Annotated in this window: 99 protein-coding genes, 1 tRNA gene and 2 pseudogenes (2 of these 102 cut by a window edge); 68 read left to right on the top strand and 34 right to left on the bottom strand. The window is 72.2% G+C overall.

All coding sequences use genetic code 11. The features are described 5' to 3' along the window. Both ACBR40_RS24430 and ACBR40_RS24425 read right to left on the bottom strand, forming a co-directional pair. Positions 1–709: the 5' portion of a DUF58 domain-containing protein gene (locus tag ACBR40_RS24430; protein WP_344214851.1), read on the bottom strand. It extends 554 nt beyond the left edge of the window; 709 of the gene's 1,263 nt are visible here — the first part of the coding sequence; the start codon lies at positions 707–709; its stop codon lies off the left edge, out of view. 76 nt (positions 710–785) lie between these two features. After that, complete coding sequence (locus ACBR40_RS24425; RefSeq protein WP_344214853.1) at positions 786–1,763, bottom strand: MoxR family ATPase; 978 nt, start codon at positions 1,761–1,763, stop codon at positions 786–788. A 480-nt stretch (positions 1,764–2,243) separates the two neighbouring features. Here ACBR40_RS24425 and mraZ point away from each other — a divergent pair, with 480 nt between their 5' ends. The 18 genes from mraZ to ACBR40_RS24335 all read left to right on the top strand — a co-directional run bounded on the left by mraZ (position 2,244) and on the right by ACBR40_RS24335 (position 23,865). Further along, complete coding sequence (gene mraZ / locus ACBR40_RS24420) at positions 2,244–2,675, top strand: division/cell wall cluster transcriptional repressor MraZ (RefSeq protein WP_344214855.1); 432 nt, start codon at positions 2,244–2,246, stop codon at positions 2,673–2,675. Between the two features lie 219 nt (positions 2,676–2,894). Further along, a complete protein-coding gene (rsmH, locus tag ACBR40_RS24415) occupies positions 2,895–3,860 on the top strand; it encodes a 16S rRNA (cytosine(1402)-N(4))-methyltransferase RsmH (RefSeq protein ID WP_344214857.1) in 966 nt (321 codons plus the stop codon). After that, a complete protein-coding gene (locus tag ACBR40_RS24410) occupies positions 3,850–4,476 on the top strand; it encodes a hypothetical protein (protein ID WP_344214859.1) in 627 nt (208 codons plus the stop codon). The genes rsmH and ACBR40_RS24410 overlap by 11 nt, the downstream gene beginning before the upstream one ends. Beyond that, complete coding sequence (locus ACBR40_RS24405; RefSeq protein ID WP_371250258.1) at positions 4,473–7,145, top strand: penicillin-binding transpeptidase domain-containing protein; 2,673 nt, start codon at positions 4,473–4,475, stop codon at positions 7,143–7,145. The genes ACBR40_RS24410 and ACBR40_RS24405 overlap by 4 nt, the downstream gene beginning before the upstream one ends. Positions 7,146–7,185: 40 nt before the next feature. After that, positions 7,186–8,724, top strand: a complete 1,539-nt coding sequence (locus ACBR40_RS24400; RefSeq protein ID WP_371250257.1) for a UDP-N-acetylmuramoyl-L-alanyl-D-glutamate--2,6-diaminopimelate ligase — start codon at positions 7,186–7,188, stop codon at positions 8,722–8,724. After that, positions 8,724–10,148 carry a UDP-N-acetylmuramoyl-tripeptide--D-alanyl-D-alanine ligase gene (gene murF, locus ACBR40_RS24395; RefSeq protein WP_371250256.1) on the top strand — a complete coding sequence of 475 codons (1,425 nt, stop codon included), beginning with the start codon at positions 8,724–8,726 and terminating at the stop codon, positions 10,146–10,148. The genes ACBR40_RS24400 and murF overlap by 1 nt, the downstream gene beginning before the upstream one ends. Further along, the gene (gene mraY, locus ACBR40_RS24390) at positions 10,145–11,203 is read left to right on the top strand and encodes a phospho-N-acetylmuramoyl-pentapeptide-transferase (RefSeq protein WP_329580462.1); all 1,059 of its coding nucleotides are present in this window, start codon (positions 10,145–10,147) and stop codon (positions 11,201–11,203) included. The genes murF and mraY overlap by 4 nt, the downstream gene beginning before the upstream one ends. After that, positions 11,200–12,576, top strand: coding sequence for a UDP-N-acetylmuramoyl-L-alanine--D-glutamate ligase (gene murD, locus ACBR40_RS24385; RefSeq protein WP_371250255.1), 1,377 nt, complete (start codon positions 11,200–11,202; stop codon positions 12,574–12,576). The genes mraY and murD overlap by 4 nt, the downstream gene beginning before the upstream one ends. After that, positions 12,573–13,868: a putative lipid II flippase FtsW gene (gene ftsW / locus ACBR40_RS24380; RefSeq protein ID WP_344214869.1), complete on the top strand. Its 1,296-nt coding sequence runs from the start codon at positions 12,573–12,575 to the stop codon at positions 13,866–13,868. Before murD ends, ftsW begins: the two co-directional genes overlap by 4 nt. A 12-nt stretch (positions 13,869–13,880) precedes the next feature. After that, positions 13,881–14,957 (top strand): undecaprenyldiphospho-muramoylpentapeptide beta-N-acetylglucosaminyltransferase, encoded by a 1,077-nt coding sequence (gene murG, locus ACBR40_RS24375; RefSeq protein WP_344214871.1) that lies wholly within the window; start codon positions 13,881–13,883, stop codon positions 14,955–14,957. After that, positions 14,954–16,357 (top strand): UDP-N-acetylmuramate--L-alanine ligase, encoded by a 1,404-nt coding sequence (murC, locus tag ACBR40_RS24370; RefSeq protein WP_371250254.1) that lies wholly within the window; start codon positions 14,954–14,956, stop codon positions 16,355–16,357. Before murG ends, murC begins: the two co-directional genes overlap by 4 nt. 80 nt (positions 16,358–16,437) lie before the next feature. Continuing rightward, entirely contained in the window at positions 16,438–17,103 is a 666-nt protein-coding gene (locus ACBR40_RS24365) for an FtsQ-type POTRA domain-containing protein (protein WP_344214875.1), read from the top strand. Positions 17,104–17,437: 334 nt separating this feature from the next. After that, positions 17,438–18,925, top strand: a complete 1,488-nt coding sequence (gene ftsZ, locus ACBR40_RS24360) for a cell division protein FtsZ (RefSeq protein WP_371250253.1) — start codon at positions 17,438–17,440, stop codon at positions 18,923–18,925. A gap of 46 nt (positions 18,926–18,971) precedes the next feature. Then, entirely contained in the window at positions 18,972–19,721 is a 750-nt protein-coding gene (locus ACBR40_RS24355; RefSeq protein WP_371250252.1) for a YggS family pyridoxal phosphate-dependent enzyme, read from the top strand. Between the two features lie 142 nt (positions 19,722–19,863). Next, positions 19,864–20,364 carry a cell division protein SepF gene (locus ACBR40_RS24350; RefSeq protein ID WP_091076051.1) on the top strand — a complete coding sequence of 167 codons (501 nt, stop codon included), beginning with the start codon at positions 19,864–19,866 and terminating at the stop codon, positions 20,362–20,364. An 80-nt stretch (positions 20,365–20,444) separates the two neighbouring features. After that, the gene (locus ACBR40_RS24345) at positions 20,445–20,732 is read left to right on the top strand and encodes a YggT family protein (RefSeq protein ID WP_020545512.1); all 288 of its coding nucleotides are present in this window, start codon (positions 20,445–20,447) and stop codon (positions 20,730–20,732) included. Positions 20,733–20,839: 107 nt separating this feature from the next. Beyond that, positions 20,840–21,715 carry a DivIVA domain-containing protein gene (locus ACBR40_RS24340; protein WP_329580428.1) on the top strand — a complete coding sequence of 292 codons (876 nt, stop codon included), beginning with the start codon at positions 20,840–20,842 and terminating at the stop codon, positions 21,713–21,715. 41 nt (positions 21,716–21,756) lie between these two features. Further along, on the top strand, positions 21,757–23,865 hold the full coding sequence (locus tag ACBR40_RS24335) for a hypothetical protein (protein WP_371250251.1): 2,109 nt from the start codon (positions 21,757–21,759) through the stop codon (positions 23,863–23,865). A gap of 73 nt (positions 23,866–23,938) precedes the next feature. On the opposite strand, the gene ileS is transcribed toward ACBR40_RS24335, so the two are convergent. After that, positions 23,939–27,085: an isoleucine--tRNA ligase gene (ileS, locus tag ACBR40_RS24330; RefSeq protein ID WP_371250250.1), complete on the bottom strand. Its 3,147-nt coding sequence runs from the start codon at positions 27,083–27,085 to the stop codon at positions 23,939–23,941. Positions 27,086–27,549: 464 nt separating this feature from the next. On the opposite strand from ileS, the gene ACBR40_RS24325 reads away from it, so the two are divergent. The 3 genes from ACBR40_RS24325 to ACBR40_RS24315 are packed head-to-tail and all read left to right on the top strand — an operon-like array spanning position 27,550 to position 29,460. Continuing rightward, complete coding sequence (locus ACBR40_RS24325; protein ID WP_344214889.1) at positions 27,550–27,939, top strand: TraR/DksA C4-type zinc finger protein; 390 nt, start codon at positions 27,550–27,552, stop codon at positions 27,937–27,939. A 38-nt stretch (positions 27,940–27,977) separates the two neighbouring features. After that, complete coding sequence (gene lspA / locus ACBR40_RS24320; RefSeq protein WP_364445486.1) at positions 27,978–28,538, top strand: signal peptidase II; 561 nt, start codon at positions 27,978–27,980, stop codon at positions 28,536–28,538. Beyond that, a complete protein-coding gene (locus tag ACBR40_RS24315) occupies positions 28,531–29,460 on the top strand; it encodes an RluA family pseudouridine synthase (RefSeq protein WP_344214893.1) in 930 nt (309 codons plus the stop codon). Before lspA ends, ACBR40_RS24315 begins: the two co-directional genes overlap by 8 nt. 10 nt (positions 29,461–29,470) lie before the next feature. Here the strand turns inward: ACBR40_RS24315 and ACBR40_RS24310 are convergent, their stop codons facing one another. From ACBR40_RS24310 to ACBR40_RS24285, 6 genes are read right to left on the bottom strand one after another with little or no spacing between them, the layout of a single operon-like run. After that, entirely contained in the window at positions 29,471–31,048 is a 1,578-nt protein-coding gene (locus tag ACBR40_RS24310; RefSeq protein ID WP_371250249.1) for a protein kinase, read from the bottom strand. A gap of 9 nt (positions 31,049–31,057) precedes the next feature. Continuing rightward, positions 31,058–31,369, bottom strand: coding sequence for an AzlD domain-containing protein (locus ACBR40_RS24305; protein WP_371250248.1), 312 nt, complete (start codon positions 31,367–31,369; stop codon positions 31,058–31,060). Between the two features lie 7 nt (positions 31,370–31,376). Further along, a complete protein-coding gene (locus ACBR40_RS24300) occupies positions 31,377–32,042 on the bottom strand; it encodes an AzlC family ABC transporter permease (protein WP_344214898.1) in 666 nt (221 codons plus the stop codon). Between the two features lie 10 nt (positions 32,043–32,052). After that, positions 32,053–32,895 carry an AraC family ligand binding domain-containing protein gene (locus ACBR40_RS24295; RefSeq protein ID WP_371250247.1) on the bottom strand — a complete coding sequence of 281 codons (843 nt, stop codon included), beginning with the start codon at positions 32,893–32,895 and terminating at the stop codon, positions 32,053–32,055. 29 nt (positions 32,896–32,924) lie between these two features. Continuing rightward, positions 32,925–34,775 (bottom strand): protein kinase, encoded by a 1,851-nt coding sequence (locus ACBR40_RS24290; protein WP_371250246.1) that lies wholly within the window; start codon positions 34,773–34,775, stop codon positions 32,925–32,927. 10 nt (positions 34,776–34,785) lie between these two features. After that, entirely contained in the window at positions 34,786–36,609 is a 1,824-nt protein-coding gene (locus ACBR40_RS24285) for a protein kinase (RefSeq protein ID WP_371250245.1), read from the bottom strand. A gap of 303 nt (positions 36,610–36,912) precedes the next feature. Here ACBR40_RS24285 and ACBR40_RS24280 point away from each other — a divergent pair, with 303 nt between their 5' ends. Further along, positions 36,913–37,935, top strand: coding sequence for a chorismate mutase (locus ACBR40_RS24280; protein WP_371250244.1), 1,023 nt, complete (start codon positions 36,913–36,915; stop codon positions 37,933–37,935). Positions 37,936–37,969: 34 nt separating this feature from the next. Here the strand turns inward: ACBR40_RS24280 and ACBR40_RS24275 are convergent, their stop codons facing one another. Together ACBR40_RS24275 and ACBR40_RS24270 are read right to left on the bottom strand one after the other, a co-directional pair. After that, complete coding sequence (locus ACBR40_RS24275; protein WP_371250243.1) at positions 37,970–39,058, bottom strand: SGNH/GDSL hydrolase family protein; 1,089 nt, start codon at positions 39,056–39,058, stop codon at positions 37,970–37,972. A 171-nt stretch (positions 39,059–39,229) separates the two neighbouring features. Continuing rightward, positions 39,230–40,615 (bottom strand): amino acid permease, encoded by a 1,386-nt coding sequence (locus ACBR40_RS24270; protein ID WP_371250242.1) that lies wholly within the window; start codon positions 40,613–40,615, stop codon positions 39,230–39,232. Positions 40,616–40,823: 208 nt separating this feature from the next. Between ACBR40_RS24270 and dnaE the strand changes: the two genes are divergently transcribed. After that, positions 40,824–44,351, top strand: coding sequence for a DNA polymerase III subunit alpha (dnaE, locus tag ACBR40_RS24265; RefSeq protein WP_371250240.1), 3,528 nt, complete (start codon positions 40,824–40,826; stop codon positions 44,349–44,351). Positions 44,352–44,592: 241 nt separating this feature from the next. Continuing rightward, positions 44,593–45,963, top strand: a complete 1,371-nt coding sequence (locus tag ACBR40_RS24260) for an amidase (protein WP_344214912.1) — start codon at positions 44,593–44,595, stop codon at positions 45,961–45,963. A 17-nt stretch (positions 45,964–45,980) separates the two neighbouring features. On the opposite strand, the gene ACBR40_RS24255 is transcribed toward ACBR40_RS24260, so the two are convergent. Beyond that, complete coding sequence (locus ACBR40_RS24255) at positions 45,981–46,343, bottom strand: hypothetical protein (RefSeq protein ID WP_344214914.1); 363 nt, start codon at positions 46,341–46,343, stop codon at positions 45,981–45,983. A 102-nt stretch (positions 46,344–46,445) separates the two neighbouring features. Between ACBR40_RS24255 and sigJ the strand changes: the two genes are divergently transcribed. Beyond that, positions 46,446–47,339: an RNA polymerase sigma factor SigJ gene (gene sigJ / locus ACBR40_RS24250; protein WP_344214916.1), complete on the top strand. Its 894-nt coding sequence runs from the start codon at positions 46,446–46,448 to the stop codon at positions 47,337–47,339. 36 nt (positions 47,340–47,375) lie between these two features. On the opposite strand, the gene ACBR40_RS24245 is transcribed toward sigJ, so the two are convergent. Further along, positions 47,376–48,050 (bottom strand): hypothetical protein, encoded by a 675-nt coding sequence (locus tag ACBR40_RS24245; RefSeq protein ID WP_371250237.1) that lies wholly within the window; start codon positions 48,048–48,050, stop codon positions 47,376–47,378. A 62-nt stretch (positions 48,051–48,112) separates the two neighbouring features. Between ACBR40_RS24245 and murA the strand changes: the two genes are divergently transcribed. After that, positions 48,113–49,423, top strand: a complete 1,311-nt coding sequence (gene murA, locus ACBR40_RS24240; protein WP_344214920.1) for a UDP-N-acetylglucosamine 1-carboxyvinyltransferase — start codon at positions 48,113–48,115, stop codon at positions 49,421–49,423. A gap of 52 nt (positions 49,424–49,475) precedes the next feature. After that, a complete protein-coding gene (locus ACBR40_RS24235) occupies positions 49,476–51,734 on the top strand; it encodes a transglycosylase domain-containing protein (protein ID WP_344214922.1) in 2,259 nt (752 codons plus the stop codon). Positions 51,735–51,749: 15 nt separating this feature from the next. On the opposite strand, the gene ybaK is transcribed toward ACBR40_RS24235, so the two are convergent. Further along, complete coding sequence (gene ybaK, locus ACBR40_RS24230) at positions 51,750–52,208, bottom strand: Cys-tRNA(Pro) deacylase (RefSeq protein ID WP_371250379.1); 459 nt, start codon at positions 52,206–52,208, stop codon at positions 51,750–51,752. Positions 52,209–52,267: 59 nt separating this feature from the next. Then, positions 52,268–53,008 (bottom strand): helix-turn-helix transcriptional regulator, encoded by a 741-nt coding sequence (locus ACBR40_RS24225; RefSeq protein ID WP_371250234.1) that lies wholly within the window; start codon positions 53,006–53,008, stop codon positions 52,268–52,270. Positions 53,009–53,063: 55 nt separating this feature from the next. On the opposite strand from ACBR40_RS24225, the gene ACBR40_RS24220 reads away from it, so the two are divergent. After that, positions 53,064–54,188, top strand: coding sequence for an MFS transporter (locus ACBR40_RS24220; RefSeq protein ID WP_371250232.1), 1,125 nt, complete (start codon positions 53,064–53,066; stop codon positions 54,186–54,188). Here the strand turns inward: ACBR40_RS24220 and ACBR40_RS24215 are convergent. The 3 genes from ACBR40_RS24215 to ACBR40_RS24205 form a co-directional block, all read right to left on the bottom strand. Then, the gene (locus tag ACBR40_RS24215) at positions 54,179–55,615 is read right to left on the bottom strand and encodes a serine protease (RefSeq protein ID WP_371250230.1); all 1,437 of its coding nucleotides are present in this window, start codon (positions 55,613–55,615) and stop codon (positions 54,179–54,181) included. The two genes, ACBR40_RS24220 and ACBR40_RS24215, sit on opposite strands and share 10 nt — an antisense overlap. Before the next feature lie 109 nt (positions 55,616–55,724). Continuing rightward, positions 55,725–56,729 (bottom strand): non-homologous end-joining DNA ligase, encoded by a 1,005-nt coding sequence (ligD, locus tag ACBR40_RS24210; protein WP_344214930.1) that lies wholly within the window; start codon positions 56,727–56,729, stop codon positions 55,725–55,727. A gap of 30 nt (positions 56,730–56,759) precedes the next feature. Then, the gene (locus tag ACBR40_RS24205) at positions 56,760–56,972 is read right to left on the bottom strand and encodes a hypothetical protein (protein ID WP_344214932.1); all 213 of its coding nucleotides are present in this window, start codon (positions 56,970–56,972) and stop codon (positions 56,760–56,762) included. A 407-nt stretch (positions 56,973–57,379) separates the two neighbouring features. Here ACBR40_RS24205 and hisD point away from each other — a divergent pair, with 407 nt between their 5' ends. The 9 genes from hisD to hisF are packed head-to-tail and all read left to right on the top strand — an operon-like array spanning position 57,380 to position 63,504. Continuing rightward, complete coding sequence (gene hisD, locus ACBR40_RS24200; RefSeq protein ID WP_371250227.1) at positions 57,380–58,762, top strand: histidinol dehydrogenase; 1,383 nt, start codon at positions 57,380–57,382, stop codon at positions 58,760–58,762. Further along, positions 58,759–59,856, top strand: coding sequence for a histidinol-phosphate transaminase (locus ACBR40_RS24195; protein WP_344214936.1), 1,098 nt, complete (start codon positions 58,759–58,761; stop codon positions 59,854–59,856). The genes hisD and ACBR40_RS24195 overlap by 4 nt, the downstream gene beginning before the upstream one ends. Continuing rightward, positions 59,853–60,446: an imidazoleglycerol-phosphate dehydratase HisB gene (gene hisB / locus ACBR40_RS24190; protein ID WP_020543824.1), complete on the top strand. Its 594-nt coding sequence runs from the start codon at positions 59,853–59,855 to the stop codon at positions 60,444–60,446. The genes ACBR40_RS24195 and hisB overlap by 4 nt, the downstream gene beginning before the upstream one ends. Continuing rightward, positions 60,443–60,598, top strand: coding sequence for a hypothetical protein (locus tag ACBR40_RS24185; RefSeq protein ID WP_177240453.1), 156 nt, complete (start codon positions 60,443–60,445; stop codon positions 60,596–60,598). The genes hisB and ACBR40_RS24185 overlap by 4 nt, the downstream gene beginning before the upstream one ends. Further along, positions 60,595–61,230 (top strand): imidazole glycerol phosphate synthase subunit HisH, encoded by a 636-nt coding sequence (gene hisH / locus ACBR40_RS24180; RefSeq protein ID WP_344214939.1) that lies wholly within the window; start codon positions 60,595–60,597, stop codon positions 61,228–61,230. Before ACBR40_RS24185 ends, hisH begins: the two co-directional genes overlap by 4 nt. 28 nt (positions 61,231–61,258) lie before the next feature. After that, entirely contained in the window at positions 61,259–61,588 is a 330-nt protein-coding gene (locus tag ACBR40_RS24175) for a hypothetical protein (protein ID WP_344214941.1), read from the top strand. Between the two features lie 4 nt (positions 61,589–61,592). Next, positions 61,593–62,315, top strand: coding sequence for a bifunctional 1-(5-phosphoribosyl)-5-((5-phosphoribosylamino)methylideneamino)imidazole-4-carboxamide isomerase/phosphoribosylanthranilate isomerase PriA (priA, locus tag ACBR40_RS24170; protein WP_371250224.1), 723 nt, complete (start codon positions 61,593–61,595; stop codon positions 62,313–62,315). Between the two features lie 20 nt (positions 62,316–62,335). Further along, positions 62,336–62,746 (top strand): Rid family hydrolase, encoded by a 411-nt coding sequence (locus ACBR40_RS24165; protein WP_344214945.1) that lies wholly within the window; start codon positions 62,336–62,338, stop codon positions 62,744–62,746. Beyond that, complete coding sequence (gene hisF / locus ACBR40_RS24160; protein ID WP_344214947.1) at positions 62,743–63,504, top strand: imidazole glycerol phosphate synthase subunit HisF; 762 nt, start codon at positions 62,743–62,745, stop codon at positions 63,502–63,504. The genes ACBR40_RS24165 and hisF overlap by 4 nt, the downstream gene beginning before the upstream one ends. A gap of 18 nt (positions 63,505–63,522) precedes the next feature. On the opposite strand, the gene ACBR40_RS24155 is transcribed toward hisF, so the two are convergent. The 3 genes from ACBR40_RS24155 to ACBR40_RS24145 form a co-directional block, all read right to left on the bottom strand. Continuing rightward, positions 63,523–64,884, bottom strand: a complete 1,362-nt coding sequence (locus tag ACBR40_RS24155; protein ID WP_371250222.1) for a glutamine synthetase family protein — start codon at positions 64,882–64,884, stop codon at positions 63,523–63,525. Positions 64,885–64,945: 61 nt separating this feature from the next. Next, positions 64,946–65,107, bottom strand: a complete 162-nt coding sequence (locus ACBR40_RS24150) for a hypothetical protein (RefSeq protein ID WP_020543816.1) — start codon at positions 65,105–65,107, stop codon at positions 64,946–64,948. Positions 65,108–65,281: 174 nt separating this feature from the next. Then, the gene (locus ACBR40_RS24145; protein ID WP_329580324.1) at positions 65,282–65,911 is read right to left on the bottom strand and encodes a TIGR03085 family metal-binding protein; all 630 of its coding nucleotides are present in this window, start codon (positions 65,909–65,911) and stop codon (positions 65,282–65,284) included. Positions 65,912–66,028: 117 nt separating this feature from the next. On the opposite strand from ACBR40_RS24145, the gene ACBR40_RS24140 reads away from it, so the two are divergent. Together ACBR40_RS24140 and ACBR40_RS24135 are read left to right on the top strand one after the other, a co-directional pair. Beyond that, entirely contained in the window at positions 66,029–67,867 is a 1,839-nt protein-coding gene (locus ACBR40_RS24140; RefSeq protein WP_371250378.1) for an ABC transporter ATP-binding protein, read from the top strand. Next, positions 67,864–69,645, top strand: a complete 1,782-nt coding sequence (locus ACBR40_RS24135; RefSeq protein ID WP_371250219.1) for an ABC transporter ATP-binding protein — start codon at positions 67,864–67,866, stop codon at positions 69,643–69,645. The genes ACBR40_RS24140 and ACBR40_RS24135 overlap by 4 nt, the downstream gene beginning before the upstream one ends. Here ACBR40_RS24135 and ACBR40_RS24130 read toward each other — a convergent pair whose 3' ends face one another. Further along, the gene (locus ACBR40_RS24130; protein ID WP_364445462.1) at positions 69,646–70,035 is read right to left on the bottom strand and encodes an ATP-binding protein; all 390 of its coding nucleotides are present in this window, start codon (positions 70,033–70,035) and stop codon (positions 69,646–69,648) included. It lies immediately after the preceding gene. A gap of 151 nt (positions 70,036–70,186) precedes the next feature. Here ACBR40_RS24130 and ACBR40_RS24125 point away from each other — a divergent pair, with 151 nt between their 5' ends. From ACBR40_RS24125 to trpA, 9 genes are all read left to right on the top strand, one after another. After that, the gene (locus tag ACBR40_RS24125; protein WP_344214958.1) at positions 70,187–70,549 is read left to right on the top strand and encodes an STAS domain-containing protein; all 363 of its coding nucleotides are present in this window, start codon (positions 70,187–70,189) and stop codon (positions 70,547–70,549) included. 39 nt (positions 70,550–70,588) lie between these two features. Continuing rightward, positions 70,589–70,933 (top strand): phosphoribosyl-AMP cyclohydrolase, encoded by a 345-nt coding sequence (hisI, locus tag ACBR40_RS24120; RefSeq protein WP_364445460.1) that lies wholly within the window; start codon positions 70,589–70,591, stop codon positions 70,931–70,933. Between the two features lie 4 nt (positions 70,934–70,937). After that, positions 70,938–71,519 (top strand): Trp biosynthesis-associated membrane protein, encoded by a 582-nt coding sequence (locus ACBR40_RS24115; protein ID WP_371250216.1) that lies wholly within the window; start codon positions 70,938–70,940, stop codon positions 71,517–71,519. A 105-nt stretch (positions 71,520–71,624) separates the two neighbouring features. Further along, positions 71,625–72,227 (top strand): DUF4190 domain-containing protein, encoded by a 603-nt coding sequence (locus ACBR40_RS24110; protein WP_344214965.1) that lies wholly within the window; start codon positions 71,625–71,627, stop codon positions 72,225–72,227. Positions 72,228–72,364: 137 nt separating this feature from the next. Then, positions 72,365–72,913, top strand: a complete 549-nt coding sequence (locus tag ACBR40_RS24105) for a CD225/dispanin family protein (RefSeq protein ID WP_344214967.1) — start codon at positions 72,365–72,367, stop codon at positions 72,911–72,913. Positions 72,914–72,957: 44 nt separating this feature from the next. Continuing rightward, the gene (locus tag ACBR40_RS24100) at positions 72,958–73,389 is read left to right on the top strand and encodes a DUF2752 domain-containing protein (protein WP_371250213.1); all 432 of its coding nucleotides are present in this window, start codon (positions 72,958–72,960) and stop codon (positions 73,387–73,389) included. Positions 73,390–73,520: 131 nt separating this feature from the next. Further along, positions 73,521–74,360, top strand: coding sequence for an indole-3-glycerol phosphate synthase TrpC (trpC, locus tag ACBR40_RS24095; RefSeq protein ID WP_364445456.1), 840 nt, complete (start codon positions 73,521–73,523; stop codon positions 74,358–74,360). Between the two features lie 20 nt (positions 74,361–74,380). Next, positions 74,381–75,604: a tryptophan synthase subunit beta gene (gene trpB, locus ACBR40_RS24090; RefSeq protein ID WP_371250377.1), complete on the top strand. Its 1,224-nt coding sequence runs from the start codon at positions 74,381–74,383 to the stop codon at positions 75,602–75,604. Between the two features lie 71 nt (positions 75,605–75,675). Then, positions 75,676–76,470 (top strand): tryptophan synthase subunit alpha, encoded by a 795-nt coding sequence (trpA, locus tag ACBR40_RS24085; protein WP_344214973.1) that lies wholly within the window; start codon positions 75,676–75,678, stop codon positions 76,468–76,470. A 61-nt stretch (positions 76,471–76,531) separates the two neighbouring features. Here trpA and ACBR40_RS24080 read toward each other — a convergent pair whose 3' ends face one another. After that, positions 76,532–77,191 (bottom strand): VC0807 family protein, encoded by a 660-nt coding sequence (locus ACBR40_RS24080; RefSeq protein ID WP_371250211.1) that lies wholly within the window; start codon positions 77,189–77,191, stop codon positions 76,532–76,534. Between the two features lie 197 nt (positions 77,192–77,388). Here ACBR40_RS24080 and ACBR40_RS24075 point away from each other — a divergent pair, with 197 nt between their 5' ends. From ACBR40_RS24075 to ACBR40_RS24045, 7 genes and pseudogenes are all read left to right on the top strand, one after another. Next, positions 77,389–77,865 carry a MauE/DoxX family redox-associated membrane protein gene (locus ACBR40_RS24075; protein WP_329580290.1) on the top strand — a complete coding sequence of 159 codons (477 nt, stop codon included), beginning with the start codon at positions 77,389–77,391 and terminating at the stop codon, positions 77,863–77,865. Between the two features lie 23 nt (positions 77,866–77,888). Then, positions 77,889–78,626 (top strand): thioredoxin domain-containing protein, encoded by a 738-nt coding sequence (locus tag ACBR40_RS24070; RefSeq protein ID WP_344214979.1) that lies wholly within the window; start codon positions 77,889–77,891, stop codon positions 78,624–78,626. 26 nt (positions 78,627–78,652) lie between these two features. Further along, positions 78,653–79,390, top strand: a pseudogene (gene lgt / locus ACBR40_RS24065) (prolipoprotein diacylglyceryl transferase); the annotation flags it as partial. Between the two features lie 260 nt (positions 79,391–79,650). Further along, positions 79,651–79,707, top strand: a pseudogene (locus tag ACBR40_RS24060) (hypothetical protein); the annotation flags it as partial. Positions 79,708–79,974: 267 nt separating this feature from the next. Next, entirely contained in the window at positions 79,975–80,679 is a 705-nt protein-coding gene (locus tag ACBR40_RS24055) for a VIT1/CCC1 transporter family protein (RefSeq protein WP_371250208.1), read from the top strand. Between the two features lie 1,610 nt (positions 80,680–82,289). Next, complete coding sequence (locus ACBR40_RS24050) at positions 82,290–83,087, top strand: hypothetical protein (protein ID WP_371250206.1); 798 nt, start codon at positions 82,290–82,292, stop codon at positions 83,085–83,087. A gap of 49 nt (positions 83,088–83,136) precedes the next feature. Beyond that, positions 83,137–83,724, top strand: coding sequence for a hypothetical protein (locus tag ACBR40_RS24045; RefSeq protein ID WP_371250204.1), 588 nt, complete (start codon positions 83,137–83,139; stop codon positions 83,722–83,724). A 25-nt stretch (positions 83,725–83,749) separates the two neighbouring features. On the opposite strand, the gene ACBR40_RS24040 is transcribed toward ACBR40_RS24045, so the two are convergent. After that, a complete protein-coding gene (locus ACBR40_RS24040; RefSeq protein ID WP_371250202.1) occupies positions 83,750–85,333 on the bottom strand; it encodes a bis-aminopropyl spermidine synthase family protein in 1,584 nt (527 codons plus the stop codon). Positions 85,334–85,674: 341 nt separating this feature from the next. Here ACBR40_RS24040 and gltB point away from each other — a divergent pair, with 341 nt between their 5' ends. The 4 genes from gltB to pyk all read left to right on the top strand — a co-directional run bounded on the left by gltB (position 85,675) and on the right by pyk (position 95,086). After that, on the top strand, positions 85,675–90,180 hold the full coding sequence (gene gltB, locus ACBR40_RS24035; RefSeq protein ID WP_371250200.1) for a glutamate synthase large subunit: 4,506 nt from the start codon (positions 85,675–85,677) through the stop codon (positions 90,178–90,180). A gap of 14 nt (positions 90,181–90,194) precedes the next feature. After that, positions 90,195–91,676 (top strand): glutamate synthase subunit beta, encoded by a 1,482-nt coding sequence (locus tag ACBR40_RS24030; RefSeq protein ID WP_344214993.1) that lies wholly within the window; start codon positions 90,195–90,197, stop codon positions 91,674–91,676. 137 nt (positions 91,677–91,813) lie between these two features. Continuing rightward, positions 91,814–93,472 carry a S8 family serine peptidase gene (locus ACBR40_RS24025; protein WP_371250198.1) on the top strand — a complete coding sequence of 553 codons (1,659 nt, stop codon included), beginning with the start codon at positions 91,814–91,816 and terminating at the stop codon, positions 93,470–93,472. A gap of 183 nt (positions 93,473–93,655) precedes the next feature. Then, complete coding sequence (gene pyk, locus ACBR40_RS24020) at positions 93,656–95,086, top strand: pyruvate kinase (protein ID WP_344214997.1); 1,431 nt, start codon at positions 93,656–93,658, stop codon at positions 95,084–95,086. A gap of 56 nt (positions 95,087–95,142) precedes the next feature. Here the strand turns inward: pyk and dapD are convergent, their stop codons facing one another. From dapD to ACBR40_RS24005, 3 genes are all read right to left on the bottom strand, one after another. Then, positions 95,143–96,105, bottom strand: a complete 963-nt coding sequence (gene dapD / locus ACBR40_RS24015; protein WP_371250195.1) for a 2,3,4,5-tetrahydropyridine-2,6-dicarboxylate N-succinyltransferase — start codon at positions 96,103–96,105, stop codon at positions 95,143–95,145. Positions 96,106–96,149: 44 nt separating this feature from the next. Further along, positions 96,150–96,572 (bottom strand): pyridoxamine 5'-phosphate oxidase family protein, encoded by a 423-nt coding sequence (locus tag ACBR40_RS24010; protein WP_329580257.1) that lies wholly within the window; start codon positions 96,570–96,572, stop codon positions 96,150–96,152. Positions 96,573–96,708: 136 nt separating this feature from the next. After that, positions 96,709–96,791: transfer RNA gene (locus ACBR40_RS24005), tRNA-Leu, on the bottom strand. A 111-nt stretch (positions 96,792–96,902) separates the two neighbouring features. Here ACBR40_RS24005 and ACBR40_RS24000 point away from each other — a divergent pair. Both ACBR40_RS24000 and ACBR40_RS23995 read left to right on the top strand, forming a co-directional pair. Next, on the top strand, positions 96,903–97,484 hold the full coding sequence (locus tag ACBR40_RS24000; protein WP_371250193.1) for an ANTAR domain-containing response regulator: 582 nt from the start codon (positions 96,903–96,905) through the stop codon (positions 97,482–97,484). Positions 97,485–97,689: 205 nt separating this feature from the next. After that, positions 97,690–98,994, top strand: a complete 1,305-nt coding sequence (locus ACBR40_RS23995) for an ABC transporter substrate-binding protein (protein ID WP_344215002.1) — start codon at positions 97,690–97,692, stop codon at positions 98,992–98,994. Between the two features lie 3 nt (positions 98,995–98,997). Here ACBR40_RS23995 and ACBR40_RS23990 read toward each other — a convergent pair whose 3' ends face one another. Further along, positions 98,998–99,870, bottom strand: a complete 873-nt coding sequence (locus tag ACBR40_RS23990) for a hypothetical protein (protein WP_371250191.1) — start codon at positions 99,868–99,870, stop codon at positions 98,998–99,000. 107 nt (positions 99,871–99,977) lie between these two features. Between ACBR40_RS23990 and ACBR40_RS23985 the strand changes: the two genes are divergently transcribed. Further along, positions 99,978–101,174 carry an RNA-guided endonuclease InsQ/TnpB family protein gene (locus ACBR40_RS23985; protein WP_371250189.1) on the top strand — a complete coding sequence of 399 codons (1,197 nt, stop codon included), beginning with the start codon at positions 99,978–99,980 and terminating at the stop codon, positions 101,172–101,174. 229 nt (positions 101,175–101,403) lie between these two features. Beyond that, entirely contained in the window at positions 101,404–102,711 is a 1,308-nt protein-coding gene (locus ACBR40_RS23980; protein ID WP_344215006.1) for an ABC transporter substrate-binding protein, read from the top strand. Positions 102,712–102,797: 86 nt separating this feature from the next. Here the strand turns inward: ACBR40_RS23980 and ACBR40_RS23975 are convergent, their stop codons facing one another. The 6 genes from ACBR40_RS23975 to ACBR40_RS23950 all read right to left on the bottom strand — a co-directional run bounded on the left by ACBR40_RS23975 (position 102,798) and on the right by ACBR40_RS23950 (position 108,093). Continuing rightward, positions 102,798–103,172, bottom strand: coding sequence for a hypothetical protein (locus tag ACBR40_RS23975; protein ID WP_344215008.1), 375 nt, complete (start codon positions 103,170–103,172; stop codon positions 102,798–102,800). An 87-nt stretch (positions 103,173–103,259) separates the two neighbouring features. Next, a complete protein-coding gene (locus tag ACBR40_RS23970) occupies positions 103,260–104,054 on the bottom strand; it encodes an ABC transporter ATP-binding protein (RefSeq protein WP_344215010.1) in 795 nt (264 codons plus the stop codon). Next, entirely contained in the window at positions 104,051–104,929 is an 879-nt protein-coding gene (locus ACBR40_RS23965) for an ABC transporter ATP-binding protein (protein ID WP_344215076.1), read from the bottom strand. Before ACBR40_RS23965 ends, ACBR40_RS23970 begins: the two co-directional genes overlap by 4 nt. A gap of 85 nt (positions 104,930–105,014) precedes the next feature. Continuing rightward, the gene (locus ACBR40_RS23960) at positions 105,015–106,001 is read right to left on the bottom strand and encodes a branched-chain amino acid ABC transporter permease (protein WP_344215012.1); all 987 of its coding nucleotides are present in this window, start codon (positions 105,999–106,001) and stop codon (positions 105,015–105,017) included. 12 nt (positions 106,002–106,013) lie between these two features. Next, a complete protein-coding gene (locus ACBR40_RS23955; RefSeq protein ID WP_371250186.1) occupies positions 106,014–107,303 on the bottom strand; it encodes a branched-chain amino acid ABC transporter permease in 1,290 nt (429 codons plus the stop codon). A gap of 418 nt (positions 107,304–107,721) precedes the next feature. Then, complete coding sequence (locus ACBR40_RS23950) at positions 107,722–108,093, bottom strand: hotdog fold thioesterase (RefSeq protein ID WP_344215078.1); 372 nt, start codon at positions 108,091–108,093, stop codon at positions 107,722–107,724. Between the two features lie 104 nt (positions 108,094–108,197). Between ACBR40_RS23950 and polA the strand changes: the two genes are divergently transcribed. The 5 genes from polA to ACBR40_RS23925 form a co-directional block, all read left to right on the top strand. After that, positions 108,198–110,888 carry a DNA polymerase I gene (gene polA / locus ACBR40_RS23945; protein WP_371250184.1) on the top strand — a complete coding sequence of 897 codons (2,691 nt, stop codon included), beginning with the start codon at positions 108,198–108,200 and terminating at the stop codon, positions 110,886–110,888. Positions 110,889–110,995: 107 nt separating this feature from the next. Further along, positions 110,996–112,105: a polysaccharide deacetylase family protein gene (locus ACBR40_RS23940; RefSeq protein WP_371250182.1), complete on the top strand. Its 1,110-nt coding sequence runs from the start codon at positions 110,996–110,998 to the stop codon at positions 112,103–112,105. A 192-nt stretch (positions 112,106–112,297) separates the two neighbouring features. Further along, positions 112,298–113,776 (top strand): 30S ribosomal protein S1, encoded by a 1,479-nt coding sequence (gene rpsA, locus ACBR40_RS23935; RefSeq protein WP_091075891.1) that lies wholly within the window; start codon positions 112,298–112,300, stop codon positions 113,774–113,776. Between the two features lie 131 nt (positions 113,777–113,907). Beyond that, entirely contained in the window at positions 113,908–115,062 is a 1,155-nt protein-coding gene (locus ACBR40_RS23930) for an epoxide hydrolase family protein (protein ID WP_371250179.1), read from the top strand. 27 nt (positions 115,063–115,089) lie between these two features. Then, on the top strand, positions 115,090–115,343 hold the 5' portion of the coding sequence (locus ACBR40_RS23925) for a GNAT family N-acetyltransferase (protein ID WP_371250376.1). It continues 235 nt past the right edge of the window; the window shows 254 of its 489 coding nt (coding positions 1–254); it begins with the start codon at positions 115,090–115,092; the stop codon falls past the right edge of the window.

Raw genomic sequence — 115,343 nt, 5'->3', positions numbered from 1 at the left:
CGCGGCTCTGCCACTGCTGCTCCTCCCGCCGTACCATCAGCTCGCCGCGCCTGGCGGTCGAGCGCCAGTGCACCCGGCGCAGGTCGTCGCCCTGGCGGTACTCGCGCGGCGCCACGTCGTCGTCGCCGGCCGCCGCCACGCTCCGCGTGCGGCTCTCGCCGCCGCCCGACCACTCGCCCGACAGCCGTACGTGCGGCAGCGCCGCCACGTGCGGGGTCACCACGAGCGTGTCGCTGATCGTGAACGAGCGGGTCAGCTCCACCAGCCCGAACGGGTCGGCGATCCGGATGGACAGGGGCCCGATGGTGTAGCGGCCCCGCAGGTCGGAGCGCACCCGGTAGTCGATCTCCCGTACGCCGCGCGGCTCCACCCGGTCCAGCACGAACCGGGGCCGCACGCCCAGCGCGTACGGGACTGTGTCCTCGATGAGCAGCAGCCCGGTGGGCAGCCGGGTGACGTTCTCCAGCCGCAGGGTCACCGTGGCCTCGCCGCCCACCTCGGCCCTCGGCGGGTCCAGCCGCCGGGCGCAGCTCAGCCGGTAGCGGGTCCGCGCCACCACCATGGCGGCCAGCAGCGGCAGCGCCGTGATCAGCACCCCGATCCTGAACAGGTCGCTCTCGCCGAGGAAGAACGCCATCAGCAGGGCCGCGATCCCCGAGGCGAGGAACGAGCGGCCCCTGCTGGTCAGCGCCCGCAGCCCCGCCCTCATGACGTGCCGCCCGTGCCGTGCCGCCCGGAGAGCCGCCCGGGGTGCCGCCCGGAGGCGTGCGCGCGCCGCCGGTCCATCAACGGCCTCGCGTCTCCGGCACCGGCACGCGCCTGATCAGGTCGGCCACCACCTGCTCGGGCAGCCGGCGCTGGCCCTGGGCCTCGACGCTGGGCAGCAGCCGGTGCGCCAGCACCGGGATCGCGAGGTCCTGCAGGTCGTCGGGGATGACGTAGTCGCGGCCGGCCAGCGCGGCGTGCGCCCTCGCCGCGCGTACGAGCTGCAGCGTGGACCGGGGCGAGGCCCCCAGCCGCAGGTCGGGGGAGTGGCGGGTGGCCACGACCAGGTCGATGGCGTACTTCTTGACCGCCTGGGAGACGTACACGCCGCGCACGGCCTCGATGAGCGAGCGCACCTCCGAGGTGGTCGCCACCGGCTCCAGCTTGTCCAGCGGCGAGGTGCCGCCGTGCACGTCGAGCATCTCCAGCTCGGCCGTGGGCTCGGGGTAGCCCATGGCGACCCGGGCGGTGAAGCGGTCGCGCTGCGCCTCGGGGAGGGGATAGGTGCCCTCCATCTCGATCGGGTTCTGGGTGGCGATCACCATGAAGGGCGCGTCGAGCTGGTACGTCACGCCGTCCACGGTCACCTGGTGCTCCTCCATGCATTCGAGGAGCGCCGACTGCGTCTTGGGGGAGGCGCGGTTGATCTCGTCGCCCACCACGATGTTGGCGAAGACCGGGCCCGGCTTGAACTCGAACTCCCGGGTCTGCTGGTTGTAGGCGCTCACCCCGGTGATGTCGCTGGGCAACAGGTCGGGGGTGAACTGCACGCGGCGTACGGGGCAGTCGATGGAACGCGCCAGCGCCTTGGCCAGCATGGTCTTGCCGACGCCGGGGACGTCCTCGATGAGCAGGTGGCCCTCCGAGAGCAGGACGGTGAGGGTGAGCCGGACGGCGTCGCCCTTGCCCTCGATCACCGACTCGATCGCCTCGCGGATCCGGTGGGCCACGGTGACCAGCTCGTCGAGCTGGGGAGGGACGTCATGGGTTACTGCCACCAGGCCTCCATGAGAAGTGCTACGGCTGTCCCGGCGTTGCCTTTGCGGGAGCCATGCCGTTCCTTTTCCATTGTGTGTACGACCCTACGACGCTGTGGGTTGTCGAGCGACATTTGTGGATATTCCAGGGAACCTGGGCGATGTTCCCGTTTTGGTGCCACCGGGGTCCGCGTCCTGTGACACACTGGCCCGCTCGCCACTCCACTTTCCTCCACGCGGCCGTTCCCGGGCCCCTCCAGAGCCGCCCCTGGCCCGCGTTCCCGGGCTTCGCGCAAGTCTCGACACGCCCGTGCGAGTTGATCGCGCCCCCACCCCCCACCGCTCCGACCCCCCTCTCTGACCTGCGGTAACGCAAGGGAAACCGATGATGAAGACGGTTCGAATCAGTTGACGGTGGGGAGAAGTGGAGTATGGTGGTGCGCAGTGGAGGGCCCGGTGCACCAGCGCTGAGCGCTTCACTAGGCACGGGAGGTGGCGCCGATGTTCCTCGGCACCCATCACCCGCGCCTCGACGACAAGGGACGGCTGTTCCTGCCGGCTAAGTACCGTGAGGAGCTGGCGGAGGGTCTTGTGATCACCAAAGGCCAGGAGCGATGCCTCTACGTCTTTCCCGTGGAGGAGTTCCAGCGCATTACCGAGGCTCTCCGGACCGCCCCGGTCACCGCCAAGGCGGTGCGTGACTACAGCCGCGTCTTCTTCGCCAGCGCGTCCGACGAGACGCCGGACAAACAAGGACGCATCACGATCCCGCAGGGCCTGCGCCACTACGCCGGCCTGGAGCGTGACTGCGTCGTCATCGGAGCCAACACCCGGCTGGAGATCTGGGACTCCCAGGCCTGGGACACCTATCTCAGCGAACAGGAGCAGGCGTTCGCCGATCTGTCGGAGGAGGTGCTGCCAGGGATCTTGTGATGTAGCCACGGTCGATCCGTCGGAGCTGTCGTTCGGCGAGGTCTCCACCCGCAACCACTGCCGGTCAACTGATGCACCTTCCCCGGTGTCAGTGGACGGGCGTCCACGAAGAGGGTGCGGATGGGGACCTGGCCGGGCGGCGCCGGGTGGGGACCCAGGAAGAACCGGATCGATCGACACGCGTCATCCGCGAGCAAGGACGCGAAAGGGGGGTTGGAGATGCAGGACGACGTCGGCACGGGTGGTCACGTTCCGGTGATGCTCGGCCGCGTACTGGAACTGCTGGGCCCCGCGCTCACCGGCCCCGATCCCGTCGTGGTCGACGCCAATCTCGGCCTCGGCGGCCATTCTGAGGCCCTGCTCGCGGCCCACCCGTCGCTTCACCTGATCGGGATCGACCGCGACCCGTTCGCGATCGAGCACTCCACACGCAGGCTGAGCCCGTACGCGGACCGCATCACGCTGGTCCACGCCTCGTCCGGCGACCTGCGGGAGGTGCTCGCGCGGGCCGGGCGTCCCGTCGTCAACGGGGTGCTGTTCGACCTCGGGGTGTCCTCGCCGCAGCTCGACGAGGCCGAGCGGGGGTTCGCCTACTCCTACGACGCGCCGCTCGACATGCGCATGGACACCGAGCAGGAGCTGACGGCGGAGACGGTGGTCAACACCTATTCTGCCGCCGAGCTGACCCGCATCCTGCGCGTCTACGGCGAGGAGCGATTCGCTCCGCGTGTCGCGGGCCTGATCATCAAAGAACGCGCCAAAGAGGCAATAACCTCGACCAAGCGGCTCGCGGACATCGTGCGCGACGCGATCCCCGCCGCTACCCGGCGCACCGGGGGAAACCCCGCCAAGAGGACTTTTCAGGCGCTGCGCATCGAGGTGAACGCGGAACTGTCCGCCCTGGAGGCGGCGCTGCCCGCGGCACTCGACGCGCTCGCCCTGGGTGGTCGAGTCGTCGTGCTCTCATACCACTCACTTGAGGACCGGCTCACCAAGCAGGCCCTCACGGCGCGAACCAGGGACACCAGCCCCCCCGGGCTGCCCGTCCCCCTGGAGGCTCACCAGCCCAGGTTCCGCCTGCTGACGAGGGGAGCGGAGCTCCCGAGCGAAGAAGAAGTCGCCCGCAACCCGCGGGCGACCTCGGCCCGGCTACGGGCGGCAGAGAGGATCCGTGTTGACGACTGAGCAGGAGACCGGCCGGGTCGCGGCCGTGCGCCGCGCGGCGCCCGCCGCAGCGTCCAAGGTGGGTTCCAAGGCGGGTGGCAAGACGGGGGCCAAGACGGTCCCCCGGACCGGCGTGCGCCGGTCCCCGGCCCCGCTCCAGTCCAAGCCGCAGCCCGCCGAGCCGCAGCAGACGAAGACGCGCACCCGCACCGACGCGCGTCCGGGCACTCGTACCGACCCCCGTACCACCGCGCGTCCCGGGACCCGTTCCGGCGCGCGTCCCGATGCGGCGGGCAGGCCCGCGGGCGCCCAGGCGCGGCCCGCGGCGGGGCGGCGGCCCGCGCGGCGCCAGCGCACGCCGTTCGTGCTGCTCGTCGTCGGGCTGATGTCCGGCGGCCTGGTCAGCCTGTTGCTGCTCAACACCATGCTCGCGCAGGACGCCATCACCGACGCCAAGCTGCGCGAGCAGATCGCGGTGGCGCGGCAGGAGAAGGAGAAGATCGAGCAGGACTACCAGCGCAAGAACCAGCCCGGCGTCCTCGCCGAGCTCGCCGAGCAGCAGGGGCAGCACCCCGACTGGGACAGCGTCAACGTCTGGAACGGTGACCAGGCACGCCAGGCGGACACGCAGCGGTGAGGGAATCAGGCGGCAGGGGGCAGGGACCCGGCCGCGGCGCTGGCGGCGCCGGCTCTCAAGGAGGGCCCGGCGCCGCTCGTCGTACGCCGGGCGGACCTGGACGGGCGGGGCGTCAGGGCGGCTCCGCCCGTTCGGACGGCGCGGGCCGCCCGGCGCCGCCGGACAACCCGCCCCGGCAGCCGCGCAAACGGCCCGACCCGCTGGACCTGCCGTTCGGCCCTGACGACGACCCGCGGGCCCGCCCCTCCCGCGACGACGACCCCCCACCCTCCGACGACGCCGCCCCCGGCGACCGCCGCTCCACGGGGGGCCGCGCCGGTGGGCGCGGACGGGCCGACGGTGGTCGCGCCCGCCGCGAGGACGGCCGGGGCGGCCCCGAGGACGGCCGCGGCCGACCCCGCGGCGCCACCGGCGAGCCGGGCTCCCGCCGCCGCCCGTCCAGCGAGGACGACCGCCCCCGCGGCCGCACCGCCGCCCAGAGCCGCGACCCCGGCCCACGCCCCCGCACCCCAGGCACCCGAGACGACGACGACCGCCCCCGCCGCACAGCCGCCGAGCGCGACGACAACGGCCCTTCCCGCCGTTCCTCCGCCGAGCGTGATGACGCGGGGCGGTCGCGGCGCGTTGCCGGTGAGCGGGACGACGACCGCATGCGGGGGCGGGTCCAGGATCGCGACGACCGGCGGACGCTCCGGGAGGGGCGTCCGGGGGAGGCGCGCGGCCGAGGGCGTCAGGACGACGACGGGCGGGCGCGGGGCGACACGCGCGGGCGTCAGGACGACGGGCCGCGCCGTGCCCGGCCGGGCGAACGCGACCGCGTCCCGCCGCGCCGTCCCGCCGACGGCCCCCGGGGCCCGCGCGGCGGGGACGTCCCGCCGCCGAGGGGCTTCGGGCGCCGCCCGCCGGCCCCGCCGCGCCCGCCGAAGCCGCCGCTGGTGCTGCGGCTCGGCAGCCCGCGCCGGCGCATCAACATCGGCCTGATCGGCATGACGTTCGTCCTGTCGATCTTCGCCGGCCGCCTGATCCAGATGCAGGGCCTCGACTCCAAGGTGTACGAGGCCGCCGCCGTGGACCAGCGCCAGCACGTCGAGACGATCCCCGCCAAGCGCGGCTCGATCACCGACGTCAACGGCCACGAGCTGGCGGTGACGGTCGAGGCCCGCGAGCTGTCCATCGACCCGTCCAAGATCACCGACGCGGGGGTGCGCGCGAAGGCCGCCAAGCTCCTCGCCCAGCAGCTCGGCAAGAGCGAGCAGGACATGGCCGCCAAGCTGGCCCGTACCGACACCCGCTACCAGCGCCTGGCGAGCGACGTCGACCCGCTCGTGGCGAGCCGGCTGCTGCAGGCGTCCATCCCGGCGCTGAACGCGAAGAAGACCTACCGCCGGCTCTATCCGGGCGGCGACCTCGCGGGCAGCCTCATCGGCTTCATCGGCGACGAGGGCAAGGGCCTGATCGGCATCGAGCGCACCAGCAACAAGCTGCTCGCCGGCCGCGACGGGCAGCAGCGCATGGAGACCGGCCGCGACGGCCAGCAGATCCCGATGACCAGCAGCCAGCGCACGGCCCCCGTCAACGGCCAGAACGTCCGGCTGACCCTCGACCGCGACGTCCAGTGGGCCGCCCAGAAGTCGGTCGCCGACCAGGTCAAGGAGTCGGGCGCGGACAGCGGCACGGTCATCGTCATGGACGTGCGCACCGCGCAGATCGTCGCCATGGCCAACGCCCCCGAGCTCGATCTCGGCAACTGGCGCTCGGCCCCGGCCTCCAGCCAGATCAACAAGGCCGCCGCCGACGTCTTCGAGCCGGGCAGCACCAACAAGGTCATCACGGCCGCCGCCGCGCTGGAGGCCGGGATGGTCACCCCGGACACCGTGTTCGAGGTGCCCGACCGGATCAAGTGCTACGACCAGGTGCTGCGCGACGCGCACGCGCACGCGGCCGAGTCGATGACGTTCCGCCAGGCGATGGCCGAGTCCAGCAACGTGGCCACGATCATGGCCGCGCGCAAGGTCGGCAGCGCCCGCCTGTACGCGATGCTGAAGGCGTTCGGCTTCGGCAGCACGCCGGGCGGCGGGGTGCCGGGCGCCGAGGCGGGCCTGCTGCCCGACTACCGCAAGTGGTCCGGCAGCCAGAGCTGCACCGTAGCCTATGGACAGGGCGTGTCGGTGACCGCGCTGCAGATGGCCAGCGTCTACCAGACCATCGCCAACGGCGGCGTCAAGATCGAGCCGCAGATCGTGGCGGGCACCACGGACGCCTCAGGCCACTTCGTCCCCGCCGCCCCCGGCAAGCAGACCAGGGTGGTGAGCGAGACCACCGCCAAGGAGATCACGACCATGCTGGAGAGCGCCGTCGGCGAGGAGGGCACCGGCCATCTGGCCGCCATCCCCGGCTACCGGGTGGCGGGCAAGACCGGCACCGCCAACCGCTACGACGCCGCCCTCGGCCGCTACGACGGCTACACTGCCTCGTTCGTCGGTTTCGCGCCGGCCGACGACCCGCGCCTGGTGGTGCTGTCGGTGCTGCAGAACCCGAAGAACGGGCACTTCGGCGGGCAGCTCGCGGCCCCCGTGTTCAAGGATGTGATGACGTTCGCCATCAAGAGCAAGAAGATTCCTCCCACAGGCTCCTCCGCGACGCCGGTGCGTACGCGCGCCGGAGAGTGACCAGGGAAGGTACGCTCTCGCCGTGCGTCCCCCGTCGTCTATGCGTCCCACGACCAATCCGCCTCGCCCGCTGACCGGGCTCGCGACCATGCTCGACGCCGGCTCCGGCACGTCGAGGTCGCCCCATGCCGCCCTGACCGGCGTCACCATCGACTCCCGCGACGTCCGGCGAGGTGATCTCTATGTCGCCCTGCCCGGCAGCCAGGCGCACGGCGCCACGTTCGCCGCGCAGGCGATGGCCGGCGGCGCGGTGGCGATCCTGACCGACCCCGCCGGGCGCGAGGCCGCCGCGGCCACCGGGCTGCCGGTGCTGATCGTGCCGGAGCCGCGCGCGCTGCTCGGGCAGATCTCCTCCTGGGTCTACGGCCAGCCGGCCCACGACATCCAGGTCCTCGGCGTGACCGGCACCAGCGGCAAGTCCACCACCACGTTCATGCTGGAGGCGGGCCTGCGGGCGGCCGGGCACACGACGGGCCTGGTGGGCGGCGTGGAGATCCGCGCGGGCGAGCTGCGCTTCCAGCCGACGCTGACCACGCCGGAGGCCACGGCGCTGCACGGCCTGTTCGCCCTCATGCGCGAGCAGTCCGTCACCGCGGCCGCCATGGAGGTCTCCAGCCACGCGCTCGCCCTCGGCAGGATCGACGGCGTCTACTACGACGTGGCGCTGTTCACGAACCTCTCGCAGGACCACCTCGACTTCCACAAGGACTTCGAGGACTACTTCGCCGCCAAGACGCGGCTGTTCCAGCCGGAGCTGAGCCGCGCGGGCGTCACCAACCTCGACGACCGCCACGGCCGCGAGCTGCTGCACCGGGCCAAGGTGCCGATGACCACGTTCTCGGCGGAGGGCGACCCGGAGGCCGACTGGCGGGCGCTGGACGTCCGCCTGGGCGCCGACGGCAGCGCCTTCCGGGTGACCGGTCCCGGCGGCGTGGAGGCCGACGCGCGGATCGCCCTGCCGGGGCCGTTCAACGTCGCCAACGCGCTCGGCGCCATCGTCACCCTGGTCGAGGCCGGGGTGCCGCTGCAGACCGCCGTGCACGGCGTCGGCACGCTCGCCGGCGTGCCGGGCCGCATGCAGCGCGTCACGACCGCCGAGGACGACTTCCAGGCGATCGTCGACTACTCGCACAAACCGGGCGCGGTGGAGTCGGTGCTGCGCTCGCTGCGTACGGTCACCGCCGGCCGGCTGGTCATCGTCCTCGGCTGCGGCGGCGACCGCGACAAGGGCAAAAGGCCCATCATGGGCGAGATCTCCGCCGAGCTGGCGGATGTGGCCATTTTCACCAGCGACAATCCCCGTACGGAGGATCCGCTCGCCATTCTCTCGGCGATGATGGAAGGAGCGCTCCGCGTTCCGCAGCACGGCCGCGCTCATGTGATCATTGAGCCCGACCGCGCCGCCGCCATCGGCCTGGCGATCGCCAGGGCCGGGCGCGGCGACGTGATCGTCGTGGCAGGCAAGGGTCACGAGCAGGGCCAGTACGTCTCAGGCGAAGTGATCCCCTTCGACGACCGCGAGGCCGTCGCCGAGGCGATCCACGCGCGCAAGGAAAGCACGGAAAGCAGGAAGCACTGATGATCCCGTTGCCGCTGGCCAGGATCGCCGAGATCACCTCCGGCACCCTGTCGGGCAAGGCCGATCCCCGCGCCGTCGTGCGCGGGCCCGTCGTGATCGACTCGCGGGCCGTCGAACCGGGATCGTTGTTCGTCGCGTTCGCGGGCGCGCGCGTGGACGGCCACGACTTCGCCGCCCAGGCCGTCAGGGCCGGGGCCGTCGCCGTGCTGGCCACCAGGCCCGTCGAGGCGCCCGCGGTGATCGTCGAGGACGCCGCGGCGGCCCTCGCCGTGCTGGCCTCCGCGCAGGTGGCCGCGCTGCCCCGCACCACCGTGATCGGCGTGACCGGCTCGGCCGGCAAGACCACCACCAAGGACCTCCTGGCCCGGCTCACGGCCAGGATGGGCCCGACCATCGCCCCCGTCGGCAGCTTCAACAACGAGCTCGGCCACCCGCTGACCGTGCTGCGCGCCGACCAGGACACCCGGTTCATGGTGCTGGAGCTGGCCGCCCGCAACATCGGCCACATCAAGGAGCTGACCCGCATCGCGCCGCCGCGCATCGGCGTCGTGCTCAACGTCGGCACCGCCCACCTCGGCGTGTTCGGCGGCAAGGAGGCCATCGCCAAGGCCAAGGGCGAGCTGGTCGAGGCGCTGTCCGGGGAGGGCGTGGCGGTGCTCAACGCCGACGACCCCCTCGTCCGCGAGATGGCTTCGCGCACCGAGGCCAGGGTCACCTTCTACGGCCGGGGCGAGGACGCCGCGATCCGCGCCGAGGACGTCACCATGGACGAGCGCGGGCGGGCCTCCTTCACCCTGCGCACCCCGTCCGGCGCCGCGCCCGTCACGCTCCAGCTCTACGGCGGCCACGCGGTCGACAACGCGCTCGCGGCGGCCGCGGCGGCGTACGAGCTGGGGCTGCCCGTCGCCACCATCGCCGAGGAGCTGTCGCAGGCCACGCCGGCCAGCCGGTGGCGGATGGAGGTCAGCGAGCGGGCCGACGGCGTCACCGTGATCAACGACGCCTACAACGCCAACCCCGACTCGATGCGGGCCGCGTTCGAGACGTTCGCCGTGCTCGGTCAGGGGCGGCGGCGCTTCGCCGTCATCGCGGCCCTGCGCGAGCTGGGCGAGGAGGCCACCGCGCTCAACCGCGAGCTCGGCGTCCTGGCCGGCGGCGCGGGCCTGACGGGCCTCGTCGTGGCCGGGCCCGACGCCGAGCCCGTCCTGGAGGGCGCCCACGAGGCCGCGAAGGCCGCTCAGGCGCCGCCGGGCGGCCCGCCCGGCGAGACCGGGCCGCGCATCGTGCACGTCCCCGACGCCGCCGCGGCCGCCGCCGCGCTCGGCGAGTGGCTGCGGCCCGGCGACGCGGTGCTGATCAAGGGCCCGCGCGCCATGGGCCTGGAGCGTACGGCCGAACTGGTCCTCGGAGGTGCCCCCCAGTGACCAACATCATCATCGCCGGCGCGGTGGGCCTCATCCTCTCGATGCTGGGCACCCCGCTGGCGATCCGGCTCTTGACGCGGCGCGGCATCGGCCAGCAGGTCCGGGAGGAGGGCGTGCAGGCCCACCTCGGCAAGCGGGGCACCCCCACCATGGGCGGCATCGTGTTCGTCCTGGCCGCCCTGTTCGCCTACGGGGCCTCCCACCTGGCCACCCTCACGCCGCCGACCGTCTCGGGCACGCTGGTGCTGTTCCTGATGACGGGGCTCGGCGCGGTCGGGTTCCTCGACGACTTCATCAAGATCTACAAGCAGCGCAGCCTCGGCCTGCGCAGCGGCGCCAAGGCGCTCGGCCAGCTCGTCGTCGGCGCGGTCTTCGCCGTCCTCGTCGTCCGCCAGCCCAACGTCTACGGCATCACCCCCGCCGAGACCCGGGTGTCGTTCCTGCGCGACATCGGCCCTTCGATCGGCATCGTCGGGTTCACCATCTGGGTGCTCATCATGATCGTCGGGTTCTCCAACGCGGTGAACCTCACCGACGGGCTCGACGGCCTGGCGAGCGGCGCCGCCGGCGTGGTGCTGGCGGCGTACGTGCTGATCGGCAACTGGCAGCTGCGCAACAACTGCATCGACCAGCTCGGCCCCAACTGCTACTGGGTACGCGACCCCCTCGACCTCGCCGTGGTCGCCGCGGCGGTGCTGGGGGCGCTCATCGGCTTCCTGTGGTGGAACGCCCCGCCCGCCCGCATCTTCATGGGCGACACCGGCTCGCTCGCCCTCGGCGGCGTGCTGGCCGGCCTGGCCATCGCCACCCGCACCCAGCTCCTCCTCATCATCCTCGCCGGCCTGTGCGTGATCATCACCCTGTCCGTGATCATCCAGGTCGGGTCGTTCAAGATGACCGGCAAGCGCGTCTTCCGCATGGCCCCGCTCCAGCACCACTTCGAGCTCAAGGGCTGGGCGGAGACCACGATCGTGGTCCGCTTCTGGCTCATCGCCATGCTCTGCGCCGCGCTCGGGCTCGGCCTCTTCTACGTCGAGTGGATGCCCAAGCCATGACCTTCACCTGCGTCGCCGGGCTCGGCGTCTCCGGCACCGCCGTGGCGCGGGCCCTCGCCGGGCGCGGCGAGCGCGTCGTCGTCGTGGAGGCCGCCGAGGGGGAGCGCCAGCTCGCCGCCGCGGCCGAGCTGGCCGGGCTCGGCGTCGAGACCCGCTTCGGCACGATGGCCCTGCCCGAGGGCGCCACGCGGCTCGTCACCACCGGCTGGGCGCCGCACCACCCGCTCGTCGCCGCCGCGCTGGAGGCGGGCGTGGAGGTCGTGGGGGAGGTCGAGCTGGCCTGGCGGCTGCGCCCGGCCCAGGCCGCCCCGTGGCTCGCCCTGACCGGCACCAACGGCAAGACCACCGCCGTGCGCATGCTCACCTCGATCCTGCTCGCCGCCGGGCACAAGGCCCTGGCCGTGGGCAACGTGGGCCTGCCCGTGGTGCGGGCGGTCGCGGAGCCGTACGACGTGCTGGCCGTCGAGCTGTCCAGCTTCCAGCTCCACTGGTCGGCGACGCTGGCCCCGCACGCCGCGGCCGTGCTCAACGTCGCCCCCGACCACCTCGACTGGCACGGCTCCATGGAGGCGTACGCCGCCGCCAAGGGCCGCGTCTTCGAGCGCGCGGGCACCGTGATCTACAACGCCGACGACCCCGAGGCGACCAGGCTGGCGGCGCCCTACCCGGGGGCCGTCGGGTTCACGCTGCGGGTGCCGAAGCCCGGGCAGCTCGGCGTCGTGGAGGACCTGCTGGTCGACCGGGCGTTCGTGGCCGACCCGGTGGAGGCGGCCGAGGAGCTCGCCACGCTGGGCGACATCCGCCCCCTCGCCCCGCACAACGTGGCCAACGCCCTGGCCGCGGCGGCGCTGGCCCGCGCGTTCGGCGTGCCCGGCGAGGCGGTCGCGCGGGGCCTTCGGGACTTCGTGCCCGACCCGCACCGGCTGGCGCTGGTCGAGCGGGTCGGCGACGTCGACTACGTGGACGACTCCAAGGCCACCAACCCGCACGCCGCCGCCGCGGCCCTGGCCTCCTACCCGTCGGTCGTGTGGGTGGCGGGCGGCCAGCTCAAGGGCGCCGACGTGGACGACCTCGTCCGCCGGGCCGCCCCCCGGCTGCGCGGCGCCGTGCTGCTCGGCGCCGACCGCGCCCAGATCGCCGAAGCCCTCGCGCGACACGCCCCGAATGTCCCCGTCGTGGACATCGCCGATCGGGACACTGGTGCGATGGAGAAAGTCGTCATCGCAGCCGCCGGCCTGGCCTCGCCGGGCGACACCGTGCTGCTCTCCCCGTCGGCGGCCTCACTCGACATGTACCCCGGCTATCCGGCGCGGGGCGAGGCGTTCGCGCGCGCCGTACGCGGGCTGAAGGAGCGGGCCGAGGGAGCGGTGTGAGCGCGACCGCCGAGAAGCGCGCGCACCCCGCCCCCGCCTCTGCCTCCGCCGAGGGGCCGCAGGGCTGGGCCCGCGAGCAGCTCGCCACCCTGCGCGAGCTGCTCGGCAGGCCGCTCACCACCTACTACCTGATCATCATGTGCGGCGCCCTGCTGCTCGCGCTGGGCCTGATGATGGTGCTGTCGGCCTCCAGCGTCGAGGCGCTGCAGAAGACCGGCAGCCCCTTCTCGTGGTTCATCAAGCAGTCGCTGTCGGCCGCGATCGGCCTGCCGGTCATGTACGCCTGCTCACGCCTGCCGGTGAAGTTCTTCCGCTGGGCCGGCTATCCGCTGATGGCGCTGTCGATCATCCTGCTGGTGATGGTGCTGTTCATCGGCTCCGCGGAGCAGGGCGCGCAGCGCTGGATCTACGTCGGATCCCTCACCATCCAGCCGTCGGAGCCGGCCAAGCTCGCGCTCGTGTTGTGGGGTGCCGACCTGCTGGCACGGCGGGCACGGCAGGGCCGCATCGAATGGCGGCAGCTGCTGATCCCGCTGATGCCGGGCACCGCCATCATGGTCGTGCTGGTGCTGCTGGGCAGCGACCTCGGCACCACGCTGGTGCTCTTCATGGTCTTCCTGTCCCTGCTGTGGGTGGTGGGCGCGCCGATCAAGCTGTTCGGCGGCATCATGTCGCTGGCCGTGCTGGCCGCGGTCATCATGATCAAGGTGGAGCCCTACCGGATGCGGCGCATCGGCGCCTTCCTCAACCCCTGGGCCGACGCGCAGGACGCCGGCTACCAGGCCGTGCAGGGGCAGATCGCGATGGGCTCCGGAGGCTGGTTCGGGGTGGGGCTCGGCCAGAGCCGGCAGAAGTGGAGCTGGCTGCCGCACGGCGAGAGCGACTTCATCTTCGCCATCGTCGGCGAGGAGCTGGGGCTCATGGGCACGCTCCTGGTCGTCGCGCTGTTCGGGCTGCTCGGCTACGCGGGGCTGCGCGTCGCCGTACGCGTCAACGACCCCTTCATCCGGTTGACCGCGGCCGCCATGGTCGCCTGGATCGTCGGGCAGGCCATCGTCAACATGGGCGCCGTCCTCGGCGTCCTGCCCATCACCGGCATCACCCTTCCGCTGGTCTCGTACGGCGGCTCGTCGCTGCTGCCCACGCTCGCCGCGCTCGGCATGCTGCTGTCGTTCGCCAAACACGAGCCGGGCGCGCGTGAGGCTCTGGCCGCTCGTGGCCCCGGACCCGGCGCGCGGGCCCTAAGCTGGCTGGGCCTGGGGGGTACGTCCAGAGGCCGAGCGACACGTTAGGGAGTGACCTTGATGAGGGTGGTCCTCGCCGGTGGGGGGACGGCCGGGCACATCGAGCCCGCGCTAGCCCTTGCGGACGCGCTGCGCCATCTCGATCCCGGCATCGGCGTCACCTGCGTCGGCACCGATCGCGGCCTGGAGACCCGGCTGGTGCCCGCCAGAGGCTACGACCTGGAGCTGGTGCCCGCGGTCCCGCTGCCGCGCGCGATCACCCCCAGCCTGCTGACCGTCCCCGGCCGGCTGGCCGGGGCGATCAACGCGGTCGCGAACGTGCTCGAACGCGTCCAGGCCGACGTGCTGGTCGGCTTCGGCGGCTACGTCGCCACGCCCGCCTACCTGGCGGCCAAGCGGCGCGGCCTGCCGATCGTCGTCCACGAGGCCAACCCGCGCGCCGGGCTGGCCAACCGGCTCGGCGCGCGGCTCACCGAGCACGTCTTCACCGGCCACCCCGAGGCCGCGCTGCCGAAGGCCGACTACATCGGCACGCCGCTGCGCCGCGAGATCGTCACGCTCGACCGGCTGTCCATGGGCGACAAGGCGCGCTCGTGGTTCGGGCTGGAGACCGACCGGCCCACGCTGCTGGTCTTCGGCGGCTCGCAGGGGGCCCGCTCGATCAACGAGGCCGCGCTGGCCGCCGCGCCCGCGCTGCGCGGGGCCGGGGTGCAGGTGCTGCACGTGATCGGGCCGAAGAACGTCATCGAGCGCGAGCCGCCGCCCGGCGACCCGCAGTACGTCCTGCTGCCCTACGTCGACCGCATGGACCTCGCCTACGCCGCCGCCGACGTGGCCCTGTGCCGCAGCGGCGCGCTCACCTGCGCCGAGCTGACCGCGGTGGGGCTGCCGGCCGCGTACGTGCCGCTGCCGCACGGCAACGGCGAGCAGGCGCTCAACGCCGAGCGGATCGTGCGCGGCGGGGGCGGGCTCATGGTCGACGACGCCGAGCTGTCGCCCGACTGGATCATCAGGAACGTGCTGCCGATGCTGCACGACCCCGAGCGCGTCGCCGCCATGTCGGAGGCCGCCGCCAGGCTCGGCCGGAAGGACGCAGATATCATGCTTGCCAGGAAAGTGTTGGAGATAGCCCGATGAGACTCGTGAAGCTGGTCGATCCCGTCCGCGTCGAAGAACTGGGGCGGGTGCACTTCATCGGCATCGGCGGAGCGGGCATGTCCGGCATCGCGCGCATCCTGCTCAAGCGCGGCGTGCGCGTGTCGGGCAGCGACGCCCGCAGCTCCGAGCTGGTCGCCGAGCTGCGCGAGCTCGGCGCGTCCGTGCACATCGGCCACGCCGCCTCGCACATCAAGGACGTCGACACCGTCGTCGTCTCGACCGCCATCCGCGACTCCAACCCCGAGCTGGGCGAGGCGCTCAAGCAGGGGCTGCGGATCATCCCGCGGGCGGCCGCCCTCGCCTCCGTGATGGCCGGGCGCACCGCCGTGGCCATCGCCGGCACCCACGGCAAGACCACCACGACCTCGATGCTGACGGTGGCGCTGCAGAAGTGCGGCGCCGACCCGTCCTACTGCGTGGGCGGCCAGCTCGTCACCACCGGGCTCGGCGCCGACGACGGGGCCGGCACGGTGTTCGTGGCCGAGGCCGACGAGAGCGACGGCTCCTTCCTCATGCTGGCCCCCGACATCGCCGTGGTCACCAACGTCGAGGCCGACCACCTCGACAACTACGGCGACCCGCGGGCCGTGCACGACAGCTTCGCCCGCTTCGCCGACCGGGTCGGCTCGCTGCTGGTGATCTGCGCCGACGACCCGGGCTCGGCCGAGCTGGCCGACCGGGCTCGCGAGCGCGGGCTGCGGGTGCGCACCTACGGCGCCGCCGAGGGCGCCGACTACCGCCTCTCCGGGGTCCGGCCCGACGGGTTCGGCACGGTCTTCGAGATCGAGGGGCGCGGAGACGTGCGCCTGGCCGTTCCCGGGGCGCACAACGCGCTCAACGCCACCGCGGCGATCGCCGTGGCCGACGAGCTCGGGTTGTCCTTCGAGGAGATCAGAGGGGGCCTGGGGGCCTTCACGGGGGCCAAGCGGCGCTTCGAGGCCAAGGGGGAGGCGGGGGGCGTCGCGGTGTTCGACAGCTACGCCCACCATCCGACCGAGCTGGCCGCCGACCTGCGGGCCGCCCGCGACGTCGTCGCCTCCTACTCGGGCGACGGGCGGGTCGTCGCGATCTTCCAGCCGCACCTCTACTCGCGCACCCGCTTCTTCGCCGACGAGTTCGGCGCGGCGCTGGGGCTCGCCGACGAGGTCGTCGTGCTCGACGTCTACGGGGCCCGTGAGGACCCGGAGCCGGGCGTGTCGGGGGCGATGGTGGCCTCGCGGGTGCCGCTGCCCGCGGAGCGGGTCTCGTACGCGCCGGACCGGGCCGCCGTGCCCGCGCTGGTGGCCGAGCGGGCGCGGCCGGGCGACATCGTCCTCACGATGGGCGCCGGCGACGTCACCGAGCTGGGCCCCCAGATCGTCGCCCGGCTCTCCTCCTGACGGCCACCCGGGCGTGGCGCCGGGTCTCAGGCGTCGCGCGGGCGTAGGTTCGGTGCCGATATGCGTGATCTGGGAGGGCGATGAAGGCGCGGACGGCGTTCCTGGTCCTGCTCACGGCGGGGGTGGTGGGCACGGCCGCGTGGCTGGTGTTCTTCTCGCCCGTGCTGGGCGTGCGTTCGGTGGAGATCGTGGGAAATATCACAGTCTCCCGCGAGCACATCGAACGGCAGGCCGCGGTGGCCGACCTGCACCCCCTGGCCACCGTCGACCTGGCGGGCGTCGAGTCGCGGGTGCTCGGCATCAGACAGCTCGCCAGCGCCAAGGTGGACCGGATCTGGCCGGGCACGCTGCGGATCGAGGTCGTCGAGCGGGAGGCCGTGGCGGCCATCCCCGCGGGCGGCCAGGTCGCGATCGTGGACGGCCAGGGCGTGGTGATCGAGGTCAGGCAGGAGGTCCCGCCCCTGCTGCCGGTGCTCCGGGTGGACAACCCCTCGGCCACCGACCCGGCGACGGTCGCCGCGCTCCAGGTCATCAAGGCCGTTCCCGGCGCGATCGCGCCGAAGGTCAGGCAGGTGCGCGCCGGCACGGCCGAGGGCGTCACGCTGGTGCTGTCCGACGGCCGTACGGTCGTGTGGGGCGGCACCGACCGGCCCAAGGAGAAGGGCCGCATCCTGGCCTCGCTGCTGAAGCGCGAGAAGGCGAACGTCTACGACGTGAGCTCGCCCGACGTGGTCACCCTGAAGTGATCAAGACCGTCAGGGTCTGGCAACCCAGCGGCAACGGCATCGCCCAGGCTGTGCGAGGCAGGGGTCGCGGCGTGAGAGCCTAAAGTCGTGATCGGCCAGGGGAGTGCCCCGACCAGGCACGACTTCGGAGCGAACCGGACAGCCCGCGACACGCCGGACGTGCTTGCGGCGCGGTTAGTTGACCCGCCCGGAGCGTAACTCCTACTGTCCGTATCAATCCTCAGGTTGACATAAATCTAAATCTCAACCTGAGGTTGAGAGTTACCCGAACTGACAAAAAGCGGAGACAATCCGCACCGAAATGGCAAGTCAACGAGCGGAAAGGCCCCTCGTCGTGGCAGCACCGCAGAACTACCTCGCGGTCATCAAGGTCGTCGGCATCGGCGGCGGCGGAGTCAACGCCGTCAACCGGATGATCGAGGAGGGACTCAAGGGCGTCGAGTTCATCGCCATCAACACCGACGCCCAGGCGCTGCTGATGAGTGACGCCGACGTGAAACTCGACGTGGGCCGCGAGCTCACGCGCGGACTGGGCGCGGGCGCCAACCCCGACGTCGGGCGCAAGGCCGCCGAGGACCACCGCGAGGAGATCGAGGAGGTCCTCAAGGGGGCCGACATGGTCTTCGTCACGGCGGGCGAGGGCGGCGGCACCGGCACCGGCGGCGCCCCCGTGGTGGCCAACATCGCCAGGTCGCTGGGCGCACTCACCATCGGCGTCGTCACCAGGCCGTTCAGCTTCGAGGGGCGCCGCAGGGCCATGCAGGCCGAGGCGGGCATCGAGACGCTGCGCGACGAGGTCGACACGCTGATCGTCATCCCCAACGACCGGCTGCTGTCGATCTCCGACCGGCAGGTCAGCGTGCTGGACGCGTTCAAGGCGGCCGACCAGGTGCTGCTGTCCGGTGTCCAGGGCATCACCGACCTCATCACCACCCCTGGTCTGATCAACCTGGACTTCGCCGACGTCAAGTCGGTCATGTCCGGCGCCGGCTCGGCCCTCATGGGCATCGGCCACGCCCGCGGCGACGACCGCTCGGTGGCGGCCGCCGAGATGGCGGTCTCCAGCCCGCTGCTGGAGGCCAGCATCGACGGCGCCCACGGCGTGCTGCTGTCCATCGCGGGCGGCTCCGACCTCGGCCTGTTCGAGATCAACGAGGCCGCCCAGCTCGTGTCGATGGCCGCGGCGCCCGACGCCAACATCATCTTCGGCACGGTCATCGACGACGCACTCGGCGACGAGGTGCGCGTGACGGTGATCGCGGCCGGCTTCGACGACGTGCCGGGACCGGCGGTCAAGGAGGTGCTGCGGCCGGCCGGCCGCGCCGCCGCCACGCCGCCGCCCGCGCCCCCGGTGTCCTCACCTGTGCGGCCGAGCGTGTCGTCGCCCAGCGTCAAGTCCGAGCCGCCCGTGCTGCGCCCCGAGCCACGCCCGGAGCCCCGTCCCGAGCCGCGCGCGGACTTCCGTACGGAGACCCGCCCCGAGCCGCGCCCCGAGCCGCGTCCTGAGCCCCGCCCCGAGCCGCGTCCCGAGCCCCGGCAGGAGTTCAGGCCGGAGCCGCGTCCCGAGCCCCGGCAGGAGTTCAGGCCGGAGCCGCGTCCCGAGCCGGTGCGCCCGGTGGAGCCGGTGCAGGCCGTCGCCGAGCCGGCCGGGGAGCCGCCCGCCGACGAGCCGTCCGGGCCCGTCTCCATCCCGCGGCCCACTCCCGAGCCCGCCAACCCGCCCACGCCCATCACCTCCCGCATGCAGGAGCCGGCCAAACGTCCCCGGGTGATCTTCGAGGAGCAGGAAGAGGAGCTCGACGTTCCCGACTTCCTCAAGTAGCACAGGCGTTCCACGCCGCTCCCGGGGACACGGGAGCGGCGCCGTCATGTGCGCGGCAGGTCCGGACGCGACGACTCCGGCACGAAGACGCAGGGAGACTCAGGTGAGAAGGGACGAGATCGCGGCCGGCCTCGCCCAGGTCGACGAGAGCATCGCGGCGGCCTGCCGCGCGGTGGGCCGCGACCGGGGCGAGGTCACGCTGATCGCCGTCACCAAGACCCGCCCGGCCGAGGACGTCAGGATCCTCGCCGAGCTGGGCGTGCGCGACGTCGGCGAGAACCGCGACCAGGAGGCCGCGCCCAAGGCGGCCGAGCTGGCCGGGCTCCCGCTGACCTGGCACTTCGTGGGGCAACTGCAGACCAACAAGGTCCGCTCCGTCGTCGCCTACGCCGACGTGATCCACTCCGTGGACCGTGTACGGCTGGTGGAGGCGATCAGCCGCGAGGCGGTCCGCCAGGGACGCGACGTCGGCTGCCTCATCCAGGTCGCCCTCGACGACGACCCGGCCAGGGGCGGCGCCCGCCCCGCCGACGTGCCGGAGCTCGCCGACGAAGTGGCGCTGGCCGAGGGCGTGTGGCTCGGGGGCGTCATGGCGGTCGCGCCGCTGGGGGAGGAGCCTGCCAAGGCGTTCGCCCGGCTGCGCGAGGTGGCCACCCGGGTGCAGGAGCAGCACCCCCGCGCCACGATGGTCTCCGCCGGGATGAGCGGCGACCTCGCCGAGGCGATCGCGCACGGCGCGACACACGTGCGGGTCGGTACGGCGTTGCTCGGTCGTCGCAAGCCCTTCGTCAGGTAATGTCCCCTCAAGTGGGTCTTCAGGCCCATGATCAGGTAGAGGTCGAGCCGGTGGAGGGTCTGAGCGGGTCACGTGATACCGCCTCGGCGCCGGGACACCGGGCCCGAGCGAGGGCGACCATGAGCAGGAGGACGACGTAGCGATGGCCGGCGCGATGCGCAAGATGGCGGTCTACCTCGGTCTCGTGGAGGACGACCGCTACGAGAGGTATGAGACCTACCAGGACGATTACGCCTACGAGGACGAGGCACAGCGGACCGGCGAGGAGCGGCCCGTGGCAGTCCAGGACCGCGACGACGAGCCTGACGCCCCGGTGCCCGCGCCCAGGCCCTCCACGGCGATCCTGGAGCGCCGCACGACCGATCTGGCCCGCATCACCACGCTCCACCCGCGCACGTACAACGAGGCGCGCACCATCGGCGAGCACTTCCGCGACGGCACCCCGGTCATCATGAACCTGACCGAAATGGTTGACAGCGACGCCAAACGGCTGGTCGATTTCGCGGCAGGTCTGGTCTTTGGCCTACACGGAAGCATTGAACGTGTTACCAACAAGGTGTTCCTGTTGTCCCCTGCCAATGTCGAGGTGACCGCCGAGGACAAGGCTCGAATCGCGGAACGCGGGTTCTTCAATCAGAGTTAGAGTCTCTGTATGTCCAACCCACCCCACCCGGTCTCGGCGAGACGGGGAGGGCTCATCAGAAGTGGAGGCTCGGCCGGGCCGTGGCGATCGTAGGTCAGATCTTGGTCGTAGTCCTGTCTCTCTACTTGGTGCTGCTCATCGGCAGAATGATCTTCGAGACCGTGCAGGCCTTCGCCAGACACTGGCGGCCGACCGGGCTCGTGCTGGTGCTGGCAGAGGCCACGTACACCGCGACGGATCCACCTCTGAAGTTCCTCCGCCGTTTCATTCCCCCGCTCCGGTTGGGTACGGTGGCCTTTGACCTAAGCTTCACCGTCCTCTTCATCGTGGTCCTGATCCTGATCCAGCTCGCGGGGCTGCTGCGGTGAACGGGACCGGTGCCGCGCAGGTCGTGTTCCAACTCGTGTCCGCGCTGAAGTGATTCGGGTTACCGTCCCTCCGGACAGACTCCAAGCGCGCCAAGGAGACCAAAAAGATGCCGCTGACGCCCGCTGATGTGCGGAACAAGCAGTTCAGTACCACCCGGCTGCGGCCGGGCTACGACGAGGAAGAGGTCGACGCCTTCCTCGACGAGGTGGAGGCTGAGCTTGACCGCCTGATCCAAGAGAACGAGGAGCTCCGAGCCAAGCTGGCCGAGTGCCTGCGCGGGAAGGTGCCGGGCGGCATGAGCATGCCCATGGCCTCCGCCCCGGTCCAGGAGCAGCCCAAGCCCGAGATGATGGCGCCGCCGCAGCCGGAGCCCATGCGGGCCCCCGAGCCGCCGCCGGTGCAGCAGCAGCAGCCGATGCCCGTGGCCATGAACATGCCTCCCGCCGAGGACAACATGGACACCGCGGCCCGCGTGCTCGCGCTCGCCCAGCAGACCGCCGACCAGGCGATCGCCGACGCCCGCCGCGAGGCGGACGAGACCGTCACCCGCGCCCGCCGCGAGGCCGACGAGATCCTCACCAAGGCCCGCCGCCAGGCCGAGCAGGTCATCGGCGACGCCCGCGCCCGCGCCGAGACCCTGGAGCGCGACGCGCAGGAGCGCCACCGCCAGGCCATGGGCTCGCTGGTGCAGACCCGCGACGAGCTGGAGCGCAAGGTCGAGGAGCTGCGCAGCTTCGAGCGCGAATACCGCAGCAGGCTCAAGCTCTACCTGGAGAACCAGCTCGCCGAGCTCAACGTCTCGGCCGAGGGCAGCGGAGGGTTCCCGGTCATGTCCGGTGGTCCCGGCGGTCAGGCTCCGGCCATGCACGCCGTGCCGCAGGGCGGCCAGCCGCCGCTTCCCGGCAGCCCCAACCCCTTCGGCGGCGAGGCTCCTCAGGGTGCTTTTCCCGGCGGTGACGGTCCCCACAACGACCGCCGGTAAAGTAACGGGTCACTAGGACCTGTCACTCGAAAGAGCCCTCTGTGATCCTTATCAGTGCTGGTTTGGTGCTCGCGGCGGTCGTGTTGCTGATCGCGGGCTTCGTACTGGCGAAGCCGTTCCTGATCATGTGGTCCATCGTGGTCAGCGTGCTGTCCGCGCTGTTCCTGGTGATCGGGGCGTTCCTGCGGAGACACGAGCTGTTCCCCGGTGGTGGGCGGGCCGCCGCACCGGCCACCCCCCCTCCTACGGGGCTCATGCCGCCGCCTCCTGGCTCGCCGTACAACCAGACCGGTCCTGTGGCTCACCAGCCGCCGCCCCATACGCGCCCGCAGCCGCAGCCGCCGCAGCGGACGGTGACCCTTCCGGCCACCGGTCCGCGCCGCCCCCCGGCCGGCGGTGTCGCACCGGACGCAATCGTGCTGGTGATCCCCGGCCGCAAGCGCTACCACGTGGCCGGCTGCCGGCAGCTCGCCGGCCGGGAGCACGAGGAGCTCACCTACGAGGAGGCACGCGAGGAGGGCTTCACGCCCTGCACGGCGTGCCTGCCCGACGCAGCGCTCGGCGGACGGCAGCTGCCGCCTGCCGCCGACCCCGAGCCCGCCGCCGCCCCCGGCTCCGCGCCCGCCGTGGAGAGCCGGGCGGAGCCGCCCGCAGAACCCCGCACCCCGTCCACGCCTCGCCCAGGCCCGCAACCGGCCAGCGGCCCGCAGCCGTCTACTGGCCCGCAGGCGTCTACTGGTGCACGCTCAGCCGCCGATGCGCAACCGGGCACCGGCCCGCGGTCGCCCAGTGGCCCGCAGCCGTCTTCCGGCCCGCAGGCGGCTACTGGCCCTCGGTCGCCCAGTGGCCCGCAGGCGGCTTCTGGTCCGCACGCGAGTACCGGTCCGAAGCCCGGTGAAGGCGCTCGGTCCGGCGATGTGCCGCAGTCCGGAACCAGACCGGCTGCCCGGCAGGAGCCCGCCGGAGCTGAGGCCGAGGGGGCGAAGTCCGGAGACAGGCCGGAGCAGGCCGCCGCCCGGGAGGAAGGCGCCACCGGGTGGTTCGGCAGGCCGGCCGCCGCGTCGGCAGGCCAGGCCGGGGCCAAGGGCCCGGCCGCCCCCCGCGCTGGGTCCGAGGACGAGCAGGGGGAGACGCAGACCTCCATCTTCCGGCCGCCGCCGTACGCGAGCCGGCCCCAGTCCACGCCGCCCGGCAAGAGCTCCCGTTCCGAGGACGAGCCCGGCCCGCGCCCCGAGGGCAAGAAGCCCGGCACCCCGTCCGCGAAGCCCACCGCCTCCGGCACTACGGGAGCGGCATCCGAGGCCGCTGCCGGCAAGCCCGGCAAGCCCGGCGCGACGCCTGGCAAGCCCGCTGCGACTTCCGGGGAGCCTGCCGGCAAGTCCGGTAAGCCTGCCGCGACGTCTGGCGAGCCTGTCGGCGCGTCCGGCAAGTCTGCCGCGACCCCCGGTAAGTCCGCCGCCACGTCCGCCGAGCCAGTTGACGCATCCGGTAAGCCAGGCGAGAAGCCTGGTAAGCCTGCCGCGACGTCCGGGGAGCCTGCCGGTACGTCCGGCAAGCCTGGTGCGGCGTCCGGTAAGTCCGTTGCCGGCAAGTCCGCTGCCACCCCCGGTGCATCCGGCGAGCCCACCGCGACGTCCGGTAAGTCCACCACCACCTCCGGCAAACCCGTCACGTCCGGTGGTTCCTCTGGAGTCAAGGGTGGGACGCCGCCCGAGGGGGACGCCGAGCGTACCGATCCCGCGCTGCGCCTTCCGGGTCGGCCTGAGGGGGCGGGGCGGGCCGGCGGTGACGAGGATGATGATTCCGGGCCGTCCACGGCACCGCAGCCGCGGATCACGGTCGCGCCGAAGGAGCGGACCGAGCGGGCGCAGGAGTCTTCCGCCGCCTCCCGGACCACGGTGTTCCCCGTCGCGGGACAGGAGAAGTCCGAGGGTGAGAGCGGTGAGGAGCCGACAGGGCCGAAGCAGGCGGACCAGGGTGCCGGCGCGGTGAAGGTCATCGCCGGCACGCGCCGCTACCACGGCGCCGACTGTCCGTTGATCAAGGGTGCGGGGGACCGCGACATCGAGACGATGACGGTCGCCGCGGCGGAGGCCGCCGGGCTGACGATCTGCCCGATCTGCCGGCACGACCGCGAATCGGTCTCCTGACCCCTCCTTCCCGAGCACACGCGAACGCCCCCGGTCAGTACACGACCGGGGGCGTTCGCCGTACCAGAAGGGGTCAGGCGCGGCGGAGCTGGAAGGTCAGGGACAGGTCGTCGTCCGTGTGGACGGGCAGACCGTCGTAGGTGCCCTCCGTCAGCGACGTCGCCAGCACCTCCTCCGCCACCACGCGCGGCTCCTCCCGCAGCGCGGCGGCGAGCTCCGGCGACGTGGCCGACCACCACAGCTCGATGCGGTCCGTGATCGACAGCCCGGTGGCCTTGCGGGCCTCCTGGACCAGGCGGATCACCTCGCGCAGCAGCCCGGCGCGGCGCAGCTCGTCCGTGAGCTCCAGGTCCAGGGCGATGGTCTCGCCCGCGCCCGCGCCGATGGCGCCGGTCTCCACGGCCCAGCCCGACTTGGGCTGCTCGTTGACGATCACGTCGTCGGGGCCGAGCATGATCTCGCCGAGCTCTTCCGCCTCGACCATGACCGTGCCGCCGGCGCGGATGGCGCGGGCCACGCGGGCCGGGTCGGCGGCGGTGACGGCCGCGGCCACCAGCTTCGTACGGGGCCCGAACCGCTTGCCCAGCGTCCGGAAGTTGGGCTTGACCGTGTAGGACACGAGGTCGGCGCTGAAGCCCGACATGTCCTCCAGGGTCTGGACGTTGAGCTCCTCGGCCACCAGCCCCCGCAGCTCGCCGGGCAGCGTCTGCCAGCCGTGCGCGCCCACCAGCGCCCGCCGCAGCGGCTGCCGGGTCTTGACGCCGGAGGTGGCGCGGGCCGAGCGGCCCAGCTCCACCAGCCGCCGCACCAGCGCCATCCGGTCGGACAGCACCGGGTCGATGAGGTCCTGGCGCGCCTCCGGCCAGGACGCCAGGTGCACGGAGACGGGGGCGTCGGCCGGGCGGAGGACGTCCCAGAGGTGGTCGGTGACGAACGGCGTGACGGGCGCCATCAGCCGCAGCACCGTCTCCAGGCACTCGTACAGGGTCGCGAAGGCGTCCTCGGAGCCCTGCCAGAAGCGGCGGCGCGAGCGGCGGACGTACCAGTTGGACAGGTCGTCGAGGAACTCGGCGAGGCGGCGGCCGGCCCGCTGGGTGTCGTACTCGTCGAAGGCGGCCGTGACCTCGGCGACCGTGCGGTGCAGCTCGGCGAGGGCCCAGCGGTCGAGCAGCGAGCGCTCGGCGGCCGGGGTGGCCTCGGCCAGCTTGGCCGGGGTCCAGGACTCGGCGTTGGCGTAGAGGGTGAAGAACGACGAGGTGTTCCACAACGTCAGGAGGACCTTGCGGACGATCTCCTCCAGGACGTTGTGTCCCACGCGCCGGGCCGACCACGGCGAGCCGGAGCAGGCCATGAACCAGCGCAGCGCGTCGGCGCCGTGCTCGTCCATGAGCGGGATCGGCTCCAGGATGTTGCCGAGGTGCTTGCTCATCTTGCGGCCGTCCTCGGCGAGGATGAGGCCGAGGCAGAGCACGTTCTCGTAGGAGGACTGGCCGAAGACCAGCGTGCCGACGGCCATGAGCGAGTAGAACCAGCCGCGGGTCTGGTCGGTGGCCTCGCAGATGAACTGCGCCGGGTAGACGCCCTCGGGCTTGCCGCGTTCGCCCCACTGCGCGAACGGCATCGAGCCGGAGTCGTACCAGGCGTCGATGACGTCCGGCACCCGGCGGGCCTCGGCGCCGCAGCTCGGGCAGGGGAAGGTGACGTCGTCCACGAAGGGGCGGTGCGGGTCGAGCGCGGAGACGTCCCGCCCGGCCAGCGTGCCCAGCTCCTCCAGCGACCCGACGCACGTGACGTGGCCGTCGTCCTCGCCGCACACCCACAGCGGCAGCGGCGTGCCCCAGTAGCGCGAGCGCGACAGCGACCAGTCGACGTTGTTGCGCAGCCACTCGCCGAACCGGCCCCACTTGATCGTCTCGGGGAACCAGTTGGTGTCGGCGTTCTCGGCCAGCATCTGGTCCTTGACCGCGGTGGTGCGGATGTACCAGGACGGGAGCGCGTAGTAGAGCAGCGCCGTGTGGCAGCGCCAGCAGTGCGGGTAGCTGTGGTCGAAGTGGCCGCCGCGGTAGAGCAGGCCGCGGGCGCGCAGGTCGTCGGTCAGCCGCTCGTCGGCGTCCTTGAAGAAGGTGCCGCCGACCATGGGCACGTCGTCGAGGAAGCGGCCGTCGGGGCCGATCGGGTTGACGACCGGCATGTCGTAGCGCTTGATGACCGCCATGTCGTCGGCGCCGAACGCGGGGGCCTGGTGGACCAGGCCGGTGCCGTCCTCGACGGTGACGTAGTCGCCGAGCACGACGTAGTGGGCGCCGGGGATGTCGACCAGCTCGAACGGCCGCGCGTACGGGGTGTGCTCCAGCTCGCGGCCGGTGTAGCGGGCCACCTCGGTGGCGCCCTCGCCGAGGACCGACAGCAGCGGCTCGGCCACGACCAGGACCTCGCCGTCGGCGGTGCGCGCGGCGACGTAGGTGACGTCGGGGTGCACGGCGACGGCGGTGTTGGAGACCAGCGTCCACGGCGTCGTGGTCCAGATCAGCAGCGAGGCGTTCAGCTCGGCCAGCGGGCCGGACAGCACCGGCATGCGGACGTAGACCGACGGGCTGGAGACGGTCTCGTACGCGCCGGGCTGGCCCATCTCGTGATCGGAGAGGCCGGTGCCGCAGCGCGGGCAGTAGGGCGTGATCCGGAAGTCGCGGAACAGCAGCCCCTTGTCGTGGATGACCTTCAGCGACCACCACACGGACTCGACGTAGGACGGGTCCATGGTGCGGTAGGCCTGCGACAGGTCGATCCAGTAGCCCATCCGCTCGGTGAGCTGCTCGAAGGCGTCCACGTTCCGCAGCACCGACTCGCGGCACTTGGCGTTGAACTCGGCGATGCCGTACGTCTCGATGTCCCGCTTGCCGGACAGGCCCAGCTCGCGCTCGACGCCCACCTCGACGGGCAGGCCGTGGCAGTCCCAGCCGGCCTTGCGCGGGACGCTGAAGCCGCGCATCGACTTGTAGCGGGGGAAGAGGTCCTTGAAGACGCGCGCCTCGACGTGGTGCACCCCGGGCAGGCCGTTGGCGGTGGGCGGGCCCTCGTAGAAGACCCACGACGGGTTGCCCGCGTTCTGCTCCACGGAACGCTCGAAGATCTTCCCGTCCCGCCAGCGGTCGAGGACCTCGCGCTCGAGCGCGGGCAGGTCGACCTGCGCGGGGAGAGGGCGGAAGGTTGGGGAAGACATCTCGGGCGTGACCTCCACGCTTGATCGGCCGACAGGGCGAGCGTGAAGGGACGAAGCCGTGCGGCTCCGCGGTACCACCCTTCTTGACCCCGCCCTGCGGGCGGAGCCCTCTTCTTTGGGTCTGCTGCCGGGTCTAATGAGCTCGCGGGCGAGCCGTTCTTCCGGCGGCTCCGGGGTGATATCCCTCACATTCGGGGCCCCATCGACGCCTTGCAGGTCTTCAACAATAACGCAGAGCCGGGGCCGGAGCTTCCAGGTTTGCGGTGGCGTCCGTGAAGGCCGGAGGGTACGCAACCCGTAAACACCGACAAAGTTGTGGGAATGGACGCCGCCGCGGAGGAGTTGAACGCGCGAGCCGGGATAGTACGGGGAAGGCAAACCGTGCGGCGGGTCGTTTGTCGTTCCGTTATCAGGATCCTAAGCTGCCCGCACCCTTATGGCCTTGATCAGCAATGGAGGCAAGCATGGCGGCAGTCACGCAGACCGCTACACCGTCGATGTGGTCGAACAAGGAGCTGGCCGAGGTACGCGACAGGCTCCAGCAGGAAATCGACGAGCTCGAGGCGGACATCCTCCGGCACGAGAACGAGATAGCCTCCGGGGAGATCACCCAGGGAGCCGGCGACGACCAGGCGGACGCCGGCGCCAAGACGTACGAGCGCGAACGTGAGATCGCCCTTACCCTGAATGCGCGCGATCTGGTCGCGCAGAACGAACGTGCGATCGCCAGGATCGACGCAGGGACCTATGGAGTGTGCGAATCGTGCCACAAGCCGATCGGCAAGGAGCGCCTGCAGGCGTTCCCGAGGGCGACGCTGTGCGTGGCCTGCAAGCAGAAGGAGGAGCGCCGCTAGGCCGACCTCGCCGTCGCCGCCTGGTCGCGCTCCTCGTCGTGCTGTCGGCCGTGATCTACACGGCCGACCTCATCACCAAGACGGTGGTGTTGCGGACACTTGAGGGCCAGGCGCCGCTGGTCGTCATCCAGGACGTCCTGCAGTTCCGGGTGATCTTCAACTCCGGTGCCGCGTTCAGCATCGGCACCGGGATGACCTTCGTCTTCACGCTGATCGCCGCCGGCGTGGTGGTGGCGATCATCCGCACCGCACGCCAGCTGGGCAGCCGGGCGTGGGCCGTCACGCTCGGCCTGCTGCTCGGCGGCGCCCTCGGCAACCTCACCGACCGGCTGCTGCGCTACCCGTCGGGGTTCGGGCGGCCGACCCAGCTCCAGGGGCACGTGGTCGACTTCATCGAGGTGCTGCCCGGCCACTTCCCCGTCATCGACTACTTCCCGGTGTTCAACATCGCCGACTCCGCCATCGTCTGCGGCGGCATCCTGGCGGTGCTGCTGGCCTGGCGGAACGTACAGATCGACGGGACCAGGGAGAGCGCCGACCAGGCGAAGCCGGACGGCGGCAAGGCGGACGGCGGCAAGGAGGCGGGCGCGAGTGAGTGAGCAGCGCAGCCTGCCGGTGCCCGACGGCCTGGAGGGCGAGCGGCTCGACGCCGCGCTCTCGCGGCTGTTCGGCTTCTCCCGCACCCGGGCCGCCGACCTGATCGCGGGCGGCGACGTGCTGGTGGACGGCCGGCAGCCGGCCAAGTCGGACCGCGTGCAGGCGGGCGCGTGGCTGGAGGTCACCCTGCCGCCGCCGGTCACCACGCCCATGCCCGTGGCCGAGCCGGTGCCCGGCATGACCATCGTGTACGAGGACGACGACATCGTCGTGGTCAACAAGCCCATCGGCGTGGCCGCCCACCCGACCGTCGGCTGGACCGGCCCCACGGTCATCGGCGGGCTGCTCGGCGCCGGGCACACCATCGCCACCAGCGGCGCCGCCGAGCGCCAGGGCATCGTGCACCGCCTCGACGCCAACACCACCGGGGCCATGGTCGTGGCCAAGAGCGAGCACGCCTACTCCCACCTCAAGCGCGCCTTCAAGGAGCGCACGGTCGACAAGCGCTACCACGCGCTGGTCCAGGGGCACCCCGACCCGTTCCGCGGCACGGTGGACGCGCCCATCGACCGTCACCCGTCGGGCGACGGCCGCTTCGCGGTGGTGGCCGGCGGCAAGCCGTCCGTCACCCACTACGACACGATCGAGGCGTTCCGCGCGGCCTCGCTGCTGGACATCAAGCTGGAGACCGGGCGCACCCACCAGATCCGGGTGCACATGTCCGCCCTGCGGCACCCGTGCGTCGGCGACCTGCTCTACGGCGCCGACCCCACGCTCGCCGCCCGCCTCGGGGTCACCCGGCAGTGGCTGCACGCGGTGGCGCTCGGGTTCGAGCACCCGTCCACGGGCGACTGGATGTCGTTCAGCACCGACTATCCTGCGGACCTGCAGAAGGCGCTGGACGTGGTGCGCGAGGAGTCCTGAGGGCGCGCGGTCACTGCGACCCCTCGATCACGCCGGACGTTTCCGGGTCGGACGGCTGGTCGTCCTCTCCGCCGGTGTCCCGTTTCTCGCCGCCGCCGTTGTCGTCCCCGCCGTTCTCGTCCTTGCGGTCCTTGCCGCCTTTGTTGCCTTTGTCGTCGGCGGGGGCCGAGGTCCTGGCGGGGGTCTTCCTCTGGGTCGGGCGATCGCCGGTGGGGGAGGGCGTGGCGTCCGGTGACCGCTGGGGCGCCGGCGCCTCGCCGCTCGGCCGGGACGGCGGCTCGGTGTCCGCCGGGCGGGACTCCTCCTTCTCGGCGGAGGGTCGTGAGGAGGACTCGGTGACGACGGCCGGCTGGGTGGACGACGGAGGGCGTTCCGTGTCCGACGCGCGGCTGGACCACCAGGCCGCGCCGCCGGTGACCGCGGCCACCAGGACCACGCCTCCGGCGAGCGCCGCCAGCGCGAACCCGCGCCGCCGCCTCCCCGCCCCGAAAGCCGCGCCCGCACCTGCGCCCGCCGCTGCACCTGCGCCTGCGCCCGCCGCTGCACCCGCGCCTGCGCCCGCACCTGCCGCCCGGTGATCCCCGCCCGCCGCTGCGATGCCGCCGTACGCCGCCTGGGCGTCGGCGTCCGCCGATCGCGTCTCCCCGGCCGCGTAGGCGTCCGCCGCGCCGCCGGCCGGTCCGCCCGGGACCGTCCCCGCGTCCAGCCCGGCCGCGCCCGCCACGGGGGTGGGCATGATCCTGGTGGCCCGCGCCGCTTCGGGGGCGGCGCCCATCACGATCGCGGTGAGCCGTCGTTCGGCCTCGTCCAGCGTCATGCGTTCGTTCGGGTTCTTGCGCAGCAGCCCGTCCAGCACCGGGGCGAGCGCGCCCGCGTGGGTCGCCGGCTCCGGCTTGGCGTGCATGACCGCGCCCAGCGTGGTCAGGGGGTTGGTGCGCTGGAAGGGGGAGTGGCCCTCGACGGCCTGGTAGAGCGTGACGCCTAACGACCACAGGTCCGACGCGGGCGAGGCGCGCCCGCCCGCCGCCCGCTCGGGTGCGATGAAGGCGGGCGTCCCGATGAGGACGCCCGTCCGGGTCATGGTGCTGTCGTCCTCGGTGGTGGCGATGCCGAAGTCGGTCAGCACGGCCCGGCCGTCCTCGGCGAGCAGCACGTTGTCCGGTTTGACGTCGCGGTGCAGCACCCCGGCGGCATGCGCCGCGCGCAGCGCCTGGAGCAGCTGCACGCCGATCTGCGCGGCGTCGTACGGGGACAGCGGCCCGTCCTCCCTGATCGCCTCGCCGAGCGTGCGCGAGCGGACGAGCTGCATGACGATCCAGGGGTGCCCGTCCTCCTCCAGGACGTCGTACACCGTGGCCACGCCCGGATGCGCCACCCGGCCGGCCGCCCTGGCCTCGCGGAAGGTGCGCCGGGAGAACACCTCGCGCTCAGGGCCGGTCAGGTCGGGCGGGGGCACGACCTCCTTGACCGCCACGTCCCGGCCCAGCACTTCGTCATGCGCCTGCCAGACCTTGCCCATGCCGCCCTTGCCGATCGCCTTGAGCAGCCGATATCTCCCGCCGACCATCACCGCCGCTGAATCGGACATGCACCGCGACTACCCCAGAAGCAGCCGGGCAAGCGCGGTCACCGCCGCCGCGGCGAACAGCACGGCGAGGAACGGCGCCCGCAGCAGCAGCGCGACCACCGCCGCGGCGAGCCCCGTCGTACGGGCCGGGTCGACGTGCAGCTCGCCCGCCTCGGTGAACGTCTGGACCGCGATCAGCGCGGCCAGCAGCGCCACCGGCACCAGCTCGGCGAACCTGCGTACCACGGGATGCTCCAGCACCCACCTCGGCGCGGCCAGCCCCGAGAGCTTCAGCGCGTAGCAGCCCGCGCACAGGGCGGCGATCGCCCACCACAACGTCATCGCCGCCTCACCTCCGGATCAGGGCCGGCAGCACGGCCGCGGCCGACAGCAGCACAGGGACGCCCGGCGGCAGGAACGGCGTGGCGCACAGCGCGAGCGCCGCCGCGCCCGCCGCGAGCGCGCGCAGCTCGCGGCTCGCGCTCAGCCGGGGCCAGAGGATGGCGAGGAACGCGGCCGGTCCCACCACGTCCAGCCCGAGGGCGCCGGGGTCGCCGAGGAACGCGGTGCCGTACGCGCCCGCGAGCGTCGTCAGGTTCCAGGCGATGTAGAGGCTGACGAAGGTGACCGTGAAGCCCGTGCGCGCCGACTCCCTGTCGGGCTGGGCGAGCGCGACGGCCGCGGTCTCGTCGATCACGCCGTGCGCGGCCAGCAGCCGCCGGGGGCCGCGTACCCGGAGCAGGTCGGCGAGGCGCAGGCCGTACAGGGTGTTGCGGCCGCCGAGCAGCAGCGCGCCGGCGACGGCGGCCAGCGGGTCGCCGCCCGCGCCGACGGCTCCGGTCAGCGCGAACTGGGAGGCGCCCGTGAACGTCAGCAGGCTCAGCACGCACGCCTGCGGCACGCTCAGCCCCGCGGTGACGGCCGCGGCCCCGAAGGCGATCCCTGACAGCCCCACGGCCAGGCCCACGCCCAGACCGTCCCGCACGGCGGCGGGACGATGTGTCGTTCCATCCATGGCCAGGAGGTTAGGTGCCGGGCGTTTCGTCCGTCTTGTACGTTCCTGCGGCACGTTGATAGGCGGCCGGCGGAACGCCCACGATGCGGCGGAAGTGCCGGGTGAGGTGCGCCTGGTCGGTGAACCCCACCTCGGCGGCCACCTGCGCCGGCCGTACGCCGTCCTCCAGCAGGCGGCGCGCGGTGCGGACGCGGAGCGAGGTCAGGTACGCGTGCGGCGGCAGCCCCGTCGCCTCCTTGAAGGCCCGCAGCAGCCCGAACGGCCGCGCCCCCACCGCCGCGGCCAGCTCCTCCAGCGCGGGCGGGTCCACCAGGCTCTCGTGCAGCAGCTCCAGAGCCTCCCGCACGGCCCGGCCGCCCGCGGGCGACAGCGGCCGCACCGGGCAGGGCGCGGCATGGCGGGTCAGCAGCCGGGCGAACATCGTCCGGCTCAGCGTGGACGCGGCCAGCGCGTCACCTCGCTCGGCCGCCTGGTGCGCCCGCGCCAGCAGCGCCGCCACCGCCTCGTCGCGTACCACCTGGCGCGGGAAGTGCGGCGTCGCGTAGGGGGCGCGCAGCTCGGCCGCGATCGTGGTCAACGCCTCGATCGACGGGTAGAGCATCCGGTACGACCAGCCCTCCGGCGTGCCCGCCTGGCCCGTGTGCACCGACTCGGGGTTGACCAGCACCAGCTCGCCCGCGCCCGCCCGGTGGGTGGTGCCCCGGTAGTCGAACTCCTCCACGCCCCTGACGATCACGCCGATGGCGTAGCCGTCGTGGACGTGGCGGGAGAAGCGGTGGGTGACATAGCGGGCCTTGAGCAGGTCCGTCCCCGGCACCGCGGGGTGCCGCCAGAAGTGGGCTAGCTCTTTCACGCCTGGTCTCTGCTCACGGGTCCGGGCCCTCATTGAGGGCGGAAGGTCCTCACGAAGGCGTCGAAGTAGTGACGGTCGCGGGCCCAGCGGGAGTCGAGGGTCTCCCAGTAGAGGGCGAACGGGCGGCCGTCGGCGGTGTGGAAGCCGCGGTTGACGACGTGGATGAGGCTCCCGGAGCGGGTCCGGGTGAACTCCCAGTCGGCGGCCTCCCGTCCAAGGTACCTGACGCCGGTGATGCCGATGCGGGTGTAGTCGCGGAACTCGCCCTTGGCGCGGATCTCCCGTTCGAGGCCCAGCCAGTGGGCCTTCGGGTCCTGCCACGGGATGTCGGGGACGGTCCACTCGACGATCAGGGCGCCGGGGGTGTCGGGGCCGGTGAGGCGGATGCTGTCCCTGTCGGGGTTCTTCGTGGCCCGCCAGCCCTTGGGGAGGCCGATGGTGAAGCCGCCCGCCGAGTTGGTGAGCGTACGCCAGCCCGCGGGGAGGGGGCGGGTCGTCGGGTTGGGCGAGGAGGTGACGGACGGCGTCGGCTCCGGCTGATCGGTCGCCGTCGGATCGGTTTCCGTCGGGCCGGTCGTCGGGCCGGTCGTAGGGCTGGCCGCCGTCGGGCCGATGGCCGTCAGGTCGGTCGCTGTCGGGTGGGCTCCCGGGGAGGACGTCTGGGGCGAGGCTGAGCGGTCGTACAGCATCCAGCCCCCCACGCCGAGTGCGCCGAGCGCCGCCAGCGCGGCCACGACGGCCGCCACGACGGCCAGCGGCCCCCTGCCGCGCCGGGACCGCCCCTCCGGCACCGTGACGTGCGCCCGGCCCGGCTCCTGCGTCGCGTGCGGCCCGCCCGGGGTGGCGGGCACCTGCCCGAAGGAGTGGTGCACCTGACCGGCAGGGCCGGGAGGCTGCCCGAAGGGGGCAGGAGGGTGCCCCGAGGGGCCGGAGACCTGCCCGGCAGGGTCGGAGAACTGCCCGGAGGGGCCGGGGAAGGGTGTGCCAGGGCCGGGAGGCTGCCCGGAGAGGGCAGGAGGTTGCCCGGAGGGGCCCGAGAACTGGCCGGCGGGGCCGGGGAAGGGGGCGGAGGGCGTCGTGTGGGCGGTGGCGATTTCGTGCAGCAGGCGTGCCGCCTCCCCGGCCGGCAGCCGGCCGGGCGGGTCCCGGTGGAGCAGCCCCATGACGACCGGCGCCAGCGCCCCCGCCCGGCGCGGCGGCTCGGGCTGGTCGCGCAGCACCGCCGCCACGGTCGCCGCCCACGATTCGCGCTTGAACGGCGGCTCGCCCTCGACCGCCGCGTACAGCGTCGCCCCCAGCGCCCACAGGTCGGACTCCGGCCGCGCGGGCTCGCCGTTCAGCCGCTCAGGCGGCATGTACGCGGGCGTGCCCACCAGCCCGCCGGTCGCCGTCAGCCCCGCCTCGGCCTCCAGCGAGGCGATGCCGAAGTCGGTCAGCACCACCCGGCCGTCGTCGGCCAGCAGCACGTTCTCCGGTTTGACGTCACGGTGCAGCACCCCGGTGGCGTGCGCGGCCCGCAGCGCGTCCAGCACCCGGCCGCCGATCACCGCCACCTGGCCGACCGGCAGCGGCCCCTGCTCGCGCACCAACTGCGCGAGCGAGCGCGAGCGTACGAGCTGCATCACGATCCACGGCCGGCCGTCCTCCTCGACCACGTCGTGGACGACCACCACCGACGGGTGGTCCAGGCGGCCCGCCGCCCTCGCCTCCCTGATCGTGCGCCGGTTGAGCTCGGCCCGCCGCTCGTCGCCGACGCCGGCGTAGCGGACCTCCTTGATCGCGACGGTCCGGTCGAGCAGCTCGTCGTAGGCCCGCCAGACCACGCCCATGCCGCCCTCGCCGAGGGGTTCGAGGAGACGGTAGCGGTTGCTGACACGCACGGCGGGAAGCCTACTTGGCCGGTTTGAACGACGCGCAGAACCCTTCGAAGAAGCGGTAGTCGGCCTTCCAATGGCTGTTGAGCGTGTGCCAGTAGATGGCGTACGCGCGCCCGTTGTCGGTGACGAAGCCCCGGTTGCGCACCCGCGTCTTGCCGGTGTTGGTGTTCCAGGTGAAGTCCCAGTCGGCGGCGGACTTCTGGTAGTCGACGCGTTTGATGTCGAGCTTCTTGTAGCCGCCGAAGTTGTGCTTCAGCACCGGCTCCTGCTTCTTCCAGTCCTTGTACGGGTCCTTGCCCGGCTTGGCGGCCTCCTCGACCATGACGTACGCGTTGGACGCCGCCCCCGGACCCTTGAACTTGACCTGCAGCCCGCTGCGGTCCCACACCTCCCAGCCGGGAGGCAGGCCGATGGTGAAGCCCATCTTCTTGTCCTTGTACCACTTCCAGCCCTTGGGCAGCGAGGCCTCGGCGGTCTTCTCCTCGCTCGGGGACGCGCTCGGGGACGCGCTCGGGGAGGCGCTCGGCGTGGCCGTGGGGCTCGGCGTGGCGGAGGCGCTGGGCGACGGGCCGTCCGACGGCGTGCCCTCGCTCGCCGACGGCGAGGACGGCGGGGCCGGCGGGGACGCCGCCGTGCTCACGCCCGCCGTGGAGGCGCCGGCGTCGCCGGTGTCGTCGCCGGGGCCGGAACGCAGGCCGAGGTAGCCGGCCACGCCCGCGATGAGCAGGACCGCGAGCGCCGCCGCGATCACCGGGCCGGGCCGCTTCTGCTCCGACGGCGAGGCCGTGTCCGTGGTGGACTCCGCGGGCGGCTTCGGGCCGGCGGTCACCGGCGTGAGCCTGGCGCCCGTCTCGGGCGGCGTGCCGGCGGCGGGCAGGAGGTCGGGATCGGTGGGGGTGTCGTCCTCGGCGGGCGGCTTGGGCTGGTAGGGCTGCCTGCGCGGCCGGGCCGGCTTCGCGGACGACCTGGTCTCGCGCGGCGCGGAGGCCGGGAACTGCGTGGTGGCCGACGGGCTCGCCTGCGCGATCGCCCCGCGCAGCATGCGCTCGGCCTCCTCGTACGTCAGCCGCTGCACCGGCTCCTTGGCCAGCAGCCCGGCGATCACGTCGGCCAGCGGGCCCGCGTGCGGCGCGGGGTCGGGCTCGTCGGTCAGCACGGCGTGCATGGTCGCCAGCGCCATGCCGCGCTCGTGCGGCGAGCGGCCCTCCACCGCCGTGTAGAGGGTGGCGCCCAGCGACCACAGGTCGGACTCGCGCCGCGCGGGCAGCCCCTTCAGCCGCTCGGGGGCGATGAACGCCGGCGTGCCCGCCAGGCCCGTCACCGTGAGCTGCGTCTCGGTCTCCAGCGTGGCGATGCCGAAGTCGGTGAGCACCACGCGGCCGTCGTCGGCCAGCAGCACGTTCTCGGGCTTGACGTCGCGGTGCAGCACGCCCGCCTCGTGCGCGCGGTGCAGCGCGTCGAGCACGGCGATGCCGATCTCGGCCACCCGCTTGGGCGGCAGCGGCCCCTCCTGCTTGATGACCGTCCCCAGCGAGCGCGACTGCACGAGCTGCATGACGATCCAGGGACGGTCGTCCTCCTCGATCACGTCGTGCACGACGATCACGTTGGGGTGCTCGAACCTGGCCGCCGCCCTCGCCTCGCGCATCGTGCGCCGGTTCAGGAGCTGCACTTCCTCGCCCAGGGCGGCCGCGTAGCGGACCTCCTTGACCGCGACGGTGCGGTCGAGCAGCTCGTCGTGGGCTCGCCAGACGATGCCCATCCCGCCCCGGCCGATGATCTCCTGCAGCTGGTAGCGGCCGGCGATGCGACGTCCTGCCTGCTTACGATCCGACATCAACGGCCTCAAACCCTCCCTCTCGGCCAAGAAATACTCCCATAGCGGGGGATCATCGGCGACTCGCGCGAAGGACAGTCCGCCATACGAGAAGGGCCGTCCAGCAGGTGAGAACAGGGTGTAGGCTGCTCGCATGACTTGTCGCCAGGTGTTTACCGAGCCGGCTCCGGGAGGGCCGGTCGGCAGCTAGCGACCACCTGGAGCCGGCACAAGGCAGAGACGCACCCGTCTCTGCCTTTTTGTATTCCCGCCGGCTCCTGTCCGCATGGCGTGTGGGCCGGCCTGTGCAGAGAGGGTTCGGTCATGTCGTCGACCTTGGAACGGCACGCGGTGGCCGTCGGTGAACTGCTGGTGGGCGAGGGGCCCGCCGTGGTGATCGGGGACCGGGTGAGCCTGCGGGCCCATCCGGCGGAGGCGGACGCGTACGAGGTGCTGCGGGAGGCCCGCGGACTGCCGGGCGCGCGCATTGAGGGCGTTCCTGAGGGCGCGCAGGCCCGTGAGGGGGCCGCGGCCGTGCTCGCCGAGCCGCGCACCGCCGCCGACCTGCCGGCCGTCGCCGCGCTCGCGGACGCGGTCGTGGTGGGGGCGGCGTGGACGCGCGACATCCCGCTCGTACGGGCGGCGGCGGAGCTCGGGCTGCCGGTCGTCGTCGAGCGGCGGGCGGGCGCGCCGCTGGGGGAGTGGCTCGGGCTGGCGGACTACTGCGCCCTGGAGGGCGACGGCCGGGTGATCCTCTGTGAGCGCGGCCCGCTCGACCTCGGGCTGCTGCGGGCGGCCCGTACGGCGTCGGGACGGCCGGTGCTGGCCGACGTCTCGGCCGACCCCGGCCTGTCCGCGGCCGCCGTCGCCGCCGGCGCCGACGGGCTCATCGTCCACGCCCCCGCCCCTTTGCGCCTCACCCCGGCCTTGCCGTACGGGACGCCGCCCCTTCCGCGCGGTGGCGCCGTACGGCGGGGGACGACCGGCCAGGACGCGAAGGCGGAGGCGCTGACGGCGTGGCGGACGGCAGAGGAGGCCGTGACGGTCGTGGGGGCGTTGCTGCGGCCCGAGTCGCCCGCGACGATCCCCGAGTGCCGGGCCGCCATCGACCGCGTGGACGCCGCCCTGGCCACCCTCCTCGAACGGCGTGCCGCCCTCGCGGGCACCGTGCAGCGCCTCAAGCCCGTCGGCGGCTTCGCCGGGCGCGATTTGGCCAGGGAACGCGCCCTGATTGCCCGCATGGCCCTGCGCGCGCCGTCCCTCGGCGAGGCCCGGCTGGCCCCCGTCATGAACGCCGTCATCGAGGCGGGCCTCCACCTGGCCGAGGAACGCGGCCACCACCACTGACCCCCTCCACCCCCGCCTCACGCGGCGGGCGGGGTCAGGGGCTGGTGGTGAGACGGTAGTTGTTGAGCGGGCGGCCCGGGCCGGCGGCGATCTGCTGGGTGATCAGCTCGGCGAAGCGCCGGTAACCCTCGCCCGTCGGGTGGTAGCTGCGGGCGTTGACGTTGATCGGGTCCATGTCCAGCGCCAGCCCGTTCAGGTAGGGCTGCTGCCGCCCCACCTCGTGCCCCGTGAAGGCCTCGTAGGCGTCCACGTATTCCGCGCTGCCCGGCCCGCCGAACGCCGCGATGGCGCGGTCGAAGTCGCGCACCACGGACCCGACCGTGTCGTTGAGCCGCCGGGCCACGCCGTTGATCCACCGCTGGTCGGCGGCGCTCAGGTTGTCGACGGAGGCCACCGGGTCCTGAGGGAACGGCCGGGGGTAGCCGAGGACGACGATCCGCGCCTCGGGCGCGCGGCCGCGCAGCTCGCGCAGCACCTTGAGCATGTCGGCGCGTAGCTGCTCGATGCGGCGGCCGACGGCGGCGTCCTGGTCGACGCAGGCCGACGACCAGGGCAGTTTGGCGATGCAGGCGGTCAGGACCCTGGAGAAGCCGGCGTCGTTGCCGCCGATGCTCAGCGTGATCAGGCTCGCCTCCGGGCCGACCCGGCTGATCTGCGGGGGGTGGCCCCACTGGCCGGTGAGGAGCTGGCCGGTCGTGGCGCCGCTGCAGGCGTAGAAGGCGGTGCCGCCGGGGAAGCGGTAGGTTTCGGCGATCACGGGGACGTACGAGCCGCCGGCCCGGTGGCAGCGGTCGGCGCCGTCGTTGACCGGCTCGGTGTCCTGGTCGTAGACGCCTTCGCCGGAGGAGTAGGAGTCGCCGAGGCCGACGTACGCGCCGCTCTGCGCCGCCTGGAGCGGCGTGAGGCGGACCCGCTCGGGAAGCCGGCCGGTAGGCGCGGTCAGGTCAGGGCAGCCGAGGCCGAGAACGGCGCAGGCCAGTGTCGGCACCACGCCGAGCGGCAGGCAGGCGACCGCGAGGACGACCCCCAGCACGACCGCGGCGACGACCCGCCCCGGCGCCCCCCGCCACCGCGCCCGCCCCACGCCCCGCTCGGGCGACGGCGGGCGGGAGGACGGCGGCACGGGCTCAGTCGGGACGGGCTCAGTCGGGACGGGCTCAGTCGGGACGGGCTCAGTCGGGACGGGCTCTGTGAGGGTGGGCGAGGCGGGCTCGGTCGGTCGGTGGGCGAGATCGGGCTCGGTCGTGTCCAGTGCGGCCTCCCCCCGGACGGCGGACTTCGTGCCGCATCGAGACTAACCCGTCTCCGGCCGCCCTTCGGGAGCCGCGAGGGCCCCCGCGGGCCCGTCGCGCCGCCTGCGCACCAGCAGCCACCCCGCGGCGATGGCCGCGACCAGCGCCGGGATGAGGAAGAACGCCACCCGCTGATCGCGGTCGGCGAACGGCATCAGCAGCACCACCAGCGCCAGGAACGCCAGCGTGAGCCAGTTGGTGACGGGCGAGCCGGGCATGGGGAACGCCGAGCGGTGCCCCGCCCGCCGCAGCCGCAGCTGGCAGTAGACGAGCACCCCCCAGGTGGTGACCACGCCGAGCGAGGCGCCCGCCGTGGCGATGTTGAACGCCCGCTCCGGCAGGAAGTAGAACAGCACGACCCCGCTGAGGAACGTGAGCGCCGTGAACACGATGCCCCCGACGGGCACGTGCCGCCTGCTCAGCGCGGCGGCGAACCCCGGCGCCTCGCCCTTCCTGGCCATCGACCGCAGGATGCGCCCGGTCGCGTACAGGCCGGAGTTGCACGAGGACAGGGCCGCCGTGATGACGACGAGGTTCATGGCGTCGGCCGCCCATGGCACGCCGAGCCCGGAGAAGACGGTCACGAACGGCGACACCCCCGCGCGGTACGCCGTCCACGGCAGCACCATCGCCAGCAGCAGCACCGACCCCACGTAGAAGATCGCGATGCGCCACACCACGCCGTTGACGGCCTTCGGCATCACCTCGCGGGGCCGCGCCGTCTCGCCCGCCGCGATGCCGACCAGCTCGATCGAGGCGTACGCGAACACCACCGACTGCAGGCTCATCAGCACCATGGGCAGCCCGGTCGGGGTGAACCCGCCGTGCGCGACCAGGTTGGCCGGCCCGGCCCCGCCGACCGAGAAGACCACCAGCACCAGGCCGACGACGAGGAAGACGGTGATCGCCAGCACCTTGAGCAGCGCGAACCAGAACTCCAGCTCGCCGAACAGCCGCACCGACAGCAGGTTGACCACGAGGACGAAGCCGAGCGCGATCAGCGCCGTCAGCGCCTGGGGGAAGGCGGGCGCCCAGTAGTGGATGTACGCGGCGATCGCGGTCAGCTCGGCGATGCCGGTGAACGCCCAGTTGACCCAGTACATCCACCCGCTGGCGAAGGCCGCCCACGGGCCGATGAACTCGCCGGCGTACTCGACGAACGACCCCGACGTGGGCCGGTAGAGCACGAGCTCGCCGAGCGCCCGCATGACGAAGAAGGCGGCGAGGCCGGCCGCGGCGTACGACAGCACCAGCGCGGGCCCGGTGGCCTGCAGCCGGCCGCCCGCGCCGAGGAACAGCCCCACCCCGATCGCGCCGCCGATCGCGATCATCTGGACCTGCCGGTTGCCCAGCGCGTGCGAGTAACCCTCGTCGGTCTGCGTGCGCACTCCGCGTCCTTCCCGCTACGTTCCGTGGTCACGACGATATCGGCGCCGCTGATCGCGCGAGCCACCGGCGCGCCGTCCGCGAACCCGTCAGGAAGAGCCCCCGGCGATCGTCGCGGGGCGGCTCCAGGATGTCGGCGCGGGCCACTAGAGTCGGACCACCGCCATCGTCCGGCGGGCACCGTCAGGCAGACCCGGGAGGCGCCGCTCCATGTCGTCCAGCGACTCGTTCGTCCATCTGCACGTGCACACCGAATACTCGATGCTGGACGGCGCCGCCCGGCTGAAGCAGATGTTCAAACAGGTCGGCGACCTCGGCATGCCGGCGATCGCCATCACCGACCACGGCAACATGCACGGCGCCTACGACTTCTACAAGCAGGCCACCGGCGCAGGCATCAAGCCGATCATCGGCATCGAGGCGTACGTCGCGCCGGAGCTGCGCCACAACAAGCGCCCGGTGCTGTGGGGCGAGCCGCACCAGAAGAGGGACGACGTCTCGGCGGGCGGCTACTACACCCACATGACGATCTGGGCCCGCAACAAGACGGGCCTGCACAACCTGATGAAGCTCAGCTCGCGCGCCTACACCGAGGGGTTCGTGCGCAAGTGGGCCCGCATGGACGCCGAGATCCTCGCCGAGCACTCCGAGGGCCTGATGGCCACCACCGGCTGCCCCTCGGGCGAGGTGCAGACCCGGCTGCGCCTCGGCCAGTACGACGAGGCGCTCAAGGCCGCCGCGAAATATCAGGACATCTTCGGCAAGGACAACTTCTTCCTGGAGATCATGGACCACGGCCTCGACATCGAGCGCCGCGTCCGCGACGGGCTGACCCGCATCAGCAAGGAGCTGGGCATCCCGCCCCTCGTCACCAACGACTCCCACTACACCTACGAGTCCGACGCCGCCTCGCACGACGCCCTCCTGTGCATCCAGACCGGCAAGCAGCTGTCCGACCCCGACCGCTTCCGCTTCGACGGCACCGGCTACTACATCAAGACCGCCGACGAGATGCGCGCCGTCGACTCCTCCGACCTGTGGGCCGAAGGCTGCCGCAACACCCTGCTGGTGGCCGAGAAGGTCGATCCCGAGGGGTTCTTCACCTACAAGAACCTCATGCCGACCTTCCCCGTCCCCGAGGGGATGACCGAGGAGGCGTTCTTCCGGCAGGAGGTCTGGAAGGGCCTGGAGCGCCGTTTCCCCGAGGGCGTCGACGACGAGCACCGCGAGTGGGCCGAGAACGAGCTGCGGGTCATCATCCAGATGGGCTTCCCCAGCTACTTCCTCGTGGTCGCCGACTTCATCATGTGGGCCAAGAACAACGGCATCCGCGTCGGCCCGGGGCGTGGCTCGGCGGCCGGCTCGCTGGTCGCGTACGCGCTGGGCATCACCGACCTCGACCCGATCCCGCACGGCCTGATCTTCGAGCGCTTCCTCAACCCCGAGCGCGTGTCCATGCCCGACGTCGACATCGACTTCGACGAGCGCAGGCGCGGCGACGTGATCCGTTACGTCACCGAGAAGTGGGGCGCCGACAAGGTCGCCATGATCGCCACGTTCGGCACCATCAAGGCCAAGGCCGCCATCAAGGACGCCGGCCGCGTCCTCGGCTACCCCTACGCCCTGGGCGACAAGGTCTCCAAGGCGTTCCCGCCCGCCGTCATGGGCAAGGACATCCCGCTGTCGGGCATCTTCGACAAGGACCACCCCCGTTACGCCGAGGCCGGCGAGCTGCGCAAGCTCTACGAGGAGGACGTCGACGTCAAGTCGACGATCGACCTCGGGCGCGGCCTGGAGGGCCTGATCCGGCAGACCGGCGTGCACGCCGCCGGCGTGATCATGTCCGCCGAGGTGCTGACCGACCACATCCCGATCATGCGCCGCGACTCCGACGGCGCGATCATCACGCAGTTCGACTATCCGACCTGCGAGACGCTCGGCCTGCTGAAGATGGACTTCCTGGGCCTGCGCAACCTCACGATCATCGATGACTGCCTCAAGATGATCGAGGCCACCAGCGGCGAGAAGATCGACCTGCTCAAGCTGCCGCTGGACGACCGCAAGTCCTACGAGCTGCTGGCCCGGGGCGACACGCTCGGCATCTTCCAGCTCGACGGCGGCGGCATGCGCACCCTGCTGCGCCTGATGAAGCCCGACAACTTCGAGGACATCTCCGCCGCCCTCGCGCTCTACCGCCCCGGCCCGATGGGCGCCAACTCCCACACCAACTACGCGCTGCGCAAGAACGGCGCGCAGGAGATCACCCCGATCCACCCCGAGCTGGAGGAGCCGCTCGCGGAGATCCTGTCCACGACCTACGGCCTGATCGTCTATCAGGAGCAGGTCATGGCCATCGCCCAGAAGGTCGCCAACTACTCGCTGGGCGGCGCCGACCTGCTGCGCCGCGCGATGGGCAAGAAGAAGAAGTCCGAGCTGGACAAACAGTTCGTGACCTTCGAAGCGGGCATGAAGGACAACGGCTTCTCCGACGCCGCGGTCAAGGCCCTGTGGGACATCCTGCTGCCCTTCTCCGACTACGCCTTCAACAAGGCCCACACCGCCGGCTACGGCCTGGTCTCCTACTGGACCGCCTACCTCAAGGCCAACCACCCGGCCGCCTACATGGCCGCGCTGCTGTCGTCGGTCAAGGACGACAAGGACAAGTCGGCGCTCTACCTCAACGAGTGCCGCCGCATGGGCATCAAGGTGTTCCCGCCGGACGTCAACGACTCCGACTTCGACTTCACCCCGCGCGGCACCGACATCCGCTTCGGCCTGTCGGCCATCCGCAACGTCGGCGCCAACGTCGTCGACGGCATCATCGCCGCGCGCAAGGAGAAGGGCCGCTTCGCCGACTTCAAGGACTTCCTGCGCAAGGTGCCCGCGCTGGTGTGCAACAAGCGCGTCATCGAGTCGCTGATCAAGGCCGGCGCGTTCGACTCGCTCGGGCACGTCCGTAAGGGCCTGGTCATGGTGCACGAGCAGGCCGTCGACGCGATCATCGACATCAAGAAGAACGAGGCCATCGGCCAGGACTCCCTGTTCGGCGCGATCGACGGCGGCGAGGACCAGACGTTCGACGTGCAGATCCCGCCGGGCGAGTGGGACAAGACGACGCTGCTGCAGTTCGAGCGGGAGATGCTCGGCCTCTACGTCTCCGACCACCCGCTGTTCGGGGTCGAGCACATCCTGGCGGCCGGGGCCGACTGCTCGGTCGCGGCCCTGCAGGACGACAGCCGGCCCGACGGGCAGATCGTCACGGTGGGCGGCATCCTCAGCGGGGTGCAGCGCAAGGTCACCAAGAAGGGCGACACCTGGGTGCTGACCCAGCTGGAGGACCTCGAAGGCGCCATCGAGGTGATGATCTTCCCGTCGGCCTACCAGCTCTGCTCCACGATCCTGGCCGAGGACGCGATCGTGTTCGTCAAGGGGCGCATCGACAAGCGCGAGGACATCGGCAAGATCATCGCGATGGAGGTGACCGCGCCCGACCTCACCCAGGAGGCTGGCGGGCCGCTGCTGGTGAGCCTGCCGCTGACCCGCTGCACGCCGCCCGTGGTGAGCCGACTGAAGGAGATTCTCACCACGCATCCGGGCACGTCGGAGGTGCACCTCCAGGTCCACAACGGGCCGCGGACGACGGTGATGCGGGTCGACGACCGGCTGCGCGTCACCCCGTCGCCGGCCCTGATGGGCGACCTCAAACAACTCCTCGGCCCAGCCTGCCTCGGCGCCTGACGCCGGGCCCCCGGCCTCGGCGTCTGACGCCGGGTCTCGGCCGGCCCCCGGCCTCGGCGTCTGACGCCGGACCCCGGCCGGGCCCCCGGCCTCGGCGTCTGACACCGGGTCCCGGCCGGACCCCGGCCGGGACCCTGATTTTCACAGGCCGGCCTGGCGCCTGATCTTCACAGGGTGGTGGGGCGGCGATCGGCAACCCTCGCCATCGCCCGCCCGCACCCCGTGGGGCAGGATCGTCAGGGTGAGCGAACTGCACTACCTCAGCGCGACCGAGCTGGCCGGACTGATCAGGACCAGGCAGGTGAGCGCCGTCGAGGCGGTCCGTGCCTGCCTCGACCGCATCGACCAGGTCAACCCGCAGGTCAACGCCATCGTCACGCTGGCCGCCGAGCAGGCGCTCGACGCGGCGAAGGCGGCCGACGCCCGCGAGCCGGACGGCCCGCTGCACGGCGTGCCCGTCGCGCACAAGGACCTCGTCGACACCGCCGGCATCCGCACCACCTACGGCTCGCCGGTCTACGCCGACCACGTCCCCGACCGGGACGAGCTGATCGTCGAGCGGCTGCGCGCGGCCGGCGCGATCAGCATCGGCAAGACCAACACGCCCGAGTTCGGCACCGGCTCCCACACGGTCAACGAGGTGTTCGGCGCGACCAGGAACCCCTACGACCTGTCGAGGTCGGCGGGCGGCAGCAGCGGCGGGGCGGCCGTGGCGCTGGCCACCGGCATGGTGCCGCTGGCCGACGGATCCGACATGGGCGGCTCGCTGCGCAACCCGGCCTCGTTCTGCAACGTGGTGGGCCTGCGGCCCACCCCCGGCCGGGTCCCGGTGGTCTCCGACGTCAACGCCTGGTACACGCTGTCGGTCCTCGGGCCGATGGCCCGCACGGTCGAGGACGTCACGCTGATGCTGGGCGCGATCGCCGGGTTCGACCGGCGCTCGCCGTACGCGATCAAGGAGTTCTTCGCGCCCGAGCCGGAGGAGGGCGTGCGGGGGATGCGCGTGGCGTGGAGCCCCGACCTCGGCGGGCTGCCCGTCGATCCGCGCACGGCGGCGGTCACCGCCACGGCGCCGGCCGTGTTCGAACGGCTCGGGGCGCGGGTGGAGCAGGTCGAGCTCGACCTGTCGGACGCCGAGGACGCCTTCCGCACCTACCGGGCCTGGAACTACGCGCTGTCCTTCGGTGACCTCGACCGCCTCGGCCCCAACACGGCCTGGAACGTCGAGCAGGGCCGCCGGGTCACCGGGGCCGACCTGGCGCGGGCCGAGCGCGCGCGCAGCCGCCTCTACCAGCGTATGGCGGCCTTCTTCGACGTCTACGACGTGCTGATCGCGCCGGTCAGCCAGGTGCCGCCGTTCCCGGTCGAGCACCCGTACGTCAGCGAGATCAACGGGCAGGAGCTGCCGGACTACCTGGCGTGGATGCGCTCGGCGTACTGGATCAGCGTGCTGCACGCGCCGGCCGCGTCGGTGCCGGCCGGGTTCACGCCGGAGGGGCTGCCGGTGGGGGTGCAGATCGTGGGCGCGCCGTTCGCCGACGCCCGGGTGCTGCGCGTGGCGCGCGCCTTCGAGCAGGCGACCGGTCACGGCCTGCGCCGCCCGCTCCTCTGACCTCCCCACGCGGAGTGTCAGCGCCGCGCCAGCGCCAGCACGCTCAGGCCGAACATCAGGACGCCCAGGGGCAGATGGACCGCCGTGAGGTGCGCGATGCCGAGCGCGACCTGGGCCGAGGCGAGGACGAGGAAGACGGCCGCCTGCCCGATGGGCCGGGGGGAGCCGCCGCCCGGCTTCCACGCCAGCACCGCCGCGATCACGTACAGCAGCGCCGCCCCCCACATCACGCGGGCGCCGATGCTGTGCAGCGTCTCCCCGTAGGAGGTGGTCAGCAGCAGTCCGGCGGAGATCGCCTGGAGGAAGATGGTCAAGGTCTGCAGGGCGATCGCGATCCGCAGAAACGAGAGACGGTCCTGTGCCGTCGCCTGGGTGGCCATGTCATGGTCCCCTTTCCCGCCCCGGGGCGGTAGGTCGATAAGGTCTCATGAGCCCGACGACGCGGGCCCGCGAAAGGTAAGGCGAGGAGGCTGCCGGAGACCATGGGGACGGCTGTGACGGGGGCCGGCGAGCTCGCCGGTGAGCGGGGCCCGCTGATCAACGTCGCCTACCGGCTGCTCGGCTCGCTGTCGGAGGCCGAGGACGCCGTGCAGGAGGCCTACGCGCGCTGGTACGCGCTGCCGCGCGACCGGCGCGACGAGGTCGTGTCCCCCGGCGCCTGGCTGACGACCGTGACCGGCCGCATCTGCCTGGACGTGCTCGGCTCGGCGCGGGCCCGGCGCGAACGGTACGTCGGCGCGTGGCTGCCCGAGCCGCTGCCGGACCGCGCGGGGGAGGGGTCCGGCGCCGACCCCGCCGACCTGCTGGTGATGGACGAGTCGGTGACCACGGCCTTCCTCGTCGTCCTGGAGTCGATGACGCCCGCGGAGCGGGTGGCGTTCGTCCTGCACGACGTCTTCCGCTATCCGTTCGCCGAGATCGCCGGCGTACTCGGCCGCAGCCCCGCGGCCTGCAAGCAGCTCGCCTCCTCCGCCCGGCGGCGGGCCCGCCTGGCGCGGACGCCGGGGCCGGTGGCCGAGCGGGCCCTCACCGTACGGCGGGTCAAGGAGGCCTGGCAGGCCAGGGACATCGCGGCCCTCGTCGACCTCCTCGACCCGGCCGCCGTGCTGACCGCCGACGGCGGCGGCCTGGTCAGCAGCGTCCCGCATCCGGTCGAGGGCGGCGCGGAGATCGCCCGCTACATGGTCGCCATCGCCGACCTGGCCCCGGGGCTCGAACTCCTGGAGCGGACGGTCAACGGAACGCCCGGCCTGGTGGCGCGGCAGGCGGGCGTGGTCGGGACGGTGGCGTCGTTCGAGATCGACGGCGGTCGCGTCACCCGGATCTGGGCGGTGCGCAATCCGGAGAAGCTGCGGGCGTGGACGCGGGACGGCTGACCCTCCTGAGCCGGTGGTGGGTCGTCCGCGACGGCTCTAGCCGCGGCCGGGGCCGTCCCCGCCGCCGAGAGGCCCGTCGAGAGGCCGGTCTGCGGGCCCGTCGAGAGGCCGGTCTGCGGGCCCGTCGAGAGGCCGGTCTGCGGGCCCGTCCAGAGGCCCGTCTGCGGGGCCGCCGGGGTACTCGCCCGGGGGGCCGCTGAGAGGGCCCTCGCCGTACGGCTGCCGCAGCGGTGACTCGCGATAGCCGTGCATGCCCTCCAGCAGCCCGAACAACCCCACCGCGAGCAGCGGCCAGGCCACGGCGACGCCGTTCGCGGTCAGCGCCAGCGCCCCGGGAACGATCTTCACCCCGGGCACGGCCGCCGCCTCCACCGTGACGGCCCCGATCGTGAACGTCGAGCCCACCCAGTACGTGAGCGCCGCCCCCGCGCTCCCGCCCACGCCGAGCCCGGCCAGCACGCCCAGCATCCACCGCCGCCCGGCGAACCAGCCGGCCGCGCCGCAGAGCAGCCCGAGCCCGCCGGTGATCACCGCGTACCAGCCGTCGGCGGCGATGAGCGCCTGCGTGGACAGGTCGGCCAGCACGAGCCCGCGCTCGGTGACCTGGTAGGGGGCGCGCGGCGACACGGCGGACCAGAGCAGCCCGGCGCCGATCCCGAGTGTGGCGAGTGCGAGGACAGTTACCGCGAAGGCGCGTACTTCCCTCGACACTCCACGCTCCCTGATATCTCCGTCCGAATCACTCGATGGTATCCCCCGGCTAGGCTCGCTCCGTGATTGCAGAAGAGGTCTGGCTGATTGAGCCCTCCGGCCCGCTCCGGGGGGACGTCGAGGTGCGCGGTTCCAAGAACGGCGTCTCCAAGCACATGGTCGCCGCCATGCTGGGCACCGGCGAGAGCAGCATCCACAACGCCCCCGAGGTGGGCGAGGTCGGCATCACGGCCGCGATGCTGGAGGCGCTCGGCATCCACGTGCGGATCGACGGGCCGGAGATCAGGATCGAGCCGGGGGCGCACATCGAGCCGCGGGTGCCCGACGCGTTCACCGGGCTCAACCGCATCCCGATCCTCATGCTCGGCCCGCTGCTGCACCTGGCGGGGGAGGCGTTCGTGCCGCTGGTCGGCGGCGACCCCATCGGGCGGCGGCCGGTGAACTTCCACGTGGAGGCGCTGCGCTCGATGGGCGCCGAGGTGGAGGTGGGCGACACCGGCATCTACGCCAAGGCGGGACGGCTGCACGGCACCCGGATCGAGCTGCCGTACCCGAGCGTGGGCGCGACCGAGACGGTGCTGATGTCGGCGGTGCTGGCCGAGGGCAAGACGGTGCTGAAGAACGCCGCCATGGAGCCCGAGGTGGTGGAGCTGGCGCTGTTCCTGCAGCGGATGGGGGCGCGGATCGAGCTGTCGCCCGACCGCAGGATCGTCATCGAGGGCGTCGAACGGCTGCGCGGCGCCTCCACCTGGCTGACCGGCGACCGCATCGAGGCGTTCTCGTACCTGGCGGCCGGCCTGGTGACCGGGGGAGAGGTGCGGGTGCACGGCTGCCCGCAGGACCGCCTGGTCACCGCCATCACCACGCTGGCCAGGATGGGCGCGCACTTCGAGATCAACGACCAGTACCTGTGCGCCACCGCCCCGCCGGAGGGGCTGCGCGCGGCGGCCGTGCAGACCGACACCCATCCGGGGTTCATGACCGACTGGCAGACGCCGCTCATGGTGCTGTTCACGCAGAGCCAGGGCATGTCGGTGCTGCACGAGACGGTCTTCGAGAACCGCCTGGTGTACGTGCCCGCGCTGCAGAAGATGGGCTGCGAGATCGAGGTCTTCGACCAGTGCCTCGGCGGCCCGGCCTGCCGCTACCACGACACCAACGCCCGCCACTCGGCGGTCGTGCGCGGCGTGTCGAAGCTCAAGGGCGCCGACGTGACGCTGCCCGACATCCGGGCCGGGTTCTCGGCGGTGCTGGCGGCGGCGGTGGCCGACGGGCCGTCCACGCTGCGCGGGGTGCACCACATCGAGCGCGGGTACCACCGGCCGTTCGAGCAGTTCGCCTCGCTCGGTCTGAACATTCGCAGGCAACGGTAAAGAGGCAGGGCCCGGGCGTTTGCCGGTGATCGTCCGGTTGCACATCGTTTGAGTGACCGTACTCAGGACCGCCGGAACGCTCGCCCTGGCCGGTGCGCTGGGCGGCGTGCTGGCGGCGGCGCTGGCCGCGCCCGTGGTGAGCGGGGGCGGCCTGGCGGCCAAGAACGTCGCCGACACCTTCGTCCAGCTGCCGGCGGCGCCCCGCGAGGAGCCGCTGGCGCAGGTGACCAGGCTGCTGGACCGGGACGGCCGGCCGTTCGCCCAGTTCTACGAGGCCAACAGGACGGCCGTGCCGCTGGCGTCGGTCTCGCCCGTCATGCGTAAGGCCATCGTGGCCATCGAGGACGCCCGCTTCTACGAGCACGGCGGCCTCGACGTGCGCGGAACCCTGCGGGCGCTGCTGACCAACACCCAGGCGGGCGGCATCCGCCAGGGCGGCTCGTCGCTGACGCAGCAGCTCGTCAAGAACATCCTGGTGGAGAGCGCGCGTACCGACGAGGAACGCGACCGGGCCCGCGCGCCCAACCTGGCCCGCAAGATCACCGAGCTGCGGCTCGCGATGGCGCTGGAGCGCAAGTACCGCAAGGACGAGATCCTGGAGCGCTACCTCAACATCGCCTACTTCGGCGCCGGGGCGTACGGCGTGGAGGCGGCGGCCCGCCGCTTCTTCTCGACCTCGGCCGCCCGGCTGACGCTGACCCAGGCGGCCACGCTGGCGGGGGCGGTGCGGATGCCGTACTCGACCGATCCTTCGCTCGGCGCGGCGCACCGTACCCGGCTGCGGGCCCGGCGCGACCTCGTGCTGGACCGCATGGCCGGGCTGAAGATCATCAGCCAGCAGGAGGCGGCGGCCGCCAAGAGCAGGCCGCTCGGCATCAACCTGCGGCCCGAGCCAGGCGGCTGCGAGCAGAGCGAGTACCCGTTCTACTGCCTGTACGTCCAGCGCGAGCTGCTGTCGAACCCCGTCTTCGGCAACACCCCGTCGATCCGGCAGGCCAGGATGGCGCGGGGCGGCCTGACGATCAGGACCAGCCTCGACCCGATCGCCCAGCGCGCCGCCGAGCGCGCCATCCGCCGCCACGTCCACCCCGAGGACACCGAGGTGGCCGCCGAGGCCATGGTCGAGCCGGGCACCGGCCGGATCCGGGCGATGGCGGCCAGCAAACGCTTCGGCCGCAACCCCGGCAACCGCAAGAACGGCGCCAGGACCACCTTCAACCTGGTCGCCGACGTCGCCCACGGCGGCGGCCAGGGCTTTCAGGCGGGTTCGACGTTCAAGGTGTTCACCCTGGCCACGGCGCTGCGGCAGGGGTGGAGGTTCGGCGACGGCTTCCAGACGCCCGGGGCGCTGGTGCCCGCCGCCGGCTACCGCAACTGCGAGGGCCGGCCGGTCAACGACCCCGGCACCCGCGTGCTCAACGCCAGCGGCGAGGGCGAGGGCGGCCCGCACAGCATCGAGACCGGCACCTGGAAGTCGGTGAACATCTTCTACATGATGCTGGAGCGCAAGGTCGGGCTGTGCAACGTGGTCAAGACCGCCAAGGCGCTCGGCATCGCCAGGGCCGACGGGACGCCGCTGCGCGAGGTGCCGACGTTCACGCTGGGCATCAACGAGATGGACCCGGTGACGGTGGCGGCGGCGTTCGCGGCGTTCGCCGCCCGCGGGACCTACTGCCGGCCGCTCGCCATCGTCGAGATCGTCGGCAGGGACGGGCGGCGCACCCACGTGCCGCCCGCCTGCGAGCAGGCCATCGAGCGGCCGGTCGCGGACGCGGTCAACCACGTGCTCGAAGGCGTCTTCGACAAGGGCACCATGAAGGGGCAGAGCATCGGCCGCCCGGCCGCCGGCAAGACCGGCACGAACAACGGCTACACCTCGGCCTGGTTCGCCGGCTACACTCCGCAGCTCGCGGCCGCGGTGAGCGTCGGCGACATCCGGGGCTCCTACCGCTACCCGCTGCGGGACGTGCAGATCGGCGACGACTACTACGGCTCGGTGCAGGGCGCGTCGCTGCCCGGGCCGATCTGGGTGGAGTCGATGGAGCCGGCGCTGCGGGCGGTCGAGCCCCGGCGGTTCCATCCGCCGGACATGAGCCGCTTCGGCGGCGGCAACACGCCCGGGCTCAAGGAGGCGCTGGCCGAGGAGGAGAAGCGGAAGAAGCGGCACGGCGACCGGGCCTTCCGCCGGCACCGCAGGCTCTTCCAGTGGCTGCTCGGCCAGACTCCGGGCGTGCCGTCACTGGAGTGGCCGCCCCGCGCGCCGCTCGACGGCTGGGAGCGCCGCCCCTGGCCCCGCCGCCACCGGCACTGATCAGCCGGGCACTGATCAGCCGGTCTTGCCTATGGGGGCCGTTACGGCGCGGGTGAGCGTGATGAGGTTGTCGGGCGCGGTCTCGATCTGGAGGCCGCGCCTGCCGGCGGAGAAGTAGATCGTCGGGAAGTCGAGCGCGGAGGAGTCGACCACGGTCGGGAGCTGCTTGCGCTGGCCGAGCGGGCTGATGCCGCCCACGACGTAGCCGGTCACCCGCTCGACCCTGGCCGCGTCGGCCATGGCGGCCCGCTTGCCGCCCAGCGCGTGGGCGAGTGCCTTGAGGTCGAGCTTGCCGGCCACCGGCACCACGGCCACCGCGAGGCCGCTCTCGGTCTCGGCGACGAGGGTCTTGAAGATGCGCTCGTACGGGAGGCCGAGCGCGTCGGCGGCCTCCTCGCCGTAGGCCTGGGCGGAGGGGTCGTGGTCGTACGGGTGGAGCGTGAAGTCGGCCTTGGCAGCCCTGGTCAGGGCCATCGTCGCCGGCGTGCCGCCTTTGCCTTTCGCTTTGCTCACAAAGAGCGATTGTAGCGAATCTACAATGTAAAGGCGCGGCCGGGGGTGTACCCCAGGGCGCGCCGGAACACGTCGATGAACGCGCTCGCCGACGCCCACCCGCAGCGGTGCGCGACCGCGGTCACCGGCAGGCCGTCGGCCAGCAGCAGGAGCGCGCGGTGCAGGCGGAGCTGGGTGCGCCACTGGGGGAAGCTCATGCCGAGCTCGTTCCTGAACAGCCGGGCCAGGGTGCGCTCGCTCGCGCCCGCCCCGGCGGCCAGCTCGCCGAGCGTCCTGCGGTCGGCGGGGTCGCGCTCCAGCGCGGCGCAGACGGCGGCGAGACGGGGGTCGGCCGGCGCGGGCAGGTGGAACGCCTGCTCGGGCGCCCGCCGCAACCGGTCCAGCAGCACCCCCAGCAACCGGCCCCGCTCGCCGTCCCCGAGGTCGCCAGGCTCGCCGGTGTAAGCGATGATCAGCTCGCGGAGCAGGGGGTCGACGGCGAGCACGGCGGGGCGGTCGAGGGCGAGCGGGTTGCCGGTGAGTCCGATGAGGCGCAGGTCGGTGTCGCCGTGCGCCCGGTGCTCGTGGACGGTGCCTGCGGGCACCCAGATCGCGCGGTTGGCGGGCGCCACCCAGACGCCGGCGCCGGTGGTGACGGACAGGACGCCGCGGCAGGCGTACACGATCTGGTGGGTGTCGTGGCGGTGGGCGTCGATGCCGCCGCCGGGCGCGAGCGGGCGCCGTCCGGTGGGCGCCTCGGCGAGGTGGCGGATCTCCGACACGAGTTGGCACTTTATCGGAAGCAGGCCACCGGGGGCGCGGGCGACGATCGGAGGCGTGAACAGGGTCCCCATGCTGGCCGCCGGGCACGCGGCCGTCGATCTCTACCAGGGCGCGGTGCCCGCCCTGGTGCCTTTCCTGGTGGCCGAGCGCGGCTACGGTTACGTCGCGGTCTCGGGGGTGGTGCTGGCGGCGACGTTGTTGTCGTCGGTCGTGCAGCCGGTGTTCGGGCTGCTGACGGACCGGTGGCGGATGCCGTGGCTGATCCCCGTGAGCATGGTGGCGGCCGGGGCCGGGGTGGCGGTGGGCGGGGTGGCCGGCTCGTACGCCCTGACCTGCCTGGCGGTGGCGCTGTCCGGGCTGGGGGTGGCGGCCTACCATCCGGAGTCGGCGCGGCTGGCGCGGATCGCGAGCGCGGGCAGCCATGTGCGGATGAGCTGGTTCTCGCTGGGCGGGACGCTGGGGTTCGCCGCGGCTCCGGTGCTGGTGACCCCGTTGCTGGCGGGGTGGGGGCTGGGGGCGTCGCCGCTGCTGGCGGTGCCCGCGCTGGCGGGTGCGCTGGTGACGTTGCCCGCGGTGCTGGCGCTGACGGGCGGCGGTGGCGGGTCACGGCGGGAGGGGACCCGGGCCGTGCGCGGGCGGGACGACTGGCGGTCGTTCGCGCGGTTGACGCTGGTGATCGTGTTCCGGTCGGTGGTGTACGTGGGCCTGAGCACGTTCGTCGCCCTGTACATGGGCGGCGGCGCGGCCGGGGCCGTGGCGCTGTTCGTGCTGTTCGCGGGCGGGGCGGCCGGGACGGTGCTGGGCGGGCGGCTGGCGTCCCGCTGGGGGCGGGTGCGGACGATGCGGCTGGCGTACGCGGCGGCGGCCCCGGCGGTCGCGGGCGTGGTGCTCGCGCCGGGGCCGGCCGCGTACGTCTTCGTGGCCGCCTCCTCGATCGCCCTGTACGTCCCGTTCTCCCTGCACGTCACGCTGGGCCAGGATCTCCTGCCGAACCGGGTGGGCACGGCGGGCGGCGTGACCCTCGGGCTCGCGGTGAGCGTGGGCGGGCTGACCAGCCCGCTGGTGGGCGCGGTCGCGGAGGCGTCGTCGCTGCGGGTGGCGCTGGGCTGCCTGGTGGTGTTCCCTGTCCTCGCGTGGCTGCTGGCGCGAACGCTGCGGGAGCCGGTTCCTCAGTCCTGAACCGGGATGCGGGCCACGGCGGTGTTGTCGCGCTGCGAGGGGTCGAGGGCGGTGGCGGTGACGTGCGCGGTGACCGGCACCTGGCGCGGCGCGCCGGCGGTGAGGCGTACGCGGGCGGTGAGCCGGACCGGGTGGCCGGGGCGTACGGCGTCGATCGCGCAGGCGGCCTGCTGGGCGGTGCGGGCGCAGGCGGCGCCGGTGACGGCGGTGAGCGCGGCGCCGTCGGGGACGCGGAGGGTGACCGGCACCTGGGCGGCGGCCAGGAGGCCGCGCATGGTGACCGTGGCGGTGACGGTGGCGGTCCGGCCGCGGCGCACCGGGCCGGTGGGGCCGGTGGCGGCGACGGACAGGGCGTCGTAGACGCCGCGCGGGTCGGCCTTCCTGACGATGGCGCCGTAGCTCTCGACGTTGAGCGCGTTGGCGACGGAGTAGCCGTCGGCCTCGCCGTCCTCGGTGCCGGCCGACAGCACGCCGACGAGGTCGCGGGTGCCCTGGACCACCCAGGGGCCGCCGCTGTGGCCTTTGGACAGGTGGCAGTTGTACGTCTCCAGCTTGCCCACCAGTTCGGTGGCGGTGGAGGAGACGGCGGCGTTGACGGCGGCGAGCGCGCGGGCCGGCTGGGTGCGGGCCAGGCACCAGAGCTGGTCCCTGCCGTCGTAGGGCTTCCTGCCGAGGACGCCGGGGTAGCCGGTGGAGATGACGGTGTGCCGCCCGCCCTGGCTGCGCAGGGGGGTGAGGGCGCCGACGGCGTCCTGGAGGGTGCGCTCGCGCCGGCCGACCTCGATGAGGGCGACGTCGTAGACGGAGTTCCAGTCGCCGCCGGCCAGGCCGGTGTAGGCGCCGGGTTTCCAGGCGCGACGTCCGCCCCAGCGTCCGTACGGCTCGCGCTGCCGCTCGCCGGTGGCGCGCCCGTCGTAGGCGGGGACGAAGGCGAAGTTCGTGTGCCATTGGCCGTGTTCGGCCCCTTCGGGGACGCTGTAGACGCAGTGGGCGGCCGTCACGACGAGCAGCCCGGACGCCGAGCGGACGACGCTCGCGCTGCAGGAGTCGCCCTGCCCGGCGGCGTTGACGAAGAACAGCCGGCCGGTGACGCGGCTGCGCGCGGCCCCGGTGTACGGCCGGCGGACGGGGGCGTAGCCGTTGTCGTCGCCGCCGGGGGTGATGCGCTGGTCGTCGGGGACGCTGAGCAGGCGGCGGGCGGAGGCGGGGACCAGGGGCGGCCGGGTGGCGGGCAGCTCGGCGGCGCCTGCTCCGGCCTGCCTGGCGGGCGTCCAGTAGCGGATGGCCTGGCGGGGGCGCATGAGGGGGGACGCCTCCGCCCCGCCCAGCGCCCGCGTTGCCGCGCGGCTCTCCAGTGAGATGGTCGTGACAAGGCCGCCCAGCGCGGCCAGTGCCGTGACCAGTGTGCTGACCAGCGTTCTCGCCACGGTGTCCCCCTGGGCGTCGATACGGAGCAAATCCTCTCGGTCACTTTAAGTCACGAGATCGGGACGAACCGTAGTCATGGGGGTCGTGTCGTGATCGGTCCGGCCAGGGTCAGCCGGCGGCGGCGTCGCCGCGGCGCGGAAGGAGCTCGGAGGTGACCGCGTCGGCGGGGGAGCGGTCGGGGCGCAGGCCGCGCCAGGACGGGTGGCGCAGCAGCCCGTCGCCGGTGACCTCGGCGTACTGGACCTCGCCGACCAGGACGGGCTCGGTCCAGCGGGCGTCGCGGGCGTGCTCGCGCGGCACGGGCTCGGCGAACGGCGACGCGGGCCGCTCCAGTGGGGCCAGCCGCTGGTGCAGGTCGGCGAGCATGGCCTGGGTGAAGCCGGTGCCGACGTGGCCGACGTAACGCAGCCGGCCGCGTTCGTCGTGCGCGCCGAGCAGCAGCGAGCCGATCGTGCCGGAGCGCCGGCCGCCGCCGGGCCGCCAGCCGCCGATGACGACCTCGACGGCGCTGACGTTCTTGATCTTGGTCCATTCGGCGCTGCGCCGGCCCGGCCGGTACGGCGAGTTCAGCCGCTTGCACACCACCCCTTCGAGCCCGAGCCGGCGGGAGGAGTCGAGCGCGCGCTCGGCGTGGTCGGGGAACGAGACGGGCACCTGCCACCGGAACCCCGGCGTGAGCACGCTCTCGAGGAGTCGCCGCCGCTCGCTGTAGGGCAGGCCGACGGTGGGCGTCTCGTCCAGGTGCAGGATGTCGAAGGCCATGAACGTCACCGGCACGGCCCTCGCCAGCTCGGCGACGGCGACCGGGTTGCGCTGGTGCATGCGCGGCTGGAGCGCGCCGAAGCTGGGGCGGCCGGCCTCGTCGAAGGCGACGATCTCGCCGTCGATCACGGCGGCGCGGCGGTCGGTGGCGCCGGCCATGAGCTGGAGCTCGGGGTAGGCGGGGGTGATGTCCTTGCCGTTGCGTGACATCAGCCGGACGGCGCCGCCCTCGACGTAGGCGAGGGCGCGCACGCCGTCCCATTTCATCTCGACGGCCCAGTCCTCGCCCTGGACGGAGGTCAGGGCGCCGAGCTGGGCCAGCATCGGCGCGTAGGCCGGCAGCCGCACCATGGTGCGTGCATTACCCCGTCCGCTTGATCGTCAAGGGTGGCGAGGGGTCTCCGGATGGTCAAGCGGCCCGTCCTCGACGAGCTCGGCCAGGTCGACGCCGTGGCGGTGCAGCTCGGTGACGTTGTGGCAGTAGCCGCGCAGGTACGTCCGGCCGCCGATGTTGTGGGTGACGCGGAGGAGGGGGCGGTCGTCGAGAATGATCGCCTCCACCAGGATGCCGTCCGGCCCGCGCCACTGTCCCATGCGGCAAGGGTATGCGACTGGACATAATGGACATGTAATAAAAAAGCGACCGTCATGTTTCCGGACTCGCCCGAAACGGGCCGCTCTAGCGGTAAAGATGACTTGGGGTTAGCTTGAAGAGCAGAAAGTAGTTCGATCTCAGACGTTAAACGCTCTTCACCCCGGGCACGGCACAACCCGAACTTCCTCCGGAGTCGTGGCCGCGCCCCCGTGGCGGCCACGGCGGAACGCCCCGGCAGGCCCGGTCCGGGGCGGCGACGGCCGCGTGGCGGTACAGATGAATGCCGCCACGCGGCCGTCGTACGCCCCGCACCGGAAGCCGGCGCCGCCGGACGCCCTGGTCCGTCCCCCTGTCCCGCAGTGTGGACAGAACGAGATTCGGGGCCCGGACTCCGTAGACTGTGGGGGTGATTTCCCGTATTGACATGCGCGGTTCCCTCCCGGCGAACCTGCGTGACGTGCTGCCCCGCGCCGAGCTCGACGTCGAGGCCGCCCTGGAGAAGGTGCGGCCCATCTGCGACGACGTGCGCCATCGCGGCGTGGCAGCCGTACGGGAGCTGACCGCCAGGTTCGACGGCGTGGAGATCGCCACCACCCGCGTCCCCGCCGAGGCCGTCGAGCGCGCGCTCACCGAGCTCGACCCGCGGGTGCGCGCGGCGCTGGAGGAGTCGATCCGGCGCACCCGGCTGGTCCACCGCGACCAGCGGCGCGCCGACGTCACCACCCAGGTGGTGCCCGGCGGCACGGTCACCGAGCGGTGGGTCCCGGTCGACCGGGTGGGCCTCTACGTCCCCGGTGGCCGCGCGGTCTACCCCTCCAGCGTGGTCATGAACGTCGTCCCCGCCCAGGAGGCGGGCGTCCCCTCGCTGGCCGTCACCAGCCCGGCCCAGAAGGAGTTCGGCGGGCTGCCGCACCCCACGATCCTCGCCGCCTGCGCCCTGCTCGGCGTCGAGGAGGTCTACAACGTGGGCGGCGCCCAGGCCGTGGCCATGTTCGCCTACGGCACCGAGGAGTGCGCCCCGGCCACCCTGGTCACCGGGCCGGGCAACATCTACGTCGCCGCCGCCAAGCGCCTGCTGAAGGGCCGCATCGGCATCGACTCCGAGGCCGGGCCGACCGAGATCGCGATCCTCGCCGACGACACCGCCGACCCGGTGCACGTCGCCGCCGACCTGATCAGCCAGGCCGAGCACGACACGATCGCCGCCGCCGTGCTCGTCACCACCAGCCCCGAGCTGGCCGACGCCGTGGAGAAGGAGCTGCCCGGCCAGGTCTCGGCCACCCGCCACTCGGCGCGCATCGCCGAGGCTTTGAGCGGCCGGCAGTCCGGCATCGTGCTGGTGAGCGACCTCGACGACGGACTCAAGGTCGTCGACGCCTACGCTGCCGAGCACCTGGAGATCCACACCGCCGACGCCGCCGCCGTGGCGGCGCGGGTGCGCAACGCGGGCGCGATCTTCGTGGGCACGTACGCGCCGGTCTCGCTCGGCGACTACCTCGCCGGCTCCAACCACGTGCTGCCCACGGGTGGCTGCGCCTGCCACTCCAGCGGCCTGTCGGTGCAGTCGTTCCTGCGCGGCATCCACGTCGTCGACTACACCCGCGACGCGCTGGCGCGCTCCGCCGCGCACGTCACGGTCCTGGCCGACGCCGAGGACCTGCCCGCCCACGGCGCCGCCGTCCGCGCCCGCTTCGACTGGCGCGTGCCCACCGCAGAGCCCACCGCAGAGCCCACCGCAGAGCCCACCGCCGTGCCCACCGCCGTGCCCACCACGGAGACGACCGAGTGAACCCCGACCAGAAGCCCGGCGACGTCACGCTCGCCGACCTGCCCATCCGCGACGACCTCAGGGGCAAGTCGCCCTACGGCGCTCCCCAGATCGACGTCCCGGTCCGGCTCAACACCAACGAGAACCCCTACCCGCCCTCGCCCGAGCTGGTCGCCGACCTCGCCGAGGAGGTGCGCGGCCAGGCGGGCGAGCTCAACCGCTACCCCGACCGCGACGCGCTCGCCCTGCGCGCCGACCTCGCCGGCTACCTCGGCCACGGGCTCTCCACCGAGCAGGTGTGGGCGGCCAACGGCTCCAACGAGGTGCTCCAGCAGATCCTCCAGGCGTTCGGCGGGCACGGCCGCACGGCAATCGGGTTCGAGCCCTCCTACTCGATGCACCCGATCATCACCGGCGGCACCAGCACCGAGTGGATCAGGGCCAGCCGCGAGGACGACTTCTCCCTCGACCCCGGCAAGGCGGTCGCGGCGATCGAGGAGCACCGCCCCGACGTCGTCTTCCTGACCTCGCCCAACAACCCGACCGGCACCGCGCAGCCGCTGCCCGTCATCGAGGCCGTCGTCGAGGCGGCGCCGGGCATGGTCGTGGTGGACGAGGCCTACTTCGAGTTCGCCCGCGAGGGCACGCCGTCGGCGCTGACGCTGCTGCCCGAGCACCCGCGGCTGATCGTCACCCGGACGATGTCCAAGGCGTTCGCCATGGCCGGCACCCGTCTCGGCTACCTCGCCGCGCACCCGGCGGTGATCGAGGCGCTGCTGCTGGTGCGGCTGCCGTACCATCTGTCGACGCTCACCCAGGCGGCGGCGCGGGTGGCGCTGCGCCACCGCGCGGAGCTGCTCGGCACGGTCGACGCGCTGCGCCGCGAGCGCGACGACACGGTGGCCTGGCTGCGCGCCAAGGGGCTGCGGGTCGCCGACTCCGACGCGAACTTCGTGTTGTTCGGCCGCTTCCCCGACCGGCGCGCGGTCTGGGAGGGGCTGCTGGAGCGGGGCGTGCTCATCCGCGAGGTGGGCCCGCCCGAATGGCTGCGGGTGTCGATCGGCACCGGCGAGGAGATGGCGGCCTTCCGCGCCGCCCTGGAAGGAGTCCTGTGAGCCGCGTAGGCCGCGTCGAGCGCGTCACGAAGGAGACCTCGGTCCTGGTGGAGGTCGGCCTCGACGGCACCGGCCGGGTGGAGGTCGCCACCGGGGTCGGCTTCTTCGACCACATGCTGGCCCAGCTCGGCAAGCACGGGCTGTTCGACCTGACGGTCAAGACCGAGGGCGACCTGCACATCGACTCCCACCACACGATCGAGGACACCGCGCTCGCGCTGGGCGCCGCGTTCCGCGAGGCGCTGGGCGACAAGTCGGGCATCAGGCGGTTCGGCAGCGCGTCGTGCCCCCTGGACGAGTCCCTCGCCCAGGTCACCGTCGACCTGTCCGGCCGCCCCTACCTCGTGCACACCGAGCCCGAGGGCATGGCGCCGATGATCGGCCACGACTACGACACCACGATGACCCGCCACATCCTGGAGTCCCTGGTCGCCCAGGCCGCGATCTGCCTGCACGTGCACGTCCCCTACGGGCGCAACGCCCACCACATCGTCGAGGCCCAGTTCAAGGCGCTGGCGCGGGCGCTGCGCGAGGCGTCCGAGCCCGACCCGCGCGCGACGGGGGTGCCCAGCACCAAGGGCGTGCTGTGACCGGCAACGCCATCGCCGTCGTGCTGGTCTTCGTCGGGCTGTTCCTCGCCGGCGGCGTGTTCTCCCTGTTCAAGCAAGGGCTCAAGATCGGAGCCGCCGTCTGCGCCGTGGGCGCGGTCATGGCGGTCACGGCGGGGGTGTTGTGGTGGTGAAGAAGAACGTCGTCGTCCTCGACTACGGCTCGGGCAACCTGCGCTCGGCCGAGCGGGCCCTCGCCAGGGCCGGCGCGGAGGTGACCGTGACCGCCGACTTCGACGCGGCGGTCGAGGCCGACGGGCTGGTGGTGCCCGGCGTGGGCGCGTTCGCCGCGTGCATGACCGGGCTGAGGGCGGTGCGCGGCGAGCAGATCGTCGGGCGGCGGCTGGCCGGCGGCCGGCCGGTGCTGGGCATCTGCGTCGGCATGCAGATCCTGTTCGCCCGCGGCGTCGAGCACGGCGTGGAGAGCGAGGGCTGCGGCGAGTGGCCCGGCACGGTCGAGCGGCTGGACGCCCCCGTGCTGCCCCACATGGGCTGGAACACCGTCAAGGCGCCCGCCGGGAGCGTGCTGTTCGCCGGGCTCGACCCCGAGACCCGCTTCTACTTCGTGCACTCCTACGGCGTGCGCGAATGGGAGCTGCACGCCGGCGAGGGGTTCGCCGAGCCGCTCGTCACCTGGGCCGAGCACGGCGTGCCGTTCGTGGCCGCCGTGGAGAACGGCCCGCTCATGGCCACCCAGTTCCACCCGGAGAAGTCCGGCGACGCCGGCGCCGCGCTGCTGGGCAACTGGCTCAAGACCCTCGACTGACCACGAGCGCGACCAGGGCGGGAGAGCGGTGAGCAAGGAACGGGCCCGGCGGCGGGCCGAGCGTGAGGCCGAGCGGGCCCGCGCCATGCGCGCCAACGAGGAGCGCCAGGCGCGCGGCGCCCGGCGGCGGGCCTTCTTCGCCCGGCTCGTGCCGCGCCCGGTGCGCGTCCGCCGCCAGGGCGGCCTGATCGCCCGCCGCCACCGGGCGCAGAACGTGGTGGTGGGGGCGGCGTTCCTGCTGGTCCAGGCGCTGGCCTGGCTGCTGTGGGGCTCGCCCGCGGTCAGTTTCGCGGTGCTCGTCCTGTCCCTGCTGCTCGTACCCGTTGTCGTGACCCTCGCCTTCGACCGGAGGACCTGAAGAAATGTCGCTCGTACTGCTGCCCGCCGTGGACATCGTGGACGGCCAGGCCGTCCGCCTGAGCCAGGGCGAGGCCGGCACCGAGACCGGCTACGGCGCGCCGCTGGAGGCCGCGCTGACCTGGCAGGAGGCCGGCGCCGAGTGGATCCACGTGGTGGACCTCGACGCGGCGTTCGGCCGGGGGGACAACCGCGAGCTGATCGCCGAGCTGATCGGCCGGGTGGACGTCAACGTGGAGCTGTCCGGCGGCATCCGCGACGACGCCACCCTGGCCGCCGCCCTGGCCACCGGCTGCCGCCGGGTCAACATCGGCACCGCCGCGCTGGAGAACCCCGAGTGGTGCCGCAAGATCATCGCTGAGCACGGCGACCGCATCGCGGTGGGTCTCGACGTGCGGGGCACGACGCTGGCCGCGCGCGGCTGGACCCAGGACGCCGGTGACCTGTGGGAGGTGCTCGACCGGCTGGAGGCCGACGGCTGCCCCCGCTACGTCGTCACCGACGTCACCAAGGACGGCATGCTCCAAGGCCCCAACCTCGACCTTTACCGCCAAATCTGCGCACGGACCGACAAACCGGTCATCGCCAGTGGCGGCGTCTCCAGCCTCGATGACCTGCTCGCACTGGCTTCTCTCGTTCCCGACGGAGTGGAGGGCGCCATAGTGGGCAAGGCCCTCTACGCTCACGCGTTCACACTCGAGAACGCGCTTGCCGCGGTACGCGTGTAGCTCCGCCGGGAGGGGACGGAATGAGCGTCAGCAGCGACGGCATGCAGAACACCGGTCCGAGGATCTTCTCCGGAGGCATCTGGGAGGAGAAGTACGGCTACGCCCGCGCCGTGGTCGCCGGGGAGCGGGTGATCGTGTCCGGGTGCACGGCCACGGTCGAGGGAGAGGTCCGGCACGTCGGCGACGCCCACGCGCAGGCGCTGACCGCGATCGACATCGCGCTGGAAGCCGTCCTGATGGGCGGGCTCACCCGCGAGGACGTCGTCATGGTCCGCTACTACGTGGTCGAGCAGCGTCACTTCGACGTCGTCGGCCAGGCCATCGGCGAGGCCTTCGGCAAGGTGCGGCCCGCCTGCACAGGAGTACGGGTGGCCGGACTGGTCGACCCGAGAATGCTGGTCGAGATCGAAATAGAGGCACTGCGAGCATGACCGTAGCCGTACGAGTGATCCCCTGTCTCGACGTCGACGCCGGGCGCGTGGTCAAGGGCGTCAACTTCGAGAACCTGCGCGACGCGGGCGATCCCGTCGAACTGGCCCGGCGCTATGACGAGGAGGGCGCCGACGAGCTGACCTTCCTCGACATCACCGCCTCGTCCGGCGAGCGGGAGACCATGCTCGACGTGGTGCGCAGGACCGCCGAACAGGTGTTCATCCCGCTCACCGTCGGCGGCGGGGTGCGCTCGGTCGAGGACGTCGACCGGCTGCTGCGGGCCGGCGCCGACAAGGTGTCGCTCAACACCGCCGCCATCGCCCGGCCGGAGCTGCTGACCGAGGCGTCACGGCGGTTCGGCGCCCAGTGCGTCGTGCTGTCGGTGGACGCCCGGCGGGCGCCCGGCACCCCGAGCGGGTTCGAGGTGACCACCCACGGCGGGCGGCGCGGCACCGGCATCGACGCGGTGGAGTGGGCGGCGCGCGGCGAGGAGCTGGGCGTGGGCGAGATCCTGCTCAACTCGATGGACGGCGACGGCACGCTCGACGGCTACGACCTGGAGATGCTGCGGGCGGTGCGCGCCGCCGTCCGGGTGCCGGTGATCGCCAGCGGCGGGGCCGGCCGGCTGGAGGACTTCCCGCCGGCGGTGGCGGCGGGCGCCGACGCCGTGCTCGCGGCGTCGGTCTTCCACTTCGGCACGCTGAAGATCTCCGAGGTCAAGGACACGCTGCGGATGGCGGGCCACCCGGTCCGCTGAGGGGCCACCGCGTGCGCGTCAGAAGGCGCGCACGTGGTGGTACAGCTCGTAGGCGACGTCGTGGGCGGCGAACGCGGCCGCCTCCGACCGCTTGACCGCCACGTACGCGCTGCGCCGCAGCGGCCCGAGCGCCTCCATCAGCACCTCGTCGGCCTCCAGCGCGTCGAGCGCCTCGCCGAGCGAGGACGGCAGGCGGGGATAGCGGCCCGGCAGCGTGTCCGGGTCGACGCCGACCGGCTCGCCGGGGTCGAGCCCGCGCCGGATGCCGTCGAGGCCGGCGTGGATGACCGCGCCCAGCGACAGGTAGGGGTTGGCCGAGGAGTCCGACGGCTTCAGCTCCAGGTTGGGCTCGCCGCTCTCGCCGAGCGCGGAGCACACGCGGACCGCGGCCTCGCGGTTGTCCGGCCCGTGGACCGCGTACGCGCTCGCCCACGTGCGCGGCGCCAGCCGGCGGAAGCTGTTGACGCTGCCGCAGGTGAGCGCGGTGAGGGCGGGCAGGTGGGCGATGAGCCCGCCGATGAAGGCGCGGCGCACGTCGTTGTCCTGGCCGAAGACGTTGACCTTGTCGTCCCACAGCGACAGGTGCAGGTGGGCGCCGTTGCCCGCCTGGTCGGCCAGCGGCTTGGGCGCCAGCGTGGCCCACATCTGCATCCGCATGGCCACGCCGCGCGCGCTCTCGCGGAACAGCACGTGGTTGTCGGCGGCCCGCAGCGCGGGCGCGTGCCGGACGGACAGCTCCTGCTGGCCGGGCCCGAGCTCCGGGTGGTAGTGCTCGACGCGCAGGCCCTGCGTCTCCAGCGTCCGGACGAGCTTGACGGCGTAGTCGTGGGCCGTGTCGAACCCGGTGTTGGCGTAGCACAGCGAGTCGTCGAGCGGGACCAGCCGGTCGGGGCCGCCCCCGGGGTCGGGCAGCCGGCGTCCGAGCGTGAACTCCGGCTCGAACGCCGCGACCAGCGTGTAACCCTCGGTGGCGAGCTCGGCGATCGCGTCCTTGAGGAACGTCCGCGGGCACGCCTCCCAGGGTGAGCCGTCGGGCCGGCGAAGGTCCGACAGCATGGCGGCCGCGCCTGGGGCATGCGGCAGCGGGACGTAGGTGGCCGGGTCGGGGACGATGCGGACCTCGCCCACCGGGCCCAGCTGCTCGACGTCCTGGAGCTGGTCGAGCATGTTCATCGCCATCATGGCCACCGTGTGCCCGATGCCCGTGCCGAGGCGTTCGGCCAGCCGCGACCTGGACGCCGCCTTGCCACGGATCACGCCACCGTGGTCGGCGTACAAGAAGCGGATCAGCTCGACGCCCTCCAGCTCGGCCCGTTCGAGGATGCGCCGCGCGTGGGGGTCGAGCTGGCTGGTCCTGTTGCCGCTGGGGCGATCTCTCATCCTGCCTGCGTAACACGATCGGGCACCGCGGGGAAGCACCCGCCGCAGACAGAAGGGCGGGTTACGTCAGAACCTGCGAGAAGAACACGGCCAACTGATCGGCTCCTTGGAAGATTCCGTTGATCACACCGTTCACCGCGTCGGCGGCTTGGGCCGGCCGGGTGAACAGGTAGAAGACCACGAACGCGATAGCCACGTAGGTGATCACCTTCTTGACCTGCATGGGGGGCCTCCTGCAGTCCATTCCCAGCCGTATATACCCGGATCTGGGCGATCACTGGCATCCACGGCGAAGATGTTCATGATCATAACCGGGGGGCTTCTTTCCTCTGCCATGGTACGGGCTCGAATGCTCATGCGAGCCCCTACGGGACCGGGACTTCTGCTTGACCGGCGGCTAGATCCCCAGGGTCGCCGAGCGCACCCTGGCGACCGCCTCGGGGTCGCCCGTGAGCTCGACCCGGGCGTGCTCCTGGCGGCCGAAGCAGAACAGCAGCAGCTCGGATGCGGTGCCGGTGACCTCGACCCGCGGGCCCTGCCGGGGGCCGCCGAGCGCCACGCCGCCGCCGAGGCGGTGCAGCACGACGCCGACCGGCGAGCGGCGCAGCATGAGCCGGGCGCCGGCCGAGACCCGCTGCCACAGGAGGCGGTCGAGGCCGGCGGGCAGGTCGCGGGGCTCCCAGGCGGGCTGGGCGCGGCGCACGTCCTCGTGGTGGACGAACAGCTCGATCGTGTTGACGGTCTCGTCGAGGAAGCGGGCCAGGCCGTAGACGCCGCCGGGCCGCCGGACGATGCCGACCAGCTCGGGATAGGGATGTCTGGCCTTCATGGCGTCCATGACGGAGGCGGTGTAGCCGGACAGCGCCTTGACCGCGATGCCGGGCATCGCGTCCGGGCGGCGCTCGCGGACCGCCAGGTGGGCGGCCAGGTCGTAGCTGGTCCAGCCCGTGCACAGGGTCGGCGCGTCGGGGCCGACCCGGTCGAGCAGGTCACACAGCGCGTTGCGCTCGTCGCGGGCATACGTCACGTGCCCACCCTACCCACGGGAATAACAGCAGGATCAGGGGTGATGTAGTGACTTGCGTGTAAATACCGTTGAATACAGGGAGGCCAACCGGTGGCGAGCAAGGTCACCTCGGCCGTCATGCGTCAGGGACTGCGGGTCCTTGGGGTGGCCGTCCGTACCGAGAAGGCCGTTTTCGCCCTCGCCGTGCTGGCCAGCGCGGTCTACGGGGGCATGACCGTCGCCTCCGCGTGGGCGCTCGGCTGGGCCACCGAGAACGTGGTGCTGCCCGCCTTCGCCGAGGGCCGGGTCGGCGCGGGCGCGCTGTGGGCCGGCGCGGGCCTCATCCTGGGCACCGCGCTGCTCAAGGCGCTGGGCGTGGCCGGGCGGCGCATCCTGGCCGGCGTCATGCAGTACCGCATGCAGGCCAGGTCCCGCAGGGACGTCACCAAGCAGTACCTCCGGCTGCCGCTGTCCTGGCACCACCGGCACCCGACCGGCCAGCTCCTGTCGAACGCCAGCGCCGACGCCGAGGCCGCCTGGGCCCCGCTCGCGCCGCTGCCCATGGCCGTCGGCGTGATCGTCATGCTGGTCACCGCGGCCGTGGCGATGGTGTTCACCGATCTCGTGCTGGCCCTGGTCGGCTTCCTGATCTTCCCGGCCATCGCCGTGCTCAACCTCGTCTACCAGCGCAGGCTCAGCCCGCTGGCCACCCGCGCCCAGCAGCTGCGCGCCGAGGTCAGCGAGATCGCGCACGAGAGCTTCGACGGCGCGCTCGTCGTCAAGACCCTCGGCAGGGAGGACCTGGAGACCGAGCGTTTCCGGCGCCGCGCCCACGAGCTGCGCGACGCCAACATCGCCGTGGGGCGGGTGCGCGGCCTGTTCGACCCGATGCTGGAGGCGCTGCCCACGCTGGGCGTGCTCGCGGTCCTCGCCGTCGGCGCGCTGCGGCTGTCCGGCGGCGCGATCGGCTCAGGCGACCTGGTGCAGGTCGCCTACCTGTTCACGCTGCTGGCCTTCCCGATCAGGGCGCTCGGCTGGGTGCTGGCCGAGCTGCCGCGCAGCGTCGTCGGCTGGCAGCGGGTGCAGGCCGTGCTGGACGCCACCGGCTCCATGGACTACGGCACGCGCGAGGCCGCCGCGCCGGAGGCCGGGCCCGCCGCCCTGGAGGTGCGCGGCGTCTCCTACGCCTACGGCGAGGCCGAGGTGCTGCACGACGTCGCCTTCGAGGTGCCCGCCGGGCGTACCGTCGCGATCGTCGGGCCGACCGGCGCGGGCAAGTCCACGCTGGTGCAGCTGCTGGTCAGGCTCGTCGACCCCGACCGGGGCGCGGTCCTGCTCGACGGCGCCGACCTGCGCGAGCTGGCCTACGGCGCGGTCGCCTCCTCGGCGGCCCTGGTGCCCCAGCAGACGTTCCTGTTCGACGACACCGTACGCGGCAACGTCGCGCTCAACCTGGACACCCCCGACGAGGACGTGTGGGCCGCGCTCCGGCTGGCCCAGGCCGACGGCTTCGTGGCCCGGCTGCCCGAGGGCCTGGACACCCGGGTCGGCGAGCGGGGCGCGTCCCTGTCCGGCGGCCAGCGCCAGCGCGTCGCGCTGGCCCGCGCGATCGTCCGCCGCCCCCGCCTGCTCGTCCTCGACGACGCCACCAGCAGCGTCGACCCCCAGGTCGAGGCCAAGATCCTGTACGGCCTGCGGGACGCCGCCGAGTCCTCCACCGTCGTGGTCGTCGCCTACCGCATGGCCACAATCGCGCTCGCCGACGAGGTCGTCTACCTCGACCACGGCCGGGTCGTGGACCACGGCCCGCACGAGGAGCTCATCGAGCGCTGCGCGGGCTACCGCAACCTGGTGACGGCCTACGAGCGTGAGGAGGCCGAGCGCGCCGCCATCGAGGTCGCGGGCGTCACCGGGGAGGAGCTGGAGGAAGAGATCGAGAAAGAGATCGCCGGCGAGGAAGAAGAGGTCAGCGCATGACGGTCCAGGGCATCCACGGCAACGCCGAACGCTCCGCGCTGGCCACCGTCCGGCAGGGGCTGTCGCTCACGCCCGAGTTCCGCAAGGGGCTCGGGGTCACGCTGGCCCTCGCCGTCGTCGCCACGGCCGGCAAGATCATCGTGCCGATCGCCGTCCAGCAGACGATCGACCAGGGGCTCAAGTCCGGCAGGCCGGACGTCGCGTACATCACCTGGGCCGTGATGGTGTGCGCCGCCGCCGTGGTGCTGACGGCGCTGGCCGCGTACGTCATGAACGTCCGCCTCTACAAGGCCACCGAGTCGTCGCTGGCCACCCTGCGCGTGCGCGGCTTCCGGCACGTGCACGACCTGTCGGTGCTCACCCAGAACTCCGAGCGCCGCGGCGCCCTGGTCTCGCGCGTCACCAACGACATCGACCAGATCAGCTCCTTCATGCAGTGGGGCGGGCTGATGATCATCGTGTCGCTGGGACAGCTCCTCGTGGCCACCGCGCTCATGCTCGTCTACTCCTGGCAGCTCACGCTGCTGGTGTGGGCCTGCTTCATCCCGCTGATGATCGCCCTGCCGCGCTTCCAGCGGCTGCTGTCGCGGGCGTACACGGTGGTGCGTGAGCGGACCGGCGACATGCTGGCCGCGGTCAGCGAGTCCGTCGTCGGCGCCGCCGTCATCCGCGCCTACGCCGCCGAGCGCCGCACGGCCGAGCGCGTGGACAAGGCCGTCAACGCCAACCGCGCCGCCCAGACCAGGGCGCAGACCATCGTCGGCTTCGTCTTCCCGCTGACCGAGATCGTGGCCGCCCTCGCGATCGCCGGGATCGTCCTGCTCGGCGTGCGGCTCGGCCTGTCCGGCGACATCTCGCAGGGCCGGCTCGTGGCCTTCCTGTTCCTCGTCACGCTCTTCGTCTCGCCGCTCCAGACCGCCACCGAGGTGCTCAACGAGGCCCAGAACGCGGTCGCCGGCTGGCGGCGCATCCTCGGCGTCCTCGACACCCCGCCCGACGTGGCAGACCCCGGCCCCAAGGGCGTCGAGCTGCCCCGCGGCCCCATCTCCGTCGCCTTCGAGGACGTCGACTTCGCCTACCCCGGCGGCGCGCCCGTGCTGCGCGAGGTCTCGGTGCGGATCCCGCCCCGCTCGCGGGTGGCGATCGTGGGGGAGACCGGCTCGGGCAAGACCACGTTCGCCAAGCTGCTGACCCGGCTCATGGACCCGGTCGCGGGCCGCGTCACCGTGGACGGCCACGACCTGCGCGACGTGCGTTTTTCCTCGCTGCGCGAGCGCATCGTCATGGTCCCGCAGGACGGCTTCCTGTTCGACGGCACGCTGGAGCAGAACATCCGCTACGGCAAGCCGTCGGCGACCCGCGAGGAGATCGCGCTGGCGCTGACCGAGCTGGGCCTCGCCGACTGGCTGGAGGGCCTGCCCGCGGGCCTCGACACGCCCGTCGGCCAGCGCGGCGAGTCGCTGTCGGCCGGCGAGCGTCAGCTCGTCGCCCTGGCCCGCGCCTACCTCGCCGACCCCGACCTGCTGCTGCTGGACGAGGCCACCTCGGCCGTGGACCCGGCCACCGAGGTGCGCCTGGCCCGCGCCCTGGAGGGCGTCACGCGCGGGCGCACCGCCGTCTCGATCGCCCACCGCCTGTCGACCGCGGAGAACGCCGACGAGGTGCTGGTCTTCGACGCCGGGCGGCTGGTGCAGCGCGGCCCGCACGCCGAGCTGGTGGGGCAGCCCGGGGTGTACGCCGACCTGCACGCCTCCTGGGTCTCGGCCGCCCGCTCCTGATCAGCCGGGCCCCGCCGCGAACGTCACGGTCGTGCCCCGGGGCCCGGAGACGATCATGACCTGGTCGCACAGCGTCCGCATCAGCCACAGCCCCCGCCCGCCGCTCTCCAGGCCGGTGGGCGGGGGCCGGGCGGCCGTCCAGCCCGGCGGCAGCCCGGGGCCCTCGTCGGAGACCTCGCACCACAGCCGCCCGGCGTGCGACCAGAGCCGCAGCGTGCCGCACCCGCCGCCGTGCACCACGGCGTTCGTGGTGATCTCGTTGACCGCCAGCACGAAGTCCTCCAGCCGCGGCCCGGCCAGCCCCTCGCGGGCGGCGTGCTCGGCGACCGTCCTGCGCAGGGACGCGATGTGCCCGCGCGCGAAGACCACGCGCAGCGCCTGCCTACACATCACCCACCCGGGACGTCCCCTCCCCTAGCACGAGCCGGCCACGAAAATACCCGGCGGCTCGTCATCACGTAGCGCATTCTCTGCAAAACCCACGGTGACGCCTCCCTGGGCGGTGTACCTTTCCGGCGGGGGACCGCCCAGGGGAGGGGTCATGAACGACGTGAGCGCCGGCGTGCTGGAGATGACGCGGCGCCGCCACGGCGAGCTCGTGGTGGTGAGCCTGGCCGGGGAGGTCGACGTGGACAACGCCACGCGGGTGCGCGCCTGCCTGGACGAGGCGGCCGCCGAGGCCGCGAAGGTCCCGGGACCGCGCCTGGTCGTCGATCTGAGCGCGCTGACGTTCATCGACACGACGGGGCTCGGCGTCCTCGTGCGCCAGCTCGCCGCGCTGCGCGAGCGCGACGGCTCGATGGCGCTCGTCGCCCCCGACGGCCAGGTGCTGCGGCGGCTGCGCAGGACCAACCTCGCGCCGCTGTTCCCCATCTACGACACGCTCTCCCAGGCCCTCGCCTGAGCGACGGCGGTGGCGGGGGCGTGCCGCCGGGCTGGTTGAATGGAACGCATGTCCCTGGATCCGGAGATCGCCGCCCGGCTGAAGCGCAACCCCGAGGGCCTCGTCCCCGCCATCGCGCAGCAGTACGACACCGGCGAGGTGCTGATGCTGGCCTGGATGAACGACGAGGCGCTGCACCGCACCCTGACCACCGGCCGGGCCACCTACTGGTCGCGCAGCCGCCAGGAGTTCTGGGTGAAGGGCGACACCTCCGGCCACGTCCAGCACGTCAAGTCGGTGGCGCTCGACTGCGACGGCGACACCCTGCTCGTCCGGGTCGACCAGGTGGGCGCTGCCTGCCACACCGGCGAGCGCACCTGCTTCGACGCCGACGTGCTCGGCTAGGCCGATGTCGACGGACAACGACGTCCGGCCGCGGGCGGCCACGCGCGGGCGGGAGCTGTGGGCCTGGCTGGCGGTCACCGTTCTCGGCTGCCTGCTGGTGCTGCTGGCCGCCGGCCGCATCTGGGTGAGCGTCGCCCAGACCGGGGCGGAGACGCCGACCGGCGGCGACCTCAGCCCGGTGCTGACGCCCCTCGCGCTGGCCGGGCTGGCCGGCGTGGTCGCCGTGCTGGCCACCAAGGGCGCCGGCCGCCGCGTCGTCGGCGGCCTGCTCGCCCTGTGCGGCGCCGGAGCGGGCGCCGGGACGTGGACGGCGCTCGACGGTTCCGGGGTGACCGACTGGCTCGCCGCCCACAACACCCTGCACGGCGCGACCGGCCTCACGTGGCACTTCGTGGCGGTGTGGCCGGCGGTGGCCGGGGCCGGCGCGCTGCTGCTGGCCGGGGGAGGGGTGCTGGCGATCGTACGCGGCGGCAGGTGGGCCGGCATGTCGGCCCGCTACGAGCGGCGCGGCCCGGCCCCCGCCGACGGCGACAAGGCCCTGTGGGACGCCCTCGACCGGGGGGACGACCCGACCGATCCCCGCTGACGCCGGGGATGACGAAATCAGCACTGTTCTGAACCTCTGTCCGCCCGTCCGCCGTTTCCTCAATAAGCTGCCGGTGCAACGGGCCACGACACGAGGAGTCAGGGGATGAGCTACGGGGACCAGGGCGGCGGCTACGGCGCCCAACCGCCAGGCGGCGGCTACGGCCAGCCGGGCCAGGGCCAGCCGGGATACGGCCAGCCGGGCTACGGGGGCTACGGCCAGCAGCCGCAGAGCGGGGGCGGCGGCTACGGCCAGCAGCCGCCCAGCGGCGGCGGCTACGGCGGTTACGGTCAGCAGCCGCCGAGCGGCGGCGGCTACGGCGAGCAGCCGCCGAGCGGCGCGGGATACGGTCAGCAGCAGTACGCCTACGGCCAGATGCCCCCGAGCGGCGCCTACGGCTACAACCAGTACGGCGCGCCCCCGCCCCCGCAGCGCCCCACCAACGGCATGGCCATCGCCTCGCTCGTCCTCGGCATCGTGGGCCTGATCAGCTGCGGGCTGACCAGCATCGTCGGGGTGATCCTCGGCCACATCGCGCTCGCCCGCATCAAGCGCTCCGGCGAGGAGGGCCAGGGCATGGCGGTGGCCGGCCTGGTGACGTCGTACATCATGGTCGTGATCAACGCCCTGCTGCTGATCTGGTTCGGCGGCATGATCCTGTCGATCATCGGGTTCGGCGCCGCCGCGTCGACTTCCTACGGCTATTAGCCACGGGCCAGTAGCCGCACGATGACCATGCGCTTGCGGTCGGATCACGAATTGTCCGCGATGCGGATATAAGTCCACGTGGGGCGGGGTTTCTCGCTAGGCTGCCGCGCACTCGCACCACTTGAGAGGTAAAACCCATGACGTACGGAAACCAGGGCGACGGCGGCTACGGCTCGCAGCCGCCCGGCGGGGGTTACGGCCAGCAGCCGCCGAGCGGTGGCGGCGGCTACGGCCAGCAGCCCCCGAGCGGCGGCGGTTACGGCGGCTACGGCCAGCAGCCCCCGAGCGGCGGCGGCTACGGCGAGCAGCCGCCGAGCGGCGGTGGCTACGGCGGTTACGGCCAGCAGCCGCCGAGCGGCGGCGGTTACGGCGGCTACGGTCAGCAGCCCCCCGGCGGCGGTGGCTACGGCGGCCAGCAGCCGCCGGACAACCACCTCGTCCCCGCCATCCTCACCACGCTGTTCTGCTGCCTGCCCCTCGGCATCGTGTCCATCGTGAAGTCGTCGCAGGTCAACCAGAAGTGGCAGGTCGGCGACTACCAGGGCGCGGTGCAGGCGAGCGAGGAGGCCAAGACCTGGTGGAAGCGCTCGATCATCTTCGGCGCCATCGGCTGGGGACTCCTCGTCCTCTTCTACGTCGTGGTGTTCGTCCTGCTCGCGGCGAGCATGCCGTCCACGTCGTACTGACGGCCGGACACGAAGACGGATACCGGAAGACGGATACTGGAAGCATGAATCTCGCGACGACCGGGCGGCGCGGCACGGGCCGGATCAAGGACCTGCTCGCGCCGCTCGGGGTCGCGGCCGGGGCGGGGGCGGTGTTCGCGCTCGTCGGCGCGGTGGACCCCAACGAGCCCGGCCACTACCCGACCTGCCCCTTCCTGTGGCTGACCGGCCTCTACTGCCCGGGCTGCGGCACGCTGAGGTCCATCCACGCGCTGGCGCACCTCGACCCGGTCGCGGCGCTCGGGCTCAACCCGCTCATGGTGGCGATGATCCCGTTCCTGCTGTTCTGGTGGGGCAGGTGGGTGGTCCGGGCCGCGCAGGGCCGGCCACGCAGGACGACACTCGCTCACCCGGCGTGGCTATGGGCCTTCCTGGCGGTCGTCGTGGTCTACTGGATCGTCCGGAACCTGCCTTTCGGTGCGTTCCTCGCCCCCTAGGGCACGTGGAGACGCGAGCCCTGTGGTGAGGTACCCCGCAGGGGCCGATACCATCGCAGGACAGGCGGAGAGCGGACGCGAAGCGAACTCTTCAGCCACCCCCACAGTCGATCCGGAGGGACCCCAAGCGCGTGAGTGAGCGGACGGAAGGGCCGAGTGTCCTCGACGACATCCTCGACGGGGTGCGCGCCGACCTCGCGGCACGTCAGCAGGCCGTGTCCATGGAGGAGCTCAAGCGGCGGGCCGAGCGCGCCCAGCCGCCCAGGGACGCGATGGCCGCCCTCGGAGGCGACAAGGTCTCGGTGATCGCCGAGGTCAAGCGCTCCAGCCCGTCCAAGGGCGCGCTGGCCGCCATCGCCGACCCCGCCGCCCTGGCGGCCGACTACGAAGCGGGTGGCGCCCACGTCATCAGCGTGCTGACCGAGCAGCGCAAGTTCGGCGGCAGCCTCGACGACCTGGCCGCCGTGCGCGCCCGGGTCGACATCCCGATCCTGCGCAAGGACTTCATCCTCACCTCCTACCAGCTGTGGGAGGCGCGGGCGCACGGCGCCGACCTGGCGCTGCTCATGGTCGTCTGCCTGGAGCAGGAGGCGCTGGTGTCGCTCATCGAGCGGGCCGAGTCGATCGGGCTGACCCCGCTGGTCGAGGTGCACACCGAGGAGGAGCTCGACCGGGCGGTCGCCGCCGGCGCCCGCGTCATCGGGATCAACGCGCGCAACCTCAAGACACTTGAGGTCGATCGCGAGGTCTTCACGAAGCTGGCGCCGAAGATCCCGGATAATGTCCTCAAGATCGCCGAGTCGGGCGTGCGCGGACCGCACGACCTGCTCGCCTACGCCCGTAACGGCGCCGACGCCGTCCTGGTGGGGGAGAGCCTGGTCACGGGCAAGGACCCGCGCAAGGCCGTGGAGGCGCTGGTCACCGCCGGCGCGCACCCGTCGACGCGCCCCGACCACTCAGCAGAGGGATAGCAGTGGCAAACGAAGGCACCATCCTGACCGCCGCGGATCTGGCGGGCAACGGCGCACTGGGCAACGACCCCGACGTGCACGGCAAGTTCGGCATCTTCGGCGGACGGTTCGTGCCCGAGGCGCTGATCCCGGCGCTCGACGAGGTCGCCTCGGTCTACGAGAAGGCCAAGAACGACCAGGAGTTCATCCGCGAGTTCGACCACCTGCTGCGCACCTACGCCGGGCGGCCCACGACGCTGACCGACGTGCCGCGCTTCAGCGAGCAGGCCGGCGGCGCCAGGATCGTGCTCAAGCGCGAGGACCTCACCCACACCGGCGCCCACAAGATCAACAACGTGCTGGGCCAGGCGCTGCTCACCAAGCGGCTGGGCAAGAAGCGGGTCATCGCCGAGACCGGCGCGGGGCAGCACGGCGTGGCCACCGCCACCGCCGCGGCCCTGCTCGGCCTGGAGTGCGTCATCTACATGGGCGCCGTCGACTGCGAGCGCCAGGCGCTCAACGTGGCCAGGATGAAGCTGCTCGGCGCCCAGGTGGTGCCGGTCACCAACGGCTCCCAGACGCTCAAGGACGCCATCAACGAGGCCTTCCGCGACTGGGTCACCAACGTCGACACCACCCACTACCTGTTCGGCACCATCGCGGGGCCGCACCCGTTCCCCGAGATGGTCCGCGACTTCGCGCGCATCATCGGCGTCGAGGCCCGCCGCCAGATCCAGGAGCTCACCGGCCGGCTGCCCGACGCCGTGTGCGCGGCCGTCGGCGGCGGCAGCAACGCCATCGGCATCTTCCACGCCTTCCTCGGCGACCAGGACGTCGCCCTGCACGGCTACGAAGCCGCCGGGCACGGCCTCGACAGCGGCGAGCACGCGCTCACGCTCACCGCGGGAACGGTCGGCGTGCTGCACGGCTCGCGCACGTACGTGCTGCAGGACGACGAGGGCCAGACGATCGAGTCCCACTCGATCTCGGCCGGCCTCGACTACCCGGGCGTCGGGCCGGAGCACGCCTGGCTCAAGGACACCGGCCGGGCCACCTACCACGGGGTGACCGACGACCAGGCCATGCAGGCGTTCTCCCTGCTGGCCAGGACCGAGGGCATCATCCCCGCCATCGAGTCCTCCCACGCCCTCGCCGGCGCGCTGGAGCTGGGCCGCGAGCTCGGCCCCGAGGCGACCATCCTGGTCAACCTCTCCGGCCGCGGGGACAAGGACATGGGCACGGCGATGAAATACTTCAACCTCTGACGAGTCGCCACCCCGGCAGCGGGCCTGCCGCGGGGCATCATGGTGGGACTCGACCTTCGAAACGGACAGACATGACGACTCTACAGACGGTGTTCGCCAAGGCGAAGGCGGACAACAGGGCCGCGCTCGTCGGCTACCTGCCCGCGGGCTTCCCGTCCAAGGACGGCGCCATCGCCGCCGCCGCGGCCCTGGTGGAGGCCGGCTGCGACGTCATCGAGATCGGCCTGCCCTATTCCGACCCGCTCATGGACGGGCCGACCATCCAGGACGCGGTGCACCGGTCGCTGACCAACGGCACCCGCATCGCCGACGTGCTGCGCACCGTCGAGGGGGTGGCCGCGACCGGCGCGGCCACGCTCGTCATGACCTACTGGAACCCGATCGACCGCTACGGCGCCGAGCGCTTCGCCCGCGACCTCGCCGCCGCGGGCGGGGTGGGCACGATCACGCCCGACCTGACGCCCGAGGAGTCCGAGCCGTGGCGGGCCGCCTCGGCCGCCGCCGGCATCGACACCGTGTTCCTGGTCGCGCCCAGTTCGACCGAGGAGCGCATCAAGGCGGTCGTCGACTGCTGCACCGGTTTCGTCTACGCCGCCTCGCTCATGGGCGTCACCGGCGCCCGCGAGACCGTCAACGTCGCCGCCGAGGGCCTGGTCAAGCGGACGCGGGAGCACACCACGCTGCCGGTGTGCGTCGGGCTCGGCGTCGGCACCGGCGCGCAGGCGGCCGAGGTCGCCTCCTACGCCGACGGCGTGATCGTGGGCTCGGCGTTCATCCGGCGGCTGCTCGACGCGCCCGACGAGGCCGCGGGGCGCGAGTCCTGCGCGGCCCTGGCCCGCGACATGGCGCGCGGCGTGCGCCGCTGACGATCTGCGCGGACGGCGCGGTCCCCTCGTACGGGGGCCGCGCTGTCGTGTTGTTCCCGCCTCACCCGGTCGCGGTGGCGGGCTCCCGGAGGGGCGCGTACAGCGGCGCGTACCGGTTGTAGAGCCCCGTGGGCACCAGATAGACGTTGATGGCGACCTGCATGAGCAGGAGCCACACGACGTACTGCGCGGTGCCCAGCGCGGGCACCACGTCCATGGGCAGGGTGTAGGCGATCACCACCCGCACCGCGGCGTCCGCCAGCAGGCCCACCCCGTACATCACGGTCACCACCCGCCAGATCCGGCGGAAGGCGGGCAGCCGCTCCCACAGCACGTCCCAGGGCTCGCCTGCCGGCCCGACCCGCCCCTCCAGCAGGAACCGGGTGAATGTGAACGCGAGCGGCCGGTCCCATCGCGCGCTCGACAGGAACCACAGCCCCGCCGCGCCCATGAACCAGCCGTCCTTGGCCAGCAGGAGGCGCGGGTCGTGGACGAGCGCCGAGACCGCGGCGCCGGCCAGGATCATCGCGGTCATGAACAGCGCCAGCCGGTCGGGCCTGCGCCCCCGCGCCAGGCTCACGGCGACGCTCACGCCCGGGACGAGCGAGCTGACCACCAGGGCCAGGTGCTCGTCGAGGCCGGCGCCGTAGCGCAAGCCGTAGTAGGCCCCCGTGGGCAGCGCGACGTCGACTCCGAGGGCGACCAGCGCTTTTACTCGCATGAGTAATTGTTACTCTCTTCCGGTAAAACCGGCAAACATCGCAGGTCGGAGCGGGGGACACGCCGCTTAGCTGATGCTTATTCCGGGCGTGGTCCGATGGAGTCCCGGTACTGTGCGCAGTCCCGGCACGGAGAAGAAGGAGATGGCCTGTGGACGCGTCACTATCGTCACCTTCGGCCAGATTGCCGATACCCTGGGTGACGACAGTCGCCCGGCTGGTGCTGGGCGGAGTGCTGATCGCGGCGGGTGCGCTCAAGATCGGCAACCCGTCCGACTCGGTCCTGGCGGTCAAGGCTTACCAGTTGCTGCCCGAGTCGGTCGCCGTAGGGGCGGGCTACGCCCTGCCGATCGTGGAGATCGTCGTCGGCGTGCTGCTGGTCGTCGGTCTGCTGACCAGAGTGGCCGCCGTGATCGCGGCGCTGCTCATGCTGGCGTTCGTGTTCGGCATCGGCTGGGCGTGGGCGAACGGCCTGCGGATCGACTGCGGCTGCTTCGGCGGCGGCGGGCAGCTCGGGGCCGGCCAGGAGCCGGCCTACCTGATCGACATCCTGCGCGATTTCGGACTGGCGCTGCTCGGCGCCTGGACGGTCCGCTTCCCGCCGGGCCGCTTCGCGCTCGACGGCGCCCTCGGGCTCGGGGGCGACAGTGCTGACGACGACTTGGAGGACCTGTGATGGGCAAGGGCGAGAGGACGACCATGACACGCGGCGCACGCGAGAAGATCAAGGAGCAGCAGGCCGCCGCGCGCGCCCAGGAGCGGCGCAGACGGGCGATCACTTACACCGCGGCCGGGCTCGCCGCCGTGGCCGCGCTCGGGGCCGGCATCTGGTACGGCGTCAGCAAGTCCCAGCCCGAGGAGGCCGCCGGCGACCTCGCGCCGATCACCGTGCAGTCCGACGGCACCGTGGTCATGGCGAAGAGCGGCGTCGAGAAGCCCGTGCTCGACGTCTACGAGGACTTCCAGTGCCCGGCCTGCAAGGAGGCCGAGCGGGTCAGCGGCCAGACGATCAAGAACCTCGCCGCCGAGGGCAAGGTCAAGGTCGTCTACCACCCCATCACGATCTTCTCCCAGGAGCCCACCCGCTCCAACTCCCTGCGCGCGGGCAACGCCGCCAGGTGTGTCGCCGACGGCAAGCAGTGGCTGTCCTTCCACAACCTGCTCTTCCAGAACCAGCCGTCCGAGACCGCGGAGGGCTTCACCAACAGCCAGCTCATCGGGTGGGGCAAGGAGGCCGGGGTGACCGCGCCCGACTTCGAGCAGTGCGTCAACTCGGGCAAGCACGCGCAGGCGCAGCTGTCGTACAGCGAGAAGATCATGAACGAGCAGAAGCTGACCCACACGCCGACGCTGAAACTTAACGGCACAGAAGTGGACAACGCGGTCGTCTTCAGCCCTTCGGAGCTACGGGACGCGGTCACGAAGGCCGCCAAGTAGGCTCACGTCCGCTACCCTCACCTGACATGCCCCTTGCCTCGATTCCCAGCCCTTCCCAGGGGGTCTGGTATCTCGGAATCATCCCGATCCGGGCCTATGCGCTGTGCATCGTGCTCGGCGTCATCGTCGCCGTCTGGCTGAGCGAGCGGCGCTGGCGCGCCCGCGGTGGCCAGAAGGGGACGATCATTGACATCGCGGTCCCCGCGGTCATCTTCGGGCTGATCGGCGGCCGGCTCTACCACGTCATCACGGACTGGCAGACCTACTTCGGCAGCCGCGCGATCAAGCCCGCCTACAAGGCGCTGTTCATCTGGGAGGGCGGCCTCGGCATCTGGGGGGCGATCGCGCTCGGCGGCGTCGGCGTCTGGCTGGCGGCGCGCCGGCGCGGCCTGTCCATGACCGCCCTGGCCGACACGATCGCCCCCGGCATCGCGTTCGCCCAGGGCATCGGCCGCTGGGGCAACTGGTTCAACCAGGAGCTGTACGGCTCGCCGACGACGCTGCCGTGGGGCCTGGAGATCGACGTCGACCACGGCGGCGAGCCCGGCGTCCTCTACCACCCGACCTTCCTGTACGAGTCGATCTGGGACATCCTGCTCGGCTTCGCCCTCCTCCTCGTGGGCCGCCGCCTGAACCTGCGGTACGGGCGGCTGTTCGCCCTCTACGTGGCGGGCTACACCTTCGCCCGCTTCTGGATCGAGGGGCTGCGCATCGACCCGGTCGGCGGGGTCGACCACGCGGTGACGTTCCTCGGGCTGCGCATCAACCAGTGGACGTCGATCGTGCTGTTCGTCGGGGCGCTCATCTACTTCTGGGCGACGCGGAACAAGGAGGGCGTGGAGGTCGTCGTCTCGCCGTCCGCCGACGCCGACCCGGAGCACGGGGCCGACCAGAGCGACCCCGGCTCCACCGACGACACCCTCGCCTCGGACACGTCCACTTCCGGCGCGTCCGCCTCTGGTGCGTCTGCGTCTGACGCGTCCGCCTCCGACGCGCCCGCTTCCGACGCGCCCGCTTCCGACGTGCCCGCTTCCGACGTGCCCGCTTCCGGTGGGTCCGCCTCCGGCGCGCCTGCCTCTGACACCCTCGCCTCCGACGTGCCCGCCGTGGACGGCGGGTCGGGGGCGTCCGGCGAGGACCGGCCCGCGACGGACGGCGACCCGGCCCACTCCGACGCCGGCCTCGCCGACGCGCGGGAGGCGGCCGGCGACGACCGGGCCAGCAGCTCCGCGATCGGCTCCGGCTCCGGTGACGCCGCCGTCGGCGCCGTCACCGGCGACTCGCGCGAGGGCGCCGAGGAGGCGGAGAAGGAGCCCGGCAGCCGCGCCGGGAAGGAAACGAACACGCGATGACCGAAGGCGCGGAGATTCACCACCGGCATCGCGACGTCACGGGCGGCTGGCTGAGGCCCTCGGTGTTCGGCACGATGGACGGGCTGGTGTCCAACTTCGCGCTCATCGCGGGTGTCGCGGGCGGCACTGCCGACACCCGGGTCATCGCCCTCAGCGGCGTCGCCGGCCTAGCTGCCGGGGCGCTGTCGATGGCCGGCGGCGAGTACGTCTCGGTGGCCAGCCAGCGGGAGCTGGCCCAGGCCGAGATCGCCGTCGAACGCCGCGAGCTGCGCCACCACCCCGAGGACGAGCAGGCCGAGCTCGCCCAGACCTTCGTCGACAAGGGCGTGGACCCCGCGCTCGCCGCCGAGGTGGCCAGACAGATCTCCCGTAACCCCGAGCGCGCCCTGGAGGTGCACACGGTCAACGAGCTCGGGGTCGCGCCGGGGAACCTGCCGTCTCCGCTGGTCGCCGCCATCTCGTCGTTCCTGTCGTTCGGGGTCGGGGCGTTGTTGCCGCTGTTGCCGTACGTGCTGGGAGCCGAGGAGTTGGCGATCTCGGCGGCGATCTCGTGTGCGGCGCTGTTCGCGGCGGGCGCTATCGTGTCGGCCGTGACGGCGCGAAGCTGGTGGTACTCAGGACTGAGGCAGCTCGTGGTGGGCGCGGTGGCGGCCGCGGTCACCTTCGGGGTGGGCAACCTGGTCGGGGCGGCGGGGCTGTGATGGCCCGCAGAAGAGCGGGCTCCCGCGGCAAGAACGACCAGCCCGGCCAGGACCAGGACCCCGCCTACCCCTCATGGCCGGAGTCGGGTCCGGCGACCGGCGGCCACCCCGGCCAGGGTCCGTACGCGGAAGGCCCGGCGAGCGGCGCCCACCCCGCCACCCCCGGATACGGATACGGCGGTGCGCCTGCTCCGGCCTCGTACGACGACGGCCGGCGCGAAGATCCAGGCGGCCGGAGCGGACGCTCCCGGCACGGCCGCGCGTCCGATGGCCGCCGCGCCACCGGCGCCCCGCCTCACCCGTCCGCCGGACCGGACACCGGCGGTCACCGGGCATCGTCAGGCGGCACCGGCAACTGGCCGTCCTCCCCACCGACCGGCGAGAACGCTTGGACGTCCACCTCCCCGGAGAGCAGAGGCGCCTGGACACCGGCCTCTGCGGAGGGCGGGAGCGCCTGGACGCCGGCTCCTGGGCCGGGTGGGGGCAGCCGGGCGTCGGGCCCCGCGGACGGCGGGAGCCCCTGGGCGTCCACCCCTGCGGAGGGCGTGAGCAACTGGACGCCTGCTCCCGCGGACGGTGGCGGCCGTCGCGCCGCCACCGGCTCCGGCGGTGGCGGACACCGGGCGCTGGCCGGCGCCTCCGACGGTGGCTGGGCGGTGGTCACGGGCCCGGGCGCGGCGGATGCCGGCGCCCCCGGCAGCGCGCGCGGCGGCCACCACGCAGGGAGCCGGGGCACGGATCCCGCAGCGGACGCGCCGGCGGCGGACGCCGGCCGTGGCAGGCGCCGTAAGGGCCTGTTCGGAAAGGACAAGCCCGAAGAGGACTCCTTCGGCGGAGGAGACGGCCGGGACGGACGCGACTTCTTCGCGAAGGACCGCGTCGTGTCGGAGGCCTACAGCTCGGACGTCATGGCCGCCGAGGGCTTCGACCTGAACGACGGACCGCCCCTGGGCGGCTCCGGACCTGCCCAGGGGCCGTCACGCCGCTCCAGGCGGGCCAAGGGCCCGGCACGCGACACGGATGCGGGCCAGGGTCCGGCACGTGGCCGCGGCGCGGGCCGGGGAGCGGCGCGTGGCTCGGAGGGGCAGACCCCAGCGCATGGTTCGGATGCGGGGCAGGGCTCGGCTGGCGGTTTCGATGCAGGCCAGGGGCCGGCCCGTGGTCGCGACGCGGGCCGGGGGGCGGCGCGTGGCTTCGATGCGGGCCAGGGCCCGGGAGTCGGCCTCGATGCGGGCCAAGAGCGGGACGCAGCAGCCGGCGGCTTCGCGCGGGGTCCGGGGAGCGGCGGCTTCGCCGCGGATGCCGGGGCCGGCGGCCGAGGGGGCTTCGCCGCGGGCGCTGGAGCCGGTGGTCGCGACGGCTTCGCTGGGAGCGCTGAGGCCGATGGTCGCGAGGGCTTCGCTGCGGGTGCCGGGGACGGTGGTCGTGGAGGCTTCGCCACAGGCGCCGGGGACGGTGGTCGCGGAGGCTTCGGCGCGGGCGCGGGCGCGGGCGCGGGCGCGGGGGGCGGTGGTCGTGGAGGCTTCGGCGGGGGCGCGGCAACCGATGGTCGTGGGGCCGACGCGACGGCGGAGCAGGACGACGACGGCCGGGAGGCGGCGGGTGGCGGGTTGCGGAAGCGGCGGCGTACTCCGCCGTCCGACTGGCAGTTCCCCGTGCTCACCGGCATGGGCCTGCGCCCCAAGCAGCAGAAGACGATCGTCGTCGTCGCATCGGTCATCGGCTTGGTGGCCGCACTGGCGGGCGTGGTGATCTTCGCCACCTCGCTCGGCAGGTACACGCCCGACCGCGAGCCCAGCGCGGCCCTGCTGGGGCCCGACACCACGCTGCCGCTGGTGTTCCGGGGCTGGAAATCGCCCAAACTGTTCGACCCGCTGGCCGACCGGACCAAGGACGCCAAGGCGCTGACGGAGAAGGAGGTGTTCGGGCAGAGCGAGCTCTCGGTCGACAGGAAACTGCGGCTGAAGCTCGTGGCCAAGCGGCTCGACTCCGACTGCTCGGCGGCGGTGTGGGGCCAGGGACTCACCGAACGGGTCTCCGACGCCGGCTGCACCCAGGCCGCCCGCGGTCTCTACCTCAGCTCCGACGGCCGCTACGTCGGCCAGTACACCCTGCTCAACCTCAAGGACGGCCAGGCCGCCGCCGAGCTGGTGGACGCGCTGGAGACCCTCTACCGGGGCGGCTGGGCGCGTCCGCTGCCCTCGCCCAAGGGCTCCTTCCCGGCGGGCGGTTACTCCGAGGCCGGTGGCTACGCTCTCGGTCATTACGTCGGCCTGGTGTGGCTCGGCCGGGTCGACGGCGCCGAGCCCGGCGTCAAGGACGACTACGTCTCGCTCACGCTGGGCCTGCGCGGCGCGGAGAAGGCCGTCTACCGCCGGGTCGTCGCGATCACGGGGCCGAAGTCGTGACGAGCGCGCGGCGGGCCGCCGCTGTCGTGAGCGGGGGAGCAGAAGGCTGATGTCAGGTCGTGTGGTGATCTCCGCCGTGGCCGTCAGTGTGCTGGTCGTCGCCGCCGCCGCGTGGTGGTGGCTGCGTGGCGACGACCCTCGGCCGGCCGTGTTCCACGGCGAGTCCACCTCCGCCTTCTACGCCGCCATCGACAACCGCGGCAAGGACGCCGCCCCGCTCACCGCGCAGGAGGTCTTCACCGCCGAGACCGAGACGGTCGGCGCCATGCGGCGCGAGACCACGGCGGAGTTCACCGACTGCGACGAGGTCCTGTGGGGCGTGTCCCCCGCCGGGTGCGCGCAGGCGCTGCGGGCCACCTACAGGGGCGGCACGATGGCAGGCCAGTTCGTCATCTTCAACATGAGCGACAGCGGGGCGGCCGACGCGCTGGTGGCGGCGCTGGGCAAGGACGGGTTCGTACGCCAGGGCGTGCCGTTCGACCCGGCGACCAGCCGGGCGCAGGCCCGTGCGATGGGCCACTACGTGACGGTGAGCTGGGCCGGCGGCACCGCGTACGAGCAGGAGCTGGTGGCGGCGCTGGTCGCGCTGGACGGGCTCGGGCGGGTGGTGCAGGGCAGGATCGTCGCCGCCACCTGAGCCGTCACCTGGGCTCCGGATCGCGTCAGGCCGTGGTCGTGGTGAGCGCCGTGACCGTGGTGGCGATCGCGGCGGGCAGGGACTCCAGGCGGTGGAGCGGGGCGTCCAGCGGGGTGAGGTCGTCCGACCAGGGGGCGGCCTCGCGGATCAGGGCGCGGGCCTCGTTCTTGGTGAGGGCCGAGCCCTGGGCGCGGGCGAGCGCGATGAGCGCCTCGCGCCAGGTGTTGGCCAGTTTGGCGTGGCCGTTGTCCAGGATGCGGCGCAGCACCGCGGGGACGTCGCCGTCCGGCTGCGGCAGGCGTACGGCGTCGAGGCCGCCGGGGCCGGGCCGGACCTCGTAGACGGTGGCGAGCACGGCGGGGAGTGGCGGCAGGCCGGCGCCGGTGACGTGGACGCGCGGGGCGCGGGTGGCCAGCAGCAGCCGGGGGAGGGCGGCCTCCAGGCCGGGCGGTACGGCGATCGCGACCCGCTCGGGCGCCGCCGCGTACGGCTTGGCGAGCCACGTGGAGAGCTTGACCCGGGGCTGCGGCAGGCCCTTGGGCCATTCGCCGACGAGGAGGTCGGGCTCGAGACCCGTGGCGACGGCGGCCGGAGCCGCCTCTCCGGGCGCGGACTCGACGGACTGCGGGCCCTGGGTGTAGATGGCGGTGGTGAGGCGGCTCAGCCGGGAGGCCACGGCCGGGCGGGTCTTGGTGGTGGGGCGCAGGAGGTAGAGATCGGCGGCCGAGCCGATGGCCTCCGCACCGAAATAGCGGTTGAAGTCGGGATAGATCGCCTCGTAGGCGAGGTTGAGCTCCGCCAGCGCCTGCTGCACCTTGTACGCCAGCATCGGCGTGCGCTCGCTCGCCCCGTACGCCACCAGCACCCGGCCGTCGTCCTTCAGCCCCTCCACGGCGCGGGCCGCGAACAGGCCGATGCCCTCCGGTGTGTACGGCGGATCGGTGAACGCCAGGTCGTGCCCGTGCGCGGAGGCGGGCAGGCCGAGCCGCAGGTCGGCCCAGCGGGTGCGGACCCCGAGGTCCTGGGCGTCGATGTAGGCCAGGATGCGCTCGTCCACGTCCACGACCGTGACGTCGGTCTCGGGATGGACCAGCTTGACCGCCAGCGAGGTGAGGTCGTGGTCGCCGACGCACAGCAGGCGGGCGCCCGGCAGCCAGAACCGCGCCCCGAGCAGGAGCGCGCGCCGCAGCGCCGTCTCCGGCGTGGCCGAGACGTGGTCCAGCGTGTGGCGGGCGCGCGGGGCGTCCGCGACGAGGCGGGTCAGCCGGTCGAGGACGCCCGCGTAGTGGGGGACGAGGTGGCCCACAGGGTCCTCGGGCGGCGGCGCGACGGCGAGGAGGTCCTGGTAGGCGGGGGTGTGGGAGAGCGGCACGCGGAAGGCGTCGGCGCCCTGCCGCCGTTCGAGAGGCAGCTCGCGCAGCAGGGTCTCGATCGTGCGGCGGGACGTGGCGGTGGCCCTGACCAGGTCGGCGAGCGTCCACCACTGGCCGTCGCAGAGCAGCGCCAGAGCGTGCCGGAGACGCCGGCTGTCGGCGCCCGCCGCGTCGAGCAGGCGCTCGACCCCGTCCCGCTCGTCGCCCCTGTCGCTCCGCACCCCGTCCTCCCGCATGGGCCAACCCTATCGAGGGCCCGCCCCCGTCCGGTCTGGTGCAGGAACGGGACCGAAGTCACAGGAGGGGCCAGAGGGGCGCGCCCCGGCGCGGGGGCTGTGGGGGCGGATATCGCTTCTTGTTCCGCAAAAACCACCCATGATCGGGAATTTTGCGCCACATGCCCGAACTTTGGGATGATGAGTTCGGATGTGAGGAATGCCCGAATGTTCGCAATGCGGACGCGGCGGGCACCATTCCGACATGGTGCGGTAACCTCTACGCACGATATGCAGCAGGGCCAACGTCGTCCCCGCCTGTGAATGAAGTTCCAGACAGCGATGACGACGGGAGGGACTACATGCCTGCTGCCCACCTCGGGTTCCCCGAGCCCCAGGGCCTCTACCACCCCGCCAACGAGCACGACGCCTGCGGTGTCGCCATGGTCGCCGACGTCGCGGGACGCCGGGGACACGGGATCGTGGTCAAGGCTCTGACGGCACTGTGCAATCTCGACCATCGGGGAGCCAAGGGTAGCGAGCCCGACACCGGCGACGGCGCCGGCATCCTCACGCAGATCCCCGATGCGTTCTTCCGGGCCGTGGTGCCGTTCACCCTGCCCGCCGCCGGCGCGTACGCCGCCGGCATGGCCTTCCTGCCGGCCGACGAGGAGGCCCGCGGCGTCGCCGTACGGCTGATCGAGGAGATCGCGGGGGAGGAGGGCCTGACCGTCCTCGGCTGGCGTGAGACGCCGGTCGAGCGCACGCTCCCCGGCCCGAGCGCCCGCGCGGTCATGCCGCACTTCGCCCAGCTGTTCGTCGCGAGCCCCGAGGGCCGCGAGGGGCTGGAGCTGGACCGGCTGGCGTTCTGCCTGCGCAAGCGGGCCGAGCACGAGGCGGACGTCTACTTCCCCTCGCTGTCGGCGCGCACGATCGTCTACAAGGGGATGCTCACCCCCGACCAGGTCGAGCCGTTCTTCCCCGACCTGTCCGACGAGCGCTACGAGAGCGCGATCGCCCTGGTGCACTCGCGTTTCTCCACCAACACGTTCCCGAGCTGGCCGCTCGCCCACCCCTACCGCTACGTCGCGCACAACGGCGAGATCAACACGGTCAAGGGCAACCGCAACTGGATGCGCGCCCGCGAGGCGATGCTGGCCTCCCCGCACATCCCGGGCGACATCTCCCGCCTTTTCCCGATCTGCGACCCCGACGGCAGCGACACCGCGAGCTTCGACGAGGCGCTGGAGCTGCTCCACCTCGGCGGGCGCAGCCTGCCGCACGCGGTCCTCATGATGATCCCGGAGGCGTGGGAGAACCACACCGAGATGGACCCGGCCCGCCGGGCCTTCTACGAGTTCCACTCCTCGATGATGGAGGCCTGGGACGGCCCCGCCTCGATCACCTTCACCGACGGCACCCTCGCCGGCGCCGTGCTCGACCGCAACGGCCTGCGCCCCGGACGCTTCTGGGTGACCGCGGACGGCCTGGTCGTGCTGGCCTCCGAGGCCGGCGTGCTCGACATCAGGCCCGAGGACGTCGTACGCAAGGGCCGCCTGCAGCCCGGCCGGATGTTCCTCATCGACACCGCCCGCGGCAAGATCATCGAGGACGACGAGATCAAGGCCGAGCTGGCCGCCGAGCTCCCCTACGCCGACTGGCTGCACGCCGGCCTGGTCCGCTTCGAGGAGCTGCCGTCCCGCGAGCGTGAGACCATCACCCACGAGGCGCTGGTCAAGCGGCAGCAGACCTTCGGCTACACCGAGGAGGAGCTGCGCATCATCCTCGCGCCGATGGCGAAGGCGGGCCAGGAGCCGATCGGCTCCATGGGCACCGACACGCCGGTGGCCGTCCTGAGCGAGAAGCCGCGGCTGCTGTTCGACTACTTCACGCAGCTGTTCGCCCAGGTCACCAACCCGCCGCTGGACGCCATCCGCGAGGAGCTGGTCACCTCGCTGGCCAGCACCATCGGCCCCGAGGGCAACCTGCTCGACCCGGGCCCGGCCTCGTGCCGGCAGCTCGTGCTGCCGTACCCGGTGATCGACAACGACGAGCTCGCCAAGATCATCCACATCAACGACGAGCACGACCTGCCCGGCTTCCAGCCGCGCGTCATCAGCGGCCTGTACGAGGTCGCCGGCGGCGGGCAGGCCCTGCTGCACCGGTTGGAGGAGATCCGGGCCGAGGCGTCCCAGGCGATCGCCGACGGCGCGCGCATCCTCGTGCTGACCGACCGCGGCTCGTCCGACACCCTCGCCCCGATCCCGTCGCTGCTGCTGACCGGCGCGGTGCACCACCACCTGATCCAGGAGAAGACCCGCACCAAGATCGGCCTGGTCGTGGAGACCGGCGAGGCCCGCGAGTGCCACCACATGGCGCTGCTCATCGGCTACGGCGCGGGCGCGATCAACCCCTACCTCGCGATCGAGACCGTCGAGGACCTCGTCGACACCGGCGTCCTGCCGCTCGACAAGCGCAAGGCCGTACGCAACCTCATCAAGGCCTACGGCAAGGGCGTCATCAAGGTCATGTCCAAGATGGGCGTGTCCACGGTGGCCTCCTACACCGGCGCGCAGATCTTCGAGGCGCTCGGCCTGAGCCAGGAGGTCATCGACTCCTGCTTCACCGGCACCACCTCGCGCCTCGGCGGCGTCGGCTTCGACGTGCTGGCCGAGGAGGTCGCGCAGCGGCACCGCCACGCCTACCCGCGGGCCGAGAACGCCCACCGCAGGCTCCAGGTCGGCGGCGAGTACCAGTGGCGGCGCGAGGGCGAGCCCCACCTGTTCAACCCCGAGACGGTCTTCAAGCTGCAGCACGCCACCAGGACGCGGCGCTACGAGATCTTCAAGGAGTACACGAACCTCGTGGACTCCCAGGCCGAGCGGCTGATGACGCTGCGCGGCCTGTTCAAGCTGCGCAAGGGCCGGCCGATCCCGATCGAGGAGGTCGAGCCGGTCTCGGAGATCGTCAAGCGCTTCTCCACCGGCGCGATGTCGTACGGCTCCATCTCCATGGAGGCGCACGAGACCCTCGCCATCGCCATGAACCAGCTGGGCGGCAAGTCCAACACCGGCGAGGGCGGCGAGGACCCCGAGCGGCTCTACGACCCGGCCCGCCGTTCGGCGATCAAGCAGGTGGCCTCCGGCCGCTTCGGCGTCACCAGCGAATACCTGGTCAACGCCGACGACCTGCAGATCAAGATGGCCCAGGGCGCCAAGCCCGGCGAGGGCGGCCAGCTCCCCGGCCACAAGGTCTACCCGTGGATCGCCAAGACCCGGCACTCCACGCCCGGCGTCGGCCTCATCTCGCCGCCGCCGCACCACGACATCTACTCGATCGAGGACCTCGCCCAGCTCATCCACGACCTGAAGAACTCCAACCCGGAGGCGCGGGTCCACGTGAAGCTGGTGGCCGAGGTCGGCGTCGGCACGGTGGCGGCGGGCGTGTCCAAGGCGCACGCCGACGTGGTGCTCATCTCCGGCCACGACGGCGGCACCGGCGCGTCCCCGCTGACGTCGCTGAAGCACGCCGGCGCGCCGTGGGAGCTCGGCCTCGCCGAGACCCAGCAGACGCTGCTGCTCAACGACCTGCGCGACCGCATCGTGGTCCAGGTCGACGGCCAGCTCAAGACCGGCCGCGACGTCGTCATCGCCGCGCTGCTCGGCGCCGAGGAGTACGGCTTCGCCACCGCGCCCCTCGTGGTCAGCGGCTGCGTCATGATGCGGGTCTGCCACCTCGACACCTGTCCCGTGGGCGTCGCCACGCAGAACCCCGAGCTGCGCAAGCGCTTCACCGGCAAGCCGGAGTTCGTGGTCAACTTCTTCGAGTTCATCGCCGAGGAGATCCGCGAATACCTGGCCGAGCTGGGCTTCCGCTCGCTGGACGAGGCGATCGGGCACGTCGAGCTGCTCGACACCACGGCCGCCGAGGAGCACTGGAAGGCGAGCGGCCTGGACCTGTCGCCGATCCTGCACCGGCCGGAGCTGCCCGCGGGCACGCCGCTGCGCCGGGTCACCGTCCAGGACCACGGGCTGGCGCACACGCTGGACAACACCCTGATCCAGCTCGCCGAGGGCGCGCTGGAGCACGGCACCCCGGTCACGCTGGAGCTGCCCATCCGCAACGTCAACCGCACGGTCGGCACCATGCTCGGCTACCAGGTCACCAAGCGCTACGGCGGCCAGGGCCTGCCCGACAACACGATCGACATCGGCTTCACCGGCTCGGCGGGCAACTCCTTCGGGGCCTTCGTGCCGCGCGGGATCACGCTACGGCTGACCGGCGACGCCAACGACTACCTCGGCAAGGGCCTGTCCGGCGGCCGGATCACCCTCCGGCCGCACGAGGAGGCCCCGCTGGACGGCGACATCATCGCCGGCAACGTCGCGCTCTACGGGGCCACGTCCGGTGAGGTGTTCATCCGCGGCGTCGTCGGCGAGCGGTTCTGCGTGCGCAACTCCGGCGCCACGGCCGTCGTCGAGGGCGTGGGCGACCACGGCTGCGAGTACATGACCGGCGGCCGGGCCGTCGTGCTCGGCCCGACCGGGCGCAACTTCGCGGCCGGCATGTCGGGCGGCATCGCCTACCTGCTGGACCTCAAGCAGGAGCGAATCAACCGCGAGATGGTCGCGGTCGAGGAGCTGTCCGCGGGGGACGCCGAGTTCCTCAAGGAGGTCGTCGAGAAGCACTTCGCGGAGACCGGCTCGCCGGTGGCCAAGGAGCTGCTGGCCGACTGGGAGGCGGCGCTCGGCAGGTTCGGCAAGATCATGCCGACCGACTACAAGCGGGTCCTGGCCGCCGCCGAGGCCGCCCGCATCGAAGGCAGGAACGTCGACGAGGCGGTCATGGCCGCCGCGGTTCAGGGTTAAGGGAGGCGTACCGAATGGCTGACCCGAAGGGTTTCCTCACGCACGACCGGGAGCTGCCGGCGCGCCGCCCCGTGGACGTCCGCATCAGCGACTGGCGCGAGGTCTACGAGGACTTCTCCCAGGAGAAGCTGACCAGGCAGGCGTCCCGCTGCATGGACTGCGGCATCCCGTTCTGCCACAACGGCTGCCCGCTCGGCAACCTCATCCCCGAGTGGAACGACCTCGTCTACCGCACCGACTGGCGCGAGGCCATCGAGCGGCTGCACGCCACCAACAACTTCCCCGAGTTCACCGGCAGGCTCTGCCCGGCTCCGTGCGAGGCGGCGTGCGTGCTCGGCATCAACGCGGACCCGGTGGCGATCAAGCGGGTCGAGGTCGAGATCATCGACCGGGCGTTCGCCGAGGGCTGGGTCACCCCGCAGCCCCCGGCGGCGCGGACCGGCAAGCGGGTCGCGGTCGTCGGCTCCGGGCCCGCGGGCCTCGCCGCCGCCCAGCAGCTCACCAGGGCTGGGCACGACGTGGTGGTGTTCGAGCGCGCCGACCGCGTCGGCGGCCTGCTGCGCTACGGCATCCCCGAGTTCAAGATGGAGAAGCGCCACATCGAGCGCCGTCTGGAGCAGATGCGGGCCGAGGGCACCGAGTTCCGCACCGGCGTGAACGTCGGCGTGGACATCACCGCGGCCGAGCTGCGCGAGCAGTTCGACGCCGTGGTGCTGTCCGGCGGCGCCACCCAGTGGCGCGACCTGCCGGTGCCCGGGCGCGAGCTCAAGGGCGTCTACCAGGCGATGGAGTACCTCCCGCTGTCCAACAAGGTCCAGGAGGGCGACTACCCGGTCTCGCCCGTCTCGGCCGAGGGCAAGCACGTGGTGGTGATCGGCGGCGGCGACACCGGCGCCGACTGCATCGGCACCGCGATCAGGCAGGGCGCGGCGTCGGTCACCCAGCTGGAGATCATGCCGGTCCCGCCCCGGGAGCGGCCGGCCGGCCAGCCGTGGCCCACCTTCCCGATCCTGTTCAAGATGGAGAGCGCCCACGAGGAGCTCGCCGACCGCGGCGGGGAGCGCGTGTACGCGGTCTCCACCACGGAGTTCCTCGGCGACGCCGACGGCAACGTGCGGGCGCTGCGCCTGGTCGAGGTCGAGGGGCCGCAGGCCGGTTTCAAGCCGATCCCCGGCACGGAGCGGGAGATCCCGGCCGAGCTGGTCACGCTGTCCATGGGCTTCCTCGGGCCGGAGAAGGGCGCGCTGCTGACCGACCTGGCCGAGGTCGCCGGCGGTGACGACTTCTTCGACCGGCGGGGCAACGTCGCCCGCGACAAGACGTACATGTCCAAGGTGGACGGCGTCTTCGTGGCCGGCGACATGGGCCGCGGGCAGTCGCTCATCGTGTGGGCGATCGCCGAGGGCCGCGCCGCGGCCTCCGGCGTCGACCGTTACCTGAGCGGGGAGACGGCGCTGCCGTACCCGATCCTGCCGACCGCGCGGCCGCTGGTCTGACCGCGGTTCCGCCTTCTCGTGGAGCGGGTTCCCTCCGGGGAGCCCGCTCCGTCGTGTGTAGCCCTAATTTGGCTAGTTGGTGGCATCGACGGTTGACTGTCGGAAAGATGAGCATTCTTCGAGATGTGGGGGGAACGATGCGGCGAGTCGCCTCCGGGGTGACGGCACTGGCCCTCCTCGGGCTCGCCGCCTGCGCTCCCGGCACCCCCGCCGAGCAGCGCCCCCAGCGCCCCCAGACCTCCCAGACGCAGGCCAGCGGCCCGCGGGCCGACTACCTGGTGTTCTACGCCGAAGGCCGGCAGCGGCAGGCCCTGGACGCCGTCACGCACGCCGGCGGCGCCAAGGTGAGCGAGGACGCCAGGCTCGGCTACATCCTGGCCACGGGCGGCCGTGACGGCTTCGCCGAGGCCGTGGGCGGCGACGCCGCCGTCGTCGGCGTCTCCCAGGACCGCAGCATCGGCCACGCCACCGCCGAGCCCGTCCGCTCGTTCCCCGACGCGGGCGTGCTCAAGGCCGGGCGCGCGGCGGGCGAGCCGCTCGCCGGCCGCCAGTGGGACATGCGCATGATCGGCGCCGACCGCGCCAACGCCAAGAACCCCGGCAGCAAGGACGTGCTGGTCGCCGTCATCGACACCGGCATCGACGGCAAGCACCCCGACATCGCCCCCAACTTCGACCGCGCGCTCAGCCGCAACTTCGTCACCGACCGGCCCAAGGACGAGAACGGCGAGACCCTCGACGGCCCGTGCGAGGCGGCCGGCTGCAAGGACCCGGTGGACCAGGACGACGACGGCCACGGCACCCACGTGGCCAGCACCATCGCCTCCCCGATCAACGGCATCGGCATCGCCGGCGTCGCGCCCGGCGTGCGGCTGGTCAACGTACGGGCCGGCCAGGACTCCGGCTTCTTCTTCCTCAAGCCGAGCCTCGACGCGCTCGCCTACGCCGGCGACATCGGCGTGGACGTGGCCAACCTCAGCTACTACGTCGACCCCTGGCTGTTCAACTGCGCCCGCAACCCGGCCGACAGCCGCAAGGAGCAGCTGGAGCAGCAGGCCATCGTCACCGGCATGCAGCGCGCCATCGACTACGCCCGCAAGAAGGGCGTCACCATCGTCTCGGCGCTCGGCAACGGCTCCACCGACCTCGGACGTCCCACGGTCGACGACAAGAGCCCCGGCTACCCGGAGGGCAGCGCGAAGGCCCGCAAGGTCGACAACACCTGCCTCAACGTGCCCGCCGAGTCCGACGGCGTCGTCTCCGTCTCCGCGCTCGGCCCGTCCGGGCGCAAGGCCGTCTACAGCGACTACGGCGTCGAGCAGACCGACGTGGCCGCGCCGGGCGGCGACGCCACGGACGGCAAGGGCGCCAAGGCCACCCGCTCCATCCTGGCCGCCGCCCCCGAGCACGTGCTGCGCGCCGCCGGCCGCATCGGCGCCGACGGCGCGCCCAAGGGCGCCGACGTCGTACGCGACTGCACCCGCGGCGCCTGCTCCTACTACCAGTATCTCGACGGCACCTCGATGGCCGCCCCGCACGCGACCGGCGTCGCCGCCCTGCTCGTCAGCCGCTTCGGCAAGCCCGCGCCCGGCGGCGGACTGACGCTCGACCCGGCCACCGTCGAGAAGCTGCTCTACGCGAGCGCCGACCCCAAACCCTGCCCGACGCCCCGCCAGCACGTCTACCAGATCTACGGCCAGACCCAGACGCACGTCTGCGAGGGCGACACGGCCGACAACGGCTTCTACGGCCACGGCCTGGTGGACGCCTGGAAGGCCGTCACCTTCACGCCGTGATGCGCGGCGCGGGGTGCCGCCTCCCGGCCCCGTCGGCCACTAGATTGAAGGCGTCGTTCAACCGGAGCGGCACACGAACTTGACGCTTTCCAGGCTCGCCGTTCGCGTGCTGTTCTCCTCCGCGGGCTACGTTCTCCGTCGTCGGTGACTGCCAAGTGGTCTGTACCAATTAAGGTAGGACTCGTGACTCGTCGCGCGAAAATCGTCTGCACCCTAGGTCCGGCCACCTCCTCCGAGGAGCGTCTCCGTGAGCTCATCGCCGCGGGGATGGACGTGGCCCGGTTCAACCTCAGCCACGGAAACCACGATCTGCACCGGGAGGTCTACGACCGGGTGAGGCGGGTGGCGGCCGACCTCGGCCGCGGTGTAGGCGTGCTCGCCGACCTGCAGGGCCCCAAGATCCGCGTCGGCACGTTCGAGGAGGGCCCGGTCCGGCTCGGCTTCGGCGACGTCTTCGCCATCACCACCGAGGACGTCCCCGGCGACCGCGAGCAGGTCTCCACCACCTACAAGGGCCTGCCGAAGGACGTGCGTCCCGGCGACACGATCCTCGTCGACGACGGCCGGCTCGTGCTGGAGGCGACCAGGGTCGACGGCGACCGGATCATCACCCGCGTCGTCATCGGCGGCATGATCTCCGACAACAAGGGCCTCAACCTGCCCGGCGTCAACGTCAGCGCGCCCGCGCTCACCGACAAGGACGAATCCGACCTGCGCTGGGCGCTGCGCACCGGCTTCGACATGATCGCCCTGTCGTTCGTGCGCCGCCCGTCCGACGCCGACGTGGTGCGCAACATCATGGAGCAGGAGGCCGTGCGCCTGCCGCTGCTCGCCAAGATCGAGAAGCCGCAGGCCGTCGACCGGCTGCCCGAGATCGTCGAGGCGTTCGACGGCATCATGGTCGCCCGCGGCGACCTCGGCGTGGAGCTGCCGCTGGAGCAGGTGCCGATCGTGCAGCGGCGCATCATCGAGCTGTGCCGCGAGAAGGCCCGCCCGGTCATCGTCGCCACGCAGATGCTCGACTCCATGATGAACGCGCCCCGCCCGACCAGGGCCGAGGCCTCCGACGTGGCCTACGCCGTCATGGACGGCGCCGACGCGGTCATGCTGTCCGGCGAGACGTCGGTCGGCAACTACCCGATCGAGTCCGTCTCCACGATGGACCGCATCGCCTGCGCCGCCGAGAAGTCGTCCCTGCACGCCACCCACACGCTGGAGCGCATGCCCGAGACCACGGGCGGCGCCATCGCGCGGGCCGCGGCCGAGGTCGGCGCGATCGTGGGCGCCAAGGCGCTGGTCGCGTTCACCATGTCCGGCGAGACCGCGCGGCGGCTGGCCCGCTACCGCTCGCCGATCCCGCTGCTCGCCTTCACCTCGGCGCCGCACGTGCGCGGCCAGCTCTCGCTGACCTGGGGGGTGGAGACCTTCCAGGTGCCGTTCGTGCACCACACCGACGACATGGTGCGGCAGGTGGAGGCGTCGCTGCTGTCGCTGGGGCGGCTGGAGAAGGGCGACAAGGTGGTCATCGTGGCCGGTTCGCCTCCCGGCACCCCCGGCTCCACCAACGCCCTGCGCGTCCACACCATCGGCTCGGCGGTCTCGCACGCCAACTGACCTCTGACGGCGCGGCCCCGGCCCCGCGACAGCGCGAGCCGGGGCGCCGTCGGCGCTCAGTTGGCGTGCAGGGCGGCGTTGAGCTCGATGCCGGTGCCCGTGCGCGGCACCGCCTCGACCGCCCCCGTACGCGAGTTGCGGCGCAGCAGGATGCCGTCGGCGCCCGACAGCTCGGCCGCCTTGACGACCTTCCCGTCCGGGAGGGCGACCTTGGTGCCCGCCGTCACGTAGAGGCCGGCCTCGACCACGCAGTCGTCGCCGAGCGAGATGCCGATGCCGGCGTTCGCGCCCAGCAGGCAGCGCTCGCCGACGGAGATGACGTGCTTGCCGCCGCCCGACAGCGTGCCCATGATCGAGGCGCCGCCGCCGACGTCGGAGCCGTCGCCGACGACGACGCCGGCCGAGATCCGGCCCTCGACCATCGACGAGCCCAGGGTGCCGGCGTTGTAGTTGACGAAGCCCTCGTGCATGACCGTGGTGCCGCTCGCCAGGTGGGCGCCGAGCCGGACGCGGTCGGCGTCGGCGACCCGCACCCCGGACGGCAGCACGTAGTCGACCATGCGGGGGAACTTGTCCACCCCGTACACCGTGACCGGGCCACGGGCGCGCAGCCGCAGCCGGGTCCGCTCGAAGTCCGGCACCGGGCACGGGCCGTAGTTGGTCCACACCACGTTGGCCAGGAGGCCGAAGACGCCGTCCAGGTTGGCCCCGTGCGGCCGGATCAGGCGGCAGGACAGCAGGTGCAGGCGCAGGTAGACGTCGTGGGCGTCGACCGGGGCCTCGGAGAGCTTGGCGATGCCCGTGCGCACCGCCACCACCTCCACGCCGCGCGCCGGGTCGGGGCCCGTCAGCGAGGCCAGTTCGCCGGCCTCGTCGTCGGACAGCCGCTCGGTGCTCGAGAACGGCGCCTCGCCCAGCGCGGGGGAGGGGAACCAGGTGTCGAGTACGGTGCCGTCGGCGGCGATGGTCGCGAGGCCGACGCCGTGGGCGCCGGTCGAGGTGGGATCGATAGCAGTCACAGGGCCAAAAATACCGGTTGGGGAGGCTGCGGGGCGGAGCCGCCTCAGGCGAGCGCCCCCAGGTCGGCCGCGAGCCAGCGCTCGGGCCGCATCCGGAACGTCACCAGCGCGTGCAGGTCGGAGCCGTGCACGTAGCCCGTCACGGCCTCGGGCGGCAGGTAGCGGGCCGAGATGCGGGTCAGGTCCTCCAGCGTGGACGGGCTCGACAGCACGATCGGGCCCTCGACGGAGACGTAGCGGTAGGTGGGGCTGCCGCGCTGCACCAGGAGGGAGAAGCGGCCCGCCTTGGCGATGAGCTTGGCCTTGACCGACTCGCCGTCGGTCAGGAAGCGGACGTCGCCCCCGGGGACGTAGTCGTACCAGACGGGCACCGTCAGCGGCGCCCGGCCCTCGCCCGCCTCGACGGCCAGGCTCGCGATGTGCGCCTCCGCCAGGAACTCCTCCCGTGCCGCCACGCTCAACGACATGTCGCCCACCCCCGTGCTGATCGTTCGTGCAACGGCTATTCCCGCGGCGCGCCGCCGTGAATCAGGGGCAGGCGTGAATCAAGGTGGGTCAGGAGGAGGAGTGGTGCCCGGGGGTGAGGGGCTGGCCCGGGGAGGGTGCCGGAAGCGGGATTCGAACCCGCACGCCCTTTCGAGCAGACGCTTTTGAGGCGTCCATGTCTGCCATTCCATCATTCCGGCCGAAAAATCCGGACTTGTCCGGATCGACGGTACATCCTACCGCCACAAGTTGATCAGCAGCAGGGGTGCCAGCGTGGATCTAATCTACCGGACGTCGGTACTCTTCTGCTCGTGAGTACGAAGCGGCGAGTAGTGATCGCGGAAGACGAGGCCCTGATCCGCCTCGACCTCAAGGAGATGCTCCAGGAGGACGGCTACGTCGTCGTGGGCGAGGCCGGCGACGGCGAGCAGGCGATCCGGCTGGCCGCCGAGCTGAAACCCGACCTGGTGATCCTCGACGTCAAGATGCCGGTGCTCGACGGCATCTCCGCGGCCGAGCGCATCGTCTCCGAGCGCATCGCGCCGTGCCTGATCCTGACCGCCTTCTCCCAGCGCGACCTGGTCGAGCGGGCCCGCGACGCGGGCGCGATGGCCTACCTGGTCAAGCCCTTCACCAAGGCCGACCTGGTGCCGGCCATCGAGATGGCGGTCAGCAGGCACGAGGAGATGGTGGCGCTGAGCGCCGAGGTCTCCAGCCTGTCCGAGCGCCTGGAGACCAGGAAGCTGGTGGAGCGGGCCAAGGGCCAGCTCATGGCGCAGCACGGCTGGACCGAGCCGCAGGCGTTCCGGTGGATCCAGAAGGCGTCGATGGACCGGCGGCTGAGCATGCGCGAGGTCGCCCAGATCGTCATCGACGACGCCGAGAAGCGCTGAGCGGCGGAGCCCGCGAGTCACGCCCGGCAGGAGCCGGGGAGGAACCCCCGGCTTCCGGCTGTCCCCGCCCGCCACGTTTCGGACATCACAACTCTGTATAAAAGCCGCGTTAAAACTGCGCGAAGCGCCCAATCCGGGCATGCTGAGCTTGCAAAACGTCAACGGGGGCGAAACCCCGCCGGCGCATACAGGGAGTACCTTTTACATGATCCGCATCGCTCCAGCGGGCCGCGTCCTGGCCGTCGCGGCCGCGGCGAGCCTCGCTCTGACGGCTTGTGGCGGCGGCGCCGACGACACCGCCGCGTCGCAGGAGACCGCGTCCTCGTCCGCGCCGGCGTCCTCGGCGCCGGCCGCCGCCAAGGGTGACGGCACGCTGACGCTCGGCACCGTGCTGCCGCAGACCGGTTCACTCGCCTTCCTCGGCCCGCCCGAGTTCGCCGCGGTGGACCTGGCCGTCAAGGAGATCAACGAGGCCGGGGGCGTGCTCGGCAAGCCGGTGAAGGCGATCCACACCGACTCCGGCGACACCACCACGAACATCGCCTCGCAGTCGGTGGACAAGCTGCTGGGCCAGAAGGCCGACGCCATCATCGGCGCCGCGTCGTCCTCGGTGTCGGAGTCGATCATCGACAAGATCACCGGCGCGGGCGTGGTGCAGTTCTCGCCCGCCAACACCTCCGACAAGTTCACCACGGTCAACGACAACGGCCTGTACTTCCGCACCGCGCCCCCGGACAAGCTCCAGGGCCGCGTGCTCGGCGACCTCGTCGTGGCCGACGGCAACGACACCGTGGGCATCCTCGCCATGCAGGACTCCTACGGCTCGGGCCTCGCCGACCAGATCGCCAAGACCGCCGAGGAGGGCGGCGCGACGGTCGTCGAGCGGGTGGACTACGACCCGAAGGCCGCCGAGTTCTCGGCCGACGTGACGAAGATCAAGGCCAAGAACCCCAAGGCCATCGTGCTGATCGGCTTCGAGGAGACCTCCAAGGTCATCCAGGAGCTCGTCAAGCAGGGCCTGACGGCCGACAAGCACAAGTGGTACATGGTGGACGGCAACATGTCGAACACCAACTACCTGAAGATGCCCAAGGGCACCCTCAAGGGCGTCAAGGGCACCATCCCCGGCGCCGAGGCCCCGGACGCGTTCAGGGAGCGGCTGCTCACGGTAGACAAGGAGCTTGAGGACTACACCTACGCCGCGGAGTCGTACGACGCCGCCGTCCTCATCGCCCTGGCCGCCGAGGCCGCCAAGGACGACAGCGGCGCCTCCATCGCCGCCAAGCTGGCCGAGGTCAGCAAGGTCGGCGAGAAGTGCAAGAGCTTCAAGGAGTGCGCCGACCTGCTGAAGGCGGGCAAGGACATCGACTACGAGGGCCTGAGCGGCCCGATCGAGTTCGACGACAACGGCGACCCCGCCGTGGCCACCATCGGCGTCTACCAGTACGGCGACGACAACAAGTACCCGGGCAAGGCCGAGGAGTACCGCACCGGCAACATCGCCGGCTGACGGTTACGAGCCGCCGCCCAGGCCGCACGTCTCGCGCGCCCACCGCGTGAGACGCTCCTGCAGCGGCTCGGGCGGCACCACGATGATCACGCGGGCCTCGCCGCCGTCGAGCGAGGCCCGCACGGGGAACAGGAACGCCTTCTTGGCCTCGGCGAAGGCGTGCGGATCGCAGCGGCCGGGCGAGAGGGCCACCGGCACCTCCAGCCGCGACGCCCCCGGCTCCAGCGTCCCCAGCGGCCGGCGCTCCGGCGTGACGATGTAGTGGGTCGTGCCGCCCATGTCGGTCAGCGTCACCTTCCCGGCGCCGCGCCGCGTGACCACCACGCTGCCGCGCATGGTCCCGTCCGACTCCGTCCACCGCGGGCCGAACGCGAGCTCGGCGACCTGCTTGATGAGGAACTCCGAGCACTCGTCGCGCAGCAGCCTGGCCAGCAGCGGGTCCGGGTGCGGCACCGGGAAGACGACCGTGCGCAGCGGGCCGCCGCCGGTGCTGAGCCGCGCCACGACGGTCGCCGGCCGCACCTGGGGGAGCCCCTGGGGCGGGCAGTTGGCGGCGCCGTACGGCGCGGGCAGGTCCGTCCGTTCCGTACGGCCGAGCGTGGTGTCGGCCCTCGCCGGCGCCAGCGTCTTGAACGACGGCGTGACGAGCTGCACGTCGGCGAAGTGGACGGGCGTGTCCGTGGTGTTGCGTACCGCGATCTGCAGCCGGTGCGCCGGCTCGTCGGACCGCCACTGGGCCAGCGACACCGACAGCCCAGGGGGAGGCGTGGTGTCGGGCGGCGTCCTGCCAGGCGGCATGGTGTCAGGCGGCTCGGGGGAGCCGCAGCCGGTGAGGAGGACCGCCAGGACGAGGGGCAGCGTGATGCGCTTCACCAAGCATCCACAGTGTGAAGGCCCGGCCCTTCAGGGCGAGGAGGAATCGCGGAACGGTCGGGCACTTCGGTCTCCCGGTTTTGTCGGTGGTGGTCGGTAGGTTGATCGGCGTGTCCCGCTACCGGCTCCAGCCCTCGCCCGCTCAAGAGCGGGTGTTGCTGGAGCATTGCGGGCACGCCCGTTACGTGTGGAACCTCGCCGTCGAGCAGCACGCGCACTGGAAGCCGGGCCGCAGGAGCGCTCCCGGTTTCGCCGAGCAGTGCCGCCAGTTGACCGAGGCGCGGGCGGAGAACGCGTGGCTGCGCGCAGGGTCGGTCGTCGTCCAGCAGCAGGCCTTGAAGGACTTCGCGCAGGCCATGGCGAACTTCTTCGGCAAGACCCACCAGCGTCCGGCGTGGCGCAGGCGGGGGCGGGGCGAAGGGTTCCGGATCGTCGCCGTCAAGGCCGGTGACGTGCGCCGGCTGTCGCGCAACGTCGGCGAGGTGAGGATCCCGAAGGTGGGCTGGGTGCGGTTTCGCTGGTCGCGCGCTGTCCCTGCGGGCGTGAAGTCGTACCGGGTCACCCGCGATGCGGCGGGCCGCTGGCATGTCGCGTTCGCCGTGATCCCCGAGCCGGTGCCCGCGCCCGGCACGGGCGAGGCGGTAGGCGTGGACCGTGGTGTCGTCGTGAGCGCCGCCCTGTCCACGGGCGAGCTGCTGAACGTCCCCGGCCTGCGCGCCGGGGAGAAGGCCCGCCTGCTGCGGTTGCTGCGCGGGCTGGCCCGCGCCGAGCGGGGGTCGAACCGGCGCGGCAGGGTGAAGGCCGCCATCGCCAAGGTGCGGGCGCGTGAGGCCGACCGGCGCAAGGACTGGGTGGAGAAGACCTCGACCGACCTGGCCCGCCGGTTCGACGTGATCGCCGTCGAAGACCTGAAGATCTCCTCCATGACCCGCTCGGCCAAGGGGACGCGCGAAGCGCCGGGCCGTGGCGTCCGTCAGAAGGCCGGGCTGAACCGGGGCATCCTCGCCGCCGGGTGGGGCCGGCTCGTGCAACGGCTGGAGCACAAGGCTCCCGGCCGCGTCCACAAGATCAACCCGCGTTACACGTCGCAGACCTGCAACGCCTGCCGGCACCGCGCGGCCGAGTCGAGAGAGAGCCAATCTCGATTCCGCTGCGTCGCCTGCGGGCATCAGGCGCACGCCGACGTGAACGCGGCCGGGAACCTCAGAGACACGGCGGCAGGGCATGCCGTCGCTGCGCGGGGAGGCGTGCCGCTGGGCGGGCCTGCGAACCGCGAACCTCAACGTGACCTCCTCCTCGTGAGGTAGTTGCCGTTGGAATCCCCCGCCTTCAGGCGGGAGAGGATGCCAATGCCGCACCTTAAGCACGCCTGACCAGCTCCGTAAGTTGAGGACTGATTACGACTCCGCATCCAAGTGCCGACAGTTGTTCGGCGCATCTGGTTCGGGCGTGCGGCGGTTTTGTACGTTTCCACCATTCGATCGGGAACGCTCGGCCTGCTGACGAATCCCGGCCTGGAAATGAAGGAGACACTTCATGATCCGCATTGCTCCCGTGGGGCGGGCGCTGGCTGTCCTGGCTGCCACCAGCCTGACCCTGACAGCCTGCGGCGGTGGCGGCGGCGACACCGCCTCGGAGACCTCGCCGTCTTCGGCCGCTCCCGCCGCCTCGTCGTCGGCCCCGGCCGCGACGAAGGGCGACGGTACGCTGACGATCGGGACCCTGCTGCCCCAGACCGGGAACCTCGCGTTCCTCGGCCCGCCCGAGTTCGCCGGCGTCGATCTCGCCATCAAGGAGATCAACGAGGCGGGTGGCGTGCTGGGCAAGCCGGTCGCCAAGATCGACACCGACTCGGGCGACACGACGACCAACATCGCCTCGCAGTCGGTGGACAAGCTCCTCGCGCAGAAGGCCGACGCGATCGTCGGCGCCGCCTCCTCCTCGGTGTCGGAGTCGGTCGTCGACAAGATCACGGGTGCCGGCGTGGTGCAGTTCTCGCCCGCCAACACCTCTGACAAGTTCACCACCCTGAACGACCAGGGCCTGTACTTCCGCACCGCGCCCCCGGACAAGCTCCAGGGCCGCGTGCTCGGTGACCTGATCGTGGCCGACGGCAGTGACACGGTCGCCATCTTCGCCATGCAGGACTCCTACGGCACGGGCCTGGCCGACCAGGTCCAGAAGACCGTCACCGACGGCGGCGCCGAAGTGGTCGAGCGGGTGGACTACGACCCGAAGGCCGCCGACTTCTCGGCCGAGGTCACCAAGATCAAGTCCAAGAGCCCCAAGGCCATCGTGCTGATCGGCTTCGAGGAGACCTCCAAGGTCATCCAGGAGCTCGTCAAGCAGGGCCTGCCGGCCAGCAAGCACAAGTGGTACATGGTGGACGGCAACACGTCCAACACGAACTACCTGAAGATGCCCAAGGGCACCCTCAAGGGCGTCAAGGGCACCATCCCCGGCGCGGCCGCTCCCGAGGAGTTCCAGAAGAAGCTCCTCGAGGTCGACAAGGAGCTCGAGGACTTCAGCTACGCCCCCGAGTCGTACGACGCCGCGAACCTGATCGCGCTGGCCGCCGAGGCCGCCAAGAGCGACGCGGGCGCGGACATCGCCGCCAAGCTGGCCGAGGTCAGCAAGGGCGGCGAGAAGTGCAAGAGCTTCAAGGAGTGCGTCGACCTGCTGAAGGCGGGCAAGGACATCGACTACGACGGCGTCAGCGGCCCGGTCGAGTTCAACGACGCCGGTGACCCGGCCGTCGCCACCATCGGCATCTACGAGTACGGCGACGACAACAAGTACGGCAGCAAGGCGATCGAGTACCGCACCGGCAACATCGCCGGCTGATCACCAGCGCTGAGACGAGCTGAGACGAAGGGCCCGGCCGCCACGGCCGGGCCCTTCCGCGTCCCTGGAACCGCCCGGCAGGGGCCTCACCGGCAGCCGGCGACGATCCGGTCGGCCGCCGCGCGGTACTCCCTCAGCAGCGCCACCTGGCGCTCCCGCGGCACGTCGTTCCTGGCGAGCCCGGCGGTGGCCGACTCCAGCGCCGCCACGTCGCCCTTGAGCGAGGCGGGCAGCCGGGCGCCGAACTGCAGGGTGATGCCGCGGGCCTCGGCCAGGCGGCCGATCACGGCGTCCTCGAAGCGCTGCCGGTCCTCCTGGCCCTTCGGCTCCAGCAGCAGGCCGGCGTACCCGATGGCGGAGACCACCCGGGCGCAGGGGCTGTCGGTGGGGTCGCCGCCGGTGCTGTATCTCGGCGCGGAGGAGGCGTCGTCCTGGCAGCCCAGGAGCAGGACGGGCAGCATGAGCGCGACTGTCGCTAAGCGTTTCACATCGCCCATTAAAAAACGGCTGAGGGGCTCTGTGGGAGCTCCTCAGCCGTTCTGGGGGAATTACGCCTTGGCGAGCGTGCCGAGGTACAGCTGGATCACCTTCGGGTCGTTCGCGAGCTCCCTGCCGGTGCCGGTGTAGGCGTTGCGGCCCTGGTCCAGGACGTAGCCGCGGTGGCAGATCTGCAGGCAGCGGCGGGCGTTCTGCTCGACCATGATGACGGTGACGCCGGCCTTGTTGATCTGCTGGGCCTGGATGAAGACCAGGTCCTGCAGCTTGGGCGACAGACCGGCCGACGGCTCGTCGAGCAGCAGCACCGACGGCTCGGTCATCAGGGCCCGCGCCATCGCCACCATCTGCCGCTCACCGCCGGACAGCGAGCCGGCGCGCTGCTTGCGCCGCTCCTTCAGCGCGGGGAACAGCTCGGCCACGAACTCGAAGCGCTCCTTGAACTTCCCCGGCACCTGGAAGGCGCCCATCTCCAGGTTCTCCTCGATGGTGAGGCTGGGGAAGACGTTGTTGGTCTGCGGGACGTAGCCGACGCCGCGCGAGACCAGCGCGTGCGCCTTCATGTTCGTGATGTTCTCGCCCTTCAGCAGCACCGTGCCGCTGCGGATGTTGACCAGCCCGAACATGGCCTTGAGCAGCGTCGACTTGCCGGCGCCGTTGGGGCCGATGATGCCGATGAGCTCGCCCTCCGCCACGTAGAGGTCGGAGCCGTTGAGGATGTTGACGCCCGGCAGGTAACCGGCGATCAGCTCGTCGCAGCGCAGGAGGGCGTTCTCGGCGCCCTCCAGGTGCGCGCTGCGGTCGGTGACCGCCGCGTTGGACTCGGCCGGCTCCGGGACGGCGTTCACTTCTGCGTCTCCTCTTCGATCTCGGCCTCCAGCTCGGCCTCGGCCTCGTGGAGCTGGGCCTGGAGCTCGGTGTCCGACAGCGGGGCGTCGTGGTGCGCGCCGAGGTAGGCGTCGATCACGCGCTCGTCCGACATGATCGTCGAGGGCGGGCCCTCGGCGATCACCGCGCCCTGGGCCATGACGATGACCCAGTCGCTGATGTCGCGCACCATGTCCATGTCGTGCTCGACGAACAGCACCGTCATGCCCTGCTCGCGCAGGTCCTTGACGTGGCCGAGCAGCGACTGCGTCAGCGCCGGGTTCACGCCCGCCATGGGCTCGTCCAGCATGACCAGCTCGGGGCCCACCATGAGCGCCCGCGCCATCTCCAGCAGCTTGCGCTGGCCGCCGGAGAGCGAGCCGGCGAAGTCGTCGCGCTTGGCGTCGAGCTTGAACCGGACCAGCAGTTCCTCGGCCCGCTCGGTGATCTCCTGCTCCTGGGAGCGCCAGAAGCCGGGCACGAGGGCCCGCCAGAAGCTCTCGCCCTTCTGCTGCTGGGCGCCGAGACGCATGTTCTCCATGACGGTCAGCCGGGAGAGCGCCTTGGTGAGCTGGAACGTGCGGACCATGCCGGCGCGCGCCACCTTGTGGGCGGGCACGCCGCTCATCGTGCGGCCGTTGAACGTCCAGGTGCCGGCGTCGGCGGTGTCGAAGCCGGTGAGCTGGTTGAAGAAAGTGGTCTTGCCCGCGCCGTTGGGGCCGATCAGCGCGGTGATGGAGCCGCGCTGGACCTCCACGTGCTCGACGTCGACGGCGGTGAGGCCGCCGAAGCGGCGCACGACCTTGTCCACGACGAGGATGGGGTCGGGCTTGGGGACGCCCGGCTCGCGGGCCATGTCCTTGAACGCCGCCAGGGCCGCGGCCTTACGCGTGGTGGTCACCGCGGCGTCCTCCGGCCCGCCGGTCGTCTCATCCATGGTGTCATCGCGCATTGATCGCGATCTCCCTCTTGTCACCGAAGATGCCCTGCGGCCGGACGATCAGCAGCAGGATGAAGCCCAGACCGACCAGGGCGTAGCGGATCGGGCCCACCTGGATGCTGGTCATGAACGGGATGTAGCCGTTGGCCACCAGCTCGGCGAGCAGGTTGCCGACGAAGACGAACAGCACCCAGAAGATCATCGCGCCGACGACCGGGCCGAAGACGCGGGCGGCGCCGCCGAGGATGACGATCGTGTAGGCGAAGAACGTCATCTCGGTGCCGAAGACGTCGGGCTGCACGGCGCCGTTGTAGAGGCCGTAGAAGAAGCCGCCGAAGCAGCCGATGACGCCGCCGAGCACCAGCGACTGCATCTTGTACGAGAAGACGTTCTTGCCGAGCGCGCGCACGGCGTCCTCGTCCTCGCGGATGGCCTTCAGCACGCGGCCCCACGGGCTCTTCATGAGCAGGTAGACCAGCCCGCAGGCGAGCAGCACGACGATCCAGCCGACCGTCAGCAGCCACAGCGTGCGCTCGTCGAAGACGATCGCGCCGATGCCGTAGCGGCCCTCGGGGTAGGGGTTCATGGCGTAGAAGTCGCCGTTGAAGCCGCGCCGGCCGTCAGAGCCGCCGAAGACCCCCTTGAACTGCACCGAACGGAAGATCAGCCGGATGATCTCGGCCGCGGCGATGGTGACGATCGCCAGGTAGTCGGCGCGCAGTTGCAGCGTCGGGATGCCCATGAGGAGCGCCAGGAGCACCGCGGCCCCCAGGCCGACGAAGATGCCGACCCAGAAGGGCAGGTCGAGCACGGTGACGGTGACGGCCAGGCCGTAGCCGGCCACGGCCATGAACGCCGCTTGGCCGAAGTTGAGCAGGCCGGTGTAGCCGAAGTGGATGTTGACGCCGATCGCGGCCAGACCGTAGACGATGGTCTCCCAGCCGATGGCGGCGTGGACGGTGGTGGTGAAAATCGTGAGCCAGTCCATGTGTTACCCCCGTCACCCGATCCGCTCGCGTCGGCCGAGGATGCCCTGCGGCCGGAAGAGAAGCACGACGATGAGCACCACCAGCGCGCCGACGGACTTCAGCTCCGGCGGCACCCACAGCGTGGACACCTGGATGAACACACCGACCACGAGCGAGCCGACCAGCGCGCCGAAGGCGGTGCCGAGCCCGCCGAGCGTGACGCCGGCGAAGATGAGCAGCAGGATGTCCTGGCCCATGGTGAACTTCAGCGACTGCGACAGGCCGAGCATGACGCCGGCCAGCGCGGCGATGGCGCCGCCGCCGGTCCAGATGATGCGGATGACGCGGTCGACGTTGATGCCGGAGGAGGCGGCGAGCGCCGGGTTGTCGGCCACGGCGCGGGCGGCCTTGCCGGTGCGGGTCTTCATCAGGGCGAGACCCACGACGATGAGCACCGCGAGCTCGATGCCCATGGCCCACAGGTTCTTGGGGGCGGCGCTGATCGGGCCGAGCTGGATGCCGGTCTGGGTGTTGTAGTCGGTGTAGGTCTCGGTCTGCGGCCCGAAGAAGAACTGGATGAGGTTGCGCAGCAGGATCGCGACGCCGATCGAGATGATCATCATGGCGATGGTGCCGGTGCCGCGTTTGCGGAGCTGCCCCCAGAAGAAGCGGTCCTGGCCGTAGCCCAGCGCCCCCGCCACCACGACCGCGAGGATCGCCGCCGGGATGAGCTGGATGCTGAATCCGACGTTGAAGGCGTAGGCGAGGACAGCGCCCAAGGTGACGAGCTCACCGTGGGCGAAGTTGGTCAGGCCGGTCGTCCCGTAGATGAGGGAGAGGCCGAGCGCCCCCAGGGCGATGATGAGGCCGAGGTTGAGCCCCTCGAAGGCGAGCTGCGCGGCCTGGGCCCAGAAGGAGCTCTCGCCGGTGGCCTCCTGCTCGGGGCCGGCGGCGGCGCCCTTGGCCTCGAGCGCGAACAGCACGGTGGAGCAGTTGCCCTCGTAGACGGTCGGCGTGCGGACGTTGTTGCCGCCGCGGACCTGGCTGTTCTGAGGAAGCGAGCCGGGGTCCAGAGTGACCTTGTACTTGCCCGGCTTGTCGACCTGAACGTCCCAAGTGCCTTGAGCGTTCGAGGTAACCTCCTGGACGGGTTGTCCGCCCTCGGTGGTCACCGAGATTTTGGCGCCGTTCACTGGCTGGCCTTGGAGTTTGAGTGTTCCCTTCAGCCCCTGGCAGTCGGCGGGGCCCGCGTGTGCGGGCCCGGCCAGCAGGAAGACGAGTCCACCCAGGAAGGCCGTGAACGCGATCACGGCTCTGCGCAATGGTGCTCCCTCAAGTAGGTCAAGGCGGGGTGGTGCCCCTCCATCTCGACACGCGCGCATCGCAGGCACAACTGGGATGCAATGGCGGGAGCCTATTGCCGTGACGCCCGTTTCAGTATCGTTCGTCACCAATTAGTGACAACACGGTGTCACTCATGTGAGGAATCAAGTTGGCAGGTCAGGGGCTAAATGGGGGAAGACACCTGGCGGCCGGAAGGAACGGAACGATAACGAAATCACGGTAGGTATGGACGAGCCCGCGGGGGCGGCCTTTGGGGCCGTGCAGGCATCGCCGGCCGTACACGTTATCTACCGGGCCGCCCCCGCGGGCTCGCGTTCGGACCACCGTAGCGACCCGCGGGGGCGATGCGCAAAGAATCGGGCGAAGTGACCGCTGGGCAAAAGTACGGCAAAAGCCTCAGGCGTCGCGCAGCATGCAGGTGAGGCGGGAGGTGCACACCCGCCGGCCCTCCTCGTCGGTGATCTCGATGTCGTACGTCGCCAGCGTCCGCCCCGCGTGCAACTTCGTCGCCACGCCCGTCACGTGCCCCGAACGGGCCGAACGGTGGTGCGTGGCGTTGATCTCGACGCCCACCGCGATGCGCCCCGGCCCGGCGTGGATCGCCGCGGCCACGGAGCCGAGGGTCTCGGCCAGCACCACGGAGGCGCCGCCGTGCAGCAGCCCGTACGGCTGCGTGTTCCCCTCCACCGGCATCCGGCCCACCACCCGGTCGGGGCCCGCCTCCAGGAACTCGATGCCCACGCGGCTCGCCAGCGTGCCGTCGTGCATGCCGCTCAGCAGCGGGAGATCAAGCGGGTTGGTCTGCGTCAAGGGGACGCCTCCACTCTTCCGAGCTCAGGTTTTCTGTCGCAGGGGCAGACTAGGCTGCGTACGTGCCGAAGAGTGAAGTGACCCCCAGCCGTCCGTGCCTGCTGCTGCTTGACGGGCATTCCCTGGCTTATCGCGCCTTCTACGCGCTCAAGGACGCCAACCTCATGACCTCCGACGGTCAGCACACCGAGGCGGTCTACGGGTTCACCTCGATGCTGACCAACGTCCTGCGCGACGAGCAGCCGAGCCACGTCGCCGTGGCCTTCGACCGGTCCGAGCCCACGTTCCGGCACGAGGAATACGCCGACTACAAGGCCAACAGGAGCGAGACGCCGGAGGACTTCCGCGGCCAGATGCAGCTCATCTACGAGCTGCTCGACACGCTGCGCATCCCGCGCCTGTCCAAGGCGGGCTTCGAGGCCGACGACATCATCGCCACGCTCGCCACCCGCGCGTCGGAGCAGGGGATGAGCGTGCTCATCGTCACCGGCGACCGCGACGCGCTGCAGCTCGTCAACGAGCACGTGACCGTGTTGATGACCCGGCGCGGCATCAGCGACATGACCAGGTTCACGCCCGAGGCCGTCGAGGAGAAATACGGCCTCACCCCCGTCCAATACCCCGACTTCGCGGCGCTGCGCGGCGACCCCAGCGACAACCTCCTCAGCATCCCCGGCGTGGGCGAGAAGACCGCGGCCAAGTGGGTGCGCGAGTTCGGCACGCTGACCGCGCTCGTCGACCGGGTCGACGAGGTCAAGGGCAAGGTCGGCGACAAGCTGCGCGACCACGTCGCCCAGGTGCTGATGAACCGCCGGCTCACCGAGCTGCTGCGCGACGTGCCGGTCGAGGCCGAGCTCGGCGAGCTCAGGCAGGGCGCGTGGGAGCGCGAGGAGGTCAACAAGCTCTTCGACACCCTGCAGATCCGCGGCGAGCTGCGCGAGCGGGTGTTCAAGGTGCTCGGCACCGGCGAGCAGGAGCCCGACCAGGGCTTCGAGGTCGAGACCGTGATCCTCGGCCCCGACCGGGTGGCCGGCTGGCTGGCCGCCATGCCGGAGGGCCGCGCGGGGCTCGCCGTCAAGGGCGCCTACGGCAGCGGCACCGGCCGCATCGACGCCATCGCCGTTGCCTCGCCCGACGGCACCGCCGCCCACATCGACCCGGTCAAGCTCACCGAGGCCGACGAGACGGCCCTGCGGGCCTGGCTGGCCGACGAGAGCAGGCCCAAGGCCGTCCACGACGCCAAGGGCCCGCTGCTGGCCCTGTGGGCGCAGGGCATGGACCTGCGCGGCCTGAGCTGCGACACCGCGCTGGCCGCCTACCTCGCCATGCCCGGCCAGCGCACCTTCGCCCTCGAGGACCTCGCCCGCCGCTACCTCAACCGCGACCTGCGCGCCGAGGAGGAGTCCGACGGGCAGGCCGCGCTGTTCGGCGACGACGAGGACGCCCCCGCCAAGGACCTCGCGCTGCGCGCCCACGTCGTGCGCGAGCTGGCCGAGGCGCTGGAGCGCTTCCTGGCCGGGCGCGGCGGCACCCAGCTCCTCGACGACGTCGAGCTGCCGCTGCTCACCGTGCTGGCCGAGATGGAGCGCGCGGGCATCGCGGTCGACAGCGCCTACTTCACCGGGCTGGAGGCCGAGTTCGGCTCGGCCGTCAAGCACGCCGTGGAGGAGGCGCACCGCTCCGTGGGCGAGCAGTTCAACCTGGGCTCGCCCAAGCAGCTCCAGGAGATCCTGTTCACCCGGCTCAACCTGCCCAAGACGAAGAAGATCAAGACCGGCTACAGCACCGACGCCGACCAGCTCGCCTGGCTCGCCACCCAGACCGAGCACGAGCTGCCGACGATCATGCTGCGCCACCGCGACCAGCAGAAGCTGCGCACCACGGTCGAGGGCCTGATCAAGGAGATCGCCGACGACGGGCGCATCCACACGACGTTCAACCAGATCATCGCCGCGACCGGCCGGCTCTCCTCCGAGAAGCCCAACCTCCAGAACATCCCGATCCGCACCGCCGAGGGCCGCCGCATCCGGCAGGGCTTCACGGTCGGCGAGGGCTACGAGACGCTGCTCACGGCCGACTACAGCCAGATCGAGCTGCGCATCATGGCGCACCTGTCGGGCGACGAGTCGCTGATCGCCGCGTTCGAGTCCGGCCACGACTTCCACCAGGCCACCGCGGCCCGGGTCTTCGACCTGCCGCCCGAGCAGATCGACGGCGAGCTGCGGGCGCGCATCAAGGCCATGAACTACGGCCTCGCCTACGGACTGTCCGACTTCGGGCTGTCCGGGCAGCTCAACATCCCGGTGGCCGAGGCGCGGGCGCTCAAGGAGGAATACTTCCAGGAGTTCGGCGGCGTGCGCGACTTCCTGCACGCCATCGTGGCCCAGGCGCGCGCCGACGGCTACACCGAGACGATCATGGGCCGCCGCCGCTACCTGCCCGACCTCACCAGCGACAACCGGCAGCGGCGCGAGATGGCCGAGCGGATGGCGCTCAACGCGCCGATCCAGGGCTCGGCGGCCGACATCATCAAGGTCGCCATGCTCCACGTGCACCAGGCCATCCGGGAGGAGGGGCTGGCCTCGCGGATGCTGCTGCAGGTCCACGACGAGCTCGTGTTCGAGGTGGCGCCGGGCGAGCTGGAGGCGCTCAGGCAGCTCGTGCGCGACCAGATGAACGCCGCCTACCACCTGCGGGTGCCGCTGGAGGTCTCCGTGGGCGTCGGGCGCACCTGGGAGGACGCCGGGCACTGACCCGGTCCGGGAGCCCCGAGGGGCGGCATGTCGCCCGGGGTCACCGGTTTCCGTACAGATCTGGACTAGGGTGGAGTGTCGGCTTCCCCTAGCGGCACGGGAGTTCTGTGCGGTTACCAGCGTCCTCCACGAAGATCATCGGCCTCGCGAACGTCGTCGTGGTCACCGTGGCGGTCATCGGGCTCAGTCTCATGCCGGCACAGGAGGTCCCGCACGCCGGCCCGGCCTCCGCCGGGAAGGTCGAGGAGAGCCCGCCGTCCGCGGCGCCCGCCGACACCCCGGCGACCCCGCCCGGGCAGCCGCCCGGGGTGGTGGCCACGCCCGAGTTCGCCCGGCAGGTGCGCGCCAACGAGGCGGGGCTGGTGCCGGTCCTCATGTACCACCGCATCCAGCGCAAGCGGCTCGCCTCCATCGACCGCACCCCCGACCAGCTCAGGAAGGAGCTGGAACGGCTGGCCCGCGAGGGCTACGTGCCGATCACCGCCGCCGAGTTCGCCACCGGCGACATCCACGTGCCCGCGGGCCGCTACCCGGTCGTGCTGACCTTCGACGACGGGCACCCGAGCCACTTCGCGCTGGACGCGAACGGCAACCCGGCGCCCGGCACCGCGGTGGCGATCATCCAGGAGGTGGCCGCCCGCTACCCGTCGTTCCGGCCGACCGCCACGTTCTGGATCAACCACGAGCCGTTCGGGCTGCGTGACGAGGCCGCGCAGGCGGCCGCCCTGCGCTGGCTGAACGAGCACGGCTACGAGGTGGCCAACCACACCTGGAGCCACCCCAACCTGCGGGTCCTGCGCAAGCGCAAGGTCCGCGAGCAGATCGGCCGGATCGAACGGCTGCTGAAGAAGCTCGGCGCGCCGCCCTCGCGCACCATGGCGCTGCCGTACGGGTCGATGCCCCACGGCAAGAAGGTCGCCAGGACCGGATCATGGGACGGGACCCGTTATGATTTCGCCGGCGTGTTCCTCGCCGGGGCCGAGCCCTCGGTTTCGCCCTACGCGAAAAGTTTCGACCGGGGCGCGATCCAGCGGATCCAGAGCAACGGCAAAAAGGGCGAGTGCCGCAAATGGTGCTCGCAGTACTGGCTGGAGTGGCTGGACAAGCATCCCGGCAAGCGCTACGTCTCCGACGGGGACCCGGAGCGGATCTCCATCCCCCGGGCGGCGAGGGGTAATATCATCCCCAAGCGAGGGCTCCAGGTCATCGCCTACTGACCTCGCCCTGGATTGACCCCGTGGCATTGGTCTCATATGCTGATCGCTGCGCTGTGGGCTCGCGCGCGCCTCAGACGGAGCGGGCTCGCGCTCGGTCACGTCGATGTCGTAATTCCTCGGCTTGATGCGGAAGAGGGCCTGCCGCGCGTCCGCCACATCGACATCCTGTCCGCGTTCGGAGCAATTCCACACATGACGTCCAGCACTGAGGCCACCTCGAGCACCCCGCAGGTAGCGGTCAACGACATCGGGTCCGAGGAAGCCTTCCTCGCCGCGATCGACGAGACCATCAAGTACTTCAACGACGGCGACATCGTCGAGGGCACCGTCGTCAAGGTCGATCGAGACGAGGTCCTTCTCGATATCGGCTACAAGACCGAGGGTGTCATCCCCTCGCGCGAGCTTTCGATCAAGCACGATGTCGACCCTGCTGACGTCGTGGAGGTCGGCGAACACGTCGAGGCCCTGGTTCTCCAGAAGGAGGACAAGGAGGGCCGCCTGATCCTGTCCAAGAAGCGCGCCCAGTACGAGCGCGCCTGGGGCACGATCGAGAAGATCAAGGACGAGGACGGCATCGTCACCGGCACCGTCATCGAGGTCGTCAAGGGTGGTCTCATCCTCGACATCGGCCTCCGTGGCTTCCTCCCGGCGTCCCTGGTCGAGATGCGACGGGTCCGCGACCTGCAGCCGTACGTCGGCCGCGAGCTCGAGGCCAAGATCATCGAGCTCGACAAGAACCGCAACAACGTGGTCCTGTCGCGCCGCGCCTGGCTCGAGCAGACGCAGTCGGAGGTCCGCCAGACCTTCCTCAACACCCTCCAGAAGGGTCAGGTCCGCAAGGGCGTCGTCTCCTCGATCGTCAACTTCGGTGCGTTCGTGGACCTCGGCGGCGTCGACGGCCTGGTCCACGTGTCCGAGCTGTCCTGGAAGCACATCGACCACCCCTCCGAGGTCGTCGAGGTCGGCCAGGAGGTCACGGTCGAGGTCCTCGACGTCGACATGGAGCGCGAGCGCGTCTCCCTGTCGCTCAAGGCCACCCAGGAAGACCCGTGGCAGCAGTTCGCCCGCACCCACCAGATCGGCCAGGTCGTGCCGGGCCGCGTCACCAAGCTGGTGCCGTTCGGCGCGTTCGTCCGGGTCGAGGAGGGCATCGAGGGCCTGGTCCACATCTCCGAGCTGGCCGAGCGCCACGTGGAGATCCCGGAGCAGGTCGTCCAGGTCGGCGACGAGATCTTCGTCAAGATCATCGACATCGACCTCGACCGTCGCCGCATCAGCCTCTCGCTGAAGCAGGCCAACGAGGGCGTGGGCGCCGAGGTCGAGTTCGACCCGACGCTCTACGGCATGGCCGCGACCTACGACGACCAGGGCAACTACATCTACCCCGAGGGCTTCGACCCGGAGACGGGCGAGTGGCTCGAAGGCTTCGACAAGCAGCGTGAGGAGTGGGAGCGGCAGTACGCCGAGGCCCAGCAGCGCTTCGAGGCCCACCGCAAGCAGATCGAGGAGGCCCGCAAGGCCGAGGCCGAGGCCGGCGAGGGCGCTCCGACGTCCTACGGCGGCGAGACCCAGGCTCAGCAGAGCTCCTCGTCCGCTCCGGCGGCCGGCGCGCTCGCCTCGGACGAGGCGCTCGCGGCCCTGCGCGAGAAGCTCGCGGGCGGCCAGAGCTGAGGCTCTAGCTCCCAGGAGTAGGCGGTAACGAAAAGCCCCGCACGGGTTCGTGCGGGGCTTTTCGCGTGTCATCGGTCTTCTCGCTTGATTGCGGAAAGATCCTTGCCGCATGTCCTCCTACTGTTCGTTCCATGACCGAAACGATCACGCCGTTCCGCATCGACATCCCCCAGGCCGACCTCGACGACCTGCGCGAGCGGCTGCGGCGCACCCGCTGGGCATCGCAGCTTCCCGGCGGCTGGGACCGCGGGGTGCCCGTCGCCCACCTGCGGGAGCTGGCCGAGCACTGGGCCGAGACCTTCGACTGGCGGGCCCAGGAGGCCAGGCTCAACGCCTTCCCGCAGTTCACGACCGACATCGACGGGCAGCGGGTGCACTTCCTGCACGTACGCTCGCCGGAGCCGCACGCGCTGCCGCTGATCATCACGCACAGCTGGCCGAGCACGGTCGCCGAGCTGCTCGACGTGCTCGGGCCGCTCACCGACCCGCGCGCCCACGGGCTCGACCCCGCCCTCGCCTTCCACGTCGTCGCGCCGTCCCTGCCCGGCTTCGCCTTCTCGCCGTTCCCCGAGCCCGCCGACGAGCGGCCGTGGAGCGTCGACCGGGTCGCCCGCACCTGGGCCGAGCTGATGCGCCGCCTCGGCCACGACCGCTACGGAGCCCACGGCAACGACGCCGGCGCGCTGGTCACGGCGCGGCTCGCCGCCCTCGACGCCGAGCACGTGACCGGGGCGGTCATCACCTCCGGCCTCGGGGTCCCCACCGGCGACCCCGCCGAGCTGGAAGGGGCGAGCGAGGAGGAGCTGGGCTGGCTGAAGATGCTGGGGGAGCGGATGGCCGGCGGCAGCGGGTACGGCCCCTACCTGGCGAGCCGGCCCCAGACGCTCGCCCACGGCTTCGCCGACTCGCCGGTGGCGCAGCTGGCGTACCTGGTGGAGCGGTTCAAGGAGTTCGACGGCTGGCCCGAGCGGAACGGCCCCGTCGCCGAGCCGATCGGCCGTGACCTGCTGCTGACCACGGCCAGCCTGTACTGGTTCACCGGCACCGGCGGCTCGTCCTCCTGGACGTACTACGAGGGCGCCGCCGGCATGCCCGTCGACCAGCGGGCCGTGCCCACCGGGGCCACGCACGGCGGACCCGACCTGCTGCGCCGCATCGCCGCGCGCGGCAACGACGTCGTGTACTGGGGCGACGGGGAGAGCCCGAGCCACATGGTGGCGATGGCCGCGCCCGGGTCGGTCGTGACCGGCGTACGGGAGTTCTTCGAGGTCCTCCTCCGGCCGTGAGCGCCCGGCCGGTAGGGTGACGGCGTGATCATCGAACGGGCGGTGCCGGCGGACGCCGGGGAGATCCTCACCGTGCAACGGGCGGCCTACGTGAGCGAGGCCCAGCTCTACGGCGACCCCTACATCCCGCCGCTCGTCGAGTCGCTGGAGCAGGTGCGCAAGGTCATCGAGGGCGCCGTCGTGCTCAAGGCGCTCGACGGCGGGCGCCGCATCGTCGGCGCCGTACGCGGGCAGCTCGCCGGCACCACCTGCCTGGTCGGGCGGCTGGTCGTCGCCCCCGA

Source organism: Nonomuraea sp. AD125B, assembly GCF_041402765.1.
In the GTDB taxonomy this organism is placed as follows: domain Bacteria; phylum Actinomycetota; class Actinomycetes; order Streptosporangiales; family Streptosporangiaceae; genus Nonomuraea; species Nonomuraea bangladeshensis.
Note: the sequence above shows the minus strand (reverse complement) of the source record. Positions and strands in the feature narration are given on the sequence as shown.

What these genes read in the sequence shown, in the direction of transcription:
- mraZ (WP_344214855.1), top strand. Translation starts at nt 2,244, where the DNA reads ATGTTCCTCGGCACCCATCACCCGCGCCTCGACGACAAGGGACGGCTG.
- rsmH (WP_344214857.1), top strand. Translation starts at nt 2,895, where the DNA reads ATGCAGGACGACGTCGGCACGGGTGGTCACGTTCCGGTGATGCTCGGC.
- ACBR40_RS24400 (WP_371250257.1), top strand. Translation starts at nt 7,186, where the DNA reads ATGCGTCCCACGACCAATCCGCCTCGCCCGCTGACCGGGCTCGCGACC.
- murF (WP_371250256.1), top strand. Translation starts at nt 8,724, where the DNA reads ATGATCCCGTTGCCGCTGGCCAGGATCGCCGAGATCACCTCCGGCACC.
- murD (WP_371250255.1), top strand. Translation starts at nt 11,200, where the DNA reads ATGACCTTCACCTGCGTCGCCGGGCTCGGCGTCTCCGGCACCGCCGTG.
- murG (WP_344214871.1), top strand. Translation starts at nt 13,881, where the DNA reads ATGAGGGTGGTCCTCGCCGGTGGGGGGACGGCCGGGCACATCGAGCCC.
- murC (WP_371250254.1), top strand. Translation starts at nt 14,954, where the DNA reads ATGAGACTCGTGAAGCTGGTCGATCCCGTCCGCGTCGAAGAACTGGGG.
- ACBR40_RS24365 (WP_344214875.1), top strand. Translation starts at nt 16,438, where the DNA reads ATGAAGGCGCGGACGGCGTTCCTGGTCCTGCTCACGGCGGGGGTGGTG.
- ACBR40_RS24355 (WP_371250252.1), top strand. Translation starts at nt 18,972, where the DNA reads ATGTGCGCGGCAGGTCCGGACGCGACGACTCCGGCACGAAGACGCAGG.
- ACBR40_RS24350 (WP_091076051.1), top strand. Translation starts at nt 19,864, where the DNA reads ATGGCCGGCGCGATGCGCAAGATGGCGGTCTACCTCGGTCTCGTGGAG.
- ACBR40_RS24340 (WP_329580428.1), top strand. Translation starts at nt 20,840, where the DNA reads ATGCCGCTGACGCCCGCTGATGTGCGGAACAAGCAGTTCAGTACCACC.
- ileS (WP_371250250.1), bottom strand. Translation starts at nt 27,085, where the DNA reads ATGTCTTCCCCAACCTTCCGCCCTCTCCCCGCGCAGGTCGACCTGCCC.
- ACBR40_RS24325 (WP_344214889.1), top strand. Translation starts at nt 27,550, where the DNA reads ATGGCGGCAGTCACGCAGACCGCTACACCGTCGATGTGGTCGAACAAG.
- ACBR40_RS24310 (WP_371250249.1), bottom strand. Translation starts at nt 31,048, where the DNA reads ATGTCCGATTCAGCGGCGGTGATGGTCGGCGGGAGATATCGGCTGCTC.
- ACBR40_RS24305 (WP_371250248.1), bottom strand. Translation starts at nt 31,369, where the DNA reads ATGACGTTGTGGTGGGCGATCGCCGCCCTGTGCGCGGGCTGCTACGCG.
- ACBR40_RS24300 (WP_344214898.1), bottom strand. Translation starts at nt 32,042, where the DNA reads ATGGATGGAACGACACATCGTCCCGCCGCCGTGCGGGACGGTCTGGGC.
- ACBR40_RS24285 (WP_371250245.1), bottom strand. Translation starts at nt 36,609, where the DNA reads ATGTCGGATCGTAAGCAGGCAGGACGTCGCATCGCCGGCCGCTACCAG.
- ACBR40_RS24280 (WP_371250244.1), top strand. Translation starts at nt 36,913, where the DNA reads ATGTCGTCGACCTTGGAACGGCACGCGGTGGCCGTCGGTGAACTGCTG.
- dnaE (WP_371250240.1), top strand. Translation starts at nt 40,824, where the DNA reads ATGTCGTCCAGCGACTCGTTCGTCCATCTGCACGTGCACACCGAATAC.
- ACBR40_RS24255 (WP_344214914.1), bottom strand. Translation starts at nt 46,343, where the DNA reads ATGGCCACCCAGGCGACGGCACAGGACCGTCTCTCGTTTCTGCGGATC.
- sigJ (WP_344214916.1), top strand. Translation starts at nt 46,446, where the DNA reads ATGGGGACGGCTGTGACGGGGGCCGGCGAGCTCGCCGGTGAGCGGGGC.
- ybaK (WP_371250379.1), bottom strand. Translation starts at nt 52,208, where the DNA reads ATGGCCCTGACCAGGGCTGCCAAGGCCGACTTCACGCTCCACCCGTAC.
- ligD (WP_344214930.1), bottom strand. Translation starts at nt 56,729, where the DNA reads ATGGTGCGGCTGCCGGCCTACGCGCCGATGCTGGCCCAGCTCGGCGCC.
- ACBR40_RS24205 (WP_344214932.1), bottom strand. Translation starts at nt 56,972, where the DNA reads ATGGGACAGTGGCGCGGGCCGGACGGCATCCTGGTGGAGGCGATCATT.
- priA (WP_371250224.1), top strand. Translation starts at nt 61,593, where the DNA reads ATGTCGCTCGTACTGCTGCCCGCCGTGGACATCGTGGACGGCCAGGCC.
- ACBR40_RS24165 (WP_344214945.1), top strand. Translation starts at nt 62,336, where the DNA reads ATGAGCGTCAGCAGCGACGGCATGCAGAACACCGGTCCGAGGATCTTC.
- hisF (WP_344214947.1), top strand. Translation starts at nt 62,743, where the DNA reads ATGACCGTAGCCGTACGAGTGATCCCCTGTCTCGACGTCGACGCCGGG.
- ACBR40_RS24155 (WP_371250222.1), bottom strand. Translation starts at nt 64,884, where the DNA reads ATGAGAGATCGCCCCAGCGGCAACAGGACCAGCCAGCTCGACCCCCAC.
- ACBR40_RS24150 (WP_020543816.1), bottom strand. Translation starts at nt 65,107, where the DNA reads ATGCAGGTCAAGAAGGTGATCACCTACGTGGCTATCGCGTTCGTGGTC.
- ACBR40_RS24140 (WP_371250378.1), top strand. Translation starts at nt 66,029, where the DNA reads ATGCGTCAGGGACTGCGGGTCCTTGGGGTGGCCGTCCGTACCGAGAAG.
- ACBR40_RS24135 (WP_371250219.1), top strand. Translation starts at nt 67,864, where the DNA reads ATGACGGTCCAGGGCATCCACGGCAACGCCGAACGCTCCGCGCTGGCC.
- ACBR40_RS24130 (WP_364445462.1), bottom strand. Translation starts at nt 70,035, where the DNA reads ATGTGTAGGCAGGCGCTGCGCGTGGTCTTCGCGCGCGGGCACATCGCG.
- ACBR40_RS24125 (WP_344214958.1), top strand. Translation starts at nt 70,187, where the DNA reads ATGAACGACGTGAGCGCCGGCGTGCTGGAGATGACGCGGCGCCGCCAC.
- hisI (WP_364445460.1), top strand. Translation starts at nt 70,589, where the DNA reads ATGGAACGCATGTCCCTGGATCCGGAGATCGCCGCCCGGCTGAAGCGC.
- ACBR40_RS24115 (WP_371250216.1), top strand. Translation starts at nt 70,938, where the DNA reads ATGTCGACGGACAACGACGTCCGGCCGCGGGCGGCCACGCGCGGGCGG.
- ACBR40_RS24110 (WP_344214965.1), top strand. Translation starts at nt 71,625, where the DNA reads ATGAGCTACGGGGACCAGGGCGGCGGCTACGGCGCCCAACCGCCAGGC.
- ACBR40_RS24105 (WP_344214967.1), top strand. Translation starts at nt 72,365, where the DNA reads ATGACGTACGGAAACCAGGGCGACGGCGGCTACGGCTCGCAGCCGCCC.
- ACBR40_RS24100 (WP_371250213.1), top strand. Translation starts at nt 72,958, where the DNA reads ATGAATCTCGCGACGACCGGGCGGCGCGGCACGGGCCGGATCAAGGAC.
- trpA (WP_344214973.1), top strand. Translation starts at nt 75,676, where the DNA reads ATGACGACTCTACAGACGGTGTTCGCCAAGGCGAAGGCGGACAACAGG.
- ACBR40_RS24080 (WP_371250211.1), bottom strand. Translation starts at nt 77,191, where the DNA reads ATGCGAGTAAAAGCGCTGGTCGCCCTCGGAGTCGACGTCGCGCTGCCC.
- ACBR40_RS24070 (WP_344214979.1), top strand. Translation starts at nt 77,889, where the DNA reads ATGACACGCGGCGCACGCGAGAAGATCAAGGAGCAGCAGGCCGCCGCG.
- ACBR40_RS24055 (WP_371250208.1), top strand. Translation starts at nt 79,975, where the DNA reads ATGACCGAAGGCGCGGAGATTCACCACCGGCATCGCGACGTCACGGGC.
- ACBR40_RS24045 (WP_371250204.1), top strand. Translation starts at nt 83,137, where the DNA reads ATGTCAGGTCGTGTGGTGATCTCCGCCGTGGCCGTCAGTGTGCTGGTC.
- ACBR40_RS24040 (WP_371250202.1), bottom strand. Translation starts at nt 85,333, where the DNA reads ATGCGGGAGGACGGGGTGCGGAGCGACAGGGGCGACGAGCGGGACGGG.
- gltB (WP_371250200.1), top strand. Translation starts at nt 85,675, where the DNA reads ATGCCTGCTGCCCACCTCGGGTTCCCCGAGCCCCAGGGCCTCTACCAC.
- ACBR40_RS24030 (WP_344214993.1), top strand. Translation starts at nt 90,195, where the DNA reads ATGGCTGACCCGAAGGGTTTCCTCACGCACGACCGGGAGCTGCCGGCG.
- ACBR40_RS24025 (WP_371250198.1), top strand. Translation starts at nt 91,814, where the DNA reads ATGCGGCGAGTCGCCTCCGGGGTGACGGCACTGGCCCTCCTCGGGCTC.
- ACBR40_RS24010 (WP_329580257.1), bottom strand. Translation starts at nt 96,572, where the DNA reads ATGTCGTTGAGCGTGGCGGCACGGGAGGAGTTCCTGGCGGAGGCGCAC.
- ACBR40_RS23995 (WP_344215002.1), top strand. Translation starts at nt 97,690, where the DNA reads ATGATCCGCATCGCTCCAGCGGGCCGCGTCCTGGCCGTCGCGGCCGCG.
- ACBR40_RS23980 (WP_344215006.1), top strand. Translation starts at nt 101,404, where the DNA reads ATGATCCGCATTGCTCCCGTGGGGCGGGCGCTGGCTGTCCTGGCTGCC.
- ACBR40_RS23975 (WP_344215008.1), bottom strand. Translation starts at nt 103,172, where the DNA reads ATGCTGCCCGTCCTGCTCCTGGGCTGCCAGGACGACGCCTCCTCCGCG.
- ACBR40_RS23965 (WP_344215076.1), bottom strand. Translation starts at nt 104,929, where the DNA reads ATGGCCCGCGAGCCGGGCGTCCCCAAGCCCGACCCCATCCTCGTCGTG.
- ACBR40_RS23960 (WP_344215012.1), bottom strand. Translation starts at nt 106,001, where the DNA reads ATGGACTGGCTCACGATTTTCACCACCACCGTCCACGCCGCCATCGGC.
- ACBR40_RS23950 (WP_344215078.1), bottom strand. Translation starts at nt 108,093, where the DNA reads ATGCACGACGGCACGCTGGCGAGCCGCGTGGGCATCGAGTTCCTGGAG.
- rpsA (WP_091075891.1), top strand. Translation starts at nt 112,298, where the DNA reads ATGACGTCCAGCACTGAGGCCACCTCGAGCACCCCGCAGGTAGCGGTC.
- ACBR40_RS23930 (WP_371250179.1), top strand. Translation starts at nt 113,908, where the DNA reads ATGACCGAAACGATCACGCCGTTCCGCATCGACATCCCCCAGGCCGAC.